This is a genomic window from Devosia salina (genome assembly GCF_019504385.1).
Classification (GTDB): Bacteria; Pseudomonadota; Alphaproteobacteria; order Rhizobiales; family Devosiaceae; genus Devosia; species Devosia salina.
Genome location: NZ_CP080590.1, coordinates 1,707,302 through 1,820,887, shown reverse-complemented (window position 1 = coordinate 1,820,887; position 113,586 = coordinate 1,707,302). Strand labels below are relative to the sequence as shown.

111 protein-coding genes, 1 pseudogene and 1 other annotated feature (1 of these 113 running past the window's edge) are annotated in these 113,586 nt (G+C 63.3%); of the genes and pseudogenes, 64 read left to right on the top strand and 48 right to left on the bottom strand.

Annotation, left to right across the window (positions count from 1 at the left end):
- Nucleotides 1-124: 124 nt before the first annotated feature.
- A complete protein-coding gene (locus K1X15_RS08700; protein ID WP_220307064.1) occupies nt 125-1,684 on the bottom strand; it encodes a serine hydrolase in 1,560 nt (519 codons plus the stop codon).
- 405 nt (nt 1,685-2,089) lie between these two features.
- Between K1X15_RS08700 and clpS the strand changes: the two genes are divergently transcribed.
- Nucleotides 2,090-2,437: an ATP-dependent Clp protease adapter ClpS gene (clpS, locus tag K1X15_RS08695; RefSeq protein WP_240549751.1), complete on the top strand. Its 348-nt coding sequence runs from the start codon at nt 2,090-2,092 to the stop codon at nt 2,435-2,437.
- A 9-nt stretch (nt 2,438-2,446) separates the two neighbouring features.
- Nucleotides 2,447-4,786, top strand: coding sequence for an ATP-dependent Clp protease ATP-binding subunit ClpA (clpA, locus tag K1X15_RS08690; RefSeq protein WP_220307063.1), 2,340 nt, complete (start codon nt 2,447-2,449; stop codon nt 4,784-4,786).
- 47 nt (nt 4,787-4,833) lie between these two features.
- Here clpA and K1X15_RS08685 read toward each other — a convergent pair whose 3' ends face one another.
- The gene (locus tag K1X15_RS08685) at nt 4,834-5,448 is read right to left on the bottom strand and encodes a hypothetical protein (RefSeq protein WP_220307062.1); all 615 of its coding nucleotides are present in this window, start codon (nt 5,446-5,448) and stop codon (nt 4,834-4,836) included.
- 205 nt (nt 5,449-5,653) lie between these two features.
- Nucleotides 5,654-5,711 (top strand) — a sequence feature (sul1 is cis-regulatory element that is thought to sense ions involved in sulfur or methionine metabolism; They are found in Alphaproteobacteria).
- A 56-nt stretch (nt 5,712-5,767) separates the two neighbouring features.
- Here K1X15_RS08685 and K1X15_RS08680 point away from each other — a divergent pair.
- Nucleotides 5,768-7,252, top strand: a complete 1,485-nt coding sequence (locus K1X15_RS08680) for a SulP family inorganic anion transporter (protein WP_220307061.1) — start codon at nt 5,768-5,770, stop codon at nt 7,250-7,252.
- Nucleotides 7,253-7,282: 30 nt separating this feature from the next.
- On the opposite strand, the gene K1X15_RS08675 is transcribed toward K1X15_RS08680, so the two are convergent.
- The 6 genes from K1X15_RS08675 to K1X15_RS08650 all read right to left on the bottom strand — a co-directional run bounded on the left by K1X15_RS08675 (nt 7,283) and on the right by K1X15_RS08650 (nt 11,790).
- Nucleotides 7,283-7,930, bottom strand: a complete 648-nt coding sequence (locus K1X15_RS08675; RefSeq protein WP_220307060.1) for a YoaK family protein — start codon at nt 7,928-7,930, stop codon at nt 7,283-7,285.
- 7 nt (nt 7,931-7,937) lie between these two features.
- Entirely contained in the window at nt 7,938-8,354 is a 417-nt protein-coding gene (locus K1X15_RS08670) for an HIT family protein (protein ID WP_220307059.1), read from the bottom strand.
- A gap of 114 nt (nt 8,355-8,468) precedes the next feature.
- The gene (locus K1X15_RS08665) at nt 8,469-9,644 is read right to left on the bottom strand and encodes a GNAT family N-acetyltransferase (RefSeq protein WP_220307058.1); all 1,176 of its coding nucleotides are present in this window, start codon (nt 9,642-9,644) and stop codon (nt 8,469-8,471) included.
- A gap of 76 nt (nt 9,645-9,720) precedes the next feature.
- Nucleotides 9,721-10,179 (bottom strand): RidA family protein, encoded by a 459-nt coding sequence (locus K1X15_RS08660; RefSeq protein ID WP_220307057.1) that lies wholly within the window; start codon nt 10,177-10,179, stop codon nt 9,721-9,723.
- Nucleotides 10,176-11,510, bottom strand: a complete 1,335-nt coding sequence (locus K1X15_RS08655) for a DNA polymerase IV (protein WP_220307056.1) — start codon at nt 11,508-11,510, stop codon at nt 10,176-10,178. Before K1X15_RS08655 ends, K1X15_RS08660 begins: the two co-directional genes overlap by 4 nt.
- 1 nt (nt 11,511) lies before the next feature.
- Nucleotides 11,512-11,790 (bottom strand): DUF3572 family protein, encoded by a 279-nt coding sequence (locus K1X15_RS08650; protein WP_220307055.1) that lies wholly within the window; start codon nt 11,788-11,790, stop codon nt 11,512-11,514.
- 128 nt (nt 11,791-11,918) lie between these two features.
- Here K1X15_RS08650 and K1X15_RS08645 point away from each other — a divergent pair, with 128 nt between their 5' ends.
- Nucleotides 11,919-12,290, top strand: coding sequence for a response regulator (locus K1X15_RS08645; RefSeq protein WP_220307054.1), 372 nt, complete (start codon nt 11,919-11,921; stop codon nt 12,288-12,290).
- A gap of 88 nt (nt 12,291-12,378) precedes the next feature.
- A complete protein-coding gene (locus K1X15_RS08640; protein ID WP_220307053.1) occupies nt 12,379-13,749 on the top strand; it encodes a PleD family two-component system response regulator in 1,371 nt (456 codons plus the stop codon).
- Nucleotides 13,750-14,199: 450 nt separating this feature from the next.
- Here the strand turns inward: K1X15_RS08640 and rpmG are convergent, their stop codons facing one another.
- The gene (gene rpmG / locus K1X15_RS08635; protein ID WP_046104197.1) at nt 14,200-14,367 is read right to left on the bottom strand and encodes a 50S ribosomal protein L33; all 168 of its coding nucleotides are present in this window, start codon (nt 14,365-14,367) and stop codon (nt 14,200-14,202) included.
- A gap of 115 nt (nt 14,368-14,482) precedes the next feature.
- Here rpmG and K1X15_RS08630 point away from each other — a divergent pair, with 115 nt between their 5' ends.
- Nucleotides 14,483-14,878 (top strand): hypothetical protein, encoded by a 396-nt coding sequence (locus K1X15_RS08630; RefSeq protein ID WP_220307052.1) that lies wholly within the window; start codon nt 14,483-14,485, stop codon nt 14,876-14,878.
- Between the two features lie 247 nt (nt 14,879-15,125).
- Here K1X15_RS08630 and K1X15_RS08625 read toward each other — a convergent pair whose 3' ends face one another.
- Nucleotides 15,126-15,524, bottom strand: coding sequence for a DUF983 domain-containing protein (locus tag K1X15_RS08625; RefSeq protein WP_220307051.1), 399 nt, complete (start codon nt 15,522-15,524; stop codon nt 15,126-15,128).
- Between the two features lie 3 nt (nt 15,525-15,527).
- Nucleotides 15,528-17,807 (bottom strand): ribonuclease R, encoded by a 2,280-nt coding sequence (rnr, locus tag K1X15_RS08620; protein WP_220307050.1) that lies wholly within the window; start codon nt 17,805-17,807, stop codon nt 15,528-15,530.
- 160 nt (nt 17,808-17,967) lie between these two features.
- Here rnr and plsY point away from each other — a divergent pair, with 160 nt between their 5' ends.
- Nucleotides 17,968-18,576 (top strand): glycerol-3-phosphate 1-O-acyltransferase PlsY, encoded by a 609-nt coding sequence (plsY, locus tag K1X15_RS08615; protein WP_220307049.1) that lies wholly within the window; start codon nt 17,968-17,970, stop codon nt 18,574-18,576.
- Nucleotides 18,577-18,581: 5 nt separating this feature from the next.
- Nucleotides 18,582-19,703 carry a DNA-processing protein DprA gene (gene dprA / locus K1X15_RS08610; protein WP_220307048.1) on the top strand — a complete coding sequence of 374 codons (1,122 nt, stop codon included), beginning with the start codon at nt 18,582-18,584 and terminating at the stop codon, nt 19,701-19,703.
- Here the strand turns inward: dprA and murB are convergent, their stop codons facing one another.
- The gene (murB, locus tag K1X15_RS08605; RefSeq protein ID WP_220307047.1) at nt 19,704-20,723 is read right to left on the bottom strand and encodes a UDP-N-acetylmuramate dehydrogenase; all 1,020 of its coding nucleotides are present in this window, start codon (nt 20,721-20,723) and stop codon (nt 19,704-19,706) included.
- Between the two features lie 84 nt (nt 20,724-20,807).
- Nucleotides 20,808-21,833, bottom strand: a complete 1,026-nt coding sequence (locus tag K1X15_RS08600; RefSeq protein WP_220307046.1) for an aldo/keto reductase — start codon at nt 21,831-21,833, stop codon at nt 20,808-20,810.
- Nucleotides 21,834-22,093: 260 nt separating this feature from the next.
- Here K1X15_RS08600 and topA point away from each other — a divergent pair, with 260 nt between their 5' ends.
- Nucleotides 22,094-24,715 carry a type I DNA topoisomerase gene (gene topA, locus K1X15_RS08595; protein ID WP_220307045.1) on the top strand — a complete coding sequence of 874 codons (2,622 nt, stop codon included), beginning with the start codon at nt 22,094-22,096 and terminating at the stop codon, nt 24,713-24,715.
- A 74-nt stretch (nt 24,716-24,789) separates the two neighbouring features.
- Here the strand turns inward: topA and K1X15_RS08590 are convergent, their stop codons facing one another.
- The 4 genes from K1X15_RS08590 to K1X15_RS08575 all read right to left on the bottom strand — a co-directional run bounded on the left by K1X15_RS08590 (nt 24,790) and on the right by K1X15_RS08575 (nt 28,575).
- Nucleotides 24,790-25,833 carry a dipeptidase gene (locus K1X15_RS08590; protein ID WP_240549698.1) on the bottom strand — a complete coding sequence of 348 codons (1,044 nt, stop codon included), beginning with the start codon at nt 25,831-25,833 and terminating at the stop codon, nt 24,790-24,792.
- A complete protein-coding gene (gene pyrC, locus K1X15_RS08585) occupies nt 25,830-27,128 on the bottom strand; it encodes a dihydroorotase (RefSeq protein WP_220307044.1) in 1,299 nt (432 codons plus the stop codon). The genes K1X15_RS08590 and pyrC overlap by 4 nt, the downstream gene beginning before the upstream one ends.
- Nucleotides 27,125-28,096 carry an aspartate carbamoyltransferase catalytic subunit gene (locus K1X15_RS08580; RefSeq protein ID WP_220307043.1) on the bottom strand — a complete coding sequence of 324 codons (972 nt, stop codon included), beginning with the start codon at nt 28,094-28,096 and terminating at the stop codon, nt 27,125-27,127. The genes pyrC and K1X15_RS08580 overlap by 4 nt, the downstream gene beginning before the upstream one ends.
- Nucleotides 28,097-28,173: 77 nt before the next feature.
- Nucleotides 28,174-28,575 carry a DUF4345 domain-containing protein gene (locus K1X15_RS08575; RefSeq protein WP_220307042.1) on the bottom strand — a complete coding sequence of 134 codons (402 nt, stop codon included), beginning with the start codon at nt 28,573-28,575 and terminating at the stop codon, nt 28,174-28,176.
- Between the two features lie 73 nt (nt 28,576-28,648).
- Between K1X15_RS08575 and K1X15_RS21595 the strand changes: the two are divergent.
- A pseudogene (locus tag K1X15_RS21595) lies at nt 28,649-28,798 on the top strand (cupin domain-containing protein); the annotation flags it as partial.
- Between the two features lie 72 nt (nt 28,799-28,870).
- Nucleotides 28,871-29,167: a helix-turn-helix transcriptional regulator gene (locus K1X15_RS08565; RefSeq protein WP_220307041.1), complete on the top strand. Its 297-nt coding sequence runs from the start codon at nt 28,871-28,873 to the stop codon at nt 29,165-29,167.
- On the opposite strand, the gene ruvX is transcribed toward K1X15_RS08565, so the two are convergent.
- Nucleotides 29,164-29,616, bottom strand: a complete 453-nt coding sequence (ruvX, locus tag K1X15_RS08560; protein ID WP_420828367.1) for a Holliday junction resolvase RuvX — start codon at nt 29,614-29,616, stop codon at nt 29,164-29,166. The two genes, K1X15_RS08565 and ruvX, sit on opposite strands and share 4 nt — an antisense overlap.
- Before the next feature lie 70 nt (nt 29,617-29,686).
- Here ruvX and K1X15_RS08555 point away from each other — a divergent pair, with 70 nt between their 5' ends.
- The 6 genes from K1X15_RS08555 (at nt 29,687) to K1X15_RS08530 (ending at nt 33,448) form a co-directional block, all read left to right on the top strand.
- Nucleotides 29,687-30,211, top strand: a complete 525-nt coding sequence (locus K1X15_RS08555; protein WP_220307040.1) for a hypothetical protein — start codon at nt 29,687-29,689, stop codon at nt 30,209-30,211.
- A gap of 86 nt (nt 30,212-30,297) precedes the next feature.
- Nucleotides 30,298-30,585, top strand: coding sequence for an Asp-tRNA(Asn)/Glu-tRNA(Gln) amidotransferase subunit GatC (gene gatC / locus K1X15_RS08550; protein WP_220307039.1), 288 nt, complete (start codon nt 30,298-30,300; stop codon nt 30,583-30,585).
- Nucleotides 30,586-31,068, top strand: coding sequence for a GNAT family N-acetyltransferase (locus K1X15_RS08545; protein ID WP_220307038.1), 483 nt, complete (start codon nt 30,586-30,588; stop codon nt 31,066-31,068). It begins immediately after the preceding gene.
- Nucleotides 31,065-31,523 carry a hypothetical protein gene (locus tag K1X15_RS08540; RefSeq protein WP_220307037.1) on the top strand — a complete coding sequence of 153 codons (459 nt, stop codon included), beginning with the start codon at nt 31,065-31,067 and terminating at the stop codon, nt 31,521-31,523. Before K1X15_RS08545 ends, K1X15_RS08540 begins: the two co-directional genes overlap by 4 nt.
- Nucleotides 31,516-33,000: an Asp-tRNA(Asn)/Glu-tRNA(Gln) amidotransferase subunit GatA gene (gene gatA, locus K1X15_RS08535; protein WP_220307036.1), complete on the top strand. Its 1,485-nt coding sequence runs from the start codon at nt 31,516-31,518 to the stop codon at nt 32,998-33,000. The genes K1X15_RS08540 and gatA overlap by 8 nt, the downstream gene beginning before the upstream one ends.
- Nucleotides 33,001-33,130: 130 nt before the next feature.
- Nucleotides 33,131-33,448, top strand: coding sequence for a hypothetical protein (locus K1X15_RS08530; RefSeq protein WP_220307035.1), 318 nt, complete (start codon nt 33,131-33,133; stop codon nt 33,446-33,448).
- Between the two features lie 136 nt (nt 33,449-33,584).
- Here the strand turns inward: K1X15_RS08530 and K1X15_RS08525 are convergent, their stop codons facing one another.
- Nucleotides 33,585-33,842 (bottom strand): YjhX family toxin, encoded by a 258-nt coding sequence (locus K1X15_RS08525; RefSeq protein ID WP_220307034.1) that lies wholly within the window; start codon nt 33,840-33,842, stop codon nt 33,585-33,587.
- 261 nt (nt 33,843-34,103) lie between these two features.
- Here K1X15_RS08525 and K1X15_RS08520 point away from each other — a divergent pair, with 261 nt between their 5' ends.
- From K1X15_RS08520 to gatB, 3 genes are all read left to right on the top strand, one after another.
- Entirely contained in the window at nt 34,104-34,418 is a 315-nt protein-coding gene (locus K1X15_RS08520) for a chorismate mutase (RefSeq protein ID WP_220307033.1), read from the top strand.
- Between the two features lie 9 nt (nt 34,419-34,427).
- Nucleotides 34,428-34,937, top strand: a complete 510-nt coding sequence (locus K1X15_RS08515) for a GNAT family N-acetyltransferase (protein WP_220307032.1) — start codon at nt 34,428-34,430, stop codon at nt 34,935-34,937.
- An 80-nt stretch (nt 34,938-35,017) separates the two neighbouring features.
- A complete protein-coding gene (gene gatB / locus K1X15_RS08510; protein ID WP_220307031.1) occupies nt 35,018-36,517 on the top strand; it encodes an Asp-tRNA(Asn)/Glu-tRNA(Gln) amidotransferase subunit GatB in 1,500 nt (499 codons plus the stop codon).
- A gap of 8 nt (nt 36,518-36,525) precedes the next feature.
- Here gatB and K1X15_RS08505 read toward each other — a convergent pair whose 3' ends face one another.
- The 5 genes from K1X15_RS08505 to purM form a co-directional block, all read right to left on the bottom strand.
- Nucleotides 36,526-36,711, bottom strand: a complete 186-nt coding sequence (locus K1X15_RS08505; RefSeq protein WP_220307030.1) for a hypothetical protein — start codon at nt 36,709-36,711, stop codon at nt 36,526-36,528.
- Nucleotide 36,712: 1 nt separating this feature from the next.
- Nucleotides 36,713-36,919: a hypothetical protein gene (locus K1X15_RS08500; RefSeq protein ID WP_220307029.1), complete on the bottom strand. Its 207-nt coding sequence runs from the start codon at nt 36,917-36,919 to the stop codon at nt 36,713-36,715.
- A gap of 49 nt (nt 36,920-36,968) precedes the next feature.
- Nucleotides 36,969-37,859: a DMT family transporter gene (locus K1X15_RS08495; RefSeq protein WP_220307028.1), complete on the bottom strand. Its 891-nt coding sequence runs from the start codon at nt 37,857-37,859 to the stop codon at nt 36,969-36,971.
- A 153-nt stretch (nt 37,860-38,012) separates the two neighbouring features.
- Entirely contained in the window at nt 38,013-38,552 is a 540-nt protein-coding gene (gene purN / locus K1X15_RS08490) for a phosphoribosylglycinamide formyltransferase (protein WP_240549750.1), read from the bottom strand.
- Between the two features lie 44 nt (nt 38,553-38,596).
- On the bottom strand, nt 38,597-39,673 hold the full coding sequence (purM, locus tag K1X15_RS08485; protein WP_220307026.1) for a phosphoribosylformylglycinamidine cyclo-ligase: 1,077 nt from the start codon (nt 39,671-39,673) through the stop codon (nt 38,597-38,599).
- Nucleotides 39,674-39,807: 134 nt separating this feature from the next.
- Between purM and K1X15_RS08480 the strand changes: the two genes are divergently transcribed.
- The 4 genes from K1X15_RS08480 to K1X15_RS08465 are packed head-to-tail and all read left to right on the top strand — an operon-like array spanning nt 39,808 to nt 45,310.
- The gene (locus tag K1X15_RS08480; RefSeq protein ID WP_220307025.1) at nt 39,808-40,899 is read left to right on the top strand and encodes an AI-2E family transporter; all 1,092 of its coding nucleotides are present in this window, start codon (nt 39,808-39,810) and stop codon (nt 40,897-40,899) included.
- The gene (locus K1X15_RS08475; protein ID WP_220307024.1) at nt 40,886-41,614 is read left to right on the top strand and encodes a P-loop NTPase family protein; all 729 of its coding nucleotides are present in this window, start codon (nt 40,886-40,888) and stop codon (nt 41,612-41,614) included. The genes K1X15_RS08480 and K1X15_RS08475 overlap by 14 nt, the downstream gene beginning before the upstream one ends.
- Complete coding sequence (locus K1X15_RS08470) at nt 41,607-43,772, top strand: RNA degradosome polyphosphate kinase (RefSeq protein WP_220307023.1); 2,166 nt, start codon at nt 41,607-41,609, stop codon at nt 43,770-43,772. The genes K1X15_RS08475 and K1X15_RS08470 overlap by 8 nt, the downstream gene beginning before the upstream one ends.
- Nucleotides 43,769-45,310, top strand: coding sequence for a Ppx/GppA phosphatase family protein (locus K1X15_RS08465; RefSeq protein WP_220307022.1), 1,542 nt, complete (start codon nt 43,769-43,771; stop codon nt 45,308-45,310). Before K1X15_RS08470 ends, K1X15_RS08465 begins: the two co-directional genes overlap by 4 nt.
- A 3-nt stretch (nt 45,311-45,313) precedes the next feature.
- On the opposite strand, the gene K1X15_RS08460 is transcribed toward K1X15_RS08465, so the two are convergent.
- On the bottom strand, nt 45,314-45,958 hold the full coding sequence (locus tag K1X15_RS08460) for a TetR/AcrR family transcriptional regulator (RefSeq protein WP_220307021.1): 645 nt from the start codon (nt 45,956-45,958) through the stop codon (nt 45,314-45,316).
- 92 nt (nt 45,959-46,050) lie between these two features.
- Here K1X15_RS08460 and K1X15_RS08455 point away from each other — a divergent pair, with 92 nt between their 5' ends.
- The gene (locus K1X15_RS08455) at nt 46,051-46,536 is read left to right on the top strand and encodes a methyltransferase family protein (RefSeq protein WP_220307020.1); all 486 of its coding nucleotides are present in this window, start codon (nt 46,051-46,053) and stop codon (nt 46,534-46,536) included.
- Between the two features lie 25 nt (nt 46,537-46,561).
- Here the strand turns inward: K1X15_RS08455 and rnd are convergent, their stop codons facing one another.
- On the bottom strand, nt 46,562-47,731 hold the full coding sequence (gene rnd, locus K1X15_RS08450) for a ribonuclease D (RefSeq protein WP_220307019.1): 1,170 nt from the start codon (nt 47,729-47,731) through the stop codon (nt 46,562-46,564).
- A gap of 184 nt (nt 47,732-47,915) precedes the next feature.
- Here rnd and aspS point away from each other — a divergent pair, with 184 nt between their 5' ends.
- From aspS to arr, 15 genes are all read left to right on the top strand, one after another.
- Complete coding sequence (aspS, locus tag K1X15_RS08445) at nt 47,916-49,706, top strand: aspartate--tRNA ligase (RefSeq protein ID WP_220307018.1); 1,791 nt, start codon at nt 47,916-47,918, stop codon at nt 49,704-49,706.
- Nucleotides 49,707-49,872: 166 nt separating this feature from the next.
- Nucleotides 49,873-51,471, top strand: a complete 1,599-nt coding sequence (locus tag K1X15_RS08440; RefSeq protein WP_220307017.1) for an EAL domain-containing protein — start codon at nt 49,873-49,875, stop codon at nt 51,469-51,471.
- 201 nt (nt 51,472-51,672) lie between these two features.
- A complete protein-coding gene (locus K1X15_RS08435) occupies nt 51,673-53,958 on the top strand; it encodes an NADP-dependent malic enzyme (RefSeq protein WP_276315317.1) in 2,286 nt (761 codons plus the stop codon).
- Between the two features lie 135 nt (nt 53,959-54,093).
- Entirely contained in the window at nt 54,094-55,065 is a 972-nt protein-coding gene (locus K1X15_RS08430; protein WP_220307016.1) for a ribose-phosphate diphosphokinase, read from the top strand.
- A gap of 57 nt (nt 55,066-55,122) precedes the next feature.
- Complete coding sequence (locus K1X15_RS08425) at nt 55,123-55,521, top strand: FtsB family cell division protein (RefSeq protein WP_220307015.1); 399 nt, start codon at nt 55,123-55,125, stop codon at nt 55,519-55,521.
- A gap of 115 nt (nt 55,522-55,636) precedes the next feature.
- Complete coding sequence (gene pdhA / locus K1X15_RS08420; RefSeq protein ID WP_220307014.1) at nt 55,637-56,656, top strand: pyruvate dehydrogenase (acetyl-transferring) E1 component subunit alpha; 1,020 nt, start codon at nt 55,637-55,639, stop codon at nt 56,654-56,656.
- Nucleotides 56,657-56,664: 8 nt separating this feature from the next.
- Nucleotides 56,665-57,057, top strand: coding sequence for a hypothetical protein (locus K1X15_RS08415; RefSeq protein ID WP_220307013.1), 393 nt, complete (start codon nt 56,665-56,667; stop codon nt 57,055-57,057).
- A 1-nt stretch (nt 57,058) separates the two neighbouring features.
- Complete coding sequence (locus K1X15_RS08410; protein ID WP_220307012.1) at nt 57,059-58,453, top strand: pyruvate dehydrogenase complex E1 component subunit beta; 1,395 nt, start codon at nt 57,059-57,061, stop codon at nt 58,451-58,453.
- Nucleotides 58,454-58,464: 11 nt separating this feature from the next.
- Complete coding sequence (locus K1X15_RS08405; protein ID WP_220307011.1) at nt 58,465-59,820, top strand: pyruvate dehydrogenase complex dihydrolipoamide acetyltransferase; 1,356 nt, start codon at nt 58,465-58,467, stop codon at nt 59,818-59,820.
- Between the two features lie 10 nt (nt 59,821-59,830).
- Nucleotides 59,831-60,478, top strand: a complete 648-nt coding sequence (locus K1X15_RS08400) for an SGNH/GDSL hydrolase family protein (RefSeq protein ID WP_220307010.1) — start codon at nt 59,831-59,833, stop codon at nt 60,476-60,478.
- Nucleotides 60,479-60,502: 24 nt separating this feature from the next.
- The gene (gene lpdA / locus K1X15_RS08395; RefSeq protein ID WP_220307009.1) at nt 60,503-61,942 is read left to right on the top strand and encodes a dihydrolipoyl dehydrogenase; all 1,440 of its coding nucleotides are present in this window, start codon (nt 60,503-60,505) and stop codon (nt 61,940-61,942) included.
- 82 nt (nt 61,943-62,024) lie between these two features.
- Nucleotides 62,025-63,065, top strand: a complete 1,041-nt coding sequence (locus K1X15_RS08390) for a Gfo/Idh/MocA family protein (protein ID WP_220307008.1) — start codon at nt 62,025-62,027, stop codon at nt 63,063-63,065.
- 92 nt (nt 63,066-63,157) lie between these two features.
- The gene (lipA, locus tag K1X15_RS08385) at nt 63,158-64,111 is read left to right on the top strand and encodes a lipoyl synthase (RefSeq protein ID WP_220307007.1); all 954 of its coding nucleotides are present in this window, start codon (nt 63,158-63,160) and stop codon (nt 64,109-64,111) included.
- A gap of 1 nt (nt 64,112) precedes the next feature.
- Nucleotides 64,113-64,556, top strand: a complete 444-nt coding sequence (locus K1X15_RS08380; RefSeq protein WP_220307006.1) for a type II toxin-antitoxin system RatA family toxin — start codon at nt 64,113-64,115, stop codon at nt 64,554-64,556.
- 106 nt (nt 64,557-64,662) lie between these two features.
- A complete protein-coding gene (gene arr / locus K1X15_RS08375; RefSeq protein ID WP_220307005.1) occupies nt 64,663-65,085 on the top strand; it encodes an NAD(+)--rifampin ADP-ribosyltransferase in 423 nt (140 codons plus the stop codon).
- Nucleotides 65,086-65,136: 51 nt separating this feature from the next.
- On the opposite strand, the gene K1X15_RS08370 is transcribed toward arr, so the two are convergent.
- Together K1X15_RS08370 and K1X15_RS08365 are read right to left on the bottom strand one after the other, a co-directional pair.
- Complete coding sequence (locus K1X15_RS08370; protein ID WP_220307004.1) at nt 65,137-65,643, bottom strand: CinA family protein; 507 nt, start codon at nt 65,641-65,643, stop codon at nt 65,137-65,139.
- The gene (locus K1X15_RS08365) at nt 65,644-66,834 is read right to left on the bottom strand and encodes a bifunctional 2-C-methyl-D-erythritol 4-phosphate cytidylyltransferase/2-C-methyl-D-erythritol 2,4-cyclodiphosphate synthase (RefSeq protein WP_220307003.1); all 1,191 of its coding nucleotides are present in this window, start codon (nt 66,832-66,834) and stop codon (nt 65,644-65,646) included.
- A 182-nt stretch (nt 66,835-67,016) separates the two neighbouring features.
- Here K1X15_RS08365 and dusB point away from each other — a divergent pair, with 182 nt between their 5' ends.
- From dusB to hflX, 7 genes are all read left to right on the top strand, one after another.
- Nucleotides 67,017-68,018 (top strand): tRNA dihydrouridine synthase DusB, encoded by a 1,002-nt coding sequence (gene dusB / locus K1X15_RS08360; RefSeq protein ID WP_240549696.1) that lies wholly within the window; start codon nt 67,017-67,019, stop codon nt 68,016-68,018.
- A gap of 14 nt (nt 68,019-68,032) precedes the next feature.
- Nucleotides 68,033-69,154 (top strand): two-component system sensor histidine kinase NtrB, encoded by a 1,122-nt coding sequence (locus K1X15_RS08355; RefSeq protein WP_220307479.1) that lies wholly within the window; start codon nt 68,033-68,035, stop codon nt 69,152-69,154.
- Nucleotides 69,151-70,599, top strand: a complete 1,449-nt coding sequence (gene ntrC / locus K1X15_RS08350; protein ID WP_220307002.1) for a nitrogen regulation protein NR(I) — start codon at nt 69,151-69,153, stop codon at nt 70,597-70,599. Before K1X15_RS08355 ends, ntrC begins: the two co-directional genes overlap by 4 nt.
- A 338-nt stretch (nt 70,600-70,937) precedes the next feature.
- Nucleotides 70,938-73,268 carry a sensor histidine kinase gene (locus K1X15_RS08345; protein ID WP_220307001.1) on the top strand — a complete coding sequence of 777 codons (2,331 nt, stop codon included), beginning with the start codon at nt 70,938-70,940 and terminating at the stop codon, nt 73,266-73,268.
- A complete protein-coding gene (gene ntrX / locus K1X15_RS08340) occupies nt 73,268-74,650 on the top strand; it encodes a nitrogen assimilation response regulator NtrX (RefSeq protein WP_220307000.1) in 1,383 nt (460 codons plus the stop codon). Before K1X15_RS08345 ends, ntrX begins: the two co-directional genes overlap by 1 nt.
- Before the next feature lie 184 nt (nt 74,651-74,834).
- Nucleotides 74,835-75,086: an RNA chaperone Hfq gene (gene hfq, locus K1X15_RS08335; RefSeq protein WP_220306999.1), complete on the top strand. Its 252-nt coding sequence runs from the start codon at nt 74,835-74,837 to the stop codon at nt 75,084-75,086.
- Between the two features lie 8 nt (nt 75,087-75,094).
- Entirely contained in the window at nt 75,095-76,462 is a 1,368-nt protein-coding gene (gene hflX, locus K1X15_RS08330) for a GTPase HflX (RefSeq protein ID WP_220306998.1), read from the top strand.
- 100 nt (nt 76,463-76,562) lie between these two features.
- Here the strand turns inward: hflX and mazG are convergent, their stop codons facing one another.
- A complete protein-coding gene (mazG, locus tag K1X15_RS08325; protein ID WP_220306997.1) occupies nt 76,563-77,372 on the bottom strand; it encodes a nucleoside triphosphate pyrophosphohydrolase in 810 nt (269 codons plus the stop codon).
- Between the two features lie 219 nt (nt 77,373-77,591).
- Between mazG and K1X15_RS08320 the strand changes: the two genes are divergently transcribed.
- Nucleotides 77,592-78,380, top strand: coding sequence for an EF-hand domain-containing protein (locus K1X15_RS08320; RefSeq protein ID WP_220306996.1), 789 nt, complete (start codon nt 77,592-77,594; stop codon nt 78,378-78,380).
- Between the two features lie 252 nt (nt 78,381-78,632).
- On the opposite strand, the gene K1X15_RS08315 is transcribed toward K1X15_RS08320, so the two are convergent.
- From K1X15_RS08315 to K1X15_RS21420, 8 genes are all read right to left on the bottom strand, one after another.
- Complete coding sequence (locus K1X15_RS08315) at nt 78,633-78,950, bottom strand: putative quinol monooxygenase (RefSeq protein ID WP_240549695.1); 318 nt, start codon at nt 78,948-78,950, stop codon at nt 78,633-78,635.
- A gap of 64 nt (nt 78,951-79,014) precedes the next feature.
- Nucleotides 79,015-79,851 (bottom strand): MBL fold metallo-hydrolase, encoded by an 837-nt coding sequence (locus K1X15_RS08310; RefSeq protein WP_220306995.1) that lies wholly within the window; start codon nt 79,849-79,851, stop codon nt 79,015-79,017.
- A gap of 4 nt (nt 79,852-79,855) precedes the next feature.
- On the bottom strand, nt 79,856-80,635 hold the full coding sequence (locus K1X15_RS08305; RefSeq protein ID WP_220306994.1) for a TatD family hydrolase: 780 nt from the start codon (nt 80,633-80,635) through the stop codon (nt 79,856-79,858).
- A gap of 1 nt (nt 80,636) precedes the next feature.
- Complete coding sequence (metG, locus tag K1X15_RS08300) at nt 80,637-82,187, bottom strand: methionine--tRNA ligase (RefSeq protein ID WP_240549694.1); 1,551 nt, start codon at nt 82,185-82,187, stop codon at nt 80,637-80,639.
- On the bottom strand, nt 82,184-83,209 hold the full coding sequence (locus K1X15_RS21235) for an AAA family ATPase (protein ID WP_240549693.1): 1,026 nt from the start codon (nt 83,207-83,209) through the stop codon (nt 82,184-82,186). The genes metG and K1X15_RS21235 overlap by 4 nt, the downstream gene beginning before the upstream one ends.
- Nucleotides 83,206-83,892, bottom strand: a complete 687-nt coding sequence (gene tmk / locus K1X15_RS08295) for a dTMP kinase (RefSeq protein WP_220306992.1) — start codon at nt 83,890-83,892, stop codon at nt 83,206-83,208. Before tmk ends, K1X15_RS21235 begins: the two co-directional genes overlap by 4 nt.
- Nucleotides 83,893-84,087: 195 nt before the next feature.
- The gene (locus K1X15_RS08290; RefSeq protein WP_220306991.1) at nt 84,088-85,236 is read right to left on the bottom strand and encodes a D-alanyl-D-alanine carboxypeptidase family protein; all 1,149 of its coding nucleotides are present in this window, start codon (nt 85,234-85,236) and stop codon (nt 84,088-84,090) included.
- A gap of 56 nt (nt 85,237-85,292) precedes the next feature.
- The gene (locus K1X15_RS21420) at nt 85,293-86,339 is read right to left on the bottom strand and encodes a septal ring lytic transglycosylase RlpA family protein (protein WP_276315316.1); all 1,047 of its coding nucleotides are present in this window, start codon (nt 86,337-86,339) and stop codon (nt 85,293-85,295) included.
- A 318-nt stretch (nt 86,340-86,657) separates the two neighbouring features.
- Here K1X15_RS21420 and metH point away from each other — a divergent pair, with 318 nt between their 5' ends.
- The 3 genes from metH (at nt 86,658) to K1X15_RS08270 (ending at nt 91,893) form a co-directional block, all read left to right on the top strand.
- Complete coding sequence (gene metH / locus K1X15_RS08280; RefSeq protein ID WP_220306989.1) at nt 86,658-90,425, top strand: methionine synthase; 3,768 nt, start codon at nt 86,658-86,660, stop codon at nt 90,423-90,425.
- A 151-nt stretch (nt 90,426-90,576) separates the two neighbouring features.
- Nucleotides 90,577-90,921 carry a hypothetical protein gene (locus K1X15_RS08275; RefSeq protein WP_220306988.1) on the top strand — a complete coding sequence of 115 codons (345 nt, stop codon included), beginning with the start codon at nt 90,577-90,579 and terminating at the stop codon, nt 90,919-90,921.
- A gap of 51 nt (nt 90,922-90,972) precedes the next feature.
- Nucleotides 90,973-91,893: a patatin-like phospholipase family protein gene (locus K1X15_RS08270; RefSeq protein ID WP_220306987.1), complete on the top strand. Its 921-nt coding sequence runs from the start codon at nt 90,973-90,975 to the stop codon at nt 91,891-91,893.
- On the opposite strand, the gene K1X15_RS08265 is transcribed toward K1X15_RS08270, so the two are convergent.
- Together K1X15_RS08265 and folD are read right to left on the bottom strand one after the other, a co-directional pair.
- Nucleotides 91,887-92,447: a DUF1643 domain-containing protein gene (locus K1X15_RS08265; protein ID WP_220306986.1), complete on the bottom strand. Its 561-nt coding sequence runs from the start codon at nt 92,445-92,447 to the stop codon at nt 91,887-91,889. The genes K1X15_RS08270 and K1X15_RS08265 overlap by 7 nt on opposite strands.
- Nucleotides 92,444-93,346: a bifunctional methylenetetrahydrofolate dehydrogenase/methenyltetrahydrofolate cyclohydrolase FolD gene (gene folD, locus K1X15_RS08260; RefSeq protein WP_220306985.1), complete on the bottom strand. Its 903-nt coding sequence runs from the start codon at nt 93,344-93,346 to the stop codon at nt 92,444-92,446. Before folD ends, K1X15_RS08265 begins: the two co-directional genes overlap by 4 nt.
- Nucleotides 93,347-93,420: 74 nt before the next feature.
- Between folD and K1X15_RS08255 the strand changes: the two genes are divergently transcribed.
- From K1X15_RS08255 to K1X15_RS08245, 3 genes are all read left to right on the top strand, one after another.
- Nucleotides 93,421-94,038 carry a DUF1176 domain-containing protein gene (locus K1X15_RS08255; protein WP_220306984.1) on the top strand — a complete coding sequence of 206 codons (618 nt, stop codon included), beginning with the start codon at nt 93,421-93,423 and terminating at the stop codon, nt 94,036-94,038.
- 1 nt (nt 94,039) lies between these two features.
- Nucleotides 94,040-94,474 (top strand): DUF1801 domain-containing protein, encoded by a 435-nt coding sequence (locus K1X15_RS08250; protein WP_220306983.1) that lies wholly within the window; start codon nt 94,040-94,042, stop codon nt 94,472-94,474.
- Between the two features lie 312 nt (nt 94,475-94,786).
- On the top strand, nt 94,787-96,262 hold the full coding sequence (locus K1X15_RS08245) for an AMP nucleosidase (protein ID WP_220306982.1): 1,476 nt from the start codon (nt 94,787-94,789) through the stop codon (nt 96,260-96,262).
- Nucleotides 96,263-96,265: 3 nt separating this feature from the next.
- Here the strand turns inward: K1X15_RS08245 and K1X15_RS08240 are convergent, their stop codons facing one another.
- From K1X15_RS08240 to K1X15_RS08230, 3 genes are all read right to left on the bottom strand, one after another.
- A complete protein-coding gene (locus K1X15_RS08240; RefSeq protein WP_220306981.1) occupies nt 96,266-97,237 on the bottom strand; it encodes an NAD(P)-dependent alcohol dehydrogenase in 972 nt (323 codons plus the stop codon).
- A gap of 10 nt (nt 97,238-97,247) precedes the next feature.
- A complete protein-coding gene (gene eno / locus K1X15_RS08235) occupies nt 97,248-98,525 on the bottom strand; it encodes a phosphopyruvate hydratase (RefSeq protein WP_220306980.1) in 1,278 nt (425 codons plus the stop codon).
- 102 nt (nt 98,526-98,627) lie between these two features.
- The gene (locus tag K1X15_RS08230; RefSeq protein WP_220306979.1) at nt 98,628-99,584 is read right to left on the bottom strand and encodes an NAD-dependent epimerase/dehydratase family protein; all 957 of its coding nucleotides are present in this window, start codon (nt 99,582-99,584) and stop codon (nt 98,628-98,630) included.
- Nucleotides 99,585-99,674: 90 nt separating this feature from the next.
- Between K1X15_RS08230 and K1X15_RS08225 the strand changes: the two genes are divergently transcribed.
- Nucleotides 99,675-100,106 (top strand): VOC family protein, encoded by a 432-nt coding sequence (locus K1X15_RS08225; protein WP_240549692.1) that lies wholly within the window; start codon nt 99,675-99,677, stop codon nt 100,104-100,106.
- A gap of 21 nt (nt 100,107-100,127) precedes the next feature.
- Here the strand turns inward: K1X15_RS08225 and K1X15_RS08220 are convergent, their stop codons facing one another.
- On the bottom strand, nt 100,128-100,736 hold the full coding sequence (locus K1X15_RS08220) for a TetR/AcrR family transcriptional regulator (protein WP_220306977.1): 609 nt from the start codon (nt 100,734-100,736) through the stop codon (nt 100,128-100,130).
- A 102-nt stretch (nt 100,737-100,838) separates the two neighbouring features.
- Between K1X15_RS08220 and K1X15_RS08215 the strand changes: the two genes are divergently transcribed.
- Nucleotides 100,839-101,360 (top strand): anthrone oxygenase family protein, encoded by a 522-nt coding sequence (locus K1X15_RS08215; RefSeq protein WP_220306976.1) that lies wholly within the window; start codon nt 100,839-100,841, stop codon nt 101,358-101,360.
- Here the strand turns inward: K1X15_RS08215 and K1X15_RS08210 are convergent, their stop codons facing one another.
- The 5 genes from K1X15_RS08210 to tpiA all read right to left on the bottom strand — a co-directional run bounded on the left by K1X15_RS08210 (nt 101,361) and on the right by tpiA (nt 105,236).
- Complete coding sequence (locus K1X15_RS08210) at nt 101,361-101,537, bottom strand: DUF4169 family protein (protein WP_220306975.1); 177 nt, start codon at nt 101,535-101,537, stop codon at nt 101,361-101,363.
- Between the two features lie 65 nt (nt 101,538-101,602).
- Nucleotides 101,603-102,100, bottom strand: a complete 498-nt coding sequence (locus K1X15_RS08205; protein WP_240549749.1) for a GNAT family N-acetyltransferase — start codon at nt 102,098-102,100, stop codon at nt 101,603-101,605.
- Nucleotides 102,100-103,728, bottom strand: coding sequence for a CTP synthase (locus K1X15_RS08200; RefSeq protein ID WP_220306973.1), 1,629 nt, complete (start codon nt 103,726-103,728; stop codon nt 102,100-102,102). The genes K1X15_RS08205 and K1X15_RS08200 overlap by 1 nt, the downstream gene beginning before the upstream one ends.
- A 112-nt stretch (nt 103,729-103,840) precedes the next feature.
- Nucleotides 103,841-104,338, bottom strand: coding sequence for a preprotein translocase subunit SecG (secG, locus tag K1X15_RS08195; protein WP_220306972.1), 498 nt, complete (start codon nt 104,336-104,338; stop codon nt 103,841-103,843).
- Nucleotides 104,339-104,480: 142 nt separating this feature from the next.
- Nucleotides 104,481-105,236: a triose-phosphate isomerase gene (tpiA, locus tag K1X15_RS08190; protein ID WP_276315315.1), complete on the bottom strand. Its 756-nt coding sequence runs from the start codon at nt 105,234-105,236 to the stop codon at nt 104,481-104,483.
- Nucleotides 105,237-105,359: 123 nt separating this feature from the next.
- On the opposite strand from tpiA, the gene K1X15_RS08185 reads away from it, so the two are divergent.
- The 8 genes from K1X15_RS08185 to lexA all read left to right on the top strand — a co-directional run.
- On the top strand, nt 105,360-107,234 hold the full coding sequence (locus K1X15_RS08185) for a peptidylprolyl isomerase (protein WP_220306971.1): 1,875 nt from the start codon (nt 105,360-105,362) through the stop codon (nt 107,232-107,234).
- A 31-nt stretch (nt 107,235-107,265) separates the two neighbouring features.
- Complete coding sequence (gene trpE / locus K1X15_RS08180; protein ID WP_220306970.1) at nt 107,266-108,774, top strand: anthranilate synthase component I; 1,509 nt, start codon at nt 107,266-107,268, stop codon at nt 108,772-108,774.
- Between the two features lie 272 nt (nt 108,775-109,046).
- Nucleotides 109,047-109,646 carry an anthranilate synthase component II gene (locus tag K1X15_RS08175; protein ID WP_220306969.1) on the top strand — a complete coding sequence of 200 codons (600 nt, stop codon included), beginning with the start codon at nt 109,047-109,049 and terminating at the stop codon, nt 109,644-109,646.
- On the top strand, nt 109,646-110,662 hold the full coding sequence (gene trpD / locus K1X15_RS08170) for an anthranilate phosphoribosyltransferase (protein WP_420828366.1): 1,017 nt from the start codon (nt 109,646-109,648) through the stop codon (nt 110,660-110,662). The genes K1X15_RS08175 and trpD overlap by 1 nt, the downstream gene beginning before the upstream one ends.
- A gap of 2 nt (nt 110,663-110,664) precedes the next feature.
- Nucleotides 110,665-111,477, top strand: a complete 813-nt coding sequence (trpC, locus tag K1X15_RS08165) for an indole-3-glycerol phosphate synthase TrpC (protein WP_220306967.1) — start codon at nt 110,665-110,667, stop codon at nt 111,475-111,477.
- Complete coding sequence (gene moaC / locus K1X15_RS08160; protein ID WP_220306966.1) at nt 111,477-111,956, top strand: cyclic pyranopterin monophosphate synthase MoaC; 480 nt, start codon at nt 111,477-111,479, stop codon at nt 111,954-111,956. The genes trpC and moaC overlap by 1 nt, the downstream gene beginning before the upstream one ends.
- The gene (locus tag K1X15_RS08155) at nt 111,953-113,155 is read left to right on the top strand and encodes a molybdopterin molybdotransferase MoeA (RefSeq protein ID WP_220306965.1); all 1,203 of its coding nucleotides are present in this window, start codon (nt 111,953-111,955) and stop codon (nt 113,153-113,155) included. Before moaC ends, K1X15_RS08155 begins: the two co-directional genes overlap by 4 nt.
- A 120-nt stretch (nt 113,156-113,275) precedes the next feature.
- Nucleotides 113,276-113,586, top strand: partial view of a transcriptional repressor LexA gene (gene lexA, locus K1X15_RS08150; protein WP_220306964.1) — the start only. 409 nt of this gene lie beyond the right edge of the window; the window shows 311 of its 720 coding nt (coding positions 1-311); its start codon is at nt 113,276-113,278; its stop codon lies off the right edge, out of view.

The window sequence follows — 113,586 nt, the reverse complement described above, 5'->3', positions numbered from 1 at the left end:
GTCCCCATGGCGGCCATTCTGGCCGCCTTGTCGTCAGGAACCCGATCCGTCCGGCAGAGCCGGTACTGAATTCATCGGATCGTGTCCTTGCGGCCGGCGGTTGGTCCGCCGTGCCGGCATTTCGTCAACCCTGCAGCGCCAGGCAGGCTAGGTTCTGGTCCTTCAGGCGGTTGCACATATTGGTCGCAGCATCGCGGTCGCCGAAGCCGACGAAGCGGGCGCGATAGAAAATCTGGCCGTTCTTTTCGAACCGCTCGACATAGGAGCGGAAGTCACCCAGCGAGCCGACCTTGCCGGCCGCATCTGAGAGCATGGCGCGTGCGCTGTCCTCGGAGGGGCCGGCGCCGATCTGCACGATCCAGCCGCTGATCGGGGCCGCATCGGCGACTGCACCGGAGTGCATCAGGTCGACCGGCTGGCCGGCGCCGCCATCGACATTGCCCGGTGGCAGCAGGGGCGTGGAGGGCGCGGTCTGGCCAAGGGCGGCGGGCGGAGCACCCAGATTGTAGGTTTCGCTCAGCCAGGCGCCGATGACGTCCTGGCTGGGATAAAGCGGTTCGGCCTGCGTGGGCGCGGCCAGCACATTGGCAGCCTGCACGGCCGGCGAAAGACCAAGATCGGCCGGCGCGGGGGTGGGCATGGTGACCGGCGCGGCCGAGGCCACGGCGACCTGTGCCTGGGGCTGTGCGCCGTTGCCGGCAACCAGCGCAGCGAGGCGGAAATCCGGCATGGGCGTGGGCATGGCAAAGGTGGGCTTGCGCGGCTGGGCAAGGGCGAACTGGGTATTGCCCTGGCGACCGGGCAGGGGAACCATGGCGGTCTGCAGATAGTCGCCACGACGGCCCTTGTTGAGGTAGCTCGACACCAGCTGGCGCACCTTCTCGTCGCGAGCAGCTGCCGAATTGAAGCCGAAGGCCACGACCACGATGTGCCGATTGTCCTTGCGGGCAGCTGTCAGGAGGTTGGAGCCGGCGGCGTTGATATAGCCGGTCTTGATGCCGTCGACGGCGCCCATATAGCCCAGCACGCGGTTGTGGTTGCCATAGGTCTTGCCGTTGTAGCGGAAGGAGGTGGTCTGGAAATATTCGTAATAGGTGGGGAAGTGCTGGTAGATGGCGATGCCCAGGATGGCCTGGTCGCGCACCGTGGTCACCTGGCCGCCGTCCGGCAGGCCGGAGGCGTTGCGATATGTGGTGTTGCGCATGCCCATGGCGCGGGCCGTTGCCGTCATGCGCTCGGCGAATTTTTCCTCAGAACCGGAAATATGCTCGGCGATGACGCGGGCCATGTCGTTGGCGGAAAGCGTCACCAGCGACTTGATGGCATCTTCCACCGAAATGGTCGAGCCGGCGCGGAGGCCCAGCTTGGTCGGCACGGCGGCCGCCGCATGCCGCGAGACTGTCATTTTGGTGGAGAGGCTGAGATTGCCCGCCTGCAGTTCCTGGAACAGGACGTAGAGCGTCATCACCTTGGTGACCGAGGCAGGGTAGCGCCTGGAATCGGCCTGATCCTCGTAGAGCACCTTGCCGGACTTGGCATCGACGACGATGCCGGCATATTTGCGGAGATTTTCGATGGCCTGAGCCGGCGCCGTAGCCGGAAGGCTGACAGCGAAGACGACAAGAACGGCAGCGAGGGCGCGCAAGAACGCAACGCGCCAGGGGGTCTTTGCCAGGGAGGTCACCCGGTACTCCAACTACTCGATCGGGCATTCTGCCCGTACACAACTCGTTTGACGCAGCCGGCCTTCGCGTGTCCCCAAACCCCGAAAGTCCAGCCTTCCGGGAGGTTAGACCGGCGCCGTTACGATTCCGTAAAATGCAATCGAGTTTGCGAAGGGATGTGTCGGGGGCGCCACAGAAAGACCACGGCGCGCGCCTCAACGGGCTGAATCGGGCCGGAAAGCTGGCCAAACAACCTGCTCACATTTTCGGGATGCGTTTGCCCTTAACACCGGCCTGATTTTGCCTACATAATGGGTCCAACCTTGCTGCTTCGTTTTCCCAGGCGGCCCATAGCCATGACCAAGACTCCCTTTCTGCCCGCTCCGATAAAGCCGTCCGTGATCCTGCCCATGCCGCTGCGCGTAATGGGTGGGCCGAAGGACGACGATGGCGGCCGCCGGGGCGGGAACGATGCCGATTTCGAAACCGGGACGGTGACCAAGACGCGTCCCAAAACCAAGCGGCCGAACCTCTATCGGGTGCTGTTGCTCAACGACGACTACACGCCGATGGAATTCGTCGTTCTGGTGCTCCAGGACGTCTTCAACAAGTCACGCGAAGACGCCATGCGCATCATGCTGCACGTTCACCAGAAGGGGGTGGGTGAGTGCGGCGTATATCCATACGAAGTGGCCGAGACCAAGGTCACCCGCGTGATGGATACGGCACGCAAGAACCAGCATCCGCTGCAATGCGTGATGGAAAAACAGTAGGAACATCATATGCCCTCATTTTCGCGCGGACTCGAAAAGGCCCTGCACCAGGCGATGAACCTGGCCCGTGAGCGCAACCATGAGTTTGCCACGCTCGAGCACCTGCTTCTGGCCTTGACGGACGACCGCGATACCGTGGCCGTGCTGACCGGATGCGATGTCGATATCGACGCGCTCAAGAGCGACCTCGAAGATTTCATCAATGAAGAGCTGGACAGCCTGGTCGTTCAGAACGGTCAGGATGCGCGGCCGACGGCGGCTTTCCAGCGCGTGATTCAGCGCGCCGTGATCCATGTCCAGTCGTCCGGTCGCGAAGAGGTGACCGGTGCCAATGTGCTCGTGGCGATCTTCGCCGAACGCGAGAGCCATGCCGCCTATTTCCTCGAGCAGCAGGACATGAGCCGGCTCGATGCGGTCAATTTCATCTCGCACGGCATTACCAAGTCGGGCCCGAGTGAAGAGCGCAAGGTGCGCGGCGCCGAAGATGGCGAGGGGCCGTCGGAGGGTGGGCAGGAGGCCAAGAAGAGCTCCGCCCTGGCCGATTTCTGCGTCAACCTCAACGAGAAAGCCCGGCAGGGCAAGATTGACCCACTGATCGGCCGCGACAGCGAATTGCGCCGGACCATCCAGGTGCTGTGCCGGCGTTCGAAGAACAACCCGCTTTATGTGGGTGACGCCGGCGTAGGCAAGACGGCGATTGCCGAGGGCCTGGCGCGCAAGATCATCGAAGGCGATGTGCCTGAAGTTCTCAAGGAAGCGGTGATCTATGCGCTCGACATGGGTGCGCTGCTGGCCGGCACGCGCTATCGCGGTGACTTCGAGGAACGCCTCAAGGCCGTGATGAAGGAACTCGAGAAGATGCCCAATGCGGTGCTCTTCATCGACGAGATCCACACCATGATCGGCGCCGGCGCCACCTCTGGTGGTGCGCTCGATGCCTCGAACCTTCTGAAGCCGGCCCTGGCTTCGGGTGCGATCCGCTGCATCGGTTCGACCACCTACAAGGAATACCGGCAGTTCTTCGAGAAGGACCGGGCCTTGGTGCGGCGCTTCCAGAAGATCGACGTCAACGAGCCGACGGTTCCCGATGCGATCGAGATCGTGAAGGGGCTGCGCCCCTATTTCGAGGAGTTCCACAAGATCAAGTACACGGACGAGGCCCTCAAGGCCGCCGTGGAACTGAGCGCGCGCTACATCACCGATCGCAAGCTGCCGGACAAGGCGATCGACGTGATCGACGAGACCGGGGCCAGCCAGAAGCTGCTGCCGGAAGACCAGCGCAAGCAGGTGATCGATGTCGAGGACATCGAGACGACCATTGCCTCGATTGCGCGCATCCCGCCCAAGTCGGTGTCGAAGTCCGATGCCGAACTGCTGAGTGGGCTCGAGCAGAGCCTCAAGACGGTGGTGTTTGGGCAGGATTCGGCCATCACGGCCCTGTCCTCGGCGATCAAGCTGGCCCGCGCGGGCCTGCGCGAGCCGGAAAAGCCGATCGGCTCATACCTGTTCACCGGCCCGACCGGTGTCGGCAAGACCGAGGTGGCCAAGCAGTTGGCCGACACGCTGGGGGTGGAACTCCTGCGCTTCGACATGTCCGAATATATGGAGCGCCATACGATCAGCCGACTGATCGGCGCGCCTCCGGGCTATGTGGGGTTCGACCAAGGCGGTCTGCTCACCGATGGCGTCGACCAGCATCCGCATTGCGTGGTGCTGCTGGACGAGATCGAGAAGGCCCATCCGGACCTTTACAACATCCTGTTGCAGGTGATGGACCACGGCAAGCTGACCGATCACAATGGCAAGGCGGTCGATTTCCGCAATGTCATCCTGATCATGACGTCCAATGTCGGCGCCGCGGAACTGGCCCGCTCGCCCATCGGTTTTGGCCGCAAGCGCGAGCAGGGGGACGACGAGGATGCGATCAACCGCACCTTCAGCCCCGAATTCCGCAATCGCCTGGATGCCATCATCTCCTTTGCGCCGCTGCCGCGCGAAGTGGTGCGCCGGGTGGTCGAGAAATTCGTGCTGCAGCTCGAAGGCCAGCTGGCCGAGCGCGGTGTCACGATCAATCTCACGCCCGAAGCCGCTGACTGGCTGGCCGAGCATGGCTATGACGAGCGCATGGGTGCCCGCCCGCTGGGCCGGGTGATCCAGGAGCATGTCAAGAAGCCGCTGGCCGACCAGGTGCTGTTCGGTGAGCTGGTCAATGGCGGCTCGGTCACAGTGGCCGTGGTGGGCGAGGGGAGCGAGGCCAAGCTCGAACTGGTGGCCGTGCCGCCGCGTCCGGCCAAGCCCAAGGCCCTGCCCAAGCCGAAAAAGCCCAAGGCTACGGCGGACAAGAACTGAGGATCAAATTGATCCAGATGCGGAAGGCCGGGAGCGATCCCGGCCTTTTAGCTGGTCGGCTGGCGGGCCACGAAAAGGTCCTCGGGCGTGCCTGTCCCGGAGGATGCGCGGCCATAACGCTTGAACAGTTCGATAACGCCATGGAAGCGATAGACACGGATGTAGTTCCACAGTTTCCGGCGATTGGCGTCGCTGAAATGCACCAGCTTGTCCGGCGGATTCCTGCCCGGCACCTCGCCGAGCAGCTCGAGCCAGTAGGCGAAATGGCTTTCAAAGTCAGTTGCGGAAATCACGCCGCGATCAATGAGGAAGTTGATCATCTCCAGCCGGGTCAGCAACACGTCGATCTTGTCACGGGCCGCTTTCTCCTCCTCGGAGAACTTGGCCTTGGGATTGGTTTCGTAGGTCGCGGCGTGGATTTCCAGGGCGCGCATGGCGGTGGGCTCGGAGTAGTCCAGCGCCGACAAGGCGTCCTGCGCAGAAACGTTGCCCAATAGAGCAAGTGTCTCCCGAGCCGCGGTAACGGCCTGACTCTGAGCGAGATCGTTCTTCTGGCGGATACTGTTGCGGCGATATTGAATGAAAGCTAAGGCAGCACTGGCCGCCGCTATTAGCGCGGCCAAGTTCTGGCCGTTCAAAAGCCAATGGATCACTGGCGCCATGACTGCCTCCCGACTTTTGGATATCGGAGCATCAAGCTGACGATAGGGCAATATATCAATCGAGCTAGTCGATTTGCTTTCCGGTATTTCATTCATCGCGCACGGTATTGCTTCCGGCTGGTGCGACCGCGGGGTGCATCGCAGGTCTGCATTTGCATTTCCGGAGTTGTTCGCGACCGATAAACTTCCTATAAGCCTCCCGTTCGTCGGACTCGGTTTCTCCTTCCGAGTGGCTTCTCCGGGCGCCTATCCCCCGGTCACAAGTATCATCGCGCATTTGGGCGGCTCCCAGCCGCCGGCGCCCTAGGTCTTGTATCTTATGTTCAATTTTGAAAACTACCGCGCCGAGTGGGTGCGGAACGTGCGGGGCGACCTGCTCTCCGGTCTCGTCGTGGCCCTGGCGCTCGTGCCGGAGGCCATCGCCTTTTCCATCATTGCCGGGGTCGACCCGAAGGTGGGGCTCTATGCCTCGGTGGTGATCGCCATCGTCATTTCCATCTTCGGTGGCCGGCCCGCCATGATTTCGGCGGCGACCGCGGCCACAGCCGTGCTGTTCGGCTCGCTGGTGCGCCAGCATGGGCTGGACTATCTGCTGGCGGCGACGATTCTCGCGGGCCTGCTGCAGATCGGCGCGGGCTATCTCAAGCTCCACACGGTCATGCGTTTCGTGTCCAAATCGGTGATGACCGGCTTCGTCAATGCACTGGCCATCCTGATCTTCATGGCGCAATTGCCCGAACTGATCGGGGTGCCGATGATGACCTATCCCATGGTCGCGCTGGCGCTGGCGGTCATTTACCTGTTCCCCCGCGTCACCACGCTGGTCCCGTCGCCGCTGGTGGCGATCATCGTTGTCGGCCTCGTTGTGTTCTTTGGCGGGCTGGACGTGCATCTGGTCGGTGACATGGGTGAACTTCCCACGACCCTGCCATTCTTCCTGATCCCCAATGTGCCGCTAACGCTGGATATGCTGTGGATCATCCTGCCCTATTCGGTGGGCGTGGCAGCGGTGGGCCTGCTGGAATCGTTGATGACGGCGCAGATCATCGACGAATTCACCGACACGCCCAGCGACAAGCGGCAGGAGAGCATCGGGCAGGGCATCGCCAATATTGCTTCGGGTTTCTTCGGCGGCATGGCAGGCTGTGCGATGATCGGGCAGTCGGGCATCAATGTGCGCTCGGGCGGGCGTGGGCGCCTGTCCACCTTCCTCGCCGGCGCCTATCTGCTGGTGCTGCTGGTGGTGCTGGGCGACCTGTTGCGCAATATTCCCATGCCAGCGCTGGTGGCGATCATGATCATGGTGTCGATCGGTACCTTTGACTGGCAGTCGATCCGCAATCTGCGCGAGCATCCGCGTTCATCGTCCATGGTGATGCTCTCGACCGTTGCCTTCGTCGTCTATACGCACAACCTTGCCATTGGCGTGCTCGTGGGCGTGCTGCTCTCGGGCGTGTTCTTCGCCTGGAAGATTTCGCAGATCTTCGAGGTGCGCAAGGAGCTGAGCGAAGACGGCAAGACGCGCGTCTATCACGTGCAGGGGCAGCTGTTCTTTGCTTCGGCCGAGCAGTTCATGGCGGCCTTCGACTTTGACGAAAAGGTCGAGCGGGTGGTGATCGACCTGACCCATGCTCACATCTGGGATATTTCCAGCGTTGCGGGAGTGGACAAGGCCGTCATCAAGTTCCGCAAGGCCGGTGTCGACGTCACCCTGTCCGGCATGAACCGCGCCAGTGCCACCATCGTCGACAATCTGGGCGTGCACCACAAGGCCAATGGCGACCTGCTGGTCGGCCATTCGTAAGGCAAGGGGCCCGGCGGATGCCGGGCCTTTTCATATGGCCGAACGGCGACCGGCCCAGAGGTGGCCGAGGGTGAATGCGGCGTAGATGGATGCCGGCAGGAACAGGGTGCCGATGCCGATGAACCGGTAGAGCGATGCGCCGATCGCCGCGCCGCCGAAAAGGCCCAGCCATATGGCGAGATGCTGCAACCAGCGCCTAGGCGGCGCCGCCCCGCGCAGGGCCAGCGCCAGATCCTGGCCGGCCATGTAGAGCGTGCCGGTGACGAAGGTAGCGCCCAGGCGCACGGCGCCCCGCATGGGCAGAATGGCATTCTGCGCCCCTGCGCTGGCGGCGAGGACCAGCATTGTCTGGGTAGACGGAAACCCGCTCAATGTCAGGGACAGCGTCAGCGCCACGCCGGCGAATACGGCAGCGCTGACGGCGGCCGGACCCCAACGGGCATTGGAGAAGGCGGCCAGCGCACCAAAGACGCTGCCGATGAAGAACAGGGCGATGAGTGAAGCGGTCAATAACACCACTGGCCATGCGCCCTCGACCAGGGCAGCGCCGCCCTGGGTGGTGTTCCCGCTCATGAACGAGGTGAAATAGCCGCCCAGCTCGATGAAGCCGACCACGTCGATAAGCCCCGCGGAAGCGGTCAGTGCCATGCCCAGGGCAAGGTGGCGGGCTGGTGTCATGGCCGGCCTAAAGTTCCGCGGCGATCTTGCTGGCTAGCGCTGCCAGTTCGGCATCGTCGGCCTTGCCGCCCGCATGGGCGCCGAGCGCGACCCCTTCATAGATGGGGATGATATGAAAATGGAGGTGGAACACGGTCTGCCCGGCCGGTGCCTCGTTGAACTGCATCAGTCGCAGGCCATCGGCCCCCGTGGCGGCCTTGACCGCCCGGGCGACCCGCTGCACCAGCGGCATCACGGCTGACAGGTCAGCGGGATCGGCATCGAGCAGGTTACGGGACGCCGCCTTGGGGACGATGAGGGTGTGGCCCCGCGATTGGGGGAAGATGTCCATCATCACCAGGGCGATGTCATCCTCGTGCACATTGTGGCAGGGCAGTTCGCCCTTGAGAATCCTGGCGAAGATATTGGCGGAATCGTAGGTCATGTGGCCCTCGTGCGGTCGCGTATCATCATGTTTAGGGGCGCTGCAGCGGGAGGAAAAGCCCCGATATCGATATCCTCGCCGCGGCTTCTGGAGCGAGGCGGGCTGGCAGATGTATCAGCGCTCCTGACGCTCGCCTTTGCGGAATGGCGTGAACCCCTCGAGCAGTTCCTGTTGCTGTTCGATGGCAGGTCGCTCGTCTTCGAGATATTCGGCGACGGCGCGCCTCAGGCCGGGATGCGCAATCCAGTGTACCGAATGGGTGAGGACGGGCTCATAGCCACGCGCCAGCTTGTGTTCGCCCTGGGCGCCGGCCTCGACGACGGCCAGCCCATGCGCGATGGCGTAGTCGATGGCCTGGTAATAGCAGACTTCGAAATGGAGGAACGGGACGTCCCGCGTAGCGCCCCAATTGCGTCCATAGAGACGGTCGCGCCCACGGAAATTGATGGCGCCGGCGATGGGCGTGTCGCCGTCATAGGCGAGCATGAGAACCACTCGGTCGGCCATGTATTGGCCGAGGAGCGAGAAGAAGGTGCGGTTGAGATAGGGCCGGCCCCATTTGCGGGCGCCGGTGTCTTCGTAGAAGGCAAAGAAGGCGTCCCAATGGTGCTCCTGGATGTCCGAGCCGGACAACCAGCGGACACTGATGCCATCGGCAAGGGCATCCCGGCGTTCGCGGCGGATGGTCTTGCGCTTGCGCGAGGCGAGGGTTTCGAGAAAATCCTCGAAGCTGGCATAGCCCTGGTTGTGCCAGTGGAACTGGGTGTCGACGCGACGGAGCCAGTCGAGCGAGCCGGCCAGTTCGGCTTCGCTCCCCGGCACGAATGTCAGGTGAACCGAGGAGGCACCGAGCCGTCCAGCAAGTTGCTGGGCGGTCGAGAGCAGGGCCGCCTGGGCTTCCAGGCTCCCGGACGGAACCAACAGCTTGGGTGCGGTGGCCGGGGTAAATGGCACCGAGCCCTGAAGCTTTGGATAATAGTGGCCACCGGCGCGCTCCAGCGCATTGGCCCAGCCATGGTCGAACACGTATTCGCCCATGGAGTGGGACTTTAGAAACAGCGGCAAAAGGCCGATCGGGCTGTTATTGCTGTCGGCGAGAAGGATGTGCTGCGCCTGCCACCCGGTCTTGCCGGTGGCGCAGCCCGATTGTTCGAGGGCCAGGAAAAAAGCGTGATCGAGGAAGGGGTTGTCCGGAACGCCGTCCGTCGAGGGAACAAGACTGTTCCACACCGCGGCCGGGATGGAGGCCGTTGTGGGGTGGATCGTTGCCGTGTAACCGCTTGCAGACACTGGGACGAAAAGCCCTGAACTTGGGTCTGGCCGATATGGGGTGGCGTGGCCCCGGATTCAACCGGGGCCGGAAAGGCTAGACCTCGACGACCGCTTCGATTTCGACGGCCGCACCGAGGGGAAGCGAGGCGACGCCGAAGGCGGCGCGGGCATGTTTGCCCTTGTCTCCGAGCACGCCGACCAGGAGGTTGGACGCACCATTGGCCACCAGATGCTGTTCGAAGAAGTCGGGGGCCGAAGCGACCAACACCGTCAGCTTGACGATTTTCTTGACTTCGTGGAGGGGCACGCCGGCCATGTGGACGATCTGTGCAAGAATATTGACGGCGCTGAGTTCGGCGGCATTGCCACCCTGCACGACATTCATGGTGTCGCCCAGCCGGCCCTGCACGACGCCCTGGTCGTTGCTGGAGAGCTGCCCCGACACGTAGAGGAGGTTGCCACTGCGGCTGACCGGCACATAGCTGGCCACGGGCGCCTTGGGCGCGGGCAGTTCATAGCCATATTCACGGAGCTTTTCGATCGGGTCGGTCATCTGGTCTTGCCTTCGAGGTCGTCTGCTTCTTCTTCGGATACCGGCCCCGAGACGATTTCGGGCCGGGATGTATATAGCTTGCCGCGTACCACGGCCGCACGCCCGAAACGGGTTCGGACCTTGTCCATGGCCCGCTCCGCGGCCGCCTTGCGGGCCACCTGCGGCTCCAGCAGGTCGCTGGGATCGGAACCATCTGCCGCTTCCAGGCCCGCAATGCCGATGCCGATCAACCGGAACGGCGTGCCATCGGTTTCACGTTGCAGCAGGTCGCGCCCGGTTTCATAGAGCACATTGGCCAGCTGCGTGGGCATCATCAGGTGTCGGGCACGCGTGCGCAACTTAAATCCGGCCGTCTTGAGTTTCAGCGTCACCGTGTCGCCCACCAGACCCTTGGCCTTGAGGCGTTCCGAAAGGCGTTCGGAGCATTTGAGCAGTTCGGTGGAGAGTTCGTCGAGGGAGGCCAGGTCGCGGAAAAAGGTGGTTTCCGAGGAGACCGTCTTCATCTCGCCATCCGTGGAGACCCGGCGGCTATCCAGTCCCTGGGCCAGCCGGGCCAGCCGGGCGCCCGATTCGCCGTAGAGCCGCATCAGGCGGGCAGGGTCCTCCTGCTGGAGCTGGCCGATCGTATGATAGCCATCGCGCTTGAGGGTCTCGGAAAAGACCTTGCCGACACCGAAGATGAGGCTGATCGGCTTTGGCGCCAGGAATTCAAGTGTTTCCGCCGCACCGATCACGGCAAAGCCACGGGGCTTGTCGAGGTCGGACGCGACCTTGGCCAGGAACTTGTTGTGGGAGAGCCCGACCGAAATGGTGACGCCGATTTCCTGCTCGATGGTGCGGGCAAAGCGCGCCAGGCTCAGGGCAGGGGGTGCCTTGTGCACGCGCTCGGTGCCGGTCATGTCAAGAAAGGCTTCGTCGATGGAAATCGGCTCGACCAATGGGGTCAGCGCCTCCATGTGCGCCCTGATCTGTCGGCTGACTTCGACATATTTGGCCATGTCCGGCTTGATGACCACAGCGTCGGGGCAGAGTTCGCGCGCCTTGAACATGGGCATGGCCGAGCGCACACCGGATTGGCGCGCGATGTAGCAACAGGTCGAGACCACGCCGCGCTGGCCGCCCCCGATGATCAGCGGCTTGTCGCGCAGAGATGGATCATCGCGCTTCTCGACCGAGGCGTAGAAGGCATCGCAATCGACATGGGCGATGGAGAGGCTGAACAGCTCCGGGTGACTGCGCAGGCGGGGCGAACCGCATGTGGGGCAACGGGCGGGTTCGCTGTCGGCCCGCCCGCTGGCCATGCAGTCGCGGCAGAACCAGTCGCAGGCCATCTCACTCCACCCGGTTCAGCCGATGCCATACGCGCATGAAGGATTCCGGCGTGGTACCGGCATTGGCGCACAAGGCGAGCAGAATCGCTTCATTTGCTGCAAAATAGTCGATGAGGCCATGCTGAAGGCGCACCGTGCCGACCGAAGCGCGCAAGGCTTGCGGATCCAGCCCTGCATGCTGCATGAACGCCAGGAGTTCCTCGGGGTTTTCCGCCAGGAAGCCCAGGCAGGAATCGGCGAGGGTGGAAACGTCCGGCGCGGTGCGGTCGGTGGCGGGCACGAGATGGTCTCACTATGTGTTTGTTTAAGTTTCGATGCTAGCCCAGATGCAACGGAAAGCGAAGCTGCGCGCATTGGCGCAATCCTGCTTTCCGGCGGGGCGCCGGACGGGCGCCCAAGCGAGGTAGAATGCCCAAGAGTGTGATGATCGTGGAAGACAACGAGCTCAACATGAAGCTCTTCAACGATCTGCTTGAATCGCGTGGCTATACGGTGATCCAGACCCGCAGCGGGATGGAAGCGCTGGATCTGGCGCGCGCCCACATGCCCGATCTGATCCTGATGGACATCCAGCTCCCCGAGGTGTCGGGCCTGGTGGTGACCAAATGGCTCAAGGACGATGAACAACTGGCCCACATCCCGGTCGTGGCCGTTACCGCCTTCGCCATGAAGGGTGATGAAGAGCGCATTCTGCAGGGTGGGTGCGAGGGCTATATTTCCAAGCCGATCTCCGTGTCTCACTTTCTGGAAACCATTGCCCAATACATTGGACCTGCCTGAACGATGCTGTGTCTGCACGATGGACCAGTTCGGGCTTGGGGCCGGCGCGTAGACTGCCGGCGGACCGACAGAATTTTGGGGTAGTGTTGTGACCGCGCGCGTACTGATTGTCGATGACATTCCGACCAATGTTCGGCTGCTCGAAGCGCGGTTGACTGCGGAATATTACGAAGTCCTCACAGCCAGCTCCGGCGCGCAGGCACTGGACATCTGCCAGAACCAGGAGGTCGATATCGTCCTTCTGGATGTGATGATGCCGGAAATGGACGGTTTCGAGGTGTGCCGGCGGCTCAAGGCTGACCCGCGCACGCATCACCTGCCGGTACTGATGGTCACCGCACTGGACCAGCCCTCGGACCGCGTTCAGGGCCTCGATGCCGGCGCAGACGACTTTCTCAGCAAGCCGGTGGACGACACCCAGCTCATGGCGCGCGTGAAGAGCCTGGTGCGGCTCAAGTCGCTGACGGACGAGTTGCGCGCCCGTGCTCTGACGGGCCAGCAGATTGCCATTGAAGACGCTTTGCGCGCCATGGACAGCATCTCGGCCTCCGGTGGCTCGATCCTGATCATCGACACCGACCGACGGCACGCGGAGCGCATCCAGGCCTATCTGACGCCGGACCACCGCGTCGATATCCTGACCGAGCCGGCCGATGCCGTGTTCCAGGTGACCGGGGCAAGCTATGAACTGGCGCTGGTCAGCATGAGTCTTGAGGATTTCGATCCGCTGAGGGTGTGCTCGCAGGTGCGTACGGTGGACCATTCGCGCAACCTGCCCATCATCCTGATGGCCGATGCGGCCGACAAGCCGCGTGTCGTGCGTGCGCTGGACCTGGGGGTCAATGATTTCATCAGCCGGCCGATCGACCGCAACGAGTTGCTGGCGCGGGTGCGCACGCAGATTCGCCGGCATCGCTATGCCATGGAACTGCGCGAAAGCGTCAACAATACCATGGCTCTCGCGGTTACCGACGAACTGACCGGCCTCTACAACCGGCGCTATTTCGATCGCCACCTCAATGTCATGCTCGGCAAGGCGCAGGAGCAGGAGCGCGACATGGCGCTGATGATTCTCGACATCGATCACTTCAAGGCGGTCAACGACAATCACGGCCATGACATCGGGGATGCGGTGCTGCGCGAATTCGCTGCCCGCCTCAAGCGCAATATCCGCGGCGTGGACCTGGCCTGCCGGTTCGGCGGCGAGGAATTCGTGGTGCTCATGCCCGACACCGACACGGGCCAGGCCGAGGCGGTGGCCGAGCGCGTGCGGCAGTCCATGGCGGAAAAGAGCTTTGACGTCGGGGCGAGGCGTCCCCTCTCGGTGACGGTATCGGTCGGCGTTTCCATCAAGGAAAGCCTGGCCGATACCCCGGAAAGCATGATCAAGCGGGCTGACGTGGCTCTCTATCGCGCCAAGCGCGAAGGGCGCAATCGCGTCATCTTCGACGCCGCCTGATCGGGCGCGCAATGGCTAAAATGCCGACCATTAGGGTTATTTGTTATAATTAACAAATGGTTGCGGGCCCCGATCCGCTGGATTCTCTTGGCCTTTTTCAGAGTTGGGATTAGGGTCCTTTCAGACGGCCTTGGGAAATATCCCAAGACCCTCTGCTCCCTACGGCCCATCTCAGGTCCGCCGCAACTCCTGAGTTCCGTAGGGCGGTTGGTCCGGACGCGGACAGAGTGGCCTCTTCGACATGCCGCTCCGGACCAGCCACTCTCTTTCGAGCAAATGTGGACGCGTTCTGCCAGTCACCTGTGGACGCAGTGACGCCCCATTCCTTGTGCCCCGCATGCTGGCGTACAGGGAGTGGGGTAGGAAGACGCCGCCCATCCCCTTCGGCCAAAAACAAAACCCCCGCAATCGCTTGCGGGGGTTTGTTCATTCCAATCAGGAAGTGCCAGATTACTTGATCTTGGCTTCCTTGAATTCAACATGCTTGCGCACGACCGGGTCGTACTTCTTGAACGCCAGCTTCTCGGTCTGGGTGCGGGCGTTCTTCTTGGTCACGTAGAAAAAGCCGGTATCGGCCGTCGAGACGAGCTTGATCTTGATGGTGGCGGCCTTGGCCATTTCTGTGGTCCTTCACAAAGCGAAAGGCGCCGCAGACGGGGCAGCGCCGGAATTTGCGCGCAACCTACGGATTTACCGGCCGTTGTCAAGTGATAGCATGGCGCCGGAGGCTCCGATGATTGCACCCGTGGAACTACTCCGCAAACTGCAGGTTCGCTCGGGCAGCCGCCTCTGGCTGATCAACGTTCCGCGGGCCTTGGCCGTGGAGCTGTCGGCCGGGGCGGAGGTTGAAATTGTTCATGAGGGCGAGGCGCATGACGGTGTCCTCGCCTTCTTCGAGTCGCCGGCCGAAGCTGCGGCGCTGGCCGGTCGCATCCTGACCAGGCTGCCCGAGGATGGCCTGCTGTGGGTAGCCTATCGCAAAGGAACGGCCGGCAGGGCCGCCGGCCTTACCCGCGACATGGGATGGCAGCCCTTCATCGACGTCGGATGGCGTCCGGTGCGGGCGGTTGCCATTGACGAGGAATGGTCGGGGCTGCGGTTCAAGCCAGCCGCCCTGGTTGGCCGGTAGCGGCTTCGGCGGGCGATACTTGTTCCACTGACGAGCGCCCGCCATAGGGCCGGCTAACTGAGCCACGCAATCAGCCATTCGAGCGGAGCTCTCATGGCCTTCTTGGCTTGAAAGGCTCCACCGGAGCCTTTCATCCGCTCCGCGGACCGCCGGCGAAGTCCACTGGATCAATCGGCGCTGCGCGACGGGCTACCCGCCCTGCGAGCATAGCTCTCCGGGCCTTCGTCCCTCTGATTGATCCACTGGATCAATCAGCGCTGCGCGACGGGCCGAAGCCATACATGCGGTTGGCCCATTGCAGGCCGACGATGGCGCCCTTGATCGAGGGCAGCATGGCCAGTGGCAGGACGATGGCCAGCGGGATCATGGTCACGACATAGGTGATGGGCTGGACATGGTAGGTCATGTCCAGGTGCAGCATCAGGAAGATGATGATGTGACCCACAATGGTGATCGCGATATAGGGCGGGAAGTCGTCGGCGCGATGATGGCTCAGTTCTTCGCCACACACATCGCATTGGTCGGCGGTCTTGAGATAGGCGCGAAACATCTTGCCCTGACCACAATGCGGACAGCGGCACATGGCGCCCCGCCACATCGCCTGAGGCAGGCTGCGATCGTCAAGGGTGTGGGTCTGCTCGGTCATCGGCTATCTCTTTCTCCGGCCCTTGGGGCCGAAGCTTCTAGATGGTCCCTTCCGCAGCCGCCTTGAAGGTGGCGGATTGCCGCGCTTGCCTTCGGACAGGAGCTCGAACCGCAACGCCCCGGCGACCGGTGCCGCCTCCAGCAGGCGAACTTCCACGCGGTCGCCCAGGGTAAAGGTCTCGCCGCTGCGCTCGCCGATCATGGCCTGCCGCTCTTCGACGAAGCGATAATAGTCCTGGCCGAGCGTGGATGCAGGGATGAAACCGTCCGCGCCGGTTTCCAGCAGCCGGATGAAAAGCCCAGAGCGGGTGATGCCGGAAATCCGCCCCATGAAACGGGCGCCGACGCGTTCGGCCAGGAACTGGGCCAGGAGGCGGTCCGAGGTTTCGCGTTCGGCCAGCATGGCCCGTCTCTCGGTGGCAGAGATGTGCTGGGCAATGCCGGGAAGCTTAGCTGCCTCCTGATCGGAGAGCCCGTCATCGCCCAGCCCCAGAGCCCTGATCAGGGCCCGGTGGACAATGAGATCGGCATAGCGGCGGATGGGGGAGGTGAAATGGGCGTAGCGGTCGAGATTGAGACCGAAATGACCGTAGTTCTCGGCGGCATATTCGGCCTGTGCCTGGCTGCGGAGCACCATCTCGCTGACTTGCTCGATATTGCCGGCCTTGCGGGCCTGGCCGAGTATGCCGTTGAAATCGGCGGCGCGGACGCTGTCGGACTTCTTCACCGCAATATCGAGCGAGCCGAGGAAGTCACGCAGGGCCTGGAGCTTCTCGGAGGACGGTTCGTCGTGGACGCGGTAGAGCAGTTCGCTGCGCTTCTGCTCGAGCGTCTCGGCCGCTGCCACATTGGCGGCGATCATCATTTCCTCGATGAGCCGATGCGCGTCGAGACGCTCGGGAACATGGATGTCGCGGACCATGCCCTTGTCGTCGAGCAGGATCTTGCGCTCGGGCAGGTCGAGGTCGAGAGGGCCGCGCTGATCGCGCGCCTTTGCCATGGCCGCATAGGCTGTCCAGAGAGGGCGTAGAATGGGGTCGAGCAGCGGGCCGGTCTGATCGTCGGGATTGCCGTCGATCGCTGCCTGGGCCTGCTGATAGGAGAGCTTGGCCGCAGAGCGCATGAGAATGCGGTGAAAGCTGTGGCTCCTCTTGCGTCCGTCGGGCCCGAGTACCATGCGCACGGCAAGCGCCGCGCGGGGCTCGCCTTGCTTCAACGAACACAATTCGTTGGAAATGCGCTCGGGCAACATGGGTACGACGCGATCGGGGAAATAGACAGAATTACCACGAACATAGGCTTCGCGATCCATACCCGTACCCGGTCGCACATAGGCCGCGACGTCGGCGATGGCGACGGTGACGACAAAGCCGCCACTATTCTTCTCATCCTCGTCGGGCGCGGCGTGAACGGCGTCGTCATGGTCCTTGGCGTCGGCCGGATCGATGGTGATCAGCGGCAGGTCGCGCCAGTCTTCCCGACCCTTGAGCGTGGCTTCCCTGGCCTCCTCGGCCTCGCGGATGACGCTTTGGGGGAAGACATGCGGGATTTCGAGATTGTGGATGGCAATGAGCGAGACCGCGCCCTCGGAATGGGGATTGCCGACGACCTTGGTGACCTTGGCGCGGGGAATCATCAACCGGCCGGAGAACTTGACCTCGACCTCGACCAGATCGCCGTCACTGGCTTCGCCCAGGTCGCCGAGTGCAATGCGCATCTCCTTCTGCTTGCGGTCGACCGGGATCAACCTGGCGCCGTCCTCGTCCCGACGGACGATGCCGATATGGGCCCGACGCGGCTTGTCGAGCACCTTCATGGGCTTGGCGGTGTAGTCGGGAATCGCCTCCTCGCCGGCATCGATGCGGGCCAGAATGCGGTCGCCGGGGGCCGGAACGACGCGGGCGTGCGGGCCGGTCAGCACGCGCACGCGGGGCGTTTCGCCCTCTTCCGGGTTCCATTGGGCCGGGAAGGCGTGCAGATCGTCCGGATCCGCATCGCCGGGAATGTCGAGCACGGTGACGTGAGGCAGGGCGGCGGTGCGGCGCAGGGCCTTGCGCGTGCGCGTGATGACGCCTTCGCCCTCAAGCTCTGCCAGCATGGCCTTGAAGGGGCGCCGGAGGTCGCCGCGAATGCCGAAGACCTTGGCGAGGTCGCGCTTGCCCTTGATGTCGTCCTGCTGGGCCAGTGCCTCAAGCAGTTGCTCGCGCGAGGGCAGCCGATCGGCCACCGGCAGGCGCGGGCGCTTCGGGCCGGAGGTATTCTTGTTTTTTGGGGTCTTTGCCATGAAGTGATGTTCTTGAAATTTTCACTCTATGTAGGGGATCGGCCGCGCTTTGCCAAACCGGCTGCCGAGCCCACCGGTGCGGAAATGGGTTCACCCCCTTGTGACATCGCCCGGCGAAAGGCTAGACCTTGGCACAACGCCGCAAGGAGAGGTCGCGTTCATGCCAGCTGAAATTCTGCCTCTGATCATGGCCCTGGTGCTGGGATACCTGTCCGGTTCGATTCCCTTTGGGCTGATCCTGACCGGGGCAGCGGGCCTCGGGGATATCCGTTCGATCGGCTCGGGCAATATTGGCGCGACCAATGTCCTGCGGACCGGCAATCGGCCGATCGCGGCGGCGACCCTGGTGCTCGACGCGCTCAAGGCCGTGGCACCCATCCTGGTCGCCCGCTATTTCTGGGGTGAGGACGCGGCGCGGCTGGCCGCCGTCGGGGCCTTTCTGGGCCATTGCTTCCCGGTCTGGATCGGGTTCAAGGGTGGCAAGGGTGTTGCCGTGATGATCGGCTCGACGCTCGCGCTCAGCTGGCCGGTGGGGCTGATTTTCTGTGCCGTGTGGCTGCTGATTGCCTTCACCCGCAAGATTTCTTCGCTTGCGGCGCTGACGGCTGCGGCGACAGCGCCGATCTTTGCCTATGTGTTTTCCGGCGAACGGCTCGCCTTGGTGGTGGCGGGACTGGCGCTGCTGCTGTTCTTTCAGCACCGCGAGAATATCGGGCGACTGCTCAAAGGGACCGAGCCGACCATTGGCGGCAGCAAGAAGGCGGGCTGAAGCCGATGGGCCGAGTGACCAAAGTGCTCACGCCGGCCCAACGCATTGCCTGGCTACGGCTGATCAGAACCGACAATGTCGGCCCGGTCACGTTCCGGCAATTGCTCAACCGGTTCGGCTCGGCGGAAGCGGCGATTGAGGCGTTGCCGGAGTTGAGTCGCAAGGCCGGCAAGCCGCTCAACCCCATCAGCCAGGCCCGTGCCGAAGACGAGATTGCGGGCCTCACGCGGTACGGAGCGCGCCTTGTGGCGGAGGGTGAGCCGGATTATCCCGCACATCTGTTGCACATTTCCGGCGCGCCGCCCCTGATCACCCTGGCCGGCGGCGAACATCTCGACTGGCGGCGGACCGTCGGCATTGTCGGAGCCCGCAATGCCTCGTCGGCGGGTATCAAGATGACCCGGCTGCTGGCATCCGAACTGGGCGAACGCGGATATACCGTCGTTTCGGGGCTGGCACGGGGCATCGACACGGCGGCCCACCGCGCCAGCCTTGCCACTGGTACGGTGGCGGTCCTCGCGGGCGGGTTCGATCGCATCTATCCCGATGAGAACATACCCCTGGCTCATGACATCCTGGACAGTGGCGGGGCGCTGCTGACCGAGATGCCGCTTGGCTGGGAACCCCGGTCTCGGGACTTTCCCAGGCGTAACCGGCTGGTATCCGGTCTGTCGCTGGGCATTGTGGTGGTGGAGGCCGCCAAGCGTTCGGGATCGCTGATCACGGCACGACTGGCGCTCGAGCAGAACCGCGACCTGTTTGCCGTGCCCGGTTCGCCGCTCGATCCTCGCGCCGAGGGCGGCAATGCGCTGATCCAGCAGGGGGCGCGGCTGGTGACCAATGCCGAAGACATCATCGAAGTGCTCGGCAGTGCCGACCCCGCTCGCAGCGCCCTGTTCGACCCGGAATGGCGACCGGACGGAGAGCCTGTGGCGGACAGTGAGCCGGCAGCAGACGATCGCGGACGGTTGCTGGGCGCGTTGAGCTCGGCTCCGATAGAGGTCGACGAGTTGATTGCCCAGACCGGAATCGCCCCTCATGCCATGCAGATCCTGCTGCTGGAGCTCGATATCGGTGGGCAGGTCGAGTGGTCGAGCGGACAACTGGTGGCGCTGCGCCACAGTTGATCAGAGGAAGATCGGCTCTTCGTGCAACAGCACGCCGAAGCGGTCCTTTACGGCCGATTTGACGTGACTGGCCAGGGCGGCAACGTCGGACTGGGTCGCGCCGCCGTGGTTGACCACGACAAGAGCGTGCCGCTCGGACATGCCGACGGGCCCCATGCGAAACCCCTTGAGGCCGCTTTTTTCGATGAGCCAGCCGGCAGACAGCTTGGTCAGCCCATCGGGTTGTGGATAGCTCGGCGCCGCGGGGAATTCGGCGAGAATGGGTTCAGCCGCCTCAATCGGCACGATCGGGTTCTGGAAAAAGGACCCGGCATTGGGGTTCACCCTCCAGTCCGGCAGTTTGCTGGTCCTGAGGGCGATGACCCGGTCCATGACGAGGCGCGGTGAGAGATCGGCCGAGCCCGACAATTCCGAAAGTCCCGCAAAGCCCAGATTAGGCCGCCAGTGCCGGGTCAGGGCAAGCCGGATCGCAAGCACCACATAGCGGTTCGGCTGCTGCTTGAAGCGGCTGTCGCGGTAGGCAAAACCGCACTCGGCCCGATCGAACACCGCAGTTTCACCAGTCTGGCGGTCATAGGCATCGAGGGAATGGAAATAGTCTGCCAGTTCGGCCCCATAGGCGCCGATATTCTGCACAGGGGCCGCGCCCGCAGTGCCCGGGATCAGGGCGAGGTTTTCGAGGCCGCCAAGCCCTTGGTCCACGGTCCAGGTGACAAGGTCATGCCAGGTTTCCCCCGCGGCCGCCTCGACCAGAACCTGGGTATCGCTTTCCTCTCTGGTCCGGCGGCCGGAAAGGGCGAGGAGCGCGGTGATCCCCTCGAAGACCTCGGAGAGCACGACATTGCTACCGCCTCCCAGGACGCGGACCGGCAGTCCTTGACCTGCGGCATATTCGAACAGCGCCGGCAGCATTTCGGCTTCCGTGATTTCCAGTCCGAAGCGCGACCTGGCCCGCAATGCCAGCGTGTTGCGGGTGGAAAGGTCGAGGTCGGGAATCAGGGATGCGGCTAGGTCGGTCATTGCGCCCATAAACACCATTGTTGCCGGGGCAAGGGCAAGTGTGAAAGCGGCCCCACCGCGCCTTGCGGCGGGGCCGGGCGTATCTCAGCGGCCGCCTTCGATCTTGCGATGCCGCTGATTGATGCCGCCGGTGCCATAGGGGTAGTCGGCCATTTCGGGCTTGCTGACCGTATCGAGCCGATGCAGTTCCTCGGCCGTCAATGTCAGGTCGGCCGAGCCGAGATTGTCCAGGAGCTGCTCGCTGGTGCGTGCGCCCAGGATCACCGAGGTTACAGCCGGCTGCGCGGCGGTCCAGGCCAGGGCGACCTGCGCCATGCTGACGCCATGCGCCTTGGCGATATCTTCGACCGCGCCGATTATCTCCCAGGTGCGGGATTTGGCATTGCGGGCCTCGAAGGCCTCCATGCCGCGCTTGGGATTTTCACCGAGGCGCGTGGCCCCGGTGGGCATCTGGTCGCGCTTGTATTTTCCGGACAGCCAGCCACCGCCAAGGGGCGACCAGGGCAGCAGGCCCATGCCCGCGTCCTGGCAGGCCGGGACGATCTCGTGCTCGATGTCGCGGACCAGCAGGTTGTATTGCGGCTGCAGCGTGACCGGTGGGGCAAAGCCCTGCGCCTTGGCGATCCAGACGGCCTTGGTCAGTTGCCAGCCGAGGAAATTGGAAAAGCCATAATAGGCGATCTTGCCGGCGCTGACCGCGTCGTCGAGAAAGCGCAGCGTCTCCTCGATCGGGGTCAGCGCGTCCCAGGCGTGCATCTGGTAGAGGTCGATCTGCTCGACGCCGAGGCGTTTGAGCGAGGCCTCAAGGGCCTCGACAAGATGCTTGCGCGACAGACCGATATGATTGGGGCCATCGCCCATGGGGAAACGGCCCTTGGTGGCGATGACGAGATCACGCAGTTTTCGCGACTTCAGCCAGCGGCCGACGATTTCCTCCGAAGTGCCCGCCGAATAGACATCTGCGGTGTCGAGAAAATTGCCGCCTGCCTCGACATAGGCGTTCATCAATGCGTTGGACGTGGCCTCGTCGGATTCCGCGCCGAAGGTCATGGTGCCGAGGCAGAGATGCGAGACGACGGCCCCACTGTTTCCAAGCTTGCGATATTGCATTGAAGATTCTCCTCGATTGCCGTGAACGCGAGGCGACCTCCGCAGGCAAGCAGGGTGCGTCGCATTCAGAGATATTGGTGCTGTGGCGAGGCGCAGAACGCGCAACAACAGCAGAGCATGTATGGAAGGGCTTGTGCAAGCCCTCTATCGGCGAATACCGATGAAGTGAAAATACGGCTGCCGGGGCTCCCCGTTGACACCGGCTGGCGCCTTCACCATGTTGCGCGCTCTTTGAATGCTGTTGCGGAACGGATATCCGAATGAAGGTCGTCGTCGTTGAAAGTCCGGCTAAAGCCAAGACAATCAACAAATATCTGGGCAAGGATTATGAGGTCCTGGCCAGCTTCGGCCATATCCGCGACCTGCCGGCCAAGGACGGTTCCGTCCGTCCGGACGAAGATTTCGCCATGTCCTGGGAAGTCGACACAGCGGCAAAAAAGCGCGTCGCCGACATTGCCTCGGCGCTGAAGGGGGCCGATGGGCTGATCCTGGCGACCGACCCTGACCGCGAAGGCGAGGCGATTTCCTGGCACATTCTGGACGTGCTGCGCGCCAAGAAGGCGCTGAAGAAAGACATTCCGGTCCAGCGCGTGGTGTTCAACGCCATCACCAAGGACGCCGTGACGGCGGCCATGGCCAAGCCGCGCGACATCGACATGCCGCTGGTGGACGCCTATCTGGCGCGCCGGGCGCTTGACTATCTGGTGGGCTTTACGCTCTCGCCTATCCTCTGGCGGAAGCTGCCCGGTTCTCGCTCGGCGGGCCGCGTGCAGTCGGTCGCCCTGAGGCTGGTCTCCGACCGCGAACGCGAAATCGAGAAATTCCGGCCCGATGAGTACTGGTCGGTCGAAGCGCAGCTGGCGCAGGGCGGCAAGAATTTCCTCGCGCGGCTTTTTTCGGTGGACGGCAAGAAGACAGACAAGCTCGACATCAAGACGGGCGAGGATGCGGCGGCGCTCAAGAAACTGATCGAAGCCGGTCAGTTCAATGTGTCGAACGTCGAAAAGAAGCCCACCAAGCGTAACCCTTACGCGCCATTCACCACGTCGTCCCTGCAGCAGGATGCATCGTCGCGGCTGGGGCTTTCGCCCAACCGGACAATGCAGATCGCCCAGCGGCTCTACGAGGACGGGCTGATCACCTATATGCGTACCGACGCGGTGCAGATGGCGCCGGAAGGCATTGCCATGGCGCGCTCGGTGATCGGGAAGTATTTCGGCGAGGAGTATCTCCCGGAAAAGGCGCGCATCTACCAGACCAAGGCGAAGAATGCGCAGGAAGCGCACGAGGCCATTCGCCCCACCGACATGTTCAAGCGGCCCGAGAGCCTCAATCTCGATGCGGACCAGGCCAAGCTCTATGGCCTGATCTGGAAGCGGACGCTGGCGAGCCAGATGGCCTCGGCGGAGATCGACCGGACCAGCGTCGACATTGCTGTCAACGTGCCGGGCCGCGCCGTGGCGCTCCGCGCAACCGGCTCGGTTGTCACCTTCCCGGGATTCCTGACGCTTTATGGCGTCGAGGCAAAGAGCGATGGCGACGAGGACGATGAAGACGGCCGCGAACTGCCGCCGCTCAAGGTCGGTGACAAGCCAGACCTGAAGAAAGTCGAGATCGAGCAGCATTTTACCCAGCCGCCGGCGCGATATACCGAAGCGAGCCTGATCAAGAAGATGGAAGAGCTGGGCATCGGCCGGCCGTCCACCTATGCCGCGACGCTGACCACGCTCAAGGACCGCGATTACGTCAAGCTCGAGGGCAAGGCGCTGCATCCCGAGGATCGCGGCCGGATCGTGACGTCGTTCCTCGAGAGCTTCTTCTCGCGCTATGTCGAATATGGGTTTACGGCGCATCTGGAAGAGCAACTCGACCAGGTCTCCGCCGGCGAGCTCGACTACAAGGTGCTGCTCCGCGACTTCTGGAGGGATTTCACGGTCGCGACCGAAGAGATCAAGGACCTGCGCGTCTCCGAAGTGCTCGACGCACTCAACGACATGCTCGCCGACCACATCTTCCCGGCGCGCGAAGACGGGTCCGACCCGCGCAAGTGCCCGACCTGCGGCACTGGCACTCTGTCGCTCAAGCTCGGCAAGTTTGGCGCCTTTATCGGCTGTTCAAACTATCCCGAATGCAAGCACACGATGCAACTCTCGGACGCGGCCACGGGCCAGTCCTCGGAAGCGGCTGCCGGGGATGGCGTGCTCGGCACCGACCCTGAAAGCGGCGAAGAAGTGTTCCTCAAGTCCGGGCGCTTCGGCCCGTATGTGCAATTGGGCGAGGGCAAGGAGCCCAAGCGCTCCTCGCTTCCCAAGGGCTGGGATGCGGCGAGCCTGACGCTTGAGAAGGCGCTGCAACTGCTCTCGCTGCCGCGCGAAGTGGGCCTGCATCCGGAAACCGGTCTCCCGATTTCGGCAGGGCTGGGGCGCTATGGGCCCTTCCTGCTGCATGACGGCAAATATGCCAATCTGCCCGATGTGGAAGAGGTGTTCACGGTTGGCCTCAACCGGGCCGTGGATCTGATCGCACAGAAGGCGGCCAGTGGTGGCCGTGGGGGCCGGGGCGGTGCTGCGGTGGCGGCGATCCAGACCTTCGAGCATGACGGTGGGCCGATCACCGTCCGCGCCGGCCGTTATGGGCCCTATGTGAACCAGGGTAAGGTCAATGCGACGCTGCCCAAGGACCTGAAGCCCGAGGATGTGACGCTGGAACAGGCGATTGCCCTGATCGCGGCGCGGGCCGAGGCTACCGGCGGCAAGAAAAAGGCGCCGGCGAAAAAGGCCGCGGCAAAGAAGCCGGCTGCCAAAAAGGCGCCAACCAAGAAGGCCCCGGCAAAGAAGACAGCCGCCAAAAAGACCGATAGCTCCGAAGACGTGCCGTTCTGAGGCATCCGTTCGCGTACATCCCGCCTCTTCTCCCTCACTGGGGAGGTGCGGGGTGAAGCGCGGCAATGGCCAGATTATCCGATGGTCCGCTCGATGACGCTTAGCCAGTTGTCGAGGGCAATCTTCCGGACCAGGGTTTCGCCGTAGCCCTTGTCAAGCAGCGCCTGGAGCAGTTTCGGGACGCCCGTCACGTCTTCGATCTCGGCCGGCACCATGGCGCCGTCAAAATCCGAGCCCAGGGCCACCCCATCCTCGCCCAAGGCTTCAACGAGGGCATCGAGGTGGCGCACCATCAGGTCGATGGGTGTATCGGCGCGGAACTGTCCATCCGGGCGCAGGAAACCAGTCGCATAATTGAGGCCGACGACGCCGCCGCTGTCCCGAATTGCGGCGAGCTGCCAGTCGACCAGATTGCGGGTTCCCGGACAGATCGCATGGACATTGGAATGGGTGGCAACGAGCGGCCTGGTCGAAATGGCGGCCACATCGCGGAAGCCGGCGGCATTGAGATGGCTGAGGTCGATCATCACGCCGCGCGTGTCACACAGCCGAACCAGCTCCTTGCCGGCGTCGCTGAGGCCGGGTCCGATGTCAGGATCGGCATTGTGCCGGAAAGGCACTCCCGTACCAAAGGCATTGGCACGGCTCCAGGTGATGCCGATGGAGCGGAGGCCAGCTGCATAGAGCACTTCAAAGGACCGGAAATCGGTGTCGATGGCCTCGGCGCCTTCGATATGGAAGATGGCTGCGAGCTTGTCGTCGGCCATGGCGGCGCGGATGTCGGCTGCCGAGCGGCAGATGTCGAGGGCGCCTGCGCGTTCGAGCCCAAGCAGCAGCGCGGCCATGCCATTGGTGGATTTCAGGGCGTCCGCAATGGCGAGTTCGGGTGGTAGTTCGCCGTCGCCCATCGGGTTCCTGGCGACGCTGGCCAAATCCGTCTTGATCGGCGGCGGGAACATCGCGAAGAAGCCGCCGGACATGCCTGCGGCTCGGGCACGTGGCAGGTCAATATGGCCCCTGACGCTGCCCTGGACAAACATCTCGATCTTGTCCGCGCGATTGTGTTCGAGCAGGCGCAGGAGCGTATCATTGTGACCATCGAAAAACGGGATGGTCACGCGGCATCCTCGTGGACGAAGACCACTTTGCCACCCACGATTGTCCGCATGACCTTGCCCTGCATGCGGGCGCCCTCGAAGCTGGTATTGCGCGAGCGGGAACGGAAGCTCTTCTCGGTGACCTGCCAGGGATAGTCGAGGTCGACCAGCGTCAGGTCGGCGGGTGCGCCGCGCGCGATCCGGCCGGTTTCGAGGCCGAGGATTTCCGCGGGGCGGCAGGTCATGGCGCGCAGTATGGTCATCAGGTCGAGGTCGCCTGAATGGACCAGACGCAGGGCCGCGGCGAGCAGGGTTTCGAGGCCGATGGCGCCGTTTGAGGCCTCGGCAAAGGGCTGGCGCTTGACCTCGCTGTCCTGGGGATCGTGATCGGAGTGGATGGTGTCGATGATGCCCGCGCGCAGACCCTCAATGATCGCCTGGCGATCGTCCTCGCTGCGCAATGGCGGGTTGAGCTTGAAATAGGTGCGGTAGCGGCCGATGTCGTTTTCGTTGAGGCAGAGATTGTTGATCGACAGACCAGCGGTAACGGCGCTGCTACGGGTCTTGGCGGTTTCGACCAGGGCGACAGAGCCGGCGGTCGAAATCTGCGCCGCGTGGTAGCGAACGCGTGTGAGGGCCGCAAGTTGCAAGTCGCGCGCGAGGGGGATGGTCTCGGCTTCGCGCGGAATACCCTTCAGCCCCAGAACCGTGGCGAACAGTCCTTCATTCATGACGCCGTCGCCCACAAGGCCGGCATCGGCCGCGTGATGCACAAAGGGCATGTCGAAATTCGCCGCATAGCCCATGGCGCTGCGCAGCAGGGCGGTCGACTGGATCGACTGCGCGCCATCGGTCAGGCAGACGGCGCCGGCTTCCTTGAGGAGACCGAATTCGGTGATCTCCTTGCCGTTCAAACCTTTGGTGATGGCTGCGGCGGGCAGGATGCGGGCCGGGGATTGGGCTTCGGCACGGCGAATGAGAAAGTCGACCAGGGCCCCGTCGTCGACGGCCGGCGTGGTGTCGGGCATCATCACGAAGCTGGTGACGCCCCCCGCGACCGCAGCCGCGCCCGCGGAGGCCAGTGTCTCGCGATATTCCTTGCCGGGCTCGCCGACAAAGACGCGCATGTCAATCAGTCCTGGCGCCAGCACGTGACCAGCGGCGTTGATGACTTCGGCGTCGTCAGGCACGCCGGCCGGGCCGCCGATGGCAAGATCGCTGATGCGTCCATCCTCGATGAGGACGGCGCCGACCTGATCAGTGCCGGAGGCCGGGTCGACGATGCGGGCATTGTCGATGATTAGGGGGCGGGTCATGGTTCGTTCCTTGCCGGCAGGAGCGCATCGAGCACGGCCATGCGGACGGCCACGCCCATTTCCACCTGATCGGTGATCACCGAGCGCTCGCTGTCCGCGATCGCCGGATCGATCTCGACACCGCGGTTCATGGGGCCGGGATGCATGACGATGGCATCGGGCCTGGCATAGGAAAGCTTCTGCTCGTCCAACCCGTAGAAGCGGTAATATTCGCGCACCGAGGGGATCATCTTGCCATTGGCGCGCTCGTGCTGGAGGCGCAGCATCATCACCACATCGACGCCCTTGAGGCCCTCTTCCATGTCGGTGAAGACTTCGGTGGCGAGGTGTTCGATGCCGGCAGGCAGCAGGGTGCGCGGTGCAATCACACGCGTGCGCACATTGAGCGCCCCGAGCAGCAGCAGGTTGGACCGCGCCACGCGGGAATTGGCGATATCCCCGCAGATGGCGACTGTCAGGCCGGCAAGCGTGCCCTTGTGGTTACGGATGGTGAGTGCGTCGAGCAGGGCCTGAGTGGGGTGCTCGTGGGCGCCGTCGCCGGCATTGACCACCGAACAGCCGACCTTCTGGCTGAGCAGTTCCACGGCGCCAGCGGCCGAATGGCGCACGACCAGCACGTCAGGGCGCATGGCGTTGAGCGTCGCTGCGGTGTCGACGAGGGTCTCGCCCTTGGACACCGAGCTGGTCTTGACCGACATGTTGACCACCAGCGCGCCGAGGCGCTTGCCGGCAATCTCGAAGGACGACTGGGTGCGGGTGGATGGCTCGAAGAACAGATTGATCTGCGTCTTGCCCGATAGCGTGGGGAGCGATTTGCGTTCCTGTCGTGACACCGCGATCATCCGCTCGGCGCGGTCGAGCAGGTCGATGATCTCGTGCTGCTTGAGATCGGCGATGGAAATCAGATGGCGCTGTCGGAACGGGGGGAAGTCGCCGGAGGACCCGGCGGCGCTGGAGCTGTGCGGCATGTCGCATCCCTTGCGATTTGCTGCGGTCTAGCCGAGTGAGGTGGACGGGGCAAGGTACCCCGTCCGGTTTCACGCATTTATCCAGAGTTGGCAGGGAGACGGTCACGCCAAAGGGCAAGGCCAAACAGCAGTCCGATGGCGATCTCAAAGCCCATCGCACCGAGGAGCGCCGTAGACGGAAGACCATCGCTTGCCAGCGCGGCAGGCCTGGCCAGCCCGAAGCCCAGGTAGAAGACGAGGCCGATACCCAGGGCGAAGGCCTGGCCGCGTGGCTGGACAATAGCGTGGGCCTGGATGAGGCCCCCAGCCATGATCACAAGGGCAGGGGCCTTGAGCTCGTTGAGCAGGCTCGTCTGGCCCGTGGGATCGATGCCATAGCTCGCATAGAAGGGCCCGGGAAGGAACAGGATGGCGAGGGACAGGCCCAGGGCGGCGACCGCGCCCAGGGCCAGTAGAAGTCGTGTCAGCAGGGTGTTCATGGCTCACGCTGCCTGGCGCCATGCACCGTTCTGAGCGGCCTGGCGACAGAAGTCGGTAAAGTCGCGAGGTGGCCTGCTTGTCGTCGATCGCTGGCACGATGCCGCAGATGGCTGGCTGCGCAGTACGCTGGACCTGATCGCGCATGAGGCGGCGGCGCTGAAGACGGGCGGCGAGGCGGTCATCACCCGGCTGGCGGACATTCTCATCATCCAGGCCATTCGCGCCTGGATCGATGGTGCCCCGGAAGCGCAGACCGGCTGGCTTGCGGCGCTGCGCGACCGGCAGCTGGGTCGCGTGCTCTCGGCGATGCATCGGTCGCCGGCCGAGGACTGGACACTGGAGCGGCTTGCACGGCTGGCCGGCATGTCGCGGTCCGGGTTTGCGGCGCGGTTCGCCGACACAGTCGGGCTGCCGGCGATGCGTTACCTGGCCGAATGGCGGCTGCAAAAGGCTCGATTGTCCATCGTGGCGGGTCGCGACAGCGTCGGCCAGATCGCGCGGAGCGCCGGCTACCAGTCCGAGGCCGCCTTCGGCAGGGCCTTCAAGCAATTGTTCGGGGAAACACCGGGCGCGCTGCGGCGAAATGGCTAGCGGCTGCGCAACCGGTCCAGCGCGCCCTGCAGGATGTAGCTGGCGGCGAGCTTGTCGACCACCTCCGCGCGGCGGTCGCGGCGCAAATCGGCCTCGATCATCATGCGGGTGACGGCGGAGGTGGACAGACGCTCGTCCCAGAAGGCAATCGGCAAGTTCACCTTCGGGGTCAGATTGCGGGCAAAGGCGCGGGTCGACTGTACGCGCGGACCCTCGGTGCCGTCCATGTTGAGCGGCAGGCCCAAGATGATGGCGACCACCTGATTCTCGGCAATCAGCTGCTGGATGCGTTCGGCATCCTGGGTGAACTTGGTCCGCTTGATGGTTTCGAGTGGCGTTGCCGAATAGCGCATGCCGTCGGAGAGGGCGACACCGATGGTCTTGGTGCCCAGATCGAGACCGAGAATCTTGCCGGTGTCGGGGATGGCGTTGAGGGGATCTTCGATCAAGAGGGGCTCGCTGGACAGGTGTGGTTTGTCCTATAGGCTGCCATGGCAAGTTTGGCGACGGAAAAGGGTCATGAAGCTCACCTGGTTTGGCGGTTCGACATTTCGCGTCCAGATTGGAGGACAGGTCGTCGTCATCGATCCACAATCGGCGCCGGCAGGGATCGACCAGGGGGAACTGGTCAGCGGGGCCGATCGCGTCGTGACGTTCGGCGAGAGCTTCGCGGCCGCCGAGGCCCTGACCTGGAAGCCCCGGGCAGCGGAACGGCTGCTCGATGCGGGCGACTCCATGCGGCCGGTCCGGTTGTGGACCGTTGGGCCGGGCAGCCTGCTTGTCGAGGGTGACGACGAAATGCCGCTCCTGTTCCTTGGCGGGCCGGTTCCCGCGCTCGGCCGATGGGCCGACGGTGCAGTCGTGGTGCTGCTTGCCCAAGGGCTGGCCGCCCGCGCTGCGGCGCTGTTCGAAGCGCGTTCGCCGCGACTGGTCGCGCTTGCAGGTGACGAGAGTGAGGTCGGCGACGCCTTCGAAGCGGTGCGACCGATGCTTGACGGCACCGGGCTTGTTGCCCTGGAGCCGGGATTGGCTGTGGAAGCCTGATCCCTCGCATAAGGCATTTTCATTGTCATTTGCTGCGGCGCGTTGCTAATAACGCGGCAATACGCCGTTTCCGCAGGAGTTATCGCATGTCTGTCGACGCCGCCACCGTCAAGCGCATCGGGCGCCTAGCCCGCATCCGTATCGAGGAGGAGGAAGTCGCCGGCTACCAGAATGAGCTCAATGCGATTCTGGGCTTTGTCGAGCAACTGGCCGAGGTCAATGTCGAGGGCGTCGAGGCGATGACCTCGGTGACGCCGATGACCCTGCGCCGCCGCGATGATGTCGTGACGGATGGCAATTACGCCGAGAAGATCGTCGCCAACGCGCCGCTGACCGAGGACAATTTCTTCATGGTCCCCAAGGTGGTGGAGTAAATGACCGTCTCGATCGCCATCGAGACGCCCCTGCAGGACGATGTGCGTGGCCTGGTGGCCCGGCTCAACGACCATCTGCTGCCGCTTTCGCCACTGGAATTCCAGTTCAAAATGACGGTCGAGCAGATGGCCGACAGTGCCACGACGCTTTTCGTCGCTCGAGACGAAGCCGGCAAAGCCGTTGGCATGGGTGCACTCAAGATGCACGGCCCGGAACTGGGCGAGGTCAAGCGCATGTACACGGTGCCCGAAGTGCGCGGACAGCGTGTCGGGCGCCAATTGCTGGAGCGCATCGTGGGCCTCGCGCAGGAGCGCAATCTGCCCGTCGTCATGCTGGAAACCGGCACGGGCGAGGGCATGGCCGAAGCCCATCGGCTCTACACGCGTTACGGGTTTGTGCCGCGCGGTCCGTTCCTCGACTATCCCGACAGCGAATGGTCAGCCTTTTTCGAGCTGCGCCTCGACGCGGAGAAGGCGGCGTGAAGCGACTGGCGGCGCCCATATTGTTCATGCTGGCTGCACCCGTTCTGGCGCAGGAGGACCTGCGCATCGACCGTGACCACCTTTACGTGTCCGACCCCGCTGCCTGCCAGGCGCTGGAGGAGAATGGGCTGGATGCGTGGATGGACGTGGATTTCCTCAGCCTGAGCTTCGAGGATGGCATCCAGTCCATGGAGTTCCACTGCAATTTCTTTGACGTCAAAACCCGTGATGGCAGCACGCATCTGTTCATCGATGCCATCTGCGAATTGCCGGGCGCAGTCTATCCCGACATGTTCGCGGTGACGCCCTACAACGAAACCCAGATTCAGGTGGTGTCCGCTTATGACGCCGCCCTGGCCGCCTCTGGCCAATATGAAACGAGCAGTGAGGTTGCGACGCCCGGTGCGACGCTCTACACACGCTGCGACAATCTAAGCGAGATCCCCGTTGACTGACCTGACCAAGCTGAGCCTCGCGGACGCCCGCAAGGGCCTCAAGAACAAGAGCTTTACCGCCCTCGAACTGACGGACGCCTATGTCGCGGCCATCGAGACAGCCAATCCCAAGCTCAACGCCTATGTTGCCACCACGCCGGACCAGGCTCGGGATATGGCCAAGGCAAGCGACGAAAAGCTCGCCAAGGGTGAAGCCGGTGCGCTCGAAGGCATTCCCCTGGGCATCAAGGACCTGTTTGCCACCAAGGGCGTCCATACCCAGGCGGCAAGCCATATCCTCGATGGCTTCAAGCCCGAATACGAATCCACCGTCACTGCCAATCTCTGGCGCGATGGCGCAGTCATGCTGGGCAAGCTCAACATGGACGAGTTCGCCATGGGTTCGTCCAACGAAACGTCGTATTACGGCCCGGTTGTCAGCCCGTTCCGCGCCGAGGGCAGCAATGCCAATCTGGTGCCGGGCGGGTCCTCGGGCGGTTCGGCTGCGGCGGTCTCCGCCTGGCTCTGCGCCGGCGCCACGGCAACCGATACCGGCGGTTCGATCCGCCAGCCGGCGGCCTTTACCGGCACTGTGGGCATCAAGCCGACCTATGGCCGCTGCTCGCGCTGGGGCACGGTGGCCTTCGCCTCTTCGCTGGACCAGGCGGGCCCGATTGCCCGCACCGTGGAAGACGCGGCGACCCTGATGACGTCGATGTCAGGGTTCGATCCCAAGGATTCGACCAGCGTCGACTTGCCGGTGCCGGATTTCGCGGCGGCCGTCGAGCGCGGCGTGAAGGGTCTGACCATCGGCGTTCCCAAGGAATACCGCATGGACGGCATGCCGGCCGAGATCGAAAAGCTCTGGCATGAGGGCCTCGAATGGCTCAAGGCCGAGGGTGCGACGGTCAAGGACATTTCCCTGCCGCACACCAAATATGCCCTGCCGGCCTATTACATCGTGGCGCCGGCCGAGGCGTCGTCGAACCTGGCGCGCTATGATGGCGTCAAATATGGCCTGCGTGTATCCGGCAAGGACATCACCGACATGTACGAACTGACCCGCGCCGCGGGGTTCGGTCGCGAGGTCAAGCGCCGTATAATGATCGGCACCTATGTGCTCAGCGCCGGTTATTTCGATGCCTACTACGTCAAGGCGCAGAAGGTCCGCACGCTGATCAAGAAGGATTTCGAGGATGCCTTCCACGCTGGCGTCGATGCCATCCTGACCCCGGCGACGCCGTCCGCCGCTTTCGGCATCGGCGACGAGGCCCTGGCGAGCGATCCGGTGGCCATGTATCTCAATGACGTCTTCACGGTCACCGTGAACATGGCCGGCCTGCCGGGCATTGCGGTGCCGGCCGGCAAGGACGGGCAGGGGCTGCCTCTGGGCCTGCAACTGATCGGCAAGCCGTTCGACGAAGAGACGCTTTTTGCCGCGGCTCGCGTCATCGAAAAGAGCGCCGGCGGGGACTTCGCACCCAAGCAGTGGTGGTAGGTCTTAACCTGTTACGCAAACGGTGGCGCTTGATTGCGCCGCCGTTCCGCACTATTTGCGGCCAATGCACAAGTTGAAACTGGTGGAGACGCGCCCCCTATCCGCGTCCGGGCCAACAGGAAAAGCGCCGATGGCCGTTGATATCTTCACTTCGCTCGACTGGTCCGAGCCGCCCAAGGACATGAGCAAGCCGCTCCAGGCCCTGTGGTGGCTCAAGAAGGGCGAGTTGCGCGTGGGACCCGAATGGGAAAAGGCGCATGCCATCGTCCAGTCCATGGAGGGTGTACAGGCCTTTGACTGGGTGCACGCCCTGATGCACTGGATCGAAGCCGACATGGGCAATGCCGATTACTGGTATCGCCGCGCCGGCAAGCGCCGCGCCACTGCCAGCGTGTCGCAGGAGTGGGAACATATCGCTGCCGCCCTGAGCGACGTCACGCGGCACTAGGCTTACCTCTCCATTTGGGGGAGAGGTCGGCGGCGTTGCCGACGGGTGAGGGGGCCTTTGTACCCCACCTGAAGTCAAGGCCCCCTCACCCGACCCAAGAGGGTCGACCTCTCCCCCAGAGGGAGAGGTGAAGAGTTCACCGGTTATCCACCTGGCTGCGCACCAGTTCCAGTCCGCGTCTGGTGATGCGATAGGGGTGGCCGCCCTGCGACTTGATCGCTTTCTTGGCCTTGAGCTTGTTGAAGATGAGCGGTGTCAGCCCGCTCATCAGCCAGCCATCGCGATTGAAAAACTCGAATTCGACTATCTTGCCGCGCTCGTCCTTGATAACGGCGATGCAGCCGCCCTGGGCGAGGGCGTGCAGCACCCGCTGTTCGGTCCGGGAAATATCCATGGAAATGTCTGAAGCCTGGAATGGCGGGTCTTTCGACCCGCGAACAAACTTGGCCGCGCCGATGCACAGGGCTCGGCGACGTCCGGTTCATTCATGCCCCGCCTGAAAAGGACGGGGTCTCAGGCAATCTCAGACTGACTAGACATGCCCCATTGATAGCTGGCGGCGGGGCTCTGCGCCATATTGCCGACGCGGTTCGGGTTGAAATCGCCGGGCCGCCGGTGCAAACCAGCAACACCATATACACACGAGGGGACAGACGTGACCGCTGCCAAACTGCCAGCAGAGTGCGAAACCAAGGATGACGTGCGGGTCGAGATCGACCGCATCGACCAGGCGCTGCTTGCCCTGTTCGCGGAGCGCCATGGCTATGTGACGCGGATGGCAGAGATCAAGACGGATCCGCACGAGGCCTTTGACCCGGTCCGGATCGAGGCGATCATCACGAAGGTTCGGGGGCGCAGTTTGGACCTTGATCTCGACGAGGATCAGGCCGAACTTATCTGGCGGACCCTGATCAGTTGGAACATCAATTATGAGAAGGGCATCATCGCGGCGCGCAAGCGAGCCAAGTAGGAGGCGCAGATGCCGGGCATTCGGATACGCAAGGCGGAAATAGCCGATGCCCCGCGGCTGGCCGATATCGCCTACCGGGCCTGGGAAACCGGCATCCTGCCGATCCTGACGGACAAGCCCGGTCTGCGCGAGGCCGAGCGCCGCCGCCTGTCGCATGCCGTCGGTCATGGCTGGCGCCATACCATCGTGGCCGAGATCGACGAGATCGTGGTGGGCTGGTGTTCCCGCGTGGCCGGGCGCAGCTACATTCCATACCTGTTCGTCATTCCTGAGATGCAGGGCCACCGCATCGGCGCGATGCTTCTCAATCGGATGGAGACCATGCTCGAATTGCAGGGCGCGGAGCGTGTGCATCTGGAAACCCCGGCGGACCATGTGCGTGCGGTGCGCTTCTACGAGCGGCAGGGCTATCGTATCCTGGCGCTGCGCCCGGATGGCCGGGATGGACACGACCCATTCGTAAGCGTTCATCTGGAAAAGCGCCTGCGACCCTATGACGGGGAAATCGAGGAAGACTGACCCGAGCCGAAGCAGTTGCAACGCCATGGCAAGACGGCTAATCAGATGCCTAGTTTTGCCTTGTCTTTCAGGACTGCCCAGTGACCCTCGTTGATACCCGCACCCCCGACAAGAAGCGCCTGATTCCCGGTTCGACCGGCGACTGGGAAGTGATCATCGGCATGGAGGTGCACGCCCAGGTCACCAGCGAGAGCAAACTGTTCTCGGGCTCGTCCACGGCCTTTGGCAATCCGCCCAATGCCAATGTCAGCTTCGTGGATGCGGCCATGCCCGGCATGCTGCCCACCATCAACGAAGAGTGCGTGCGCCAGGCCGTTCGCACGGGTCTGGGCCTGAGGGCACAGATCAACAAGCGCTCGGTCTTCGACCGGAAGAACTATTTCTATCCGGACCTGCCGCAGGGTTATCAGATTTCCCAGTTCAAGGACCCGATCGTGGGCGAGGGCAAGGTTTTGCTCGATGTCGACGGCGAGCAGATCGAGATTGGTATCGAGCGCCTGCATCTGGAACAGGACGCCGGCAAGTCCATTCACGACCAGCACCCGAACATGAGCTTTGTCGACCTCAACCGGTCGGGCGTGGCCCTGATGGAGATCGTTTCCAAGCCTGACCTGCGCTCGTCCGAGGAGGCCAAGGCCTATCTCTCGAAGCTGCGCACCATCCTGCGCTATCTCGGCACCTGTGACGGAAACATGGAGCAGGGCTCGATGCGCGCCGACGTCAACGTCTCGGTGCGCCGTCCCGGCGGCGAATTCGGCACGCGCTGCGAAATCAAGAACGTCAACTCGATCCGCTTTGCCGGCCAGGCCATTGAGTATGAGGCCCGCCGTCAGATCGACATTCTGGAAGATGGCGGCGCCATCGACCAGGAAACCCGCCTGTTCGACCCAAAGCTTGGCGAAACCCGCTCGATGCGCTCCAAGGAAGAAGCGCACGACTATCGCTACTTCCCCGATCCGGACCTGCTGCCCCTCGAATTCGACGATGCCTTCATCGCCGATCTGGCCCAGCACCTGCCCGAACTGCCGGACGAGAAGCAGGCCCGCTTCATTTCCGATTATGGGGTGACACCCTATGATGCCATGGTGCTGACGCTCGATCGCGAAACGGCGGACTATTATGAAGCCTGCGTGGCCCACGGTGGCAGCAAGCGCGATGGCAAGGCGGTTGCCAATATTCTCAATGGCGACGTCGCCGCCTATGCCAATAGCCAGGGTCTTGCCGTCTGGGAAACCCATTTGCAGCCGGCACAGATTGCGGGGCTGGTCGACCTCATTGCCGGAGGCACGATTTCGTCCAAGGGCGGCAAGGACGTGCTACAGATCCTGATCGCCGAGGAACACGAAGGCGACCCGGCCGAAATCGTGGAACGTCGCGGCCTCAAGCAGGTGACGGACCTTGGGGCGATCGAAAAGATCGTCGACGAGATCATCGCCGCCAATCCGGACCAGGTCGAGAAGGTCAAGGCCAAGCCGACAATGATTGGCTGGTTCGTCGGTCAGGCCATGAAGGCCTCGGGCGGCAAGGCCAACCCGCAGGCACTCAACGAGATGATGAAGGCCAAGCTCGGCATCGAGTAACGCCGCCGCTACGGATTGATGTCATGGCCCGGTTCCGGCGGCAGGCCGGGATCGGGCTCTTCTGTGTCGTCGTCACTATTCAGGGGTGAGGTGTGCGGATGGTCCGCGTCGCCGGTTGGCAGGCCGACCGGCATGGGCGGCACCGGCTGTGGCTTGTTGTGCGGAACGTCATCGTCGTCGCGCGGACCGGGCATGCTAGACCTCCCCGGCGCGTGGATCGTAGCCTGCCCCGGGTGGAGCGTCTGGAAAAGGCGTGGGGTAGGGCTCTTCCACCGGCTGGTCCGGCGGCACCTCGACTGGGCCGGGCGGCACCGGATCGACGGGCTGCGGCTGGGCCGGCTCGGGTTGCGGGACGATTTCAGGGATCGGCCGCGGATCGATGTCTGGTCTGGGTTCGGGCATGGTAACCTCCTGCCGAGGCAACGCCGGCTAGGCAGGGAGGTTCCTTGGCTCAGGCAGTCGCGCGTTGCCAGACCTGGCGGATGCGCCCGTCAATGAAAAGCAGACCGAAAAAGATCACCAGCATGCCCAGTATCTGGATGGGCAGAATGGTTTCGCCCAGCACGGTGACACCGATAATCAGCGCCGAGATCGGCGCGATGAACGTGGTCGTGGCAAAATTGGTGGCGCCGACGCGCGGCAGGATTCGGTACATGACCTGGAAGGTGAACGCCGTCGAGAGCAGGCCGATGGCCAGAGCCGCGCCCCAGGTCGCTGGTTGCGTCATATGTGGCGTGCCTTCGGTGAAAAACGCGACCGGCGCCGCCACCAATGACGCCCCGGTCAGCGCGATCGCGGCAAAGGCGGTGGGTTCGATATGCTTGAAGCTTCGGGTGATGTTGAGCGACAAGCCGTAGCAAAGGGTCGCGCCCAGACAGGCCGCTACGGCCCAGAGATGGGAGTTTCCGCCCTCCGAGAGTGCCGGCGACACCAGTATGGCAGCGCCGACAAAGCCGATGGCCACCCCGGTGAACTTGGTGGGCGTGGCCCTTTCGCCGCCGATCCAGAAATGGGAAATGACCGCCGTGACCATGGGCGTCAGCGCGTTGATGATGGCGGCGATGCCGCTGGCCAAATGGGCCTGGGCCATCGGGAACAGAGCAAAGGGGATGGCGTAGGCGATGACGCCGAGACCGGCCAGCTGCAGCCATAGAACGGGGTCGCGCGGAATGGGCTTGCGCAAGGCGAAGAGCACCGCCCAACACCCCAGAGCACCGATGCCGACGCGCAGGGTGGTGACCCAGAGCGGCCCCAGTTCACGGATCAGAATCGCGTTGAACACGAAGGAACACCCCCAGATGGCGCCCAGAAGGATGATCCAGAACCAGTCACGCAGACTCATTTTCGCTTCCCCATTCGAGAAGGCGGCACGCTACGCTTCGGCAGAACAAAGGTCGAACCGATTTTGACGATGGGCGCCATCAATTGTTGTGATGGATCGGGGGCGGCGAGCCGTCGGTCCGACTTTGAGGCGCATCTACGCCGCCGGCCTGAGCTAGGCGAGGGCGGCTTCGCCGCTCGCCAGCATGCGCAGGGCCTCTGGGTAGATGCGATGTTCCTCGACCAGTATGCGTGCCGAGAGCGTATCGGGCGTGTCGCCGGGCAATACCGGGACCCGGGCCTGGAGGATGGCGGGACCTTCGTCGAGGCCAGGCGTGACGAAATGAACGGTGCAGCCATGCTCGGTCGCGCCATCGGCCAGAGCGCGCTCATGCGTGTTGAGACCCTTGTAGGCAGGCAGCAGGGAGGGGTGGATATTGATCATCCGGCCCTGCCAGCGATTGACGAAGTCTTCGCCCAATATGCGCATGAAGCCGGCAAGGCAGACATAGTCCGCGCCCCAGCTTTCCAGCACCTGGGTCATGGTGTCCTCGAACATGTCGCGGCTGGGGAACTTGCTTTGTGCAAGCGAGGCCGTGGCGATGCCATTGGCCGCGGCGGTCTGAAGGCCGGGCGCGGCAGCCCGGTTCGAGAGCACACCCACAATCTCGGCCGGATAGTCCGGCGCCCTGGCGGCCTCAATCAGCGCCGCCATGTTGGAGCCGCGGCCCGAAATCAGTATGGCGACACGTTTCCGGGTCACAGCGCCAGCGCGCCCCGGAAGGTGACGGGCTCAGCGGCGCGGGCGGTCAACTGACCAACCACAGCCGCGATTTCGCCCGACGCGGTCAGGCTGGCGACGAGCTTTTCGGCATCTTCCGGGCTAACCGCCACCAGCATGCCGACGCCACAATTGAAGGTGCGCAGCATTTCGCGCTCGCTCATGCCGCCAACCTTGGAGAGCCAGCCGAAAACCGCCGGGACGGTGACGGCGCCGAGATCGATATCGGCAGCCAGGTCATCGGGCAGTACGCGTGGAATGTTGTCGATGAAGCCGCCACCGGTGATATGGGCCAACGCCTTGATGCCGAGGCCATCGCGCAGCGCCGCGAGCAGGGGCTTCACATAGATCCGGGTCGGCTCGAGCAGCGCTTCGGCCAGCGACTTTCCTTCGGCGAAGGGGGCAGGGGCGTCCCAGGCTAGGCCCGAGAGTTCCACGATCTTGCGCACCAGCGAATAGCCGTTGGAATGGACGCCCGATGAGGCAATGGCGACCAGAGTGTCGCCGGCTGCGATGTCTTTGCGGGGCAGCAGCGCATGGCGTTCGGCGGCGCCGACCGCAAAGCCGGCCAGGTCGTAGTCATTGCCATGGTACATGCCCGGCATCTCGGCGGTTTCGCCGCCGATCAGGGCGCAACCGGCCAGGCGGCAGCCATGGGCGATGCCTTCGACGATGGCGGTACCCTGCGCGACGTCCAGCTTGCCGGTGGCGAAGTAGTCGAGGAAGAAGAGGGGCTCTGCGCCCTGCACGACAAGATCGTTGACGCACATGGCGACGAGGTCCTGGCCAATCGTGTCGTGCTTGCCGGTGTCGATGGCAATCTTGAGCTTGGTGCCGACGCCGTCATTGGCGGCGACGAGCACCGGATCGACGAAGCCGGCGGCCTTGAGATCGAACAATCCGCCGAAGCCGCCGATCTCGCCATCGGCGCCCGGGCGGCGGGTGGACCGGACGGCCGGTTTGATGGCTTCCACAAGGGCATTGCCGGCATCAATGTCGACACCGGCCTGCTTGTATGACAGACCGTTTGATGGCAGGTTTTGTGCGTCGGACATGAGCCTTCTTGCCATGCTGGGGATTGCGGGCGCAAATGGCTGCGCGCGAACCGGGTTGGTTGAAATTTTCGGTGTTGGCCGTTAGAGGGCCTGATAGCTTTTCGATTACCTAGACGCAAGGGCTGCCCGGCTTCATGGCACTCAGAAATCAAGTGTTCATCTGGATCGGGTTGCTGCTGGCCCTGATCCTGTCGCTATGGGTATTCCGCGGCATCCTCCTGCCATTCGTGGTGGGCGCGGCCCTGGCCTATCTGCTCAACCCGCTGGTGAACCAATTGCAGAAGTGGCGGTTCAACCGCGTCTGGGCCACCGTGGTGGTGCTGTTCAGCGTCCTCACCCTGGTCGTGAGCATCTTCTTCATGTTCGTGCCGCTGATCGGCCAGCAGGTGATCGGGCTGATCCAGCGCCTGCCGGGCTATGTTGCGGACCTGCAGGAGCTTGCGGTTGCCTGGTCACCGGAAATCAATGCCTGGCTTGGCCCCGAGCGGGCGGCGCAGTTGCAGAACAGCCTCAATGACCTCGCCCGCCAGGCCCTGGGTTTCATTGCAACCCTGCCCGCCGAACTGGTCAATATCGGGCTGACCGGCGCTGCCGTTGTCGGTTTTACCGTTCTGGCGCCGGTCGTTGCATTCTACCTGCTGCTCGACTGGGAAGGCATGGTTCGCGGGATCGACGATCTGCTGCCCAAGGAGCACAAGGGCGAAGTGAAAGGCATCCTGCGCGAAATCGACAAATCCATGGCCGGCGTCATCCGTGGACAGGGCAGCGTGCTGCTGCTCGATGCGGCCTTCTATGCGACGGCGCTGAGCCTGATCGGACTTAACTACGGGCTTGCCGTGGGACTGATCGGGGGGCTGCTGAGCTTCATCCCGTTCGTCGGCTTCACGGTCGGGCTCGGACTTTCCGTTGGCATCGCCATCGTCCAGTTTGCGCCCAATTGGTGGATGGTGGTGCTGGTCGCCGGCATCTATCTGTTCTGGCAGTTCATTGAGGGCAATATTCTCTATCCCAAGCTGGTGGGATCATCGATCAACATCAATCCCGTATGGATGATGTTTGCCCTGCTGGCCCTTGGGGCGGTTTTCGGTTTTGTCGGCCTGTTGCTGGCGGTGCCGATGGCGGCCATTGCCTCCGTGCTGGTCCGCTATGGGGTGCGCAAGTACAAGGAAAGTGCGCTCTATCTCGGGCCGAGGCGGCGGACGCAGAGTGACGATGCCGCACTCTGACATCGGACCGCGGCAATTGCCGCTCGAACTGGGCCACGAACCATCGCATGCCGAGGATGACTTTCTGGTTGGCGCCGGCAACGCGCTGGCACATGCCCGCATCCTGGCCTGGCCGCATTGGCCCGACGGGGTGACGCTGCTGATCGGCCCGGCCGCCTCGGGCAAGTCACATCTGGCCCGTATTTTCGCCGACAGGAGCGCAGCGATCGTGGTGACGCCAGAGACCATTGGCGCGATCGCGTCGGCCGAGGGGCGGCAAGCGGTGGTGATCGAGGATGTCGATCGCCTCGGTTATGACGAACATGACCTGTTCCACCTGCTCAACCAGGCCATGCGGGGCGAGCGAACTTTGCTGCTCAGCGCACGGGAAGATGTTGCGCATTGGCCGCTGCGGACCGATGATGTGCGCTCACGGGTGCGCCGTGCGCCGGTTTTCCGACTGGAAGTCAGCGACGACATCGAGTTGTCACAGATGTTCGTGAAACTGTTCGGGGATCGGCAGATCAGGATCGATCCCAAGGTCATCGGCTATGTGGTGCCGCGCATGGAGCGCAGCCCCGAAGAAGCCGCTGCCCTTGTCGACTTGATGGACAGGCTGGCCCTTGCAAAGGGGTCGGCCATTACCCGCGCGATAGCGTCGGAGGCCCTCTCGCAGCGCCAGGCAGTGCGGGGGGCCGGCCGGCAACAGGATTGGGACGCCGAAACCGATGAATGAAATAAGCGAGTTTGCCGAAGCCGAGAGTTCGGTCCCCGATGTCGAGGCGCTGCGCACCAGTCCGGCCCGCTTCGTCAATCGCGAGGTGAGCTGGCTGCAGTTCAACATGCGGGTGCTCGAAGAGGCCGGCAACCCATCCCATCCGCTGCTCGAGCGCCTGCGGTTCGTGTCGATCTCGGCCAACAATCTCGATGAATTCTACATGGTGCGCGTGGCGGGCCTCAAAGGGCAGATCCGCGCCGGCATGACCAAGCAGAGCGCCGATGGCCTGTCGCCGGCCGAGCAGCTTGAGGAAATCGCGACCCTGGCCCAGCACCTGCAACTGGAGCAACAGGATCACTGGAAGGAACTGCGCGAAGAACTGTTTGCGCAGAACGTGGTGATCCACGAAGCAGACGATCTGACCACCGATCAGGTGGCCTATTTGCAGAAGCTGTTCCGCGAGGAAATCTTCCCGGTGCTGACGCCGATCGCGGTCGATCCGGCGCATCCCTTTCCGTTCATCCCCAATCTCGGGCTGGCGCTCGCGTTTGAGCTCAAACGCCCCAATAGCGACCAGCCGCTGACGGCGCTGGTGCGCATTCCGGGCAATCTGGACCGCTTCATCAACCTGCCCAGTGGACTGGTCTCCGAAGGCCGGTCAGAGGTCGTGACCATCGACACCCTGGTCAAGCTGTTCTTCCACAAGATGTTTCCGGGCCATGAGGTGGTCGGCTCCGGCGCCTTCCGCATCATCCGCGACAGCGAAATCGAAATCGACGACGAGGCGGCCGACCTTGTGGTCGAGTTCGAAAGCGCCTTGCGCCAGCGCCGGCGCGGGCAGGTGATCCGGCTTGAGATCGAGCGGTCCATGCCGCGGGCGCTGAAGCGCCAGATCGGCGAGCAGCTTGGCGTCAAGGATGCCGATGTGTTCGAGGTGCACGGATTCCTGGGGTTGGCCGACGCCCGCAAGATCTGTGATATCGAACGGGCCGACCTCAAGTTTCCGCCCTATCTGGCGCGGTTCCCGGAACGCATCCGCGACTATAATGGCGACAGCTTTGCCGCCATCCGTGCCAAGGACATCCTGGTTCACCACCCGTTCGAGAGTTTTGACGTGGTGGCACAGTTCCTCATGCAGGCGGCGCGTGATCCCGACGTCGTCGCGATCAAGCAGACGCTCTATCGCACCTCATCGGACAGCCCCATCGTCAAGGCCCTGATCATGGCGGCCGAGGCCGGAAAGTCGGTCACTTGCCTGGTCGAGCTCAAGGCCCGTTTTGACGAAGAGGCCAATATCCGCTGGGCGCGTGATCTGGAGCGGGCAGGGGCCCAGGTCGTGTTCGGCTTCATCGAGCTCAAGACCCACGCCAAGCTCAGCCAGGTGGTGCGGCGCGAAAAGGGCAAGCTTGTCAGCTATTGCCATATCGGGACCGGCAACTACCACCCGATTACCGCCAAGATCTACACTGACCTGAGCTACTTCACCATCGATCCGGCCATCACGCGGGACGTGGCGCGGGTGTTCAACTTCATTACCGGCTATGCGCGGCCGACCGAGCTTGAAACCATTGCCGTCTCGCCGGTCAATCTGCGCCAGACGCTGGTCGACAACATTGCCCGCGAGATCGAACTGGCCCGCAGCGGCCAGCCGGCCTCCATCCTGCTCAAGATGAACTCGCTGGTCGATCCGCAGGTGATCGACGCGCTCTATGATGCGAGCCAAGCGGGCGTGAAAGTGGACCTGATCGTGCGGGGCATCTGTTGCCTGCGGCCCGGCATACCCGGCTTTTCGGACAATATCCGGGTGAAGTCGGTCGTGGGGCGTTTCCTCGAGCACAGCCGCATCTACTGCTTCGGCAATGGCGAGGTGATGCCCTCTGAACGGGCCAAGATCTATATTTCCTCGGCCGACCTGATGGGCCGGAACCTGGATGGCCGCGTCGAAGTCATGGTGCCGATCCTCAACAAGACCGTGCACAAACAGATTCTCGACCAGATCATGGTTGCCTATCTCAAGGACAACCAGCAAAGCTGGGAAGTCCTTCCCGATGGCAGTTCGCATCGGATCAGGCTGGCGGAGGGTGAGGAACCCTTCAATGCCCATAACTACTTCATGACCAATCCTTCCCTGTCCGGGCGCGGCAGCGCCGGCATGGTGGAGAGCGACGAGGCTTGAGTTTGACACAGTTCTGGGGCGTCGACGCCGATCCGACCGCGCAGGGGCGCATCAAGGGCGCCCGGCCGGTCGCTGTACTCGACATCGGCTCCAACTCGGTTCGTCTGGTGGTCTATGAGCGCCATGCGCGCGCCCTGACACCGCTCTACAACGAAAAATCGGCCTGTGCGCTCGGGCGGGGTATCGCGCAGAGCGGGCGGCTGGCGGACGCCAATATGGACAAGGCCATCGAGGCGATGAAGCGCTTCGCACTGGTGGCGCGCATGATGCGCGTGGGCAAGGTCTATATCCTGGCGACCTCGGCCGTGCGGGACGCCACAAACCGCGCCGAGTTCGTATCGGCTGTGGAAGCGGTGATGGAGGCGCCCGTCCGCGTTCTCAGCGGCGAGGAAGAAGCTCACTATGCTGCGCTTGGCGTGGTTGCGGGTATTCCGGGGTTTTGTGGCGTTGTCGGAGACCTTGGCGGCGGAAGCCTTGAACTCTCCGATATCGCCGACGGATTCGATACCAATGGCGAGAGTTTTGAGCTCGGTGTCATCCGCCTGCAGGACGATTCCGAGGGCTCGCCAAAGAAGGCCGCTGCGCTCGTGCAGTCCCGGCTCGAAGGCTCGATCCTGAAGAAGGCCGGAAGCGGCGCCCAATTCGCAGCCATTGGTGGCACCTGGCGATCGCTCGCCAAGCTGCACCAATCGGTCCGCGACTACCCGTTGCACATGGTGCAGGACTATGTGGTGCCGGCGGCCGAAATGATCGCCTTCTGCGATGAGATCGTCGCGGCAGACGCGCTCAAGGGTTATCCGGGTTCAGGCAGCGTCAGCAATTCTCGCCGGGAACTGGTGCCGTTTGGTGCGGCGGCGCTGAGCGAAATTCTCAAGGCCGGCAAATTCGAGAGTGTCGTGTTCTCTGCACTGGGCGTGCGCGAAGGCTATCTCTACGGCATGCTTGACGAGCGCGAGCGCGCCATCGACCCGCTCATCCAGGGCGCGGAGGAGCTGTCTGTCTTGCGGTCGCGTTCGCCAGCGCACGCCAATGACCTGATCGAGTTCACCAGCCAGTACTTCGAATGCGCGGATCTGGCCGAGACGCCCAACGAGATGCGGCTGCGCATTGTCGCCTGTCTATTGGCCGATATCGGCTGGCGCTCGCATCCGGACTATCGTGGTCCGCAGAGCGTGGATGCCGTGGCCTATGGTTCGCTGACCGGCGTGGATCATCCGGGCCGTTCCTTCCTCGCCCAGACTTTGGCGGTCCGATATGACGGGCTCAAGAGCAAGGCCGCCCTGGTGCTGGTACCGCTGGGCTCTCCGGAGTTGACGGCACGGGCGCGGCTGATCGGCTCGCTGATGCGGGTTGCCTATCCGATGACGGCTGCCATGCCGGGTATTCTGCCCAGGACGCATTTCAGCCGCGATGGGGACACGCTGGTATTGCACCTGCCTGCCGACTACGCCTTCCTCAATGGCGACCACCTGCGCAATCGCCTCCGGCAATTTGCCGAAGGGGCGGGACACGCGGATACGCGGGTCGAGGTTGGGTAGCGTTCAGGCCAGCAGAAGGCGGTGCAGCACTGTCCGGAACCAGTCCCGATTGGTCTCCGGCGTTGCCCCCAATTGCTCAACCCGCAGCGACCAAAGTTCCGGGCTGACCACAGACCACAGAATGTCTCCTGCCGCCTCGACGGTGAGATCTGGTCGCAGGGCGCCCGCCTCTTCGAGCGTGGTGATCAGCCGGCCGAGATTGCGCCGGCGAGCCTGATGCAGTTCCGAATAGAGTTCGGCCATTTCAGGGTCAGTCTCCGCCGCTGACCGCACGACCGCCAGAATGGGCGCGGCGCGGGAAAGCAGTTCTGCGATGTCGCTCGCGAAGGCGTCGATGATTGCCGGGCCGCTGGTGGCCGTCAGCACCCTTGCGCGTTGTTCCTGCTGCATGAAGGGCGTCTGCTGCTGACCCCCGCGCATGGCGCGGATAACCAACTCGTGGACGATGGTCCTCTTGTTGCGGAAACGCGCATAGATCGTTTCGGGCGAAACATCGGCTTCCCTGGCAATTGCGGCAATCGTCGTGGCACCCCAGCCGTTCTTGCGGAACAGGCTTTCGGCGGCATCGAGCACCGCCTCTCGGGTTGCTTCCGCCTGCTTCTGGCGCTGCCCCGAGCGGTAGGCACGTTTTGGCTTGACGTCGCTCATATTTGGGTACAGTAATACATTATTGAATTTACCGCAACTCTACCTAAATGCGTAGGCGCCTTCGCCGCGCTTGTCCAGCCATGGAGGTCAGGATGGAGTTCTCGCATATCACGGCGCCAGCGCGCCCTTCGCCAGTGTTCATGTTGCCCCCGCCGCTCTATTTCGGTCTCAGCTTCGGGCTTGCCATGCTGCTGCAGCGCCTTGTGCCTCTTACGCTGCCGGACTTCGGGGCCAGACCCATGATGGGTTGGCTCTTGATCGCCGCCGGTATCGCCTTTGGCCCCATACTGGCGGCCTTCTTTCTGCTGCGGCGTACGACCCTCAATCCGTTCGGATCGCCGCGCCGGCTCTTCGAGGGCGGCGTTTATCGGCTGAGCAGGAACCCGATGTATCTGGGCGTCATCATGATCTACGTGGGAGGGTGTTTCCTCGCCGGAAGTTACTGGCCCTTGCTGCTCCTCATAGTGCCGCTCGGACTACTGGCGCAGATCGTCATTCCCTATGAGGAAGCATCGATGCGCCTGACATTTGGCCCCGCATATGAGGACTATTGCCACCGCGTCAGGCGTTGGCTCTAGGCGTCGATCAGAGCGCGGGCCACTTCTACTCGGCTGCCTCGGCCTGGCTGACCGGAAATTCCACGATACCCTTGCGGGTGGCAATCAGGCCAATCCGGCCATGCTTGATGGCCAGGGCCTTTTCACCGAAGAGCTTGCGACGCCAGCCCTTGAGCGCAGGCACGTCGGCATCGTCGTCCAGCACCAGGGCGTCGATTTCGTCGGACGTCGCGATGATGCGGGCGGCAACGCCATGCTGTTCGGCGACGGCCTTGAGCAGCACGCGCACCAGGTCACCCACGGCCCCCTTGGGGGATGGCCCGCGATAGCGTTCGGGCAGGGCCGGCAGGGCGGACTTGGGCAGCGCCTCGACATCCTTGAGCAAGGCCATGATCTCGCCGGCCGCACTGCTGCGGCCAAAGCCGCGCGGCACGGCCCGGAGCTTTTCAAACGCTTCGCTGTTCAGGGGACGCTGCGTGGCCAGTTCGCCCAGCACGTCGTCCTTGAGAATGCGGCTGCGCGGTTGGTCGGTATCCTGGGCCTTCTGTTCGCGCCACTGCGCCAGCACCTTGAGCGCGGCGAGGTCGCGTGGCCGGTTGAACTTCATCTTCAGGCGTTCCCAGGCCTGTTCGGGCTTGACCACATAGGTGTCGAGGCTGCGCAGGGTGGTCATCTCGTCTTCGACCCAGTCCCAGCGCCGCGTGGCCTCAACCTGATGGCGCAACTCCCGGTAGATGTCGCGCAGCCAGGTGACGTCGGCGATGGCATAGGTGCGCTGCTTGTCGGTCAGCGGACGCGCTGACCAGTCGGTGAAGCGGGAGGACTTGTCGAGTTCAACCTTGCAGATCGAGCGCACCAGGCTGTCATAGGACGCGCTGTCCCCAAAGCCGCAGACACTGGCTGCCACCTGGGTGTCGAAGATATTGTGCGGCACCGCCCCGGTGAGCTTGACGAAGATCTCCACATCCTGGCGCGCGGCGTGGAACACCTTGGTCACATTGGGATTGGCCAGGAGAGCGAAAAACGGGGCCAGCTTGATGTCGGGCGCGAGGGGATCGATCAGCACCGCTTCATCGTCCGTCGCCACCTGGATCAGGCAAAGCCGGGGCCAATAGGTCGTCTCACGCAGAAATTCGGTATCGACCGTCACAAACTCAAACTTGGCAGCGCGCTCGCAGAATTCGGCAAGCACGTCTGTGGAAATAATGAGGTCCATACCCACTACCGTCTCAAAATCGTCAACATTCTTCCTAGCAGGTGCAGCCCGAATGCTCCACCTTCGATTTCCCTTGCGGTAAAGGCGCGAAAGCCGATATGCCCCGCTGCTTGACAAGCGGGGTCTGCCATGCGCTTTTCCCGCCCACGAATCCGGCCTTTCTCCAGCATTTTCGAGACGTGACATGACCCTTCATCGCTACCGTTCCCACACCTGTGGCGCCCTGACGGCGGCCGATGCGGGCAATACTGTCCGCCTCAGCGGCTGGGTCCACCGCGTTCGCGACCATGGCGGCCTGCTGTTCATCGACCTCCGCGACCATTACGGCATTACCCAATGCGTCATCGATCCCGATTCCGCGGCCTTCCCGGATGCCGAAAAGGTGCGCTCGGAGTGGGTGCTGCGCATCGACGGCGAGGTGAAGCTGCGCGACGCTGCGGCCGTAAACCCCAACATCCCGACCGGCACGATTGAAGTGTTCATCCGTGAGATCGAAGTCCTTTCGGTCGCGAGGGAATTGCCGCTGCCTGTGTTTGGCGATGCCGAATACCCGGAAGACATTCGCCTGCGCTATCGCTTCCTCGACCTCAGACGCGAGAAGCTGCATGCCAATATCGTCAAGCGCACCAAGATCATTTCGGCCATGCGCGCCGGCATGGGCGGGGCAGGGTTCACCGAATTCTCAACGCCGATCCTGACTGCCTCTTCGCCCGAAGGTGCGCGCGACTTCCTGGTGCCCAGCCGCATCCATCCGGGCAAGTTCTTCGCGCTGCCCCAGGCGCCGCAGCAGTACAAGCAGCTGCTCATGGTGGCTGGCTTCGATCGCTATTTCCAGGTTGCACCCTGCTTCCGCGACGAGGATCCGCGGGCTGACCGCCTGCCGGGCGAGTTCTACCAGCTCGACCTCGAGATGAGCTTTGTGACCCAGGAAGACATCTGGAACACGGTCGAACCGGTGATGACCGAAGTGTTTGAGAAGTTTGCCGATGGCAAGCGCGTCACCAAGGGTTGGCCGCGCATCCCCTATGATGTGGCAATCCGCAAATATGGCTCGGACAAGCCGGACCTGCGCAACCCGATCGAAATCCAGGGTGTCACCGAGCACTTCGCCGGTTCGGGCTTCAAGGTCTTCGCCAACCAGATCGAGGCCGATCCAAAGGTCGAAGTCTGGGCCATTCCGGCCAAGAACAAGGCCGGCGCCGAGCCGATCGGCCGCGCCTTCTGCGACCGCATGAACGCCTGGGCGCAGGGCGAGGGCCAGCCGGGCCTTGGCTATATCTTCTTCAAGGACGGGCAGGGTTCGGGCCCGATCGCCAAGAATATCGGCGAGGAGCGCACGGCCGCTCTCAAGGCCCAACTCGGCCTCGAAGACGGCGATGCTGTGTTCTTCGTCGCCGGCCGTCCCGAGAAATTCTACAAGTTCGCCGGCGAGGCCCGCACCAAGGTGGGTACCGATCTGGGCGTGGTCGATACCGAGCAGTTCGCGCTGTGCTGGATCGTCGATTTCCCGTTCTACGAGTGGGACGAGGAAGAAAAGCGGGTGGATTTCGCCCACAACCCGTTCTCGATGCCCCAGGGTGGGCTTGAGGCTCTCAACTCGGCCGATCCGCTGTCGCTCAAGGCGTACCAGTATGACGCGGTCTGCAACGGTTTCGAGATCGCCTCCGGGTCGATCCGTAACCAGGAGCCGGAGACCATGGTCAAGGCCTTCGAGTTGACGGGCAAGTCCCGCGCGGAAGTTGAGGAGCAGTTCGGTGGCCTCTATCGCGCCTTCCAGTATGGCGCCCCGCCACATGGTGGCGCCGCCTTCGGCATCGATCGTATCGTCATGCTGCTGTGTGGCGTGGCCAACCTGCGCGAAATCACGGCATTCCCGATGAACCAGCAGGCCGAAGACCTGCTGATGGGGGCGCCAAGCCCGGCGGACAACAAGCAGCTGCGCGAGCTAAGTCTTCGCATCAACCTGCAGAGCTGAGCCTGACCGGTCGGGCGTTCAGCCGACGTGACAAGTAAAGGGGCGGTCCTTGCGACGGCCCCTTTTTGCTGCGCCATGGTTAGCGCTGGTTAATCAGCATTAACGACCCGTTAAAACCTTGCTTGCTAGCTAGGTAGGCAAGATTTTCCGGGTTCGGATTCGCAGTGTGAAGTCCAAGTTCTCCCATGTCCTGATGCTGCTGGGCGCCGTGCTGGCGTTCGTGCCGATCGTCGCGGTGGACTATCTATTGGACGCCTATGTTCAGTACCGGGAAAAAACCTATGCGCAATCGTATGTTGAGACGATAAGCTCACACATAAATGCCAGTGCCATGGACGGGGTTGCCGCCCTGCGCAAGGTGATTGCGGCCAGTCCGTCCCTCTGTACGCCGACCTTTGTCACCAATGCGCAGACCGCGATCGAGGCCAGTCTCAATTTGAAGCAGTTCCTCGTCGAGAATCTCGACGGGGTCCAGTATTGCGACGCCTATGGACGCATGGTGAACAGCTCGCCGCTGTCGCAGCCCTTGCCGGTGCCGGGACTGACCGAGACCATGACTGCGGTCAAGCTCGGTGACATGGCGATGCCGGTCCTCAAGATCACCCAGACGTTCGGGGAGACGCGCCGGGTATCGGCATTCGTGCCCCTACTGGGAGAGTCCGAAAGTGCTCTGTCTCAGACACTGCCCGATGCCGCCATGATGCGGGTGACGCTGACCAATGGTCTTTCCATCGTCACGATCGGGGATCCGTCGGGATTTGACCGGCGGACGACGAGCGCGGACTATGTCAGCGCCCAGGGCTATGCGGGGCAGTTCCCCATCAAGGTGGAATTTGCGGTGCCCTTCGCCATGGTGCGGGCGAGCTATGCCGATCTCGACGTGGTCTTCACCGTCATCGCCTGTATCGCCAGCGCCGCCTTCCTTCTGTTGAACCTGAGCTATGTCCGCCGGTCCCGCGTGCCAGCCTTCGACCTGGAGCGGGCGATCGAGCGTAACGAGATCAAGCCCTATTACCAACCGGTGATCAATCTGCGCACCGGCGCGCTTGTGGGGTGCGAAGTGCTGTGTCGCTGGGAGAAGCGGAATGGCCAGGTAATACCGCCCGGCGCCTTCATCGACTATGCCGAGGTCACGGGCCTCGCCATTCCCATGACCGTGTCGCTGATGCAGCAGGTACGGAACGATTTGGGCGAGTTGTCCAAAACCATCCCGGACATGAAGATCTCCATCAACCTGTTCGAGGGGCATTTCCGCGACGTCGGCATTGTCGAGGACGTGCAGGCGATCTTCGGCCAATCGCCGATCAGTTTCCGGCAGTTGGTGTTCGAGATTACCGAGCGCCGGCCGCTCAACAATTCCATGACCACGACAAGCGTTATTTCCGGCCTGCACGCCCTGGGTGCGCGCCTCGCCATGGACGACGCGGGCACGGGCCATTCGAACCTGGCCTATCTCGCGACGCTGGGCGTCGACGTGATCAAGATCGACCGCATCTTTGTGGACATGATCAAGCCGGGCACGACCCAGGTGCCGGTTCTGGATGGGCTGATTGCCATGGCCAAGGATCTCGATTGCGAAATCGTCGCCGAAGGCGTGGAAACCGAAGAGCAGGCGCTTTATCTGCGCTCGCGCGGCGTGCTGCATGCGCAGGGCTACATCTTTGCCCCCGCGCTCAAGGTCGGGGCGTTCAAGGAACTGGCAATGGCTCTTCATACTGCCGGCAATCCGCAGCCGCAGCTCGAAGTGGTGGCCTCGGCGGCCTGATCGGGGTCTTCGGACACATCGACGCGTCGCTATAGCCGATCCTGTCCCATCCCTGTCACCGAAATCGATGCCGAGTTTCCGGCCGATGGCGGTGCGCCGCAATTTTGCCCCGGACTCGACGCCAAGGGCGTATCCGGCCTTTTCAATCCTGACGATTGATGGCACCAACGCGGCCAACAGGCCTGCCGGGGAGAGAGTTTCGTGTCCACCGATATCAACGAACAGCGCAAGGCACTTCGGGACGCTGCGCTGCATTTTCATGAGTTTCCCAAGCCCGGCAAGCTGGAGATCCAGCCGCTGAAGCCGCTCGGCAACCAGCGCGACCTGGCCTTGGCCTATTCTCCAGGTGTCGCTGCGCCCTGCGAGGAAATCGCCCAGACGCCAGAAGCGGTCGCGCGTTACACGTCACGCCAGAACCTGGTGGCGGTCATTTCGAATGGCACGGCCGTGCTGGGCCTCGGAAATATCGGCGCTCTGGCTTCCAAGCCGGTGATGGAAGGCAAGGCGGTCCTCTTCAAGAAGTTCGCTGGCATTGATGTGTTCGATCTCGAGATCGACGAGATCAACCCGCAGAAGTTCATCGATGCGGTCGCGCCACTCTGGCCGACCTTTGGCGGCATCAATCTCGAGGATATTCGCGCTCCTGATTGTTTCGAAATCGAGGAAAACCTGCGCGAGCGCATGCCGATCCCGGTCTTTCACGACGACCAGCACGGCACCGCAATCATCGTGGGCGCAGCGGTGCTCAATGGGCTGGAACTGGCTGGCAAGAAGATCAGCGACGTCAAGATCTGCACGTCCGGGGCAGGGGCGGCGGCCATTGCCTGCCTCAACGTGCTCGTGGCCCTTGGCGCCAGGCATGAGAACATCTGGGTTGCGGACAAGGATGGCCTGGTCACGCACAAGCGCAATGACGTCAATGACAAGTGGCGTGGCCAGTTCCGCCGCACCAGCGAAGCCACCACGCTGGCCGAAGTCATCGACGGCGCCGACGTGTTCCTGGGCCTGTCCGCCGCCGGCGCATTGAAGCCCGAAATGCTGGCGAAGATGGCACCCAAGCCATTGATCCTGGCGCTCGCCAATCCCAATCCCGAGATCATGCCGGAGGTGGCCAAGGAGACCCGGCCCGACGCCATGGTCTGCACGGGACGGTCGGACTATCCCAACCAGGTCAATAACGTCCTCTGCTTCCCATTCATCTTCCGCGGCGCGCTCGACGTCCACGCCACCACCATCAACGAAGAGATGAAGCTGGCGGCCGTGCGGGCCATCGCCAAGTTGGCGCATGAACCGGGGTTGGAAGTGTCGCCCTCCGGCGCGCCGGCCGTTTACGGTCCGGAACACATCATCCCCAATCCTTTCGATCAGCGTCTGATCCTGCGCATCGCGCCGGCGGTGGCTCGGGCCGCAATGGAATCGGGTGTCGCCAAGAAGCCGATCGAAGACTGGGACGCCTATCTCGACAGCCTCAACCGCTTTGTGTTCCGCTCCGGCCTCGTCATGAAGCCGATCATCGACCGGGCACAGGGGCAGGGCAAGCGCATCGCCTTTGCCGATGGCGAGGACGAACGCGTATTGCGGGCCGCACAGGTTCTGCTCGAGGAAGGCATTGCCCGTCCCATCCTGATCGGTCGCCCCGCCGTGCTGGAGGCGCGCATTGAGCGTTTCGGCCTGTCTATCCAGCCGGGGCGGGATTTCGAGGTCATCAACCCCGAAGACGATCCACGCTACCGGGACTATGTGAACCTCTTCCACTCGCTGGTGGGCCGCAACGGGGTGACACCGGACACGGCGCGCACCATCGTACGCACCAATACCACCGTGATCGGCGCGCTGGCGCTCAAGCGCGGTGAGGCCGACGCGATGCTTTGTGGCCTTCAGGGCCGTTACATCAAGCATGTTCGGGACATTCGCTCGATCGTCGGGCTGCAACCTGGTGTCACCGAGGCCTCGGCGCTGTCCATGCTGATCATGCCGCGCGGCGCGTTCTTCCTCACCGACACCTATGTGAGCCAGAATCCGAGCGCCGACGAGATCGTCTCCATCACGCTGCAGGCCCGCGACCACCTCAAGCGCTTCAACATCGAGGCGAAGGCCGCGCTGCTGAGCTATTCCAATTTCGGGTCGCGCGACGGCGACAGCGCCTACAAGATGCGGGAGGCCTATACCAAGCTGAAGGCCATTGCACCGGACATGATCGTCGAGGGCGAGATGCAGGGTGACCTGGCGCTGAACGAGGCCCTGCGCGAGCGCTATATTCCCGATACCGTGCTCAAGGGCGAAGCCAATCTATTGGTGTTCCCTGACCTTGATGCTGCCAATCTGTCGATGACCCTGCTCAAGGAGATGAACAACGGCCTGGCTGTCGGCCCAATCCTGATGGGCATGCAGGCGCCGGCGCATATCCTGGCGCCCTCGGTCACCAGCCGCGGCATTGTCAACATGGCGGCAATTGCGGCCAATGAAGCGCTCGGGGCGGCGAAGTGATCTGACGCGCGGCATCCTCACGCTGATGCGCTCCCGGCCCAGCCGGGGGCGTGTGTCATGTGGTGAGCCAACGGTTGCCCGGTGCGGCGCCATGGGGTAAGGACAGGCACCGCCGCTAAAAGCCGAGGATGCTCCATGAACCCGATTGCCGTGTTCGCAGGCAGTTCGCATCCTGAGCTGGCGCGGGAAATCTGCATGCAGCTGGGTGTCCCGCTGCAGCCGACGGCCATCAAGCGCTTTTCCAATGACTGCCTGGAAGTGCAATTGCAGGCCAATTGCCGCGAGCAGGATGTGTTCCTCATCCAGACGCTCAGCGCCCCCGTGCAGGATCATCTGGTCGAATTGCTGCTGATGCTGGATGCGGCGCGTGGTGCCTCGGCGGCACGCATAACGGCGGTCATCCCGCACTATGCCTATGCCCGTTCCGACAAGAAGGACGCGCCGCGTATTTCCATCGGTGGGAGAATGGTGGCCGACCTGCTGGCAACGGCGGGCGCCAATCGCGTGGTCACCATGACCCTGCATTCACCCCAGGTACACGGCTTCTTCAGCGTGCCGGTGGACCATCTGCATGCACTGGGCGAACTGGCTGCGTATTTTCAGCGCTATGACCTGAGCAATGCCGTGGTGGTGTCTCCAGACCTGGGCAATGCCAAGGCTGCGGCCGCGTTTGCGCGGCGGCTGGGCACGCCCGTGGCCGCGGGCGCCAAGGAGCGGATCAGTGACACCAAGGTGCATATTTCGGCAATTATCGGTGATGTCCGGGATCGCGATGTGATCGTTCTGGATGACGAGATTGCCAGTGGCGGCTCGATGATCGAACTCATGGCGCATCTGCGGTCCAATGGCGCCCGCTCGATCCGCATTGCCTGCACGCATGGCATCTTTGCCGGCCGGGCGCTGGAAAGGCTTTGTGCCGAACGCGACTTGAGCGAGATCGTTTGCACCAATACCCTGCCGATCGCACAGCAACATGCCGGGGACAAGCTGACCGTGCTGTCGCTGGCACCCGCGCTGGCAGAGGCCATGCGGCGGATCAACAACGGTGAGTCGGTCAGCGCGTTGTTCCACGATGTGCCCCGTCCGGATCGTGCTGCGGCCGAATAGGAAACCGGGCATTAATCCCTTGTCTGGCATGGTCGGGCATCTGCAATCGGTCCGCCCATGCCCACCCGTCTCAAACGTCCCCCATTCTGGCGTCCACTGGCTCTGACGGTGGCGCTGCTCGGCTTTCAGGCCTATCTGGGATACTCGGCGATCTCCGGGCAGTTCGGCATCGAAAGCCGCGAGGAGATACTTGCGGATATCGAGGTTCTCGAGGACCGCAGTGCTGCCCTGCAGGCGGAGATCGACGCCTACAGGCATCGCGTTTCGCTGATGAACCCGCAGCATCTGGATCCGGACCTCGTCACCGAGCGGGCGCGCGCCTTGCTCAACATGGCCAATGCCGATGACATTCTGGTGATGGTGAATCCCGATACGGGTAAACCAATTTCCGGTCAATTCGTAGAATTAATCGATAATCAGTTAATCTCGATTATTGAAGCGGATTCAACGCTCTAAATCCTGTTTCATGCGTGTTGCCGGGCAATGTTATTGCCAAGCGGCTTGCAGTATCATGCTCAAAGTGGCCTGATCGGCCGAAGCGGCAATTTCCCCGACCCAAGCGGAGTGTAGAATGGCGCGCAAGGCGACGGCCACCAAGGCCAAGACGCAGCCCAATGTCCCCCAGTTCACCCAGGAACAGGATCTCGAAGCTTTCCGCGAGATGCTGCTGATCCGCCGCTTCGAGGAAAAGGCCGGCCAGATGTATGGCATGGGCCTGATCGGCGGCTTCTGCCATCTCTATATCGGGCAGGAAGCGGTCGTGACCGGCATCACCATGGCCAGCGAGAAGGGCAAGGACGCCCAGATCACCGGCTATCGTGACCATGGGCACATGCTGGTCATGGGCCTTGATCCCAAGGGCGTGATGGCCGAGCTGACCGGCCGTCAGGGCGGCCTTTCCAAGGGCAAGGGCGGCTCGATGCACATGTTCTCCAACGAGCATCGCTTCTATGGCGGCAATGGCATCGTCGGCGCGCAGGTTTCCCTGGGCACCGGTCTGGCCTTTGCATCCAAATATTCCGGCGACGGTTCGGTCTCCATTGCCTATTTCGGCGATGGTGCTGCCAATCAGGGCCAGGTCTATGAGAGCTTCAACATGGCCAAGCTCTGGAACCTGCCGGTGGTCTACATCATCGAGAACAACAAATATGCCATGGGGACGTCGATCGAGCGCGCGGCGGCGACGACCGATTTTTCCATGCGCGGCGCCTCGTTCAATATTCCCGGCGAGCAGGTCGACGGGATGGATGTGCGCATGGTCTACGACGCGGCTCAACGCGCTATCGAGCATGCCCGTTCGGGCAAGGGCCCCTATATCCTCGAAATGCTGACCTACCGCTATCGCGGCCACTCCATGTCCGATCCGGCCAAGTACCGGTCCAAGGACGAGGTGACGAAGTACCGTCAGGAGCGTGACCCGATCGAGCAGGTGCGGGCGCGGCTGCTCGAGGGCGGTTCGATCACCGAGGAAGAGCTCAAGAAGATCGAGACCGAAATCCGTGCCATCGTCACCGAGGCGGCCGATTTCGCGACCAATGACCCCGAGCCCGATGCTGCCGAGCTCTGGACCGATATCACCATCGAAGCCTGAGGCGGTCCATGACCATTCTGCTCGGCGTTGTCCTGCTGTTCGCGGCGCTTTCGGCGGTCGTGGCCGCCTTACAGGCGTCCGCGATCAGCCGGTTGGCGCCCGCCGGTCAATGGCGCGGCTGGCTTTTTGGCTGGTGGCGCTTCGCCGAGATCGAACAGCGCGCCGGGCTCGCCGGTGAAGCGCAGGCGGCCAGCTACAAGCGGGCCGTCATTGCGGCCGTTGCTTTCGTGATCCTTGGGCTGGTGCTGAGCGGCTGGGTCGTGAATCAGCGGCCCAGCGGCGCTGCCGAAATCACTTCAAAGAAATCGAATGGCTGGCGGATCGACACCGCAGGCCTTGTCCCCAATTCCATTCTCCGCCCTGTGGCCTCCATGCCCGGCGCGATCCTCGTGGAGAGCTGATATGCCCCAAATCCTCATGCCCGCTTTGTCGCCGACCATGGAAGAAGGCAAGCTTGCCAAATGGATCGTCAAGGTCGGTGACAAGGTGAGGTCCGGCGATGTGCTGGCCGAAATCGAAACCGACAAGGCGACCATGGAAGTCGAGTCGGTGGATGAAGGCACCGTCACGGAAATCCTGGTCGCCGAAGGCACCGAAAGCGTGAAGGTCAACACCCCGATCGCCCTGGTGCTTGCCGAAGGCGAGACGGCCGACAGCGCCGCGGCGCCGGTGGCGGAAACCGCACCGGAACCGGCCGAGGCGCCGGTTGCTGCCGCTGAAAAGGCCGCCGAGGCGGCTCCAGCCGCTGCCGCTGTGCCCGCAGCGCCGAAGTTCGAGCCGCAGGCCGATCCGGATCTGCCCGAAGGCGTGGAAATGGTCGAGTTGACGGTGCGTCAGGCGCTGAACGAGGCCATGGCCGAGGAAATGCGGCTCGACAAGGACGTCTTCATCATGGGTGAAGAGGTCGCCGAATATCAGGGCGCCTACAAGGTGACCCAGGGCCTGTTGCAGGAATTCGGCAAGGACCGCGTCATCGATACCCCGATCACCGAGCATGGTTTTGCCGGTCTCGCCGTCGGTGCGGCCTTTGCGGGCCTGAAGCCCATCGTCGAATTCATGACCTGGAATTTTGCCATGCAGGCGATTGACCAGATCATCAACTCGGCTGCCAAGCAGCTCTATATGTCGGGCGGACAGGTCAAGGCGCCCATGGTGTTCCGCGGCCCCAACGGCGCCGCCGCCCGCGTGGGTGCGCAGCACAGCCAGGATTATTCGGCATGGTACAGCCACGTTCCGGGCCTCACCGTCATCGCGCCCTATAGCGCCGCCGACGCCAAGGGCCTGCTCAAGGCCGCCATCCGTTCGCCCAATCCGGTGGTGTTCCTCGAAAACGAAATCCTCTACGGCTCGACTGGCCTCGTGCCCAAGGTCGACGATTTCGTGCTGCCCATCGGCAAGGCCCGCATTGCCCGCAAGGGTGCGGATGTCACCATCGTGTCCTTCTCGATGGGCATGCGCTACGCCACCCAGGCCACCGAAAAGCTGGTCGCAGCCGGCATTGATGTGGAACTGATCGACCTGCGTACACTGCGCCCGCTCGACATCGACACGGTGATCGAGTCGGTCAAGAAGACCGGCCGCCTGGTGACGGTCGAGGAGGGGTGGCCGCAGGGCGGTATCGGCTCGGAGATTTCGGCCCGCGTCATGGAAGGCGCATTCGACTATCTCGACGCGCCGGTCACCCGAGTCACCGGCAAGGACGTGCCCATGCCCTATGCCGCCAACCTCGAAAAGCTGGCGCTGCCCAACGTTGATGAAGTGATCGCGGCGGTCAACGCCGTGACCTATCGCTCGTAAGGAGAACCGGGATGCCAATTGATATAACTATGCCGGCGCTCTCTCCGACGATGGAAGAGGGCAAGCTTGCCAAGTGGCACGTCAAGGAAGGCGACAGCGTTTCCTCCGGTGACGTGATCGCCGAGATCGAGACCGACAAGGCCACGATGGAAGTCGAGGCCGTCGACGAGGGCAAAATCGGCAAGATTCTCGTCGCTGAAGGCACCGACAATGTGAAGGTCAATGCCGTCATCGCCGTGCTGCTGCAGGAAGGCGAGGACGCCAGTGCCATTGGCACGGCCGCTCCGGCACCGAAGGCGGAAGCGCCCAAGGCTGAGGCGCCCAAGGCCGCAGAGCCTGCGCCCGCTCCCGCCGCCGCCCCGGCGCCGGCAGCAAAGACCGAGGCGCCAAAACCTGCCGCGACACCGGCCAAGGCCGATGGCGGCCGCGTTTTCGCGTCGCCGCTGGCCAAGCGCCTCGCCAAGGAAGCTGGCATCGATGTGGCCGCCATTTCCGGCACCGGCCCCAAGGGCCGCGTCGTAAAGTCGGACGTGGAAGCCGCCAAGTCGGGCAAGACACCGCTCAAGGCTGCTGCATCTGCCGCTTCGGCCGCTGCCGCATCGGGTGGCGCCGCCATGGCCGGCGGGCTCAGCAAGGCCCAGGTGCTGGCGCTCTATGAGGAAGGCACCTACGAGCTGGTTCCGGCCGATGGCATGCGCAAGACCATCGCGGCGCGCCTGACCGAGTCCAAGCAGACTGTGCCGCATTTCTACCTGACGGTGGATTGCAGGATCGACTCCCTGCTGGCCGCCCGCGAGCAGATCAATGCGACGGCGCCCAAGTCCAAGGACGGCAAGCCGGAATTCAAGCTTTCGGTCAATGACTTCGTGATGAAGGCCTGGGCCATTGCCTTGCAGCGCGTGCCGCTTGCAAACGCCACTTGGGCGGGGGATTCGATCCTCTATCACAAGCGAAGCGACGTTGCGGTGGCTGTGGCTATTCCGGGCGGCCTCTTCACTCCCGTGGTCAAGAGCTGCGACACCAAGAGCCTGCGCGAGATTTCCGAGGCCGTGAAGGACCTCGCGACCCGTGCCCGCAACAAGAAACTGATGCCGCACGAATATCAGGGCGGTGCTTCGTCGGTCTCGAACCTGGGCATGTTCGGCATCAAGGACTTTGCTGCGGTGATCAACCCGCCGCATGGCACGATCCTGGCCGTCGGCGTGGGCGAGGAACGTGTCTATCCCGACAAGGGTGAGATCAAGATCGGCCAGTTCATGACCTGCACGCTCTCCTGTGATCATCGCTCGGTCGACGGTGCTCTGGGGGCCGAAGTGCTGGGCGTGTTCAAGGGCCTGATCGAAAATCCGGTGATGATGCTGGCTTAGGGATTTGGCGATGAAGACCATTCTCGCCTATGGCGACAGCCTGACCCATGGCACCGATCCCGGTGGTGGTCCGCGGTATGCCTATGAGGATCGCTGGCCGACGACGCTTGAAATGGGGCTCGATGGCAAGGCGCGCGTCATTGCCGAGGGCCTTGGCGGGCGCGCCACGGCCTATGACGACAGGACGGCGGCGGCCGACCGGAACGGCGCACGGATCTTGCCCACGCTGCTGGACAGCCACAAGCCGCTCGATCTCGTCATCATCATGCTGGGGACCAATGATCTGAAACCCTTCGTCGCGGGCACTGCTGCCTTCGCGGCACGGGGCGCGCGGCGGCTGATCGAGATGACCCGCGGTCACTTTGCCGCCATTGGCGAAGCCGCGCCGCAGATCATCCTGGTGTCGCCGCCGCATGTGGTGCCGACAACCAATGAGAACATGCTGAGCAATTTCGGTGGTCTCGAGCACCTGCTGCGCGAGTCGCAGGATTTCGCCCGGCACTATCGTCGTCACGCCGAGGAAACCGGCGTTGCCTTCTTCGACGCCGCCACGGTTGCCAAGGCCGATCCGCGCGACGGCGTGCATCTCGACGCGACCAATACGCGGGCCATCGGCGAAGGCCTCGTTCCGCTGGTAAAACAGGTTCTGGGTCTCTGACCCCGTCTTATTCTGGAGGCCCTTATGGCTGACCAATACGATCTTCTCGTCATCGGCGCCGGTCCCGGCGGTTATCTCGCCGCTATCCGCGGCGCCCAGCTGGGCATGAAGGTGGCCATTGTCGAGCGCGAGCACATGGCCGGTATCTGCTCGAACTGGGGTTGTATCCCCACCAAGGCGCTGCTGCGCTCGGCGGAAATCTACGGCCATATGGGCCACGCCAAGGATTATGGCCTCACCGCCGAGAAGTTCGGCTTCGACCTCGACGGCATCGTCAAGCGTTCGCGCGCCATTGCGGCGCAGATGAACAATGGCGTGCAGTTCCTGATGAAGAAGAACAAGATCGACACCATCTGGGGCGAGGCCACGATCACCAAGCCCGGTGAGGTCAAGGTCGCCCCGACCAAGAAGAAGATCGTCGAGCCGCAGGGGCCGGTGCCCAAGAATGCGCTGGGCGAGGGGACCTACAAGGCCAGGAACATCATCATTGCCACCGGCGCGCGTCCGCGCGTGCTGCCGGGCATCGAGCCGGATGGCGACAAGATCTGGACCTATTTCGAGGCACTGAAGCCCGCCGAAATGCCCAAGAGCCTCGTCGTCATGGGTTCGGGCGCCATCGGCATCGAGTTTGCCTCCTTCTATCGCTCGCTGGGCGCCGATGTGACGGTCATCGAGCTCTTGCCGCAAATCCTGCCCGTGGAGGACGCCGAGATTTCGGGCCTCGCCCGCAAGCGGCTGGAAAAGCGTGGCATCAAGTTCCTCACCGAAGCCAAGGTTGCCAAGGTTGAAAAGACCAAGGATGGGGTGGTTGCCCATGTCGAGACCAAGGACGGCAAGACCCAGCAGATCGCTGGCGACAAGCTGATCTCGGCCGTTGGCGTGCAGTGCAATATTGAAGGGCTTGGGCTGGAAACGGTTGGCGTCAAGACCGAGCGCGGCGCCATTGTCATCGACGGCTATGGCAAGACCAATGTCGAGGGCATCTGGGCCATCGGCGACGTCGCGGGCCCGCCGATGCTGGCGCACAAGGCCGAACATGAAGCGGTCATCACGGTCGAAAAGATCGCCGGCATGAAGGTGCATGGCCTCGACAAGACCAAGGTGCCGGGCTGCACCTATTGCGAGCCGCAGGTCGCCAGCGTCGGCCTGACCGAAGCCAAGGCCAAGGAAGCCGGGCGCGAGATCAAGGTCGGCCGCTTCCCCTTCGTGGGCAATGGCAAGGCGATTGCCCTGGGGGAACCCGACGGGCTGGTCAAGACCATTTTCGACGCCAAGACCGGTGAATTGCTGGGCGCCCACATGGTGGGTGCAGAAGTGACCGAACTGATCCAGGGCTTCGTGGTTGCCATGAACCTCGAGACCACCGAGGAAGAGCTGATCCACACCATTTTCCCGCATCCGACGCTCAGCGAAACGATGAAGGAAAGTGTGCTCGACGCCTATGGGCGTGCGCTGAACATCTAGCGCCCGCCCATCGGGCGTCACGCGGCCGAGGCCGGGATGACGCCTGCGCGGGACAACACCAAGACCCAAAGGAGCTATCCATATGGTCAAGGCAATCCAGATTGGTCTGGGACACTGGGGTTTCAGCTGGTCGAAAGACGTGATCCCAAAGGTTCCTGCCGTCGAGATGGTGGGCTTTGTGGATACCAATCCGGAGGCGACCAGCCGGGTACAGACCGAACTGGGCATCGACCCGAAGCTTTGCTTCGGCAGCCTGGAGGACGCGGCGCACCATACCGACGCGAAGCTGGCCCTGTGCACGCTGCGCACCGAAGCGCATTACCCCGTCGTGAAGCGCTGCCTGGAGCTCGGCCTCAACGTGCTGGTGGAAAAGCCTTTCACCACCACCATCGCCCAGGGCAAGGAGCTGGTGGCCCTCGCCAAGGCGCAGGGCAAGGTGCTCATGGTCAGCCAGAACTATCGCCACCAGCCGGCGCCGATCGCGGCCGCGCAATTGATTGCCGACGGCAAATTCGGCGCGCTCAACATGGTCTCGATCGACTTCCGCCGCCATGGCCCGAGCCAGGGCTATCGCTATTGGGATATGCCCGATCCGCTGCTCGCGGACATGTCGATCCACCATTTCGACCTGATGCGGTTCGTGCTGGGCGATGAGCCCGTGCGGCTCTCCTGCCGTACCTGGAACCCACCTGGCAGCCCGTTCCGCTTCGATCCGAGCGGCGTCGCCACCATCGAATTCTCCAAGGGCACGGTGGTGTCCTATCGCGCCAGCTGGATGAACTCGGGGCCGGTGACGCCCTGGGCCGGCGAATGGGTGATGGATGGGGCCGAGGGGCAGATCGCCTGGTCATCCCGCGACCATTTCCGCGACAAGGCGGGCCCGGACGTGCTGACGCTGCAGCCGCTCGATGGCAAGCGGGAAAAGGTCAAGCTCGACAAGATCAAATACCCGGACCGCACTGGCACGCTCAACACCATCGCCAATGTGCTCGACACAGGCCTGGTGCCGCGCGGGTTCAGTTCAGGCGAAGACAATCTGGGTTCCTTGGCACTGGTGCAGGGCACCATCCTCTCGGCGTCGCGCGGCGGCGACTGGGTGGAAATGACGGAAATCATGGGATAGGCGGCCTGCATGGCTGCCCATCACCCATAAGGCCGGGTTGAACCGGCCACCCAAGGGAGCGATATAGGGGCAAATCCCCAGTCAGGACTGACATGGTCACGCTCATCGACAATTCGGCTGTAAAGCCTCGCCACCCGGAAAAGGCCAATCGGCCAGACAGCACCGTGCTGCGCAAGCCGGACTGGATCCGGGTCAAGGCGCCGGGCTCGCCGGTCTACAATGAAACGCAGAAGATCGTGCGCGAGAACAATCTCGTCACAGTCTGCGAGGAAGCCGGCTGCCCCAATATCGGCGAGTGCTGGAGCAAGAAGCACGCGACCATGATGATCATGGGCGAGGTCTGCACCCGCGCCTGCGCCTTCTGCAATGTCCGTACCGGCCTGCCCGGGCCCCTCGACCCGCACGAGCCGGAAAACGTCGCCATTGCGGTCGAAAAGCTTGGGCTCGAACATGTCGTGATCACCTCGGTGGACCGCGACGATCTCGCCGATGGCGGTGCACAGCACTTTGCCGATGTGATTCTCGCCATCCGCGCCCGCAATCCGAGGACGACCATCGAAATCCTGACCCCGGACTTCCTGCGCAAGGAGGGGTCACTCGAGATCGTGGTGGCGGCCAAGCCGGATGTGTTCAACCACAATCTCGAAACCGTGCCGTCGAAATATCTCAAGGTCCGTCCGGGCGCGCGCTATTTCCACTCGATCCGTCTGCTGCAGCGGGTCAAGGAGCTCGATCCCACCATCTTCACCAAGTCCGGCATCATGGTGGGTCTGGGCGAGGAACGGAACGAGGTTCTGCAACTTATGGACGATCTGCGCTCCGCCGAGGTGGATTTCCTGACCATCGGCCAGTATCTGCAGCCGACCAAGAAGCATTATCCGCTGCAGCGCTTCGTGACGCCGGAAGAGTTCAAGTCCTATGCCACGGTGGCGACCGCGAAGGGGTTCCTGCTGGTCTCGTCGAGCCCGCTGACGCGCTCCTCGCATCATGCCGGCGAAGATTTTGCACGCCTCAGGGCCAACCGGATGGCAAGGCTCGGCCACTGAGATGAAGCGCTTCTACGAACAGCATGTGCCGCACCTGCCGGAGCGGATGTTCGAGATCGTCTCCGATCTCGAGGACTATCCGCGTTTCATTCCCAATTGCCAAGCGATGGCAGTGCGCAAGGATGCTGCGGCGGGTGCCAAGGACGTGCGGCTGGCCAAGATGACGATATCGTTCGGGCCGATCACGCAATCCTATACCAGCCGCGTCACGCTCGATCCCACGGCGCGCACCATCCGCGCCAAGGCCGTGGACGGCCCGTTCTCCTATCTCGACTCGGTATGGAGCTTCGAGCCCGAAGGGCAGGGGACGCGCGTGCGCTTCGAGATCGACTTCAAGATTTCCAACCCGCTGATCGCGGCTGTGGCCGAGCCGGCCTTCGCCGCCAAGCAGGAAGAAATCATGCGTGCCTTCTGCGACGAGGCCGACCGGCGCTTCGGGGACTAGGCGGCGCCAAGTGGGCCGATCGGGCCTTTGGTGATACGCCTTGATCCCTGGCCATCGCGCTGTCGCTCGACGTGACACGCGATCGCACAAAGCATTTTCGAAGGGGATGCCCGACGTGTTGGACGCAGGACCATTCTTTCACGGCACAATCGCGGATTTGCGCGCAGGGGACCTTCTCATGCCGGGATACCGGTCGAACTACCGCCCCGAAGTGGTGATGAACCACATCTATTTCACGGCCCTGGTCGACGGCGCGGGACTTGCAGCCGAGATAGCGGCTGCGCTGGTCAGTAGCGGTTCGACCCCGCGCGTTTATCTCGTTGAGCCGACCGGGCCCTTCGAGAATGATCCGAATGTGACTGACAAGAAATTTCCGGGCAATCCTACGCGGTCTTATCGCAGTGTCGCGCCGCTCAGGGTTGTCAGTGAAATCATGGAGTGGGCCCGGTTGACGCCCGAGGCGCTGCAGGTCTGGCGGGCGCGGCTGATCGACCGTGCTCCTGATGAGCGGGGCGATATCATCAACTGATCCGCGACAATACCGAACCGCGGCGGAACCCGTCGGTCCGGCCATTGTGGATCAGGGACTGGGCGGATCGCTGGTCAGCACCTGCAGGACAAGGTCGAGGGCCGCATCGACGGTGGCCTTGCGGATAGCGTCGCGACCGAGATCGCCAAAGCGGTGCTCGATGACCACGGTCGCTAGGTCCGAGGACACTGCGACATAGACCAGGCCGATCGGCTTCTTGTCCGTGCCCCCGTCCGGACCGGCAATGCCGGTGGCTGCCACCGCGAAATCGGCGCGCGCGGTGTTACGGGCCCCGTCTGCCATGGCGCGGGCTACCTGATTGCTCACCGCGCCATAGTCGGCGATGAGCCGGGGCTGCACCTGGATCATGCGGGACTTGGCTGAATTGGCATAGGTAATGTAGCCGCCGTAAAGGGCGGCAGAGGCGCCGGGAATGTCGGTCAGCGCCGAAGCGATCATACCGCCCGTACAGCTTTCCGCGGTCACGATGGTCTGGTTGCGTTCGGCCAGGAGGTCGATGATCTGCTTGCCCACGCTGGGCTTTGCCTTGGCTGCCATTCAGTCGACCCTCGGCACTTCCACGCTTGCACTCGCCATCGCCACGATCCCTTCCTCCCGCCCGATGAATCCGAGCTTTTCATTGGTTGTCGCCTTGACCGCCACGCGACCTGCAGAAATGCCGAGCGTTTCGGCAATCACGGCGCACATGGCGGGCGCGTGAGATGCAATCCTCGGCGCTTCGGCGGCGATTGTCACGTCCAGATTGACAATCCGTCCCCCAAGTCGGGCCACAAGGTCTCCGGCATGGCGCAGGAAGACTGTCGAGGCGGCGCCTTTCCAGCGCATGTCGCTGGGCGGAAAATGCACGCCGATATCGCCTTCGCCGATGGCGCCGAGGATGGCATCGGTCAGCGCATGCAGGGCGACGTCCGCGTCGGAATGGCCCTGCAGCTTTGCCGTGTGCGGTATCTTGACCCCACAGAGCCAGACGGCGTCGCCCGGCGCAAAGGGATGAACGTCGTAGCCGGTGCCGATGCGGGTTTCTGTGCCCAGGTCTGCCATGGCGATGCGCTCCGCGCGGGTGAAATCTTCGGGATGGGTGATCTTGATGTTATTGCGCTCACCCTCGACCATGGCCACGCGCAGCCCGGCCCATTCGGCGATCTCGGCGTCGTCGGTGAATTCGCGCCGGACCGTGCCGGTGCGCATATGAGCCGAAAAGATCTGGCCGAAACGGAAGCCCTGCGGCGTCTGCGCCGCAAAGAGCTGGCGCCGGTCTTCGGTGGTCGCGACCAGTTGGCCATCGAGCGAGCGCTTGATGGTGTCGGTTACCGGCAAGGTCGGGAGCGCGCCGTCGTGCTGGTCGAGGGCGGTGATGACACGGCCGAACAGGTCAGGGGAGGCGAAGGGCCGTGCCGCATCGTGGATGAGCACGCGGTCGGGTCGAAGTGGGGCCAGTGCTTTGAGGCCCTCCAGCACCGAAGCCTGGCGGCTTGCGCCACCCGGGACGGCGGGCAGAAGGCGCGGATCGGCCAGTCCCAGGGACGCGTATAGCTCGGCATGATCGGGGTGGATGACCGGCAGCACGTGGCTGACGGCCTCATGGGCGAGGCACGCATCCACGGTCCGCGACAGAACCGGTTTACCCGCAACCGGGCGATACTGCTTTGGAACGGCGCTGTCACCGCTCCCGGCGCGTTCGCCCTTGCCCGCGGCAACGATGATGACGGCTATGGATTTTGAACGCATGGCGATATAGGCACTTCGAAACGGAAACCATCATCTTTGCTAAGGGTCTAGCTGCCGCCCCGCCATGCGGCAAGAGCAGGGCTGATTTCTGCAGCTGCGACAGTGCGAAGCGGTTGCACGCCCCCGCAAAATGATTATTGTGCGGGCATCATCGCCAAATTGAACAATTCTGGGGCAATTCGTTGAGAGACAATGCCTGTGCATTGAGCATCGGGGGGCATGCCGTTCGCAATCGCGCCTTCCTCGCGCCGATGGCGGGCATTACCGACCGCCCGTTCCGCGAAATTGCCGAACGGTACGGGGCGGGGCTCGTCGTGTCCGAGATGGTCGCCAGCTCGGCCCTGACCACCGGCCACGAGGGCATGGTGCGCAAGCTGACGCGCGCCGGAACCCTCCCACATATGGTGCAACTGGCCGGCTGCGAGCCGCAATGGATGGCCGAGGGCGCGCGGATCGCCGAAGGGGCAGGGGCAGACATCATCGACATCAATTTCGGCTGCCCGGCCAAGCGCGTGACCAATGGTTATGCCGGTTCGGCGCTGATGCGCGTGCCTGACCAGGCGTTGGCCATCGTCGAGGCGGTCAGCGGCGCGACCACGCGACCCGTCACCGTCAAGATGCGACTGGGCTGGGACGATGACAGCCTCAACGCGGCGCAGATCGCCAGGCTGGCCGTCAGTGCCGGTGCGCAGATGATCACGGTGCATGGCCGGACCCGGCAGCAGTTCTACAAGGGCACGGCGCGCTGGGCGCTGGTGCGCAGGGTCGTCGAGGCCGTGGATGTGCCGGTAGTGGTCAATGGCGACATTGTCGATATTGCCACAGCCCGGCAGGCTCTCTCTGAGTCGGGCGCAGCGGCAGTCATGCTGGGGCGTGGCGCGCAGGGACAACCCTGGCGCGTCGGCCAGATCGGAGCGCTGCTCGATGGTGGCGTCGCGCCGGAGGCGCCCCGGGGCGACGAGCTGGTGGACCTGATCCAGCGCCATTACGAAGACATGCTGGTCGACTACGGCACCGAGGTCGGGCTGCGCGGGGCCCGCAAGCATCTCGACTGGTATGCCGAGGCGGCGGGACTGGGGCTCGACAAGCCAACACGCAAGGCTCTGCTCGACAATGACGACACAAAGGCCGTGCTGGCGTTGATCGGCACGCTGTTTTCCGGCGAGTGGAGGGCTGCGGCGTGAGTAGCGCAGTTTTGATGGACGTGGATTCGGTGCCGGCGCGGGCGGTGTTGCAGGCCTTGCCGCAGCCGATCCTGGTGCTCGACGAGCAGCGGCGCATCCAGTTCGTCAATTATGCGGCGGAGGCCTTTTTCGGTGCTTCGCTGAGCGTGCTGACGCGCCAGTCGCTCGACGATCTCATTGCCTTCGGCTCGCCGATCATCTCGCTGGTCGAGACGGTGGCGCAGAGGCGGGCGCCGATGACCGAATATCGCGTGCGCGTTGGCTCCTCGCGCTTTGGCGACGAGCGCATCGCCGACGTCTTCGCGAGCCCCATCTCGGACACGGATGGCCGCGTGGCGGTGCTGATCCAGGAACGCACCATGGCCGACAAGATCGACCGGCAGATGGTATCGCGCGGGGCGGCACGTTCAGTGACCGGCCTGGCCTCAATGTTGGCCCATGAAATCAAGAACCCGCTTTCGGGTATCCGTGGCGCGGCGCAATTGCTCGAGCAGTCGGTGCCGGCCGAAGAGGTGCCCCTGGCGCGGCTGATCCGCGAAGAGACCGACCGCATTGTCGGGCTGATCGATCGGGTGGAAGTGTTCGGCGACGAACGGCCGATGGAGCGCGAGCCGATCAATATCCATGTCGTGCTCGACCGGGTGAAACTGCTTGCCCGCAACGGCGTGGCGCGCGGCATCACCTTCTACGAGGAATACGATCCCTCGCTGCCGCCGGTCTTCGGCAATCGCGACCAGCTGATCCAAATCTTCCTAAATCTGATCAAGAACGCATCAGAAGCCCTTGAACGGACACAGAAACCGGAGATCAAGCTGACGACGGCCTTCCGTCCGGGCATTCGCATCAGCGTGGCCGGGGTGGCCGAGCGCATCTCGCTGCCGCTCGAAATCGTCATCGAGGACAATGGGCCCGGCGTGCCGCCCGACATCCTGCCGTTCCTGTTCGACCCGTTCGTCACCACCAAGACCAATGGCTCGGGGCTCGGTCTGGCGCTGGTCGCCAAGATCGTTGGCGACCATGGCGGGGTGATCGATTGTGACAGCCGTCCGGGCCGTACGCGTTTCCGCATCCTGCTGCCGGTGGCCAGCGGGGCCTTCCAGAACAATGCCGACGCCGAAGAGGGTTCGACCATATGAGCCATGTCGTTCTGCTTGCCGATGACGACGCCGCCATCCGCATGGTGCTCAACCAGGCGCTGACCCGGGCCGGCTACGAGGTGCGGCCGACCGGCAACATCTCGACCATGTGGAACTGGGTCAGCCGCGGGGAAGGCGATATCCTGATCACTGACGTGGCCATGCCTGACGGCAATGCCTTCGAGGTGATGCCCAAGATCAAGAAGCTCCGCCCGGAGCTGCCGATGATCGTGATGAGCGCGCAGAACACCTTCATGACGGCGATCCGCGCCTCGGAAGTGGGTGCTTATGAATACCTGCCCAAGCCCTTCGACATTACCGAGGTGCTCTCGGTGGTCGCCCGGGCGCTGGCGGACGCCAAGAAGCCCACCAATGCCGAGCGCAAGGCCGAGGAGCCTGGCGAGACCATGCCTCTGGTGGGGCGCTCCACGGCGATGCAGGACATTTATCGGGCCCTGGCCCGGCTGATGCAGACCGATCTCACCGTGATGATCACCGGCGAGAGCGGCACCGGCAAGGAACTGGTGGCGCGGGCGCTGCACGATTTCGGCAAGCGCCGCAACGGCCCGTTCGTGGCCATCAACATGGCCGCCATTCCCCGCGACCTGATCGAAGCCGAACTGTTCGGGCATGAGAAGGGGGCCTTTACCGGCGCCAATACCCGGTCGTCCGGCCGCTTCGAGCAGGCCGAGGGCGGTACGCTGTTCCTCGACGAGATCGGCGACATGCCGATGGACGCCCAGACCCGCCTGCTGCGTGTGCTGCAGGAAGGCGAATACACCATGGTTGGTGGCCGCAATGCCATCAAGACCAATGTGCGCATCGTCGCGGCCACACATCGCGACCTCAGTCAGATGATCCGCCAGGGCCTGTTCCGCGAGGATCTCTATTATCGCCTCAACGTGGTGCCGATCCGTCTGCCGCCCCTGCGCGAGCGCATCGACGACATCACCGACCTGGTGCAGCATTTCCTGCGCCTGGCGCAACGCGAAGGCGAGCCGTCCAAGACCATATCGCCCGAAGCTATCCGGCTGATGCAGAACTATTCCTGGCCCGGCAATATCCGCGAGCTGGAAAACCTGGTGCGGCGGCTGTCGGCGCTCTATGCCGATGAGCAGATTTCGGCCGAGATCGTTCAGAACGAGCTCAACATTGTCGACCGCCCCTCGGTGAATGCCGCTTCCGGGCCGATGGACATCTCCATGGCCGTGGAGACGCATGTGGGCCAGCTGCTGCGCGAATATGAGCCGAACCTGCCGCCAGCCGGCATGTATCAGCGCGTCATCGACAAGGTCGAAGCGCCGCTGATCGCCATGGCCCTCAATGCCTGTGGCGGCAACCAGATCAAGGCGGCGGACCTCTTGGGGCTCAACCGCAATACGCTGCGCAAGAAGATTCGCACGCACAGCATCGAGATCGTCAAGCACAGCCGCAGGGGCGGGTAGGGGGCGGGCGCCTCGGACGCCGCCGCTGTCTGCTCCTGATCAGCCCCGCTATGACATCGGGCGTGCCATTCGAGGATAGTCCCTCGGCGACGAAGAACGGTCCCGTGTGTTCGTGCCATTCGAGCATAGCTCTCATGGCCTCGGCTGCGGAAAACGCTCCACCGGAGCGTTTTCGCGTCGCAGCCGAGTGTCACATTTTGGCAACAATTGTCTTGAAGGGTCGCCTGAATTGGGTCACGCTTCGCTTTCTCACGGGTTTTGCACCTATGTGATGGGCATTCGGGCAGGCCGGGAGGGCGCCTGAAAGGGCCGATAAAGCGAAGGAAATTGGGCAATATATGGCCGATCTGGTGTCAGCCAGCGACGAGGTTCGAAGCGACTCCGTGGCCGAATCCCGGCCGGGGCGCACCTTCTCGCGCATCCGGCAGAACCAGTCGCTGCGCGTGCTCGGATTCATCGTGGTCTTTGCCTCGGTGCTGATGTCGTCCGTGTCGTTCCTGATCCTGTCGGGCATCACCACTATCGAACCCTCGCCGGTGATCTGGACGGTCATCTGGATCGTCACCGGCCTCCTGGTGCTGCTGGTGATCGCCCTGGTGGTGACCGAGGCGGTGCTGCTGTTTCAGGCGCGGCTGCGCGGTGTACCGGGCGCAGGCCTGCAGGTGCGCATGGTGGCCATGTTTGCCTTCGTGGCGGCCGTGCCGGCGGCACTTGTCGCGGTGGTGGCAACGATCGCGCTCAACCAGGGGCTCGACCAATGGTTCTCCGAGCGCACCCGCGCCATGGTGGAAAGTTCGCGCCTGGTGGCGCGTTCCTACATGCTCGAACATGCGCAGGTGCTGCGTGACGACATCATCTGGGTGGCAACCGAACTGGAGCAGGCGCGTGCCACCTATGAGAACGAACCCGAACGCTTCGAGCGCATCCTGACGGCGCTGGCGGTCACGAGGTCCTTGCCATTCACCTCGCTGATCGACCACAGCGGGGAGACCCTGATGCGGGCGCAGATCAATGTCGCCGGCTCGTTCCCCAAACTGCCCGCGGGTGTCACCGACGGCGTGGTCGAGGGGATTCCCACGCCCATTGCGCCCGGGGCGACGCAGTTCGTCGGCTCGGTCATCAAGCTGCGCGGCTATACCGATACCTATCTGTTCGTGGCCCGGCCCGTTGATGCCGAAGTGCTTGAATATATGCGTCTAACCGACGAGAACATAACGGAATATCGCGAGTACGCTTCGAACCGCCTGGTGTTCCAGATCACCTTCACCATCATGTATGTCGGTCTTGCCGTGGTGCTGCTCCTCGCCGCGCTGTGGGTCGGCATCGCACTCGCCAACCGCTTCGTGGATCCAATCCGCAACTTGATGATCGCCTCGCGGCGGGTCAGCGCCGGAGACCTTGACGTGCAGGTGCCGGTGCAGGAGGGCAGGGGCGATTTGCGCGACCTCTCCAACGGCTTCAATCGCATGACGCAGCAGCTCAAGACCCAGCGGCTCGATCTGCTCAAGGCCAATGAGGTCAACGAGAAGCGCCGCCAGTTCACCGAAGCCGTGGTGGAGGGGGTGTCGGCCGGCATTATCGGTCTCGATCCCTATGGGGCCGTGACCCTGGTCAATGCCCGCGCCTGCGAGATGCTCGGGCGCACGGAAATCGAGCTCATGGGAGAAGCCATGGACAAGATCATGCCCGAAATCGGGCCCACGCTGGAAAAGGCGCGATCGGCGCGGCGGGGTCAGGTGCGTGACCAGATCCAGCTGGGCAATGAAACCGACCGCCGCATCTACCAGGTGCAGTTGACCCGTGAAGGGTCGATGACCGAGTCCAAGGGCTATGTGGTGACCTTCGATGACATCACCGATCTGGAATCGGCGCAGCGGACAAGCGCCTGGGCCGATGTGGCCCGCCGCATTGCCCATGAAATCAAGAACCCGCTGACCCCGATCCAGCTCTCGGCCGAACGCCTGCGCCGCCGCTATGGCGGCAAGCTCGAGGACGATCGGGAGGTTTTCGACAAATGCATCAACACCATTGTGCGCCAGGTGGGCGATATCGGGCGGATGGTCGACGAGTTTTCCGCCTTTGCGCGTATGCCCGAATCCGCGCCGGAGATGGCCGACCTCAGTGACACCATCCGCCAGGCGGTCTTCCTCGAAAGCGTGCGGCTTCCCGAGGTCTCCATCGTGACGCTGCTCCCCGAGGCGGCGATTGCCGCCTGGTTCGACGCGCGGCTGGTGTCGCAGTCGCTGACCAATTTGATCAAGAACGCCGTCGAGGCGTTCGAGGGCATTCCCCTTTCGCCAGACTGGCAACCCACCATCACGGTGGAGGCCCATGTCGAAGGCAACCATGCCCGGGTGTCGGTGTCTGACAATGGCAAGGGCTGGCCTTCGGACAACCGGCAAAGACTGCTGGAGCCCTATATGACCACGCGGGAAAAGGGGACCGGGCTGGGCCTGGCGATTGTCGCCCGCATCATCGAGCAGCACGGTGGGATCGTCGAGTTGATCGACGCCGACCCCGATGCGCAGGGCAGGGTGGGGGCATGCGTGACCTTCACGCTTCCTTTGCATTCCCCTGCAATGAGCACCATCGAGACAGGAACCGCCCTTGCGGATGAAAATCCTGCCCAGGAGGAGGAGCCGCAGCTGCCTGCGGTTGTTCACAAGTAATGGCTTTAGACATTCTGATCATCGACGACGAGGACGACATCCGCGATCTCATCGCGGGCATTCTCGAGGACGAAGGCTACGAGGCGCGACAAGCACACGATGCCGATAGCGGGCTCAACGAAATCGCCCGGCGCAGGCCGAGCCTGGTGTTTCTCGACATCTGGATGCAGGGGTCCCGGCTGGACGGCTTGCAACTCCTGGACGTGTTCCAGAGCCAACATCCGGACATGCCGGTCGTCATGATCTCCGGGCACGGCAATGTGGAAACGGCGGTGTCGGCGATCCGGCGCGGGGCTTATGACTATATCGAAAAGCCCTTCAAGATCGACCGGTTGCTGCATGTGACGCAGCGGGCCATGGAAGCCACGCGCCTGCGCAACGAGGTTGCCGAGCTCAAGGAGCGCTCGGCCAGCAAGAGTGTCGAGATGGTCGGTACCTCGCCGGCCCTGCAGCAGGTCCGCGGGATCATCGAGAAATCGGCGCCCACCAATTCGCGCATCTTCGTGTCCGGGCCGTCCGGTGCCGGCAAGGGTCTGGTGGCCCGCCAGATTCATCTGCGCAGCCCGCGCGCCAATGCCCCCTTTGTCGAGATCAACGCTTCGCTCTATGCCCCCGATGAGGTGCCCGTGGTGCTGTTTGGCCGCGAAGCACGGGACAAGACAGGCCTGCTGAAAGTGGAAGTGGGGGCGCTGGAGCGGGCCCATGGCGGCACGCTCTACCTGTCGGAAGTCACGACGCTGCCACAACAGGTGCAGACCACCCTGCTGCGGACGCTTGTGGAAAACCGGTTCAACCGCGTCGGGGGCACCCAGGCCGTGCCGATCGACGTGCGCATCATCTCGTCCAGCTCGCAGAACGTGGCGGCCCAGGTCGAGGCGGGCGAGTTCCGCTCCGACCTGTTCCACCGGCTTTCCATCGTGCCTCTGCCGCTGACGCCATTGCGAGAGCGGCGCGAAGACGTGCCGCCGCTGGTTTCGGTGTTCATCGAGCAGGTGTGCCGCATGCACAATCTGCAGCGCCTGACCATCGGCGACGACGCCATGGCGGTGCTGCAGGCGCAGGAATGGCCCGGCAATGCGCGCCAGCTGCGCAATTCGCTCGAACGCCTGCTGATCCTGATGAAGGACCAGCAGCCCGAGAATGGCGTGATCACCGCGGCCATGCTGCCTTCCGACATCGGCGAAGTGCTGCCCACCGTGGGCGACACCGATGCCTCAGCCCATCTGATGAGCCTGCCCCTGCGCGAGGCCCGCGAAGTGTTCGAGCGGCAATATCTGCTGGCCCAGATCGAGCGGTTTGGTGGCAACATTTCCAAGACCGCAGAGTTCGTGGGCATGGAGCGCAGCGCCCTGCACCGCAAGATCAAGTCACTGGGGCTCTGAAAAAGTTATGAAAATAGCCCCCTGCCATGCAATGGCGGCGGGTAGGCAGTTGGGCGCAAACGTGCCATAGTGCATTAGATATGATAAATCGGGCATCGGGGGCTGGGCGGCAGTCCTTCGGGGTCCGGACGCAAGTTTTTGCGGAAACAACAGCGACAATGAAGCCGCGGCAAAGAGGCCACAAATGGCTAGCGAAAAGCAGCAAAACCTGCAGGATTCCTTCCTTAATCACGTCAGAAAGCAGAAAGTCCCCGTCACCATCTTCCTGGTGAACGGCGTCAAGCTGCAGGGTGTCATCACCTGGTTCGACAATTTCTGCCTGCTGTTGCGTCGTGACGCGCAGTCGCAACTGGTCTATAAGCACGCGATCTCCACCATCATGCCCGGCGCGCCGATCCAGCTGTTCGACCCCGAGCAGAACACAGATCACGACTGACGCCATATATGGACGATTTTGACGACGAGGCGGGCGCCCAGCCGGGCGGCCCGAAGCCCTATATCGATCGGCGGGAGCAGCCGACGCGAACGGGGCTCGTTTGTCCAGATGTCCGCGGCAAGTCATCCTATCACAGCATCGAAGCGCGGCAGGCCGAGTTCGAAGGCCTGGCCGGGGCCATCCGTCTCGACATTGTCTTTTCGGAGGTGGTCAAGGTGCGCGAAATCCGGCCTGCCACCTATCTGGGCGCCGGCCATGTCGCGAGCCTGGCTGACAAGGTCAAGGCCGAGCAGATCGAACTGCTGCTGGTCGATGCGGCGCTGACGCCGATCCAGCAACGCAATCTCGAGCGCGAGACCGGCACCAAGGTGCTCGATCGGACGGCGCTGATCCTCGAAATCTTCGGGGAGCGTGCAGCGACGCGCGAAGGCGTTTTGCAGGTCGAGCTTGCCCATCTCAATTACCAGAAGGGCCGGCTGGTCCGATCCTGGACACACCTTGAGCGCCAGCGCGGCAGCGGCGGCACCGGCTTCATGGGCGGCCCGGGCGAAACCCAGATCGAAAGCGACCGCCGGCAGATCACCGAGCGCATCGTGCTGCTCGAGGACCGGCTGGAAAAGGTCAAGAAGACCCGTGAGCAGCAGCGCCGTCAGCGCACCAAGGCACTGATCCCGGTCGTGGCCCTCGTAGGCTACACCAATGCCGGAAAATCAAGCCTGTTCAACGTGTTGACCGGGGCAGGGGTGTTCGCCGAAGACCTGTTGTTCGCCACGCTGGACACGACCGTTCGCAAGATTGCGCTGCCGCATGGCCGCGAGGCGATGCTGAGCGACACGGTGGGTTTCGTTGCCGACCTGCCGCACGACCTGGTGGCAGCTTTCCGCGCTACGCTGGAAGAGGTGGTGGACGCAGACATCATCCTGCATGTGCGCGACATCGCCAATCCGGACCACGCCGCCCAGGCGCAGGACGTCTTGAGCGTGCTCGAGGAACTCGGAGTATCCTCGGAGGTCACGCCGATCATCGAGGTCTGGAACAAGATCGACCTGCTCGAAGAACCCGGGCTGTCGCTGGCCTCGGCGGCGCCGGCAGGCAAGGTGATGGCCACGATGCCGGTTTCGGCGCATACGGGCGAGGGGCTCGATGCCCTCAAGCTGGCGATCGAGCGGATATTGGGCGAGCAGAGCCGAACCTATCACGTGCATGTGCCGCACAGCGCCGGCGCCGATATCGGCTGGCTGCACAGCAATGCCGAGGTGATATCACGGGACGAACCGACCGAAACCGGCTCCGACTTCGTGGTGCGCGTCGATCCGCGCCATCGCGCGGCATTCCTCGAACGCTTCAACGGCCGGATCGCGGTGTCGGACCTTTAGAGCGCTTTCAGCAATAGTGGACACCACTATTGCGGTTCGAAAGCGTGAAAAAACAAAGAGATAGAGCTCCCGTTCTGAGTGAAACAGAACGGGAATCGCTCTAGGCCTTGTCGCGGGCCCGGACTTCATTCCAATAGCCATCCAGCCGATCCAGCCCCGCAGATGACGGTTCGATGCCGTCTTCGCGGCAGCGGGCTTCCACATAGTGAAAACGCCGGGTGAACTTCGAGTTCGCGTCGCGAAGGGCGGCTTCGGGATCGACGCCGGCCTTGCGGGCCAGGTTCGCCACGGCAAAGAGCAGGTCGCCGATTTCTTCGCGTACTGCGGCCTCGTCGCCGGTCGCTTCCGCCTCGGCGACTTCGGCCAGTTCTTCTTCCACCTTGGCGCGCACGGCGGGCAGGTCGGGCCAATCGAAGCCGACCTTGGCGGCGCGCTTGGTGAGCTTTTCGGCCCGGGCAAGGGCAGGGAGCACCTGTGGCACGTCATCGAGGATGGAGGGCGCGGCGTCGCCCTTGCGCGCGGCCTTGGCGGCGCGCTCGCGGACCTTGATGGCTTCCCAGCGGTTCTGGGCGTCGTCGGCGCCGTCGGCGACCACATCGCCAAACACATGCGGGTGGCGGCGGATCAGTTTTTCGGTGATGGCCTCGACGACATCGCCGATATCGAAGTGACCGGCCTCCTTGGCCATCTGGGCGTGGTAGATGGGCTGCAGCAGCAGGTCGCCCAGTTCCTCGCGTAAATCGGCGAAATCCTCGCGCTCGATCGCGTCCGCCACCTCATAGGCCTCCTCGATGGTGTAGTGGCGAATGGAGCGGAAATCCTGTTCGAGATCCCATGGACAGCCGCCGTCCGGATTGCGCAGGGCGGCCATGATCTCGATCAGGCGGGAAATGTCGCGGGATGGCTGCATGGGGAACTCGCCGGATATTGAATCGCTGGGCGCACCATAGCGGCTCGCCATCGCTGCGGCAGGGGTGAAAATTGCCCCTTTGCCGGAAAATTCTGCCGCCGGGCACCTTGGTCCGTCGCCTCATCCTGTTGAAATTGTTACTTTTCCTGCGGTTTTCGAGGTCTGGCGATGGCACGGGGATTGCTTGGTGCGGGGGATTGGTACGGAAGGACACGTGGCATGAACATAGATGCGACCAACGGCTCCCTGCGCCTGGAACTGGTCGAGCGGCTGTTTCAACGCGCGGACCTCGATCGAAATCAGGCACTTTCGGTTGAGGAAATGGCTGCCTTTGTGCCCAGGGAGGTAGCGGGAGATGCGCAGTCGATCGTCAGTGGCCACGACGAAGACGGCGACGGCCAGCTATCGGCTGCCAAGTTTGCCGGAGGCATTCTGGCGGCGCAAACCCTGCAGGAACTGATGAGCGTGCAGGAATATCGTGATGCTGGGCGGAGCGAACGCCAGGCCGACGACTTGAAGGCGGTCAATGCCTTGTTCGCGCGGGCCGACGTCGATGGAGACGGCCTGCTGAGCGAAGAAGAACTCGCGGCCGACAGGGCCATCCAGTTCGCCCAAGCGCTCGATGAGGGCGCCGACGTGCCCCAGCACATGTTCGCGGTCCGCCGTGATGGCGCAGGCGACGGCCAGTACGGCAGGGACGACATCATGGTCGGGCGACGGCTGACCGATATTGCCGATGCGGTGCGGCTTGACGATCGCGCCGTGCTGGTGACGCAGTTCGTGTCTGAACAGCCGGCGACACCGGCTGCCGACCCCATGCCAGTGTCACCGGAAACGAAGGACGTCGCAGAAGCCGAACCGGCGGACGCGCAAGAGCCACCGGCTATTGCAGACGTTCTGCGGGAACATGTTCGTATGGCTGAAATGTCGGATGTCCTGATTGCGCGGCTCATCCAGATGCTGGGGGCGGCGGATCGGGGAACACCCGAAATCGATCATCAGGCCTGACGGGCGATAGCAATAGTGCCGCCTGGCTGGGGCAGAGGTGTCTTCGACGCCTAAAGACATCCAACGCTTGCGGTCGACCCAATGCCGGCGGCCGACCCAATGCCTGCAGCCGATCGATCAAGCCGTGTGCCATTCACCTCCTGCCATCTGTGATTCGCATAATATATATTATGGAACTTTCGTAATTGGCATTCCTGCGGAGATCAGACCTCTTTTGACGGAGCACGGCGTTTGCGCCCGCTGGTCAAGGTCTCAGGCTCCCCGGCCGAGCGACGTGAGGAATGTCAGGATGGATTGCGGCTCGATGATCAGCTCCTGCAATCGTGTGTTGAACGTCGCGCCATAGTCAGCGGCGATGTGATCCTCGAACGCCTGCCGATCACGGTAGATCTCATAGACCACAAACTTTGCCGGGTTTTCCGTCTGCCGGTAGCAATCGAAAGCAATATTGCCCGGCTCCTGCCTCACCTTGGTGGCGAGGCCGTCGAGCAATGACGCAACGCGCTCCTCCTCACCGGCGCGCGCGGTGAATTCGGCGATGAGAACGATCTGCGATTTTGAAGCGGTCAATTGCCTGAACTCCATTGCCGGGGCCCAAGGTTTCATGGACGATCCGGAGGACCGCCGTGCCTTGTCAGCGGTTGAGGATGCGCCCCGTATTCACGTCAATCTGCATACCGTCAAAGGCTGGCGTCACATTGCCCGGCGTTTCCGCATCGGTCCTGCGATAGTCGAGATCGATATGCATATTGGTGAGCACCGCCTGGCGCGGTGCGAAACGCTCGATCAGTTCCAGCGTTTCAGGCAAGCTCAGATGGCTCGGATGCGGCGTCGGGCGCAGCGCATCGACGATCCAGATGTCCAGTCCACTCAGTGCCTTATGCGCGCTTTCCGGCACCGCGGACAGATCGCAGCAATAGGCCAATCCGCCGATGCGATAGCCGAAGGCCATGATGTCGCCATGTACGAGCGCGAACGCCGCGAGCGACAGCGTTCCGCCAGGCCCCGTGATTTCGAGAATGTCGCCATCGGCGATCTCATGGGCGTTCAGGATCGGCGGATAGGAACTGCCGGGCGGCGTTGAAAAGCAATAGCCGAAGGCCTCGCGCAGGCGCGTGCCGCATTCGCGGGAGAAATAGACGTCGACACGACGGCGATTGTGCAGCGCCAGCACGCGCAGATCGTCGATGCCGTGCGTGTGGTCGGCATGCTCATGGGTATAGAGCACGGCGTCCACCCGATCGACGCCGGCGTCGAGAAGCTGCTCGCGCAAATCGGCGCCAGTATCGATCAGGACCCGTGTGGGTTCGGCGACACCATCCGTCCAGCCTTCGAGCAGAAGTGCGCAGCGCCGGCGGCGATTGCGGCGCTCATGCGGATCGCAGGCGCCCCAGTCATTGCCGATACGCGGCACGCCGCCGGACGATCCGCAGCCCAGAATGGTCGCGATGATCCGGTCCGGAGCGGCCACTGTGCTATCTCACGCCGGTCTTGGAAAACAGGCGCCCGAAATTGGCGGTCGTTTCCGCGCCGAGCTGCTCCAGCGAAATGCCGCGTACATCCGCCAGCTTCTCGGCGGTATGGCGCACAAAGCTCGGCTCGTTGGATTGGCCGCGATGCGGGATCGGCGCCAGATATGGCGCGTCGGTCTCGACCAGATAGCGGTCTGCCGGCACAATCTTGGCGACCTCGCGGATTTCCTCGGCATTCTTGAAAGTGATGATGCCGGAGAACGACACATAGCCGCCCAGGGCCAGCGCCCGCTGCGCCAGATCCATGCCGGCGGTGAAGCAGTGCAGCACAAAGGGGAAGGCCCCCTGCCCGGCTTCTTCCTCAAGGATGGCCGCCATGTCATCGTCGGCCTGGCGGCTGTGGATAACCAGTGGAAGACCGGTGATCCGCGCCGCCGCGATATGACGGCGCAGGCCTTTGGCCTGGGCATCGCGCGGGGCGTTGTCGTAGAAATAGTCGAGGCCGGCCTCGCCGATGGCAACGCAGCGCGGATGGGCACTTAGCCGGACAAGATCATCCGTTTCGATATGCAGCTCTTCATGCGCATTGTGCGGATGCGTGCCGACGGAGCACCAGACGTTCGCAAAACGTTCCGCAAGGTCCGCATATGTGGAAAAGTTCTCCACACGTGTGGAAATCGTCACCATGCCGGTGACACCCGCGGCGGCGGCGCGCGCCATCACCCCGTCCAGATCGGCGGAGAGCGCCTCGAAATCGAGATGGCAATGGCTATCGATCAGCATGTCACTCGGCCGGTTTCTCTAGTCGGGCAAAAACGCCCTGCGGCGCGGGCAGTTCGGTGCCCGGCACCAGGGCATTGGCCAGTTGAGCGGCGGCCAGGGTCCGCTCGTCCTGCGGCACGACCAACTGATCAAGCAGCCGCGCTGCCGAAGCCGGCACGAAGGCGAGCATGGGGATGGCCAGCCGCCGCACGGTATCGGCGGTGACATAGAGCACGGTCGCCATGCGGGCCGGATCGGTCTTCTTGAGCGCCCAGGGTTCCTGGCCGGCGAAGTAATTGTTGGCCGAACTCAGCGCGCCGATGATGGCGCCGGTCGCCTCATGGATCAATTGCTGATCCATGGCCTTCTGCGCCGCGGCAATGGCCTCGCTCACTTCGGCGATGATCGCATTGTCGGCATCGGCCAGCGGGCCCGGCTCGGGCACCTTCGCCTCGCAGTTCTTGTTGATCATGGACAGCGAGCGCTGGGCCAGATTGCCAAGATTGTTGGCGAGGTCGGCATTGACGCGGTTGACCAGCTTTTCGTGGCTATAGTCGCCGTCATTGCCGAAGGAGACTTCGCGCAGGAAGAAGTAGCGGACGGCATCGGCGCCAAAGGTTTCCACCAGTTCGAACGGGTCGATGACGTTGCCCAGCGACTTGCTCATCTTCTGGCCGTCCACGGTGAGGAAGCCGTGGGCGAAGACGCGATGTTGCACCGGCAGGCCGGCGCTCATCAGGAAGGCGGGCCAATAGACTGTATGGAAGCGGATGATGTCCTTGCCGATGACATGCAGGTCGGCCGGCCAGAATTTCCTGAACAGCTCGCTCTGCTCGTCGGGATAGCCAACGCCGGTGATGTAATTGGTCAGCGCATCGACCCACACATACATCACATGCCCGGGCGCGTCGGGCACCGGAACACCCCAGTCAAAAGTGGTGCGGGAGACAGAAAGGTCCTGCAGGCCGCTCTTGACGAAGGAAATGATCTCGTTGCGCCGCTCCTTGGGGGCGATGAAATCGGGATTGGCCTCGTAGAGATCGAGCAGCTTCTGCTGATAGGCGGACAGGCGGAAGAAAAAGGTGGGCTCCTCCACCCATTCGACCTCGGCCCCGGACGGCGCATATTTCTTGCCGTCCTTTTCGGTCAGCTCGTCTTCGTCGAAATAGGCTTCGTCGCGCACCGAATACCAGCCCTTGTAGGTGGACTGGAAGATGTCGCCATTGTGGCTCGCGGCCATCTTCTTCCAGATGGCCTGCACGGACTCATAGTGCCGCTGTTCGGTGGTGCGGATGAAATCATCGTTCGACAGGTTAAGGTCCGCCGCCAGGCGCTTGAATTCGCCAGCATTCCGGTCGGCAAGCTCGCGAACGGGGATACCTTCCTTGGCCGCTGTCTGCACCATTTTGATGCCGTGCTCGTCCGTGCCGGTGAGGAAATAGACATCCCTGCCCTCCAGCCGCTTCCAGCGGGCGATGGCGTCGGTCGCAATCATCTCATAGGCGTGCCCGATATGGGGCGCGCCATTGGGATAGGAGATTGCGGTCGTGACGTAGAAGGGCTTGGCGGTCATGCTGGCTCGGCGGGATTGGCGATGAGGGCGCAGTGCTTCCTTATGGCGTCGAAAATCACCACCAGCGTCTGTTTCATGTCGAGGTTGACGCTGTCGGCTTCGCCCAGAAGTGCGCCTGCCTTCTCCCATAGCTCGGTTGCCGAGGCAAGCCGCCTGCGTCCGCCGGGTTGCATGGCGGCATCCCGCATTTCGCCGGCCAGCCAGTCGTTGAGGATTTCACGGGCAAAGGACATGTCGGCGCCCTGCGGGTCGCTGCCAAGGGCGTCGGCCAGTTGCAGTTCGGCGGCAATGGGCGCGGCGTCGGGCTGGCGCAACCACAGCAGCAGGGCTCCGACTGGAGAATTCTCAGCGAGAGACAGGGTTTCGAAGGCGCGGCGGGGTCGCCCCCCGGCCAGCTGGATGGCCCGATCGAGCGTCGCCTGGTCGAGGTCAGGCAGGCTCTGGGAAACGACCCTGGCAACCAGGTCATCGGCCAGCGGTCGCAGCGCCAGGTTGTGACAGCGCGAGCGGATAGTGGGGAGCAGCTGCCCTGGCCGATGGGAGATCAGGAAGAAGGTCGTGTCGGCCGGCGGCTCCTCGAGCGTCTTGAGCAAGGCGTTGGCGGCCGAAGGATTGCAATCGTCAATGCTGTCGAGGATGGCGATGCGGTGCCCTGCCCGCCCCCGCGTATGATGCAGGGACTCACGCAGATCGCGCACGTCTTCGACGCGGATCACCGAGTAATAGCCCTTGCTGTCCTTCAGCCGCCGCCGCAGCACGGACAAATTGGGGTGTGACAGCGCGGCGACCTGTTCGCGGACCCGCACCGGCTCCTCGTCGCCGGTGGCAATGAGGATGGCCGTGGCCAGTTCGAAGGCCAGGGTCGCCTTGCCGATCCCCTGCGGCCCATGCAGCATGATGGCGCCGGGCAAGCGGTGCTCTTCGAGCTGCGCGAGGATGGCGGCGCGGGCGGTGTCATGGCCCATGGCCACCTGCCGCTGCTCGGGCAGCGGCAGGTCAGGGAGTGCGGAGGGGTCGGTCACGCGACCGGCCTGCCCTGGAGTTCAGGAAAGCGCGCGCTGACGACGTTCCAGATGGCTGCCTCGAGCCTTTCCTCGTCCTGCTCGGCAGAGATGACGACGCAGCGGTCAGCATTGTTGCTGGCAATGTCGAGAAAATTCTCGCGCAGCCGGCGATGCCACTCGATCTCTTCCTTCTCGAAGCGATCGCCGGTGAGCTGCAGGCCATCTTCGAGTGCTCGTTGCTTAACCCGGCGGAAGGCAATTTCCGGGTCCATGTCGAGCACTATGGTCAGATCCGGCGTGTGGCCGTCGAGTGCGAGGTTTTCGAGGGCGTCGATCAGGCGATCGTCCACGCCCCCGGTCAGGCCCTGATAGGCGCGCGTCGAGTCGCAGAAGCGGTCCGAGATTACCCAGGTGCCCTTGGAGAGATTGGGAGCAATGAGCTGGTTGACGTGGTCCAGCCGGGCCGCGGCGAACAGCACGGCTTCGGCGCCGGCGCCCCAGGCCTCGGAGCGGCCCTGCAGGATGAAGGAGCGGATGGCCTCGGCCTTGGGTGTGCCCCCGGGCTCGCGGGTGCGCACCGCCTCGATGGCATGGTGAGCCAGATTGTTCAGCAGGCGACGCACCTGGGTGGACTTGCCGACACCTTCCCCGCCTTCAAAGGTAATGAAGCGGGCTGGACGGCGATTGGGCGCTTCAAGCATGGGCAGGCGATTCCTTGGTCATCTGTCCTTTTAGAGCACCGCGCCCGGTGCGAAAAGACTGGTGATGCTCACGCTGCTTCACGCGAGCCGGCCGTTGAGCCGCAAGGCAGCCGGCCAAGCCAGCCACTCAGGCATAGCCTTCGCGGCCTTTGCGCCTAAATTCGCTCTACCGGAGCGAATTTGCCTGCGGCCGGCTCAAAGCCAGCCAAGCGCCAGTTGCTTGAGTGCATCCGTCGCCCGACGCACCAGATCACCTTGCCCGACGCTCTCGGCGGCATAGAGCGGCGCCGACTGCACGAGCTGGTCGTTACAATAAACTCGCAACTCGGCAATCTTGTCGCCGGCGTTTATGGGTGGCAAGAGCGGGCTCGTATAGTTGACCGTGGCCGTGAGGCACTGGCGCGAACCGCGTGGCAGATAGAGGGCGATTTCGCCCTTGCCCACCAGTCCTACGCTGGGCGTCTCGCCGCCATAGACATCGGCATAGGCGACGATCTGACCTTCGGCATAGGGGGTGAAGCGCTCGAAAGCGCGCGCGCCCCAGGTCAGGAGCTTGCGGGCTTCCTCGGTGCGTTCCCGCATGGACGTCAGGCCGTGCACAACGGCGATCAGGCGACGATCGCCCTGGTCGGTGGAGGTCACTGAGCCGTAGCCGGCCGCTTCGGTGTGGCCGGTCTTGAGCCCATCGACGCCGATACCCATTTCGACCAGTGAATTGCGATTGGCCTGGTTGATGCCATTCCACTCCATCTCGGGCTCCGAGAAGTAGTGATAGTATTCGGGGAATTCCTCGATGAGGTAGCGCGCCAGTTCGGCCAGGTCGCGGGCCGTCGAATACATGTCCGGGTCCGGCAGGCCGGTGGGATTGGTGAAATGCGATCCGCTGAGCCCGATATTGGCCGCCAGCTCATTCATCATGATCGCGAACGTCCCCTCGGACCCCGCAATGCCTTCCGCCAGGACAATGGCGGCGTCATTGCCGGACTGGATGATGACCGAGCGGATAAGGTCTTCCACGCGGATCTGGGAGTTGAGTTCGGCAAACATGGTCGAGCCGCCGGACGAGGCGCCGCCCGTACGCCAGGCATGCTCGGAGACAAAGAACTCGTCATCAAGGCTGACCCGCCCTGCCCTGATCTCGTTGAAGACCACGGCCAGGGTCATGAGCTTGGCCATCGAGGCGGGTTCGAGCTGGTCGTCCGCCTGCTTCTGGTAGATGACCGTGCCGGACTCGTTGTCCATGAGCACCGCAAAGCGCGCCTTGGTGTCAAATTCGGCTTGTGCCGCCGCCTGTCCGGCCAGGAGCAGGAAGGTGACAATGGCGATCAACGCTTTCACGGGCATTCCCTTGCGACTATGAGAGCTGGCCCCGGACTCCTCCCGCCGCCAGTTCTGCGCAATTAATAGAGAATTGTGTCAGTCAGGCCAAGCTCTCGCGCAAGTGTGAGCGCGTCATCCAGTGTTGCGCCGGGCTTGAGCCGGGTCAGTGTCAGCCGTGTTGCCGGGCGACCATTGGCCGTTACCGGCTCTTCGGTGACCGCTCCGAGCAGCGCAAACTGTTGCGCCAGCGAGGCCGCATTGCCGGCATCAGCGAAGATGCCGAGCCCGAGCCGGACCGCACGATTGTCGGCATCGACCGAGGCCACCCAGGCCGCAAGATCCGCATTGCCCGTCGCCATTGCATTGACGGCCGCATGGGCCGAACCGATCGCGGCATCCGCTTCTGCGGGCGTGGTGTCGGCATAGGAGAACAGGCCGGAAATGAAATTGGTGGTCATGCCGACCAGGCTACGGCTGCTCTGCCCGCCACTGCTGGCGACGCGGATCGGGCCGGTGTCAAAGTCAGCCGGGCCGTTGTAGCTGGCCACGAGCATGCGGGTGTCGTCGCCTTCGAGCGGCGCCTGGCCGACATATTCGACATGCACGCTGGTCGAGCCCTTGTTGACATAGCCGAGCATCGCCGCAGCACGATAAGAGAGGTCGATGATCCGGCCCGAGACATAGGGCCCACGGTCATTGACGCGCACGATCAGCGAGCGACCATTCTCGGTATTGGTGACCCGCACATAGGAGGGCAGCGGCAGGGTCGGATGGGCCGCGGTGATGGCATTGGCCGAGAAGATCTCGCCATTGGCGGTGCGGCGTCCATGGAAGTCCGAGCCATACCAGGAGGCGGAGCCCGACGCTGAATAGCTGGGGTCGTGCTGGGGCACATAGGTCTTGCCGCGCACCGTGTAAGGCTTGCCGACCTGGTAGCGACCGCCACCGCGAGGCGGGTTGGGATCGTTGGAGACGCGCGGCGAGACGGCGACGCCATATTCACTTGAGGTGAAGGCGCCACGCTTGAGCGTTGGACCGAAGGAGCCAGTGGTGCACGCCGCCAGGATCGGGGCGACAAGGGCAGCCAGGGCTATGGCTCGGACGGCGCTGCGCCAGGGGGTCGTCACGGTTCGCAAAACTCTTTGAAACAAACACTCTTGCGCGCGAGCATAGCGGTGCCGGGACCGTGTTCACACAAAGGAACAATTTTCTGGTTTAGGAGCAGTTAAGGCCAACGAAGCGTTAGCGAGATGCAGGGCATTTTCGCCAAGTTCAAGCCAGAGGCTTTTTCGCCGGCTGCGGGGCCGCTACCCCTTGGGCGATCCGTTCCGGCGAATGCGCTCAGAACGCAAAGCCATGCCTTGGCGCTTGACTGATATAAAGATATCTTTATGTGATGGCGCGGCGTCTGTTCGCGCTGCAAATCGAAGAAAGAGAGGACGGCGATGAGCCCCTCCCCCGACCGGATCACCGACAGCCCTGCCCGTCCCGACTGGACCGAGGTGCGCGCCGCGCTCACAAGCGCAATGGCCGAGCGCATCCTTATTCTCGACGGCGCCATGGGTACGATGATCCAGCGTCAGGGCCTGACCGAGGAGAATTTCCGCGGCGAGCGCTTCAAGGACTGGAGCCACCCGCTCAAGGGCAATAACGACCTCCTGGTCATCACCGAGCCGAAGCTGATCGAGGATATTCATTTCGCCTACTACATGGCAGGCGCAGATATCGTCGAGACAAATACGTTTTCGGCCACCTCGGTGGCGCAGGCGGACTATGCCTGTGAGGAAGCGGTCTATGACATCAATTATCAGGGTGTCGTCTGTGCCCGACGCGCAGCCATCCGCGCCGAGCAGGCCGACGGACGGCGACGCTTCGTGGCCGGCGCCCTGGGGCCGACGAACAAGACGTCGTCCATGTCGACCGACGTCAACAGCCCGGGCCATCGCGCCATCACTTTCGACGAGCTGGTGACCGCCTATGGCGAGGCCATTCGCGGGCTTGTCGATGCCGGCGCGGACCTCCTGCTGTTCGAGACGATCACCGACACGCTCAACACCAAGGCCGGCATCTTCGCTGCCCAGCGCCTGTTCGAGGAACGCGGCATCGACGTGCCGATCATGATTTCGGGCACCATCACCGATCTTTCCGGCCGCACGCTCTCGGGCCAGACGCCGACCGCCTTCTGGTATTCGGTCCGGCACGCCAAGCCGCTGACCATCGGGCTCAACTGCGCCCTTGGCGCCGACCTGATGCGCGACCATATCGCCGAGCTGTCCGGCGTCGCCGACACCTTTATCTGTGCCTATCCCAATGCGGGTCTTCCCAACGAGATGGGCGCCTATGACCAGACGCCCGAGCAGATGGCGAGCCAGCTCGAGGCTTTTGCCGCCGATGGGCTCCTCAATATCGTGGGCGGCTGCTGCGGCTCAACGCCGGATCATATCCGCGCCGTGGCCGAGACCGCCGCGCGCTTTGCGCCGCGCCAGGTGCCGCATGCCGACCGGCTGCTGCGTCTCGCCGGCCTCGAAGCCTTCACGCTGACCAAGGATATCCCCTTCGTCAATGTGGGTGAGCGCACCAATGTCACCGGCTCCGCCCGGTTCAGGAAGCTCATCACCGCGGGCGACTACACCGCTGCGCTCGACGTGGCGCGGGACCAGGTCGCCAATGGCGCTCAGGTCATCGACATCAACATGGATGAGGGCCTGATCGACTCCAAGCAGGTGATGATCGAATTCCTCAACCTGCTGGCTGCCGAACCCGACATCGCCAAGGTGCCGCTGATGATCGACAGCTCCAAGTGGGAGGTGATCGAGGCCGGCCTCAAATGCGTGCAGGGCAAGGCGCTGGTCAATTCCATCTCGCTCAAGGAAGGCGAAGAGGCGTTCATCCATCATGCGCGGCTCGTGAAAGCTTATGGCGCCGCTGTCGTGGTCATGGCCTTCGACGAAACCGGCCAGGCCGACAGCAGGCAGCGCAAGGTCGAAATCTGCGCCCGTGCCTACAAGATCCTCGTCGAGGATGTCGGCTTCCCGCCCGAAGACATCATCTTCGATCCCAACGTGTTCGCCGTCGCCACAGGCATCGAGGAGCACAATAATTACGGCGTCGACTTCATCGAGGCGACCAAGGAAATCACCGACACCCTGCCCCATGTGCATATTTCGGGCGGTATCTCGAACCTCTCCTTCTCGTTCCGCGGCAACGAGCCGGTGCGCGAGGCGATGCACGCCGTGTTCCTCTACTATGCCATCCAGAACGGCATGGACATGGGCATCGTCAATGCCGGCCAGCTAGCGGTCTATGAGAGCATCGACAAGGAGCTGCGGGACGCCTGCGAGGACGTCATCCTCAACCGCCGGCCCGATTCGACCGACCGCATGCTGGAGCTGGCCGAGCGCTACAAGGGCCAGGGCGGCGGGGCCGGCAAGGCCAAGGACCTCTCCTGGCGCGAATTGCCGGTGGGCGAGCGCATCACCCATGCCCTGGTCAACGGCATCACCGAATATATCGAGGCCGACACCGAGGAAGCGCGCCTGAGTTTCGAGCGGCCGCTGCACGTCATCGAAGGTCCGCTGATGGCCGGCATGAATGTGGTCGGCGACCTGTTCGGCGCGGGCAAGATGTTCCTGCCCCAGGTGGTCAAGTCGGCCCGCGTGATGAAGCAGGCGGTGGCCTATCTGATGCCGTTCATGGAAGCGGAAAAGGACGCCAATGGCGATGCCGCGGGACGCCAGAGCGCCGGCAAGGTGCTGATGGCCACCGTCAAGGGCGACGTGCACGATATCGGCAAGAACATCGTCGGGGTCGTCCTGGCCTGCAACAATTACGAGATCATCGATCTCGGCGTCATGGTGCCGACCCAGAAGATCCTCGAGACAGCTCGGGCGGAAAAGGTCGATATCATTGGCCTTTCGGGCCTCATCACGCCCTCGCTCGACGAAATGGTGCATGTCGCCTCCGAAATGGAGCGCGAGGGTTTCGACATTCCCCTGCTCATCGGCGGGGCGACGACCAGCCGCGTGCATACGGCGGTCAAAATCCATCCGCGCTATGCGCGTGGACAGGCCGTGCATGTCAATGATGCCAGCCGCGCCGTCGGCGTGGTCTCCAACCTGCTCTCGGACGATACCAAGGTGACGTTCATCGAGCAGGTCCGGGCCGAATATGCCAAGGCCGCAGCGGCTCATGAACGGGCCGAGTCCGAAAAGCGGCGCCTGCCGCTGGAGACCGCCCGCGCCAATGCCTTCAAGCCCGACTGGGCTGGCTATACACCGCCCGAGCCCAGCTTCCTCGGCACGCGCGTGTTCGAGGATTTCGATCTCGGCGAACTGGCCCAGTACATTGACTGGACGCCCTTCTTCCAGACCTGGGAGCTCAAGGGTCGCTACCCTGCCATTCTCGAGGACGAGAAGCAGGGCGAGGCCGCCCGCGCCCTCTGGGCCGACGCCCAGAAAATGCTCCGGCAGATCATCGACGAAAAGTGGTTCAAGCCCAAGGCAGTGGTCGGCTTCTGGCCCGCCAATGCCGTCGGCGATGACATTCGCCTGTTCACCGGCGAGGACCGCGGCGAGGAACTGGCAACGCTTTTCACCCTGCGCCAGCAGCTTTCCAAGCGCGACGGCAAGGCCAATATGGCACTAAGCGATTTCGTGGCGCCGCTCGAAACTGGCAAGGCCGATTATGTCGGCGGTTTTGCGGTGACCGCGGGGCTCGAGGAAGTCGCCATTGCCGAGCGCTTCGAGCGCGCCAATGACGATTATTCGTCGATCCTGGTGAAGGCGCTTGCGGACCGCTATGCGGAAACGCTGGCCGAGTTCATGCATCTCAAGGTGCGCCGCGAGCTCTGGGGCTATGCATCCGACGAGACCCTGACGCCCGAGGAGATCATCCTCGAAAATTATCGCGGCATCCGTCCGGCCCCGGGCTATCCTGCCCAGCCCGATCACACGGAAAAGACGACGCTCTTCCGCCTGCTCGACGCCGAGAATACCGTGGGCGTGAGACTGACCGAGAGCTATGCCATGTGGCCCGGCTCGTCGGTCTCGGGGCTCTATTTCAGCCATCCGGACGCCTATTATTTCGGCGTGGCCAAGGTGGAGCGAGACCAGGTGCTGGACTATGCCAGGCGCAAGGGCATGGACGTGGAAGAGGTCGAGCGCTGGCTCGGCCCGATCCTCAACTACATGCCGGGCCGGGTGGCCGCGGAGTAACGCTGGAGATGGTCAGAGCCCCCTCATCCGCCCTTCGGGCACCTTCTCCCACGAGGGGAGAAGGAAGCACCGAGTTTGAACGGGCGCCGACCTACCCCTCTCCCCTTGTGGGAGAGGGTGGATCGGCCGCAGGCCGAGACGGGTGAGGGGTATGCCCAGTCTCGTCCCAATCCCCGTCACCCTGATCACCAATCCCGGCCAGTTGGTGCCGCTGGACGGCGACACGGCGCTGATCCGCCTGCCGGCCAATACCGGTCATGGGCACGCCGATGGCGACAACTGCGTTGCCTGTGCGGCGCAGACCGACGTGCGCGCGCTGCTCTACAATTTGCTCGAAGAGCATCGCCGCAACATGCGGCCCGCTTTCACCCGAGTGGTCGTTGACGCCACGGCGGTTGCTGACCAGCAGGCGGTTGTGCTGGCGCTGACTGGGAAACTGCCCGCGCAGGCCCTGCGCGACCATACCGTGGCGCGGATGTTTTATCTGGCGGGGTGACGCCCCCTTTCCGCTGGCCTAAGCTTTGGCTCCTGCTGGGGGCAGAAGCGCATGAAAAAGACCCGCGTCGGACTGGTTCTGGGTACAGGTGCCGCGCGGGGCTGGGCGCATGTCGGTGTGCTCGAGGGACTGCTCGCGGCCGATCTCGTCCCCGATATCATCTGCGGCACCTCGATGGGAGCGCTGGTCGGCGCGGCCTTTGCCGCTGGTCGGTTCGAGGCCCTGAGAGACTGGGCCATGGCAGCCGATCGCAAGGCCGTTGCTTCCCTCGTCGATGTCAGCCTGCTGTCGGGTGGACTGGTCGATGGCGTCCGCATCGTGGAGTGGATGGCCGGGCTCGATCTCGCCGGGCCGATCGAGGACCTGACGATACCTTTCGCGGCCGTGGCGACTGACCTGGAGACCGGGCGGGAGGTCTGGTTGCGCAATGGCCCGCTGGATCAGGCTCTCCGTGCCTCGATTTCACTGCCCGGCATCTTCAGCCCGGTGCAGATCGACGGCCGTTGGCTGGTTGATGGCGGGCTGGTCAATCCCGTCCCGGTCTCCCTGTGTCGGGCGATGGGAGCGGACTTCGTCATTGCCGTCAATCTCAATGAGGATCTGCTCGGTCGCCGCCTGTTGCCGCAGGTCGATCCTCCGGTTCCCGCAGCGACGGTGGAAGCGAACGGCAACTGGATCGACATGATCAAATCCATGCCCTCCAATCTGGCCAGCCAGATTGCCAGCATTCGCCTGTTTGGTTCAGCCGCCACGCCCGGCTATTTCGACGTCCTGGGCAACTCGCTCAACATTATGCAGGACCAGATCACAAGATCGCGGCTGGCGGGCGAGCCACCCCATGTCATGGTGCTGCCGCACGTCATCGACATCGGCATCATGGACTTTCATCGGGCCAGGGAAGCCATCGCCGAAGGCCGAGCGGCGGTGGAAACGGCCATCCCCGTCATTAGGACCAAGCTTGAGCGTCAATAGGGTCCTGATGCGGGAAACCGCACCAGCGGCGTATCCGCCCGCATATAGAGGGGATGTTTCGGCGACCCATCGGCATTGGTGCCAAAGCACCAGAGCTCTACCCCGTCCGCTCTCAGCGCCTCGACGATCTCGCGCCCGGCCGGCGCGAGCGCCTTGTTGAGCTTGCCGTGGCAGAGCACGACCCGCCCTGCCCCGTGCGCTGCCTGGCGGATGGCCGGGATATTGGCGGGTGAGACAGCCTCCACGCCAGGCGCGACCAGCATTTTGGGGTCAGTCGCGCGGTAGTCCCCGACATTGCATTTGACCATGCCGGAAAAGCCCTCGCGGCGGGCGAAGGTCCATTCGCGGGCGCAGGTCGGGTCATCGACTGTGGCATCAGCGGTCGAGGGGTTCATCCCGATAAAGAGGATGTAGTGCTCCGGAAAGGTCTCTCCCAGCCAGCGCCGCATGATCTGGCGGTAGCGCCCATCCGCGCTCATCACCGCATCGCCGCGCACGCCTTCGCCGAGACGAAGGCGCACCTTGCCGCCGGGGTCGTGGGCGATATCGTTCATGCGGTGAGGTCGCTCGGCGGCACGAGGCCGTTCATCAGCGAGGCGGTGGTGATGGTGTTGGCCAGAAGGCATGCAATGGTCATCGGGCCGACGCCACCCGGAACCGGGGTAATGGCCGCAGCGACTTCGGACGCAGCCGCCGTATCCACGTCGCCGACGAGCCGCGTCTTGCCCTCGCCCTTTTCCGGCGCCGGGATGCGGTTGATACCCACATCGATGACGGTGGCGCCCGGCTTGATCCAATCGCCCTTGATCATCTGCGGACGGCCAACGGCTGCAACCACGATATCGGCCTGACGGACGATGCCGGCCAGGTCCCTGGTGCGCGAATGGGCGACGGTCACCGTGCAATTGTCCTGCAGCAGCAATTGCATCATCGGCTTGCCGACCAGGTTCGAGCGCCCGATGATGACGGCATGCTTGCCTTCGAGGCTCCCCAACTCGTCGCGCAGCAGCATGAGACAACCCAGCGGTGTGCACGACACCGGCCCCGGCAGGCCGATCTGTACCTTGCCGACATTGGCAGGGGTGAAGCAGTCGACATCCTTGGCCGGATCGATCGCTTCGATGACCTTGTTGGGATCGATATGCTTGGGCACCGGCATCTGCACGAGAATGCCGTGCACCGCCGGATCGGCGTTGAGCTGGTGCACCAGGGCCAGGAGATCGGCTTCCGGGGTGTCGGCGGGTAGCTCGTGCTTGAACGAGTTCATCCCGACTTCGGCAGTCTGCTTGGCCTTGGACGAGACATAGACCTGGCTGGCCGGGTCCTCGCCGACAATCACCACGGCCAGGCCGGGGGTGATGCCGTGCTCGGCCTTGAGACGGGTAACATGGCCGGCAATGCGGCCGCGCAGATCTTCGGCAAAGCGTTTTCCGTCGATGATTTTTGCGGTCATTTGGGCCTCGATCTGCTTGAATGGAGCGTGCGGGCGGAGGGCCCCGCTTTCGGCTTCGACATAAGGGATGAAGGATGATCCGTCCATTGCTTTGGCTGCCGCTCCTTGCCGTTTCCGCTTCGGCGACCCTGGCGCAGGAAGCATCGCTGGAAAAGCGCGCCATGAAACTGCATGCATTGGCCAGTGGAACCTATTGCGACGAGGCTGGCAGCGGCTACGTGCCCGACGATGCCTTTCAAAGCTGGACCTTCGATTACACTCCGAGCTGGAGCGATGGCTCGGACACCGAGACGGTGACGCTCGTGCAGGTGTTTTGCACATCAGGCGCCTATAATGTCAGCCACGCCTTCTACTGGGAGCGGGAATTCGATGGCCTGCAGCCGCTGTCCCTGGCGGTGCCTAGCTTCGATATCCGATATGAAGTCGAGGATGACATCGACAGCAAGGTGCTGGGCATCGACGTCACAGGCATGAGCACCCAGGCCATTCTGGTCAACGCCGAATTCGATCCCAAAGCCAAGGTCATCACCGCGCATTCGCTGTGGCGGGGGCTGGGGGACGCCAGTTCATCGGGCACGTGGTTCTTTGACGATGGCCAGTTCACCCTGGTGCAGTACGAGATCGACGCCAGCTATGACGGTGAGGCTAATCCCGAGATCGTGGTGGACTATCTGGCGGCGCAGGGAGGCTAGATTGGCCGAGCAGAAGACGCGGCCGGGGCCTGGGAATGTGGGTGAGTTTCTGGCGCAGGTGGAAAATCCGCAGAAGCGAGCGGATTCCCACGTCCTGATCGAGTTGATGAGCGCGGTGTCGGGGCAACCCCCGGTGCTCTGGGGATCGATCGTGGGGTTCGGGCAGTATCACTACCGCTACCCTACCGGACATGAAGGCGATGCATTTCTCATTGGCTTTGCGCCGCGCAAGGCCGAATTCAGCATCTACCTGATGGGCACCTATTTCCCCGAAGAGACCGAGAGACGCCAGGCGCTGCTGGCACGGCTCGGCAAGCATCGCATGGGCAAGGCCTGCCTCTATGTGAAGCGCCTCAGCGACATCGATCTTGGCGTGCTGCGCGAACTGGCCGAAATTTCGGTGCGCAAGCTGCGCGAGACCTATCCCAATGCATAAAGGCCGCCACAGCATTGCTGCCGGGCGGCCTTTAGGGGGATGTAGCCCACCGCGCTGTTGAGGGCTTGGGGGACAAGCGGCGGACTACCTCCCGCTCACCGGTTGCATGGGTCGTTTGCGTCGCCGATGAACTACGCTCGAAGATGGTGCGCAATTGCGGCGAGAAAAGAGCCGGTCACCGAAGTGTGAAAGTTGGCGGGCGGAGCGGCGCCTCGTTGAGAAGCCGTCATACGGCCTCTATATTGGCTGGAATTGAAAAGACGATTCCAACATCCCGCCGCCCGATCCGCGGGCCGGCCCACGAGGACCCATATGACCACACTTTGCCCGCCGCGCCTTGAGACCCAGTCCTTTACTGACCCCGAAGCGGCATGGGCGCATATCGCGAAGATTTATCACCGCAATTGCGATTTCATTCGCGGGCATCTGGACGCGCTGACCAGGGGCGAAGTGCCGGCTGGTCGTGTCCGCGCTTGTTATCCGCAGGTGGAGGTGCGTTCGACCAGCTATTCCAAGCATGAGAGCACCCTGCCCTATGGCTATCTGCACACGCCCGGCATCTATCGCACCACGGTGACGGCGCCGGACCTGTTCAAGGGCTATCTGCAGGAGCAGTTCGCGGTCATTCTCAAGAACCATGGTGGCGCCATCGAAGTTGGCGAATCCGAGACCCCCATCCCGCTGCATTTCGCGCTCGGGCCGCATGACCATCTGGACGGCAAGGCCATCAATGCCATGGATGTGCCGCTGCGGGACGTCTTCGACGCCCCCGACCTGGGCAATACCGACGACGAGATCGCCAATGGCACCTATGTGCCGCCGCGTGGGGGGCCCTATCCACTTTCGGCCTTCACCGCGCCGCGCGTCGATTATTCGCTGTTCCGTCTGGCCCACTACACCGGCACCGATGCCGAGCACTTCCAGAACTTCGTCATCTTCACCAATTACCAGTTCTATATCGACGAGTTCTGCCGCATCGCCAAGAGCTGGATGGCCGAGAAGCATCCGCACTACCAGCGCTTCATCGAGCCGGGCAATGTGGCGACCGACAATATGCTGACGGGCGGTGGCGTCACCGGGTCACCGCCGCCGCGCTCGCCGCAGATGCCGGCCTATCACCTGGTGGGCGACCGGGGTCGCGGCATCACCATGGTCAATATCGGCGTCGGTCCGTCCAACGCAAAGACCATCACCGACCACATTGCGGTACTCAGGCCGCATGCCTGGATCATGCTGGGCCATTGTGCGGGCCTCAGGAACAGCCAGGAACTGGGCGATTATGTCCTGGCCCACGCTTATGTGCGCGAGGACCATGTGCTCGACGCCGACCTGCCGCTCTCGGTGCCCATTCCGGCGCTGGCGGAAATCCAGCTCGCCCTAGAGGATGCCGTCGAGCAGATCACCCAGACCGAGGGCGTCGAGACCAAGAAGATCATGCGCACCGGCACGGTCGCGACCTTCGACAATCGCAATTGGGAACTGCGCGACCAGACCGAGATTACCCGCCGCCTCAGCCAGTCCCGCGCCGTGGCGCTGGATATGGAGAGCGCGACCATCGCGGCCAATGGTTTCCGCTTCCGCGTGCCCTATGGCACCCTGCTCTGCGTCTCCGACAAACCGCTGCATGGTGAATTGAAGCTGCCCGGCATGGCCTCGGATTTCTATCGCACCCAGGTCAATCGACACCTGCAGATCGGACTGCGTGCCATGGAAATCCTGCGCGACCAGCCGGCCGAACGCCTGCATTCACGCAAACTCCGCAGCTTTGCCGAGACGGCGTTCCAGTAGGGGTCAAGCGCTCATATCGACGATGATCTTGCCGATATGGTCGCCATCTCCAATACGGCGGAGAGCGGCCGGTCCCTGTTCCAGGGGAAAAACGCTGTCGATGACCGGCTCGAGCGTGCCCGCGACGGCCAAGGTGGCCAATCTATCAAGACCAGCGACGGTCGGCTGATAGATGGCCAGTCCCATGGTCTGATTGTCAGCCCTGCCGAGGGCCGTTCCAAGCGCCACGACTTGCAGGATGCGGCCAAGGCTGCCGCCGACCAGCACGACACTTCCGCCAGGAGCAAGGGCGCGCCGGTAACCAAACACGGTCTGGCTCCCCACCATATCGATGATGAAGTCGTATTTTTTCCCGGAATTGGCGAAACTCTCGCGTTGATAGTCGGTGACGTATTCCGCGCCCTGTGACAGCAGGGTGGCCCCCTTGATGCCCTTGTCGACGGCGGTGACGATCGCGCCCGCGGTTTTGGCCAGTTGCAGGGCAAAAAGGCCTGCGCCCCCGCCCGCTCCAGACACCAGAACGTGCTCGCCTGCTCCAAGATTGGGTCTGAATTTCATCGCTTCGACGGCGAGGAGCCCCGCTTGTGGCAGAGCGGCAGCTTGATGAAAGCTAAGTTCTGCCGGCTTGCGCGCAAGAACTTTGACGGGAGCGCATACATAGTCGGCAAAGCCGCCCCAATGCGCCGCGGTCAAATCGCCAAACACAGCATCGCCGACCGAAAATGCATCAACGTCGCGACCGAGGGCCTCGACAACACCGGCAATGTCGCCGCCGAGTATTTTATGCGGTGGACGAAACGGATCGGTTACGCGTCCAAGGGGACGGCCGACCAAGCGATCCCAGTCCCAGGCATTGAGCGAGGCTGCATGCACGCGCACCAGCACTTCATCGGGCCTTGGTTGCGGCCGGGGCACTTGCTCCAGCCGCAAGACTTTTTCGGGCGGGCCATAATGGTCATAGACCAGGGCCCGCATGGTCATTGCCTCAGCGGCCCTTGACCACCGAGTAGCCGGCATATTTGGCCGAAGAACCGAGCTGTTCCTCGATACGGATCAGCTGGTTGTACTTGGCCAGGCGATCGGAGCGGCTGAGCGAGCCGGTCTTGATCTGACCGCAGTTGAGCGCCACCGCGAGGTCGGCAATGGTGGAATCCTCGGTTTCGCCCGAGCGGTGCGACATCACCGAGGTGTAGCCGGCGCGGTGCGCGGTATCGACGGCGTTGAGGGTTTCCGAGAGCGAGCCGATCTGGTTGACCTTGACCAGGATGGAGTTGGCAACGCCCATCTTGATGCCCGAGACCAGGCGCGCCGTGTTGGTGACGAACAGGTCGTCGCCCACCAGCTGCACCTTCTTGCCAATGGCATCGGTCAGGGCCTTCCAGCCGTCCCAGTCGTCTTCGGCCATGCCATCTTCGATGGTGATGATCGGGTAGCGGTTGGCGAGGTCCTCGAGGAAGCGGACGTTCTCGTCCGAGGAGAGCGACTTGCCCTCGCCCACCATCTCGTACTTGCCGTTCTTGTAATATTCGGTGGCGGCGCAATCGAGGCCGAGGAACACGTCCTCGCCCGGCTTGTAGCCGGCCTTTTCGATCGAGCGCATGATGAAGCCCAGGGCGTCGTCAGCGCTCTTGAGGTTCGGCGCAAAGCCGCCCTCGTCGCCCACGGCGGTGTTGTGGCCTTCGGCCGACAGACCCTTCTTGAGTGTGTGGAAGATTTCCGAACCGATGCGCACGGCGTCGGCGATCGAGGTGGCGCCAGCGGGCAGGATCATGAATTCCTGCATGTCGATCGGGTTGTCGGCATGCTCGCCGCCATTGATGATGTTCATCATCGGCACCGGAAGCACATGGGCGTTGGGGCCGCCGATATAGCGGTAGAACGGCAGCTCGCTCGACTCGGCGGCGGCCTTGGCGACGGCCAGCGACACGCCGAGAATGGCGTTGGCGCCCAACTTGCCCTTGTTGGCGGTGCCGTCGAGATCGATCATGGCCTGGTCGATGGCCAGCTGATCGAGCGCGTCCATGCCCTGGATTTCGTCGGCGATGACGGTGTTGACGTTCTCGACCGCCTGGGTCACGCCCTTGCCCATATAGAGCTTGCCGCCATCGCGCAGTTCAACGGCTTCATGCGCGCCGGTCGAGGCGCCCGAAGGCACGGCGGCGCGGCCGAAGCTCCCATCGTCCAGCACCACGTCGACTTCGACGGTGGGATTGCCGCGGCTGTCGAAAATCTGGCGGCCATTGACGTGGATGATTGAAGACATGCGAGCCCTTCCCGGAAAGCTTTTGGGGTGTAGGTGCCTGTCTAGACGCGCCGTGTGACAGTGAAAAGAGGGCAGATGCAAAAATCGCGCATGGAAGGTCGGCTAGACGGCCAGTTTTCTGTGGGCGATCAGCCAGGACACCGATTCCTGCACGGCAGCCAGCGAGCTGTATCGCGGCGCATAGCCGAGCAGGCGGCGGCCTTTCTCGATACTGGTATTGGGGCTGCGGGCAATGTGCTCCCAGGTGGCAGCGGCATTTTCAGGGGTCTGCATCGCTTTCCATTCCTCCCAGGGATGAAAGCTCGGCGCCGGTTCGTGTCCGAACCAGCGATACATGGCTTCGGCATAGCCGCGCAGCGTAACGGCTCGGGGCGATACCGCATGGAAGGCCTCGCCCACCGACACGCTCCAATTGGCCATGGCCCGGATGGCGAGGACGGCAATGTCGTCGGCGTGGACGTGATGCACGGTCTCCATGCCGAAATTGGGCAGGGCCAGCGTGTCCCCGCGCGCAATCGTGGCAAAGGCGGCATCGTCGAAATGACCGGCCGGGTTGAGCGGCGACCACCCCTGCCCCACAATGTGGCCAGGATGGAGGATGGTTGCCGGAAAGCCGTCGCGCCGGGCCAGATCGAGCAGATATGCCTCAATGGCCGCCTTCTGCACTCCGTACTCGCCGAAGGGGCGCTTGGTCACGTCTTCGGGCGTGGGCACCACTTCAGAGAAACCATGGGTCCAGATGGTGCCGATATGCAGGAAATGCTGCACCCGTCCCCTCAGCGCCTCGACCAATTGGCGGGCGCTGTCGAGGGTGAAGCAGATATTGTCGATCACAACTTTGCCGCCGAGATCGGCGATGGCGCTCCCGAACCGGCCCGCCGCTTCCTCGTCGGCGCGATCAAGCATGACGCGTTCGACGCGCTGCCAGGCGGGATCGGGCAAATAGGGCTCGGCCTTGCCGCGCGTTACCGCCACGACCTCATGGCCGTCCCGGACGAGACGAGGAACGAGATAGGTGCCGATGTGGCCGGTTGCACCGATGACGACGACCCGTGCCATGGCGTTCCCTCCCGGTGTGGCCTCAAGCATGGACCTGTACTAACATGTCAGGGCGGGCTGTCCAGTCCGTCGATTCCGGAGGAAGACATTTTGAGCACACCCCTCGTCAAACAGGTGGCGCATACCTGCATTTTTGCCCGCGACCTTGATGCCGTCGAGGCCTTTTATCGCGACGTCCTGGGCGTCTCGCCAAAATTCGATTTCAAGCGCGGTGAGGACCGCATCGGTTTCTATCTCGATTTCGGCAATCGCACCTTTGTCGAAGTCTTTAAGAAGGGCGAGAGCCGGTTCGAGGACACCAACCAGATCAACCATATCTGCTTCGAGACCGACGACATCGACGGCTTCATGGCCAATGCAAAGGCCAGGGGCGTTTCGGTGACCGACAAGAAGCTGGGCGTCGATCACACCTGGCAATGCTGGCTGGCGGACCCAAGCGGGGTCAAGATCGAGATTTTCCAGTACACGCCAGAGAGCATGCAGTTTGGCCCGGATGGCGGTGTCTGCCAGGTGGATTGGTAGCACGGATGCCGTGGCGGCCACTCAGCCGCCGGGCTGCGGCGATCCATCAATGAGGCGATAGAAGACCTCCAGGGCCGCATTGGAGCGAGCTTGCGCTTCCGCCTCCGACAGCGCAGGCGCGTCGTTGATGACGCGCCTGATCTGCAGGTCGCCGATGAGGAGGCCCAGAAACCACTGCGTCGCCTGTTTCGCGCTGACCGTCTTGCCCTCGCAAATGCGTGCCATGACGCCTTCGAACAGCGGCATGATCTCGTTCCTGCCGCCGGCTGATATGGCAGCCCCGAGGGCACCGCTTGGGTCGGCCGCCGCGGCCCGATTGAGCAGAATGGCGCGTTCGCCCAGCAGCATGGCGAGAAACACAGGCGCCACGCGCTCGAGGGCCTGTCTGGGGTCCGCTTGCGCGCTAAGGGCTTCGGACAGCATCTGCCGCGTTTCGGCGGCATTATCCCGCACCATGGTCCGGAACAGGCCGTCCTTGTCGCCATACCAGCGATAGAGGGTTTCGTTGGAGGCCTTGGCGGCGCGCGCAATGTACAGCATCGAGGTCCCACCATAGCCATGCGTGGCCAGGAGCTCATAAGCGGCCCGGCAAATCTGCTCATGACGCTGCTTTCGCTTCTCGTCGTCCATTCTCGGCTCCGCACGCTTTACAAGCAAAGCGTACACATCTATACGGCTCTGTAAACCCGTACACATGTGTACGGCGCCCTGATGAAGATCGAGGAGCTTGCCATGCGTGTCCTGTCCGTCGCCATGATCGTGGTGTCGCTCGTGCTGAGCGCGGCCATTTTCGGTTTCTTCTACGCCTGGATCTGCTCGACCATGTGGGGGCTGGATGCCGCCGATCCCCGGATGGCCATTTCGGCCATGCAGGCGATGAACGCTTCGGTCCGTAATGCCGTCTTTGCCCCAGCCTTCTTCGGGACACCGATGGCACTGGGACTGACGGCCGCCCTGCTCTTCGCGCAGCGGTACCGATCAAGTGCGGCGGCGTTCGCCCTGGCTGCCGCTCTCTATACCGGTTTCTGCCTGATCCTGACCTTGGGCGTGAACGTTCCCATGAACGAAGGCCTTGCCGCTGTCGCAATTCCCCCAGACGCCGCAACCGCCCAAGTCATCTGGCGAGACTATTCGCAGCCCTGGCAGGTCTGGAACCAGTTCCGCACGGTGGCGGCCGGCCTTGCCTTTCTTGCGGCGCTGTCAGGTCTTTTCCTCTACCGGAGGGCGCCGCGCGCTGCCGGCACGGCGGCCTGATCATTCGTCGCGCTTGTGCCCGTCGATATGCTTTTCGGCCTTGGCCTTCTCGGCCGCATCCTTGAGCTTTTCAGCTTTCGTGCGACCAAAGAGGACGCGGTTCTGGGAAGCCTGCGTTTCCCTTTCGGCGCGGGCCTTCTGCTTGCGGACGTTGCGGAGGTTGATGATATCGGCCATGGCGGTTTCCTGGGGCATGTCGCCGCTGCGGGCAACCTAGCAGAACGGCCGGCTTGAATAAAAGCTCAGTCCGGTCGGGGCAGCGTCAGGTAGATGCTGTCGCACCATTCGTCGCCAAGCAGGAAAGTGCGCTCGGCGCGGCCAGTTTCCACGAAACCGAGGCGAGCGAGAACGCGAAGTGACGCGACGTTTCGTGGATCGACATCGGCACGGAGTTCGGTAGCCGCTGTGTTACCAAAAATATGAGCAATGCAGGCCAAAGATGCTTCGGTCGCAAAGCCACGCCCCCAGTAATCGGGGTGAATGATGAAGCCGAAGTCAGGAAGCCGCCCGGCCCCGACATCGCCGATGACACGGCCCTCATGCTCGATGATCAAATCCTCGCCACCAGCTTCCGTGCGGGCGATCATCCGTTCCAGCCAAGGCCCGGTCACGTCTTTGCTGGCATGGGGCAGCGTCGACCAGTAGCGCATGGCCGACGGGTTCGACATGATCTCGAACATGGCGTCGAGATCATCCATGTGGGGGCGACGGAGCAGCAGGCGCTCCGTCAGGATTTCCATCAAACCAACCGGCTCTGGTCCATCGCCGCGGCGATGAAGCTGGTGAAGAGCGGGTGCGGCTCGAATGGTTTCGACTTCAGCTCCGGGTGGAACTGCACGCCGATGAACCAGGGATGGTCGGTACGCTCGACGATTTCGGGCAGCGTGCCATCGGGCGAAACGCCTGAGAACAGCAGGCCATTGGCTTCCAGGCGCTTGCGATAATCCATGTTCACCTCATAGCGGTGACGATGGCGCTCGGAAATGCGAGTCGAACCATAGATGTCGGCGACGCGCGAGCCGCGGGTCAGCTGGGCTGGATAGGCGCCGAGGCGCAGCGTGCCGCCCAGGTCGCCATCGGCAGCGCGGGCTTCCTTTTCGTTGCCCTTCACCCATTCGGTCATCATGCCCACGATCGGCTCCTTGGTGGGGCCGAATTCGGTGGAAGACGCAGCCTTGATGCCGGCGGTGTTCCGCGCCGCCTCGATACAGGCCATCTGCATGCCGAAGCAGATGCCGAAATAGGGCACGTCCTTGATGCGGGCAAAGCGCGCCGCCTCAATCTTGCCGGCCGAGCCGCGCTCGCCGAAGCCGCCGGGCACCAGGATGCCGTGCACATGCTCGAGATAGGGTGCCGGGTCGTCGCGCTCGAAGACTTCCGAGTCGATCCACTGCAGATTGACCTTCACCTTATTGGCGATGCCGCCATGGGTCAGGGCTTCCGAGAGCGACTTATAGGCGTCCTTCAAACCGGTATACTTGCCCACAATGGCGATGTTCACCTCGCCCTCGGGGTTGTGATAGCGGCGCGACACCTCTTCCCAGGCCGACATGTCGGGCTCGGGCGCATCGGTGATGCCGAAGGCTGCAAGGATTTCGCGGTCGAGGCCTTCATTGTGATAGGCCATCGGCACGTCATAGATAGAGCCCACGTCGAGCCCCTGGATAACGGCGGTTTCGCGCACGTTACAGAAGAGGCTGAGCTTCTTCTTCTCGCCCTCGGGGATCGGACGGTCACACCGCACCAGCAGCACGTCGGGTGCGATACCGATGGAGCGCAGCTCCTTGACCGAGTGCTGGGTCGGCTTGGTCTTCAACTCGCCGGCCGAGGGAATATAGGGCATCAGGGTCAGGTGCAGATAGGCGCAATGATTGCGCGGCAATTCATTGCCAAGCTGGCGAATGGCCTCGAAGAAGGGCAGCCCCTCGATGTCGCCCACCGTGCCGCCGATCTCGACCAGCACGAAATCGAAGTCCTCATTGCCCTCGAGCACGAAATTCTTGATGGCGTCGGTCACATGCGGAATCACCTGCACCGTGGCGCCGAGGAACTCGCCCTTGCGCTCCTTGGCCAGCAGGTCCGAATAGATGCGGCCCGAGGTGATGTTGTCGCGCTTGTTGGCAGCGCGACCGGTGAAGCGCTCATAGTGCCCCAGGTCGAGATCGGTCTCGGCACCGTCATCGGTGACGAAGACCTCGCCATGCTGGGTCGGCGACATCGTGCCGGGATCCACGTTGAGATAGGGGTCGAGCTTGCGCAGGCGGACCTTGTAGCCGCGCGCCTGCAGCACAGCGCCAAGCGCCGCCGAAGCCAGACCTTTGCCAAGGGAGGAGACCACGCCTCCGGTGATGAATACGTACCGAGCCATGGGCGATCACCATAAGCACATCAGAAATGATTCGCAGAGTGGGAAGCCCGCTCTACACAAAAAGAAGAAGGGGATGTCGCCATCCCCTTTTTCACGGACGCCTTGCGGCGGATCAGTTACCCGCCGGCGCGGCGGGAGTTTGCTCTTGCGGCGCAGCGGCGTCGGCAGCCGGGGCCTCGGGAACCGGGAGGTCGCTTGCGGGCGACGTCGTGGAGGTAGTGGTCGTCGAGGTCGAATCGGCAGCAGGCGCAGCGGTGCTGTCGGCCGGCAGCGGCAAATCCGAGGTCTCGTCGCCCTGCAGTGCGTTCAATGCATCCAGGACCGTGGAGGGCTGTTCGCCTGCGGTGCCGGACGCCGCATTCTCCAGAATTCCGGAGGTTCCGCGATCGAGTTCGTTGAGAACGGTCAGGCCGATGGCCGAGGCAAAGAACAGGGTGGCGAGGATCGCAGTGGTGCGGGTCAGCAGATTGGCCGAGCCGCGGGCGGTCATCAGGCCACCGCCACCGCCGCCACCAATGCCAAGGGCGCCCCCTTCAGAGCGCTGGATCAGGATGACGACAATCAGCGCCAGCACGATCAGCAGATAGGCGACGAGCAGTACGTTGGCCATGAATCTCTTGTCTTCGCGTCAGTCCGGGCGTGCCAAAGGCCCCGCCCGGGTTGGAAAGGATGCGGGGTCATACACCCCTCGAACGGCAAATGCCAGCCGCTTGCGGCGCTTTTTCGCGACAAGCGGCGGTGGGCGTTCGGTTCTAGACGGCGGAGATAATCGTATAGAAGTCCTTTGCCAAGAGGCTTGCACCGCCAACCAGTCCACCGTTGACATTGCTGACGCCGAGAATTTCGCGGGCATTCTGGGGCTTGAGCGAGCCGCCATAGAGAATGCGGATGCTTTCACCCTTGGAGAGGCCGAACCGGTCGACCAGCCGGGCGCGGATGGCATCATGCATCTGCCCGATCTCGTCCAGGGTGGGGGTGCGGCCGGTACCAATGGCCCAGACCGGCTCATAGGCGACGGTCACTTCGTGGTGTTCCGCAGCGTCCGGAATGGAGGCCGCCAGCTGTTCGGCAACCACCGATTCCGCTTCGCCGGCATCGCGCTGCGCTTCGGTTTCGCCAATGCAGATGATCGGCTTGAGGCCAGAGCCGATCGCAGCTTCCGCCTTGGCGCGGACTTTTTCGCTGCTCTCTCCATGGTCGGTCCGACGCTCGGAATGGCCCACGATCACGTATTGGGCTCCGGCATCGGCCAGCATGGCAGCGGAAATGTCACCGGTATGGGCACCATGCGGTTCCTGGTGGCAATCCTGGCCGCCGGCGATGATGCCACTCGATGCGCCTTGTGCCGCCACGGCGGCCAGCAGGGTTGCGGGCGGACAGACGACAACCAGCGCGCGCGGCGCCTCTCCGGTGGTCAGCAAGCGCGCCAGTTCACTCAGCTCATCCAGGGAGTGGGTGAGCCCATTCATCTTCCAGTTTCCTGCGATCAGCGGTGAGATGGTCGTCAATCTTGCTACTCCTGCCTCTTGCGCCGAGAGGGGCTTTGCCCTAACCCCGGCTGTCGTATTTGTCTTAGTAGTCCGCCCCTGCCGCTCGGGTAAAGGGTCGGACCCGAAACTGGAACGCTTCAGATGCTCGATGGTTTGCGTGGTTTTGCAAAATCCTGGCCGGGAAAGATCATGGGAGCGTTCCTCCTGGTCGGCATAGCCGGGTTCGGCATCAATAATGTGATCATCGATCTGGGCAGCAATACCGTTGCGCGCGTGGGCGACGAGGAGATCAATTCCCGCGAATTCCTGCGCGCCTACCAGAACCAGGCCGAGCGAGTCTCCCAGCAATTGGGCTCCGTGCCGACCGCCAGCCAGGCCGAGGCCATGGGCATTCCGACGGCCGTCCTGCTCGGCCTGTCGGAGGGCGCGACGCTGGACGGGCTGGCCGATCAGTTCGGGCTGGGCGTGTCCGATGCCAGGCTCGCCCAGATGCTGCGCGAGGACCCATCCTTCCACGGGACGCTGGGGACCTTCGAACCGGGTATCTTCACCCAGGTGCTGCAGCGCGCCGGCTGGACCGAGGCCGAGTATTTCGAGGCCCGTGCCGACGAGGCGCGGCGCAACCAGCTGACCAGCGCCCTGATCGCCGACACCGAAATGCCCGATGTGGCCGCCGGGCTGATCAACGACTACGCCACCGCCACCCGCACCATCGACTATATCACCCTGGGCGAGACCAGCGTCGAGGCGCCCGCAGCGCCGACCGAGGAAGAGCTGGCGGCGTACCTTGAAGAGCACCAGACCGAGTTCCGCACGGTGGAAACCCGCAAGGTCAAGCTGCTCGATCTGTCCCTGCCCTCCCTGGCCGCGACCAAGACCGTCTCCGAAGACGCCATCGCCGCCGAATACGAGAAGACCAAGGCTTCGCTGACGACGCCCGAGCGCCGCACCATCGAGCAGGTGTCGCTGGCGACGCCCGAATTGCAGGCCCAGTTCGAGGCCGGCCTTGCCGCCGGGACCGATTTCGGCACGCTGATCGCCGATGCCGGCCTGACCCCATCCAGCCTCGGGACACTGACGCAGGCGGAGATTACCGATACCCGCCTGGCCGATGCCGCCTTCGGTCTTGAGGAAGGCGGTTACGCCATCATCGAAGGCATTGGCGGCAAGCGCGCCGTGCATGTCGTCGAGATCGAGGCGTCCCGCGAACCGACGCTGGAGGAAGCGCGTGCCGACATTGTCGAGCGCCTGTCGCAGGCCGAGGCGCGCAATGACATCAACGAGATCCTCGACCAGATCGAGGAGCTGCGGGCCGCCTTCCAGCCGATCGAGCAGATCGCGGACCGGTTCGGGCTGCCCGTCTATGAACTGACCGTCACCAGTGGCGGAACCGAGCTGTCGGCCCTCCCCAATCTGGACGCGGCCAACTATCCGCGCGTGGCCCAGGCCATCTTTGCCGCCGAGCAGGACAAGCTGATCCCGTCCATTCCGCTCTCGGGCAATGCGCATCTCTGGTTCGACCTCGAGGCGATCGAGCCGGCCCGCGACCAGACGCTCGAGGAAGTGCGGGACGAGGTGGTGGCCGCGATCACCGCGGAGCGCGTGAATGATGCGCTGCTGGCCAAGGCCGAGGACATCGTGACCCGTCTCGAGGCCGGTCGAAACCTTGCCGATATCGGCATGGAGCTTTCCACCTTTCCGCAGCTGAGCGCGCCCTTTACCCGATTTGGCTCGGAAGACGGGCTGATCGACAGCACCTTGGCTTCGGCCGCGTTCGCGGGCGGTCCGGACCATGCCGGTTCGGTCGTCAATGAGACCGGTGAGGTCGTGGTGTTCCAGGTGGTCAACACAACCGCGCCGACCGAGCCGCTCGATGCCGCGACCCGCAGCAGCCTCGACACCGAGACCCGCGCCGGCCTCTATTCCGAATTCGTCGCCGCATTGCGCGACGATGCGGGCCTGCGGATCAACCAGCAGGTTCTCAACCAGCTGCTCGTGCAAAATTACGGCCAGTAACGGCGCAACTCTCCAACGGAACCAGACCAAAATGGGCGACGACTACTCCAAGACCTTTGCCGCTCAATACGATGCCGGAAAGTCTGGACTCGTCTGGCGTCGCATCGTGGCGGACCTGGAGACCCCGATTGGCACCTATCTCAAGCTGGCGGCTGGTCGCACCCATTCGTTCCTGCTCGAAAGCGTGCAGGACGGAACCACCCGCGGCCGCTATTCGATCATCGGCCTGTTGCCGGACCTGATCCTCAAGGTCGAGGACGGCAAGGCCGCGATCAATCGCAGTGCCCAGACCGCCCCCGAAGCCTTCGAGCCCATGGACGACATGCCGCTCGATGCGCTGCGCAAGCTCGTGGCCGAAAGCCAGATCGACATGCCGGCGGGCCTGCCCCCGCAATCGGCCGGCATCTATGGCTATCTCGGCTATGAGATGGTCCGCTACATGGAAGTGCTGCCCAACGCCAATCCGGATGATCTGAAAACCCCGGAAGCGGTGCTGATGCGCCCCTCGCTCCTGGCCATCTTCGATACGGTCAAGGACGAGCTCTATCTCACGGCGCCCATCTATGTGCGCAAGGGTGTCTCGGCGGCCCAGGCGCTGGCCGCGGCCGAAAGCCGGATCGATGACGCGATTGCCCGCCTGTCGCGGGCCCTGCCGACCACCCCTGCCCTGCCCGACCTCGATTCCATCGCGGTCACCAGCAACACCTCGAAGGACGAGTATTTCGAGATGGTGGCCCGGGCCAAGGACTATATCGGCGCCGGCGATATCTTTCAGGTGGTGCTGAGCCAGCGTTTTTCGGCCGACTTCACGCTCCCGCCAACCGCTCTCTATCGGGCGCTGCGGCGCACCAACCCGTCGCCCTATATGTATTTCCTCGATTTCGGCAGCTTCGCGGTGGCCGGTTCGAGCCCGGAAATCCTGGTGCGGGTGCAGGATGGCGAGGTCACCATTCGCCCCATTGCGGGCACCCGCAAGCGCGGCGCCACGCCCACGCGTGATCAGGAGCTGGCGGCCGAACTGTTGAGCGACCCCAAGGAATTGTCCGAGCATCTGATGCTGCTCGATCTGGGGCGCAATGATGTGGGCCGCGTGGCGAAGATCGGGACGGTCAAGGTCACCGACAAGTTCTTCCTCGAATACTATTCCCACGTCATGCACATCGTCTCCAATGTGGTGGGCGAGCTCGATCCGCAATATGATTTCGTCGACGCCCTGTCGGCTGGTTTTCCGGCTGGCACGGTGTCGGGGGCTCCCAAGGTGCGGGCCATGGAGATCATCGACGAACTCGAAAAGTCGCGGCGCGGCATCTATGGCGGCTGTGTGGGCTATTTCGGTGCCGACGGCACCATGGATACCTGCATCGTGCTGCGCACCGGCATCGTCAAGGACGGTAAGCTTTACGTTCAGGCGGGCGCCGGCATCGTAGCCGACAGCAAGCCCGAGCTCGAGCAGCTCGAATGCGAGAACAAGGCCCGCGCCCTTTTCAGCGCCGCCGAGGAAGCGCTACGCTATGCCGGCGAAGCGGGAGTGGGGCAGTGAATTCTATCGCGGATATCAGTGTGCGTGGCGGCATCACCCCACCCTCATTCCCTCCCCATCAAGGGGAGGGAGGCGCAGGGCCGAGGCGCTGGTGTCCATCGTCTCCCTCCCCCTTGTGGGCTTTGACCCGACCCGGAGGGACAATCTCTCCGGTGGAGAGATTGAAGGGGAGAAGGATCAAGGGTGGGGGTAATCCTGCAACGCTCTCGATGCATCGATGGCAAAGCTGGTTCTGAACGGCGCCACCAGAACCACTCCCAGAGGACAGGCCAATGACCAAGACCCTCGTCATCGATAATTACGACAGCTTCACCTACAACCTCGTCCATTTCCTGGGCGAGCTTGGCGCCGACATCACCGTCAGGCGTAACGACAAGATTACGCTTGAAGAAATCGCCGCCATGGCCCCGGACGCCATCGTGCTGTCTCCCGGCCCGTGCACGCCCAATGAGGCCGGTATTTGCCTGGCCGTCATCAACCGCTTCAAGTCGACCATTCCCATGTTGGGTGTGTGCCTTGGCCATCAGGCCATGGGCCAGGCACTGGGCGGCGACGTGGTGCGGGCGCCGAGCCTCTTCCACGGCAAGACCAGCAAGATCCACCATACCGGCAAGGGCATCTTCCGCGGCCTCAACAACGACTTCGAGGCGACGCGCTACCACTCCCTGATCGTCAAGGCTGACACCCTGCCCGACGAGCTGGAAGTCACGGCCACCACCGATGACGGCCTGATCATGGGCATGCAGCACAAGAGCCTGCCCCTGCATGGCGTGCAGTTCCATCCCGAGAGCATCGCCTCGGAGAATGGACACGCCCTCTTGCAGAATTTCCTCGACATTGCCCGCGACTTCAACGGAAAGAAGGCTGCGTGATGGACCTCAAGACCGCCCTTCACAAGATTGCCGAAGGCAAAGACCTGACCGGCGAGGAAATGCGCGGCGCCATGCGCGTGATCATGGCCGGCGAGGCGACGCAGGCGCAGATCGGCGCCTTCCTCATGGGCATGCGCCTCAAGGGTGAAACGGTCGGCGAGATTGCCGCCGCCGTCTCCATCCTGCGCGAGCAGATGGTGCCCGTTTCGGCGCCCGAGGATGCCATCGACATTGTCGGCACCGGCGGCGACGGCGTGGGCAGCCTCAATATCTCCACGGCCACGGCGCTGGTCGTCGCGGCGGCCGGCGTGCCGGTCGCCAAGCATGGCAACAAGGCGCTGTCGTCGCGCTCCGGCTCTTCGCAGGCGCTCGAGGCTCTGGGCGTCAAGCTGGACCTCACGCCCGAGCAGATCGGCAACACCATTGCCGAGGCCAATATCGGCTTCATGTTTGCGCCGCACCACCATCCCGCCATGCGCCATGTCGGGCCGGCGCGGGCCGAAATGGGGGTGCGCACCCTGTTCAACCTCCTGGGCCCGCAGTCCAATCCGGCCGGCGTCCGCCGCTATCTGCTGGGCGTCTACGACCAGGAATGGGTCGAGCCGGTCGCCGCGGCCCTCCTCGCCAATCGCGCCATCAAGGCCTGGGTGGTCCATTCGAGCGAAGGGCTGGACGAGCTCTCGACGTCCGGCCCCAATTTCGTGGCACAGATCGCCAATGGTGATCTGAGGAGCTTCGAATTGCATCCCGAACAGGTCGGCCTGAAACTGACCGATCCGAAGGAGCTGCTGGGCGGCGAACCGGCGGAGAACGCGGCGGCCATCATGGCCCTGTTCGAGGGCGCTCCCGGCGCCTATAGGGATACGGTGCTGCTCAATGCTGCCGCTGCCCTCCTGGTCGCCGACAAGGTCGAGACCATCGAGGAGGGTATCGCCCTGGCGCGCGACACCGTCGACACCGGCAAGGCGAAGGAAACCCTGGCGCGCCTCGTCGCCGTATCCAACAGGCAGGCATGACCATGAGTGATATTCTCAAGCAGATCGAATCCTACAAGCGCGAAGAAATCGCTGCGGCCAAATCGATGCGCCCCTGGGCCGAAGTCGTGGCCGAGGCGCATGACCAGCCCCCGCCGCGCGGCTTTCTCAAGGCCATCAAGGACAAGCGCGCCAAGGGGCAATATGCTCTGATCGCCGAGGTCAAGAAGGCCAGTCCCTCAAAGGGGCTGATCCGCCCCGATTTCAATCCGGCCGAGATTGCCCGCGCATATGAAACCGCCGGGGCCGCCTGCCTCTCCGTGCTGACCGACCGGCCGAGCTTCCAGGGTTCGCCCAGCTATCTCATCGAGGCGCGTGCCGCCACGCGGCTCCCGGTGTTGCGCAAGGATTTCCTGTTCGAAACCTATCAGGTGGCCGAGGCCCGCTCCTGGGGGGCCGATTGCATCCTGATCATCCTGGCGGCCGTTGGCGACGATGTTGCCCGCTACCTGCTCGATGCCGCCGAGGAATGGGGCATGGATGCGCTGGTGGAAGTGCACGACCAGCTCGAACTCGATCGCGCCCTGGCGCTCGATGCCAAATTCATCGGCGTCAACAACCGCAATCTGCGCACCTTCGAGACGACGCTGGAGACCACAGTCAACCTTGCGGCCGGGGTTCCGGACAGTGTCCTGCTGGTCAGCGAGAGCGGCATCATGACCCATGAGCACGTAAAGATGCTCGACGAGCGCTGCAATGTCGGCACTTTCCTTGTCGGGGAAAGCCTGATGCGGCAGGACGATGTGGTTGCCGCCACCCGCTCCCTGCTGATGGGCGCGCCGGAAACCGTGCGCTGATGGCGGGCGGTCTCACCCATCTCAACGAAAAGGGCGAAGCCCATATCGTTGATATCGGTGACAAGGCCGTTACGCGTCGCCGGGCCGTGGCGCAGGCGCGCCTGAGCGGCGAGGCCGGAACCATCGCCACCATTCTGGGCGGCGGTCTCAAGAAGGGCGATGCCCTGGCCGTGGCGCGCATCGCCGGCATAATGGCCGCCAAGAAGACTTCGGAACTCATCCCGCTCTGCCACCCGATCCCGCTGACCAAGGTCGGCGTCCAGATCGAAGGCGACAGCGCGACGTCCATTCTCATCCTCGCCACCGCCGAGACAACGGGCCAGACTGGCGTCGAGATGGAGGCCCTGACCGCCGCGTCCACGGCGGCACTGACCCTCTACGACATGGCCAAGGCCATCGACCGCGCCATGGTGATTTCCGACCTCTGTCTCGTCGAAAAGTCAGGCGGCAAGTCGGGCGACTTCCGGCGCGAAGCATGAGCCTCTTGCCGGTCGATGAGGCGCTGAAGGCCATTCTGGCGCATATCCCGCCCGTCACGGTCGAAACGGTCACTCTGGCCGAAGCCGCTGGACGGGTTCTCGCCGAACCCCTTATTGCCCACCACGACCAGCCTCCGTTCAATGCCAGCGCCATGGATGGCTACGCCATGCGCGCCGTCGATGTCAGTGATGGCGCTTGGCTCGACGTCATCGGGACGTCCCAGGCCGGTGCCGCTTACCCCGGCGCGCTCGGGCCGGGCCAGGCCGTGCGCATCTTCACCGGTGCGCCAGTGCCGGAGGGCGCCGACACCGTCATCATGCAGGAAGAGGCGGTGCGCGAAGGGCAGAGGGTCCGCTTCACCGCCGCTGCCCGGCCCGGCCACAGCATCCGGCCCAAGGGTAACGACTTTGCAACGGGACAGGTCCTCGTCGCGGCCGGCACTCGACTGACGCCCATGCAGATCGCCGTAGCCGCGGCCGCCAATGCCGGAACGCTGGCCGTTGCGAAACGCCCACGCATCGGCCTTGTCGCCACGGGCGATGAACTGGTCCTGCCAGGCAATCCGCTCGGTCCTGACCAGATCGTGGCGTCCAACAGCTACGGCCTTGCGGCCATGCTGGCGCCCTATGCCGACACCGTCACCGACCATGGCATCGTCCCGGACGATGTCGCCCAGCTCAGGGCACAGCTATCGACCGCCTTTGCGGCGGAACCCGATATTCTCATCACGACCGGCGGTGCCTCTGTCGGTGAGCATGACCTCGTTCAGGATGTCCTCAAGGACCTTGGTGTCACGCTCGCGTTCTGGCGCATCAACATGCGGCCGGGAAAACCACTGATGTTCGGGACGCGCGGACGGACCCTCGTCTTCGGCCTGCCCGGCAATCCGGTTTCGGCCATGCTCACGGCCCTTGTCTTCATCAAGCCGGCCCTGAGGGCCTGGCTGGGCCATGCCGAACCACAGCCCTGGCGCCTGAAGCTGGCCGCGCCCACCCCGGCCAATACCGCCCGACGCCATTTCATGCGCGCGCGGCTGGTTCATGGCGCCGATGGCATGCTGGCCGATCCCATCAGCCAGACCGATAGCGGCCACACCTCGTCCCTCGCCGAAGCCGGCCTCCTGATCGTTCAGCCCGAGCATGATCCGGGCCAGCCGGCCGGCGCCATGGTCGATGCCATGCCCATCAACGCCTTCTGATTCTGACATTTTGTTCAGCACCCGTTCATTAACGGACTCCTGGACCCAAGGCATTGCAGAACATAAATGGAACATGTATGGTCGTTCCGTCTATGTTCCGATTCTGGGGTTGTGGGGCCAATGCTGACACGCAAACAACACGAGCTGCTGATGTTCATCCACGAAAGGATGAAGGAGAGCGGCATTCCCCCAAGCTTCGACGAAATGAAGGATGCCCTTGATCTGGCATCGAAATCCGGCATTCACCGGCTGATCACGGCGCTGGAGGAGCGCGGCTTCATCCGCCGCCTGCCCAACCGGGCCCGGGCGCTCGAAGTGGTCAAGCTCCCCGATTCGATGAACCCCTCGCTGGGTGGCCGCAAGGCGCGCTTCGAGCCGGCGGTCATCGAAGGCAATCTGGGCAAGGTCGCCTCCCCCCCGTCACGAAATAG

Coding starts and splice junctions, on each gene's coding strand:
- clpS (WP_240549751.1), top strand. CDS start 2,090: ATGGGTGGGCCGAAGGACGACGATGGCGGCCGCCGGGGCGGGAACGAT.
- clpA (WP_220307063.1), top strand. CDS start 2,447: ATGCCCTCATTTTCGCGCGGACTCGAAAAGGCCCTGCACCAGGCGATG.
- K1X15_RS08685 (WP_220307062.1), bottom strand. CDS start 5,448: ATGGCGCCAGTGATCCATTGGCTTTTGAACGGCCAGAACTTGGCCGCG.
- K1X15_RS08680 (WP_220307061.1), top strand. CDS start 5,768: ATGTTCAATTTTGAAAACTACCGCGCCGAGTGGGTGCGGAACGTGCGG.
- K1X15_RS08675 (WP_220307060.1), bottom strand. CDS start 7,930: ATGACACCAGCCCGCCACCTTGCCCTGGGCATGGCACTGACCGCTTCC.
- K1X15_RS08670 (WP_220307059.1), bottom strand. CDS start 8,354: ATGACCTACGATTCCGCCAATATCTTCGCCAGGATTCTCAAGGGCGAA.
- K1X15_RS08660 (WP_220307057.1), bottom strand. CDS start 10,179: ATGACCGACCCGATCGAAAAGCTCCGTGAATATGGCTATGAACTGCCC.
- K1X15_RS08655 (WP_220307056.1), bottom strand. CDS start 11,510: ATGGCCTGCGACTGGTTCTGCCGCGACTGCATGGCCAGCGGGCGGGCC.
- K1X15_RS08645 (WP_220307054.1), top strand. CDS start 11,919: ATGCCCAAGAGTGTGATGATCGTGGAAGACAACGAGCTCAACATGAAG.
- rpmG (WP_046104197.1), bottom strand. CDS start 14,367: ATGGCCAAGGCCGCCACCATCAAGATCAAGCTCGTCTCGACGGCCGAT.
- K1X15_RS08630 (WP_220307052.1), top strand. CDS start 14,483: ATGATTGCACCCGTGGAACTACTCCGCAAACTGCAGGTTCGCTCGGGC.
- K1X15_RS08625 (WP_220307051.1), bottom strand. CDS start 15,524: ATGACCGAGCAGACCCACACCCTTGACGATCGCAGCCTGCCTCAGGCG.
- rnr (WP_220307050.1), bottom strand. CDS start 17,807: ATGGCAAAGACCCCAAAAAACAAGAATACCTCCGGCCCGAAGCGCCCG.
- plsY (WP_220307049.1), top strand. CDS start 17,968: ATGCCAGCTGAAATTCTGCCTCTGATCATGGCCCTGGTGCTGGGATAC.
- dprA (WP_220307048.1), top strand. CDS start 18,582: ATGGGCCGAGTGACCAAAGTGCTCACGCCGGCCCAACGCATTGCCTGG.
- murB (WP_220307047.1), bottom strand. CDS start 20,723: ATGACCGACCTAGCCGCATCCCTGATTCCCGACCTCGACCTTTCCACC.
- K1X15_RS08600 (WP_220307046.1), bottom strand. CDS start 21,833: ATGCAATATCGCAAGCTTGGAAACAGTGGGGCCGTCGTCTCGCATCTC.
- topA (WP_220307045.1), top strand. CDS start 22,094: ATGAAGGTCGTCGTCGTTGAAAGTCCGGCTAAAGCCAAGACAATCAAC.
- pyrC (WP_220307044.1), bottom strand. CDS start 27,128: ATGACCCGCCCCCTAATCATCGACAATGCCCGCATCGTCGACCCGGCC.
- K1X15_RS08580 (WP_220307043.1), bottom strand. CDS start 28,096: ATGCCGCACAGCTCCAGCGCCGCCGGGTCCTCCGGCGACTTCCCCCCG.
- K1X15_RS08575 (WP_220307042.1), bottom strand. CDS start 28,575: ATGAACACCCTGCTGACACGACTTCTACTGGCCCTGGGCGCGGTCGCC.
- K1X15_RS08555 (WP_220307040.1), top strand. CDS start 29,687: ATGAAGCTCACCTGGTTTGGCGGTTCGACATTTCGCGTCCAGATTGGA.
- gatC (WP_220307039.1), top strand. CDS start 30,298: ATGTCTGTCGACGCCGCCACCGTCAAGCGCATCGGGCGCCTAGCCCGC.
- K1X15_RS08545 (WP_220307038.1), top strand. CDS start 30,586: ATGACCGTCTCGATCGCCATCGAGACGCCCCTGCAGGACGATGTGCGT.
- K1X15_RS08530 (WP_220307035.1), top strand. CDS start 33,131: ATGGCCGTTGATATCTTCACTTCGCTCGACTGGTCCGAGCCGCCCAAG.
- K1X15_RS08525 (WP_220307034.1), bottom strand. CDS start 33,842: ATGGATATTTCCCGGACCGAACAGCGGGTGCTGCACGCCCTCGCCCAG.
- K1X15_RS08515 (WP_220307032.1), top strand. CDS start 34,428: ATGCCGGGCATTCGGATACGCAAGGCGGAAATAGCCGATGCCCCGCGG.
- K1X15_RS08505 (WP_220307030.1), bottom strand. CDS start 36,711: ATGCCCGGTCCGCGCGACGACGATGACGTTCCGCACAACAAGCCACAG.
- K1X15_RS08500 (WP_220307029.1), bottom strand. CDS start 36,919: ATGCCCGAACCCAGACCAGACATCGATCCGCGGCCGATCCCTGAAATC.
- K1X15_RS08495 (WP_220307028.1), bottom strand. CDS start 37,859: ATGAGTCTGCGTGACTGGTTCTGGATCATCCTTCTGGGCGCCATCTGG.
- purN (WP_240549750.1), bottom strand. CDS start 38,552: ATGGCGGCGCTGATTGAGGCCGCCAGGGCGCCGGACTATCCGGCCGAG.
- purM (WP_220307026.1), bottom strand. CDS start 39,673: ATGTCCGACGCACAAAACCTGCCATCAAACGGTCTGTCATACAAGCAG.
- K1X15_RS08480 (WP_220307025.1), top strand. CDS start 39,808: ATGGCACTCAGAAATCAAGTGTTCATCTGGATCGGGTTGCTGCTGGCC.
- K1X15_RS08475 (WP_220307024.1), top strand. CDS start 40,886: ATGCCGCACTCTGACATCGGACCGCGGCAATTGCCGCTCGAACTGGGC.
- K1X15_RS08470 (WP_220307023.1), top strand. CDS start 41,607: ATGAATGAAATAAGCGAGTTTGCCGAAGCCGAGAGTTCGGTCCCCGAT.
- K1X15_RS08460 (WP_220307021.1), bottom strand. CDS start 45,958: ATGAGCGACGTCAAGCCAAAACGTGCCTACCGCTCGGGGCAGCGCCAG.
- K1X15_RS08455 (WP_220307020.1), top strand. CDS start 46,051: ATGGAGTTCTCGCATATCACGGCGCCAGCGCGCCCTTCGCCAGTGTTC.
- rnd (WP_220307019.1), bottom strand. CDS start 47,731: ATGGACCTCATTATTTCCACAGACGTGCTTGCCGAATTCTGCGAGCGC.
- aspS (WP_220307018.1), top strand. CDS start 47,916: ATGACCCTTCATCGCTACCGTTCCCACACCTGTGGCGCCCTGACGGCG.
- K1X15_RS08430 (WP_220307016.1), top strand. CDS start 54,094: ATGAACCCGATTGCCGTGTTCGCAGGCAGTTCGCATCCTGAGCTGGCG.
- K1X15_RS08425 (WP_220307015.1), top strand. CDS start 55,123: ATGCCCACCCGTCTCAAACGTCCCCCATTCTGGCGTCCACTGGCTCTG.
- pdhA (WP_220307014.1), top strand. CDS start 55,637: ATGGCGCGCAAGGCGACGGCCACCAAGGCCAAGACGCAGCCCAATGTC.
- K1X15_RS08415 (WP_220307013.1), top strand. CDS start 56,665: ATGACCATTCTGCTCGGCGTTGTCCTGCTGTTCGCGGCGCTTTCGGCG.
- K1X15_RS08410 (WP_220307012.1), top strand. CDS start 57,059: ATGCCCCAAATCCTCATGCCCGCTTTGTCGCCGACCATGGAAGAAGGC.
- K1X15_RS08405 (WP_220307011.1), top strand. CDS start 58,465: ATGCCAATTGATATAACTATGCCGGCGCTCTCTCCGACGATGGAAGAG.
- K1X15_RS08400 (WP_220307010.1), top strand. CDS start 59,831: ATGAAGACCATTCTCGCCTATGGCGACAGCCTGACCCATGGCACCGAT.
- lpdA (WP_220307009.1), top strand. CDS start 60,503: ATGGCTGACCAATACGATCTTCTCGTCATCGGCGCCGGTCCCGGCGGT.
- K1X15_RS08390 (WP_220307008.1), top strand. CDS start 62,025: ATGGTCAAGGCAATCCAGATTGGTCTGGGACACTGGGGTTTCAGCTGG.
- lipA (WP_220307007.1), top strand. CDS start 63,158: ATGGTCACGCTCATCGACAATTCGGCTGTAAAGCCTCGCCACCCGGAA.
- K1X15_RS08380 (WP_220307006.1), top strand. CDS start 64,113: ATGAAGCGCTTCTACGAACAGCATGTGCCGCACCTGCCGGAGCGGATG.
- arr (WP_220307005.1), top strand. CDS start 64,663: ATGCCCGACGTGTTGGACGCAGGACCATTCTTTCACGGCACAATCGCG.
- K1X15_RS08370 (WP_220307004.1), bottom strand. CDS start 65,643: ATGGCAGCCAAGGCAAAGCCCAGCGTGGGCAAGCAGATCATCGACCTC.
- K1X15_RS08365 (WP_220307003.1), bottom strand. CDS start 66,834: ATGCGTTCAAAATCCATAGCCGTCATCATCGTTGCCGCGGGCAAGGGC.
- K1X15_RS08355 (WP_220307479.1), top strand. CDS start 68,033: ATGGACGTGGATTCGGTGCCGGCGCGGGCGGTGTTGCAGGCCTTGCCG.
- ntrC (WP_220307002.1), top strand. CDS start 69,151: ATGAGCCATGTCGTTCTGCTTGCCGATGACGACGCCGCCATCCGCATG.
- K1X15_RS08345 (WP_220307001.1), top strand. CDS start 70,938: ATGGCCGATCTGGTGTCAGCCAGCGACGAGGTTCGAAGCGACTCCGTG.
- ntrX (WP_220307000.1), top strand. CDS start 73,268: ATGGCTTTAGACATTCTGATCATCGACGACGAGGACGACATCCGCGAT.
- hfq (WP_220306999.1), top strand. CDS start 74,835: ATGGCTAGCGAAAAGCAGCAAAACCTGCAGGATTCCTTCCTTAATCAC.
- hflX (WP_220306998.1), top strand. CDS start 75,095: ATGGACGATTTTGACGACGAGGCGGGCGCCCAGCCGGGCGGCCCGAAG.
- mazG (WP_220306997.1), bottom strand. CDS start 77,372: ATGCAGCCATCCCGCGACATTTCCCGCCTGATCGAGATCATGGCCGCC.
- K1X15_RS08320 (WP_220306996.1), top strand. CDS start 77,592: ATGAACATAGATGCGACCAACGGCTCCCTGCGCCTGGAACTGGTCGAG.
- K1X15_RS08305 (WP_220306994.1), bottom strand. CDS start 80,635: ATGCTGATCGATAGCCATTGCCATCTCGATTTCGAGGCGCTCTCCGCC.
- metG (WP_240549694.1), bottom strand. CDS start 82,187: ATGACCGCCAAGCCCTTCTACGTCACGACCGCAATCTCCTATCCCAAT.
- tmk (WP_220306992.1), bottom strand. CDS start 83,892: ATGCTTGAAGCGCCCAATCGCCGTCCAGCCCGCTTCATTACCTTTGAA.
- K1X15_RS08290 (WP_220306991.1), bottom strand. CDS start 85,236: ATGCCCGTGAAAGCGTTGATCGCCATTGTCACCTTCCTGCTCCTGGCC.
- metH (WP_220306989.1), top strand. CDS start 86,658: ATGAGCCCCTCCCCCGACCGGATCACCGACAGCCCTGCCCGTCCCGAC.
- K1X15_RS08275 (WP_220306988.1), top strand. CDS start 90,577: ATGCCCAGTCTCGTCCCAATCCCCGTCACCCTGATCACCAATCCCGGC.
- K1X15_RS08270 (WP_220306987.1), top strand. CDS start 90,973: ATGAAAAAGACCCGCGTCGGACTGGTTCTGGGTACAGGTGCCGCGCGG.
- K1X15_RS08265 (WP_220306986.1), bottom strand. CDS start 92,447: ATGAACGATATCGCCCACGACCCCGGCGGCAAGGTGCGCCTTCGTCTC.
- folD (WP_220306985.1), bottom strand. CDS start 93,346: ATGACCGCAAAAATCATCGACGGAAAACGCTTTGCCGAAGATCTGCGC.
- K1X15_RS08255 (WP_220306984.1), top strand. CDS start 93,421: ATGATCCGTCCATTGCTTTGGCTGCCGCTCCTTGCCGTTTCCGCTTCG.
- K1X15_RS08245 (WP_220306982.1), top strand. CDS start 94,787: ATGACCACACTTTGCCCGCCGCGCCTTGAGACCCAGTCCTTTACTGAC.
- K1X15_RS08240 (WP_220306981.1), bottom strand. CDS start 97,237: ATGCGGGCCCTGGTCTATGACCATTATGGCCCGCCCGAAAAAGTCTTG.
- eno (WP_220306980.1), bottom strand. CDS start 98,525: ATGTCTTCAATCATCCACGTCAATGGCCGCCAGATTTTCGACAGCCGC.
- K1X15_RS08230 (WP_220306979.1), bottom strand. CDS start 99,584: ATGGCACGGGTCGTCGTCATCGGTGCAACCGGCCACATCGGCACCTAT.
- K1X15_RS08220 (WP_220306977.1), bottom strand. CDS start 100,736: ATGGACGACGAGAAGCGAAAGCAGCGTCATGAGCAGATTTGCCGGGCC.
- K1X15_RS08215 (WP_220306976.1), top strand. CDS start 100,839: ATGCGTGTCCTGTCCGTCGCCATGATCGTGGTGTCGCTCGTGCTGAGC.
- K1X15_RS08210 (WP_220306975.1), bottom strand. CDS start 101,537: ATGGCCGATATCATCAACCTCCGCAACGTCCGCAAGCAGAAGGCCCGC.
- K1X15_RS08205 (WP_240549749.1), bottom strand. CDS start 102,100: ATGGAAATCCTGACGGAGCGCCTGCTGCTCCGTCGCCCCCACATGGAT.
- K1X15_RS08200 (WP_220306973.1), bottom strand. CDS start 103,728: ATGGCTCGGTACGTATTCATCACCGGAGGCGTGGTCTCCTCCCTTGGC.
- secG (WP_220306972.1), bottom strand. CDS start 104,338: ATGGCCAACGTACTGCTCGTCGCCTATCTGCTGATCGTGCTGGCGCTG.
- K1X15_RS08185 (WP_220306971.1), top strand. CDS start 105,360: ATGCTCGATGGTTTGCGTGGTTTTGCAAAATCCTGGCCGGGAAAGATC.
- trpE (WP_220306970.1), top strand. CDS start 107,266: ATGGGCGACGACTACTCCAAGACCTTTGCCGCTCAATACGATGCCGGA.
- K1X15_RS08175 (WP_220306969.1), top strand. CDS start 109,047: ATGACCAAGACCCTCGTCATCGATAATTACGACAGCTTCACCTACAAC.
- trpD (WP_420828366.1), top strand. CDS start 109,646: ATGGACCTCAAGACCGCCCTTCACAAGATTGCCGAAGGCAAAGACCTG.
- trpC (WP_220306967.1), top strand. CDS start 110,665: ATGAGTGATATTCTCAAGCAGATCGAATCCTACAAGCGCGAAGAAATC.
- moaC (WP_220306966.1), top strand. CDS start 111,477: ATGGCGGGCGGTCTCACCCATCTCAACGAAAAGGGCGAAGCCCATATC.
- K1X15_RS08155 (WP_220306965.1), top strand. CDS start 111,953: ATGAGCCTCTTGCCGGTCGATGAGGCGCTGAAGGCCATTCTGGCGCAT.